This window comes from Spirillospora albida, from assembly GCF_000718255.1.
Lineage (GTDB): Bacteria > Actinomycetota > Actinomycetes > Streptosporangiales > Streptosporangiaceae > Spirillospora > Spirillospora albida.
This window is the reverse complement of record NZ_JOFJ01000001.1, coordinates 112,563-226,720: the sequence shown is the minus strand read 5'-3', so window position 1 is coordinate 226,720 and position 114,158 is coordinate 112,563. Positions and strand designations below refer to the sequence as shown.

Annotated in this window: 106 protein-coding genes and 1 tRNA gene (2 of these 107 cut by a window edge); 82 read left to right on the top strand and 25 right to left on the bottom strand. The window is 73.5% G+C overall.

Translation table 11 applies throughout. The annotated features are described in order from the left end of the window. The 6 genes from IE99_RS0101050 to aroQ all read left to right on the top strand — a co-directional run. On the top strand, window positions 1–300 hold the 3' portion of the coding sequence (locus IE99_RS0101050) for an SseB family protein (RefSeq protein ID WP_030144954.1). It extends 396 nt beyond the left edge of the window; only the last 300 of its 696 coding nucleotides appear in the window; the start codon falls outside the window, past its left edge; it ends in the stop codon at window positions 298–300. A 41-nt stretch (window positions 301–341) separates the two neighbouring features. Beyond that, window positions 342–1,091 (top strand): phytanoyl-CoA dioxygenase family protein, encoded by a 750-nt coding sequence (locus IE99_RS0101045; protein WP_030144953.1) that lies wholly within the window; start codon window positions 342–344, stop codon window positions 1,089–1,091. A gap of 61 nt (window positions 1,092–1,152) precedes the next feature. Then, complete coding sequence (gene aroC / locus IE99_RS0101040) at window positions 1,153–2,331, top strand: chorismate synthase (protein ID WP_030144952.1); 1,179 nt, start codon at window positions 1,153–1,155, stop codon at window positions 2,329–2,331. Between the two features lie 21 nt (window positions 2,332–2,352). After that, complete coding sequence (locus tag IE99_RS0101035; protein ID WP_030144951.1) at window positions 2,353–2,856, top strand: shikimate kinase; 504 nt, start codon at window positions 2,353–2,355, stop codon at window positions 2,854–2,856. Further along, on the top strand, window positions 2,853–3,929 hold the full coding sequence (aroB, locus tag IE99_RS0101030) for a 3-dehydroquinate synthase (protein ID WP_030144950.1): 1,077 nt from the start codon (window positions 2,853–2,855) through the stop codon (window positions 3,927–3,929). The genes IE99_RS0101035 and aroB overlap by 4 nt, the downstream gene beginning before the upstream one ends. Continuing rightward, window positions 3,926–4,375, top strand: coding sequence for a type II 3-dehydroquinate dehydratase (aroQ, locus tag IE99_RS0101025; RefSeq protein ID WP_030144949.1), 450 nt, complete (start codon window positions 3,926–3,928; stop codon window positions 4,373–4,375). The genes aroB and aroQ overlap by 4 nt, the downstream gene beginning before the upstream one ends. On the opposite strand, the gene IE99_RS0101020 is transcribed toward aroQ, so the two are convergent. After that, window positions 4,372–4,947 carry a TetR/AcrR family transcriptional regulator gene (locus IE99_RS0101020; protein WP_084219197.1) on the bottom strand — a complete coding sequence of 192 codons (576 nt, stop codon included), beginning with the start codon at window positions 4,945–4,947 and terminating at the stop codon, window positions 4,372–4,374. The genes aroQ and IE99_RS0101020 overlap by 4 nt on opposite strands. Before the next feature lie 100 nt (window positions 4,948–5,047). Between IE99_RS0101020 and IE99_RS0101015 the strand changes: the two genes are divergently transcribed. The 3 genes from IE99_RS0101015 to IE99_RS0101005 all read left to right on the top strand — a co-directional run bounded on the left by IE99_RS0101015 (window position 5,048) and on the right by IE99_RS0101005 (window position 7,331). Continuing rightward, window positions 5,048–5,503 (top strand): PaaI family thioesterase, encoded by a 456-nt coding sequence (locus IE99_RS0101015; RefSeq protein ID WP_030144947.1) that lies wholly within the window; start codon window positions 5,048–5,050, stop codon window positions 5,501–5,503. A 34-nt stretch (window positions 5,504–5,537) separates the two neighbouring features. Continuing rightward, complete coding sequence (locus IE99_RS0101010; RefSeq protein ID WP_030144946.1) at window positions 5,538–6,203, top strand: enoyl-CoA hydratase/isomerase family protein; 666 nt, start codon at window positions 5,538–5,540, stop codon at window positions 6,201–6,203. Window positions 6,204–6,284: 81 nt separating this feature from the next. Next, complete coding sequence (locus tag IE99_RS0101005) at window positions 6,285–7,331, top strand: LLM class F420-dependent oxidoreductase (protein ID WP_030144945.1); 1,047 nt, start codon at window positions 6,285–6,287, stop codon at window positions 7,329–7,331. Window positions 7,332–7,398: 67 nt separating this feature from the next. On the opposite strand, the gene IE99_RS0101000 is transcribed toward IE99_RS0101005, so the two are convergent. Next, on the bottom strand, window positions 7,399–8,931 hold the full coding sequence (locus IE99_RS0101000; protein WP_211258694.1) for a flavin monoamine oxidase family protein: 1,533 nt from the start codon (window positions 8,929–8,931) through the stop codon (window positions 7,399–7,401). A gap of 140 nt (window positions 8,932–9,071) precedes the next feature. Between IE99_RS0101000 and IE99_RS0100995 the strand changes: the two genes are divergently transcribed. From IE99_RS0100995 to IE99_RS0100970, 6 genes are all read left to right on the top strand, one after another. Continuing rightward, window positions 9,072–10,148: a M24 family metallopeptidase gene (locus IE99_RS0100995; RefSeq protein ID WP_030144943.1), complete on the top strand. Its 1,077-nt coding sequence runs from the start codon at window positions 9,072–9,074 to the stop codon at window positions 10,146–10,148. A 30-nt stretch (window positions 10,149–10,178) separates the two neighbouring features. Then, the gene (efp, locus tag IE99_RS0100990; protein ID WP_030144942.1) at window positions 10,179–10,736 is read left to right on the top strand and encodes an elongation factor P; all 558 of its coding nucleotides are present in this window, start codon (window positions 10,179–10,181) and stop codon (window positions 10,734–10,736) included. Further along, the gene (gene nusB / locus IE99_RS0100985) at window positions 10,736–11,152 is read left to right on the top strand and encodes a transcription antitermination factor NusB (RefSeq protein ID WP_030144941.1); all 417 of its coding nucleotides are present in this window, start codon (window positions 10,736–10,738) and stop codon (window positions 11,150–11,152) included. Before efp ends, nusB begins: the two co-directional genes overlap by 1 nt. 40 nt (window positions 11,153–11,192) lie before the next feature. After that, complete coding sequence (locus tag IE99_RS0100980) at window positions 11,193–11,978, top strand: methyltransferase domain-containing protein (RefSeq protein WP_084219195.1); 786 nt, start codon at window positions 11,193–11,195, stop codon at window positions 11,976–11,978. Window positions 11,979–11,988: 10 nt separating this feature from the next. Next, window positions 11,989–13,284: a DNA polymerase IV gene (locus IE99_RS0100975; protein ID WP_030144939.1), complete on the top strand. Its 1,296-nt coding sequence runs from the start codon at window positions 11,989–11,991 to the stop codon at window positions 13,282–13,284. A 147-nt stretch (window positions 13,285–13,431) separates the two neighbouring features. After that, entirely contained in the window at window positions 13,432–13,824 is a 393-nt protein-coding gene (locus IE99_RS0100970; protein ID WP_084219194.1) for a DUF3040 domain-containing protein, read from the top strand. A gap of 18 nt (window positions 13,825–13,842) precedes the next feature. Here IE99_RS0100970 and IE99_RS0100965 read toward each other — a convergent pair whose 3' ends face one another. Genes IE99_RS0100965 through IE99_RS0100955 form a run of 3 tightly spaced genes read right to left on the bottom strand, consistent with a single transcriptional unit; the run spans window position 13,843 to window position 18,663 of the window. Then, on the bottom strand, window positions 13,843–16,332 hold the full coding sequence (locus IE99_RS0100965) for a transglutaminase TgpA family protein (protein WP_037558429.1): 2,490 nt from the start codon (window positions 16,330–16,332) through the stop codon (window positions 13,843–13,845). Between the two features lie 8 nt (window positions 16,333–16,340). Further along, window positions 16,341–17,639, bottom strand: a complete 1,299-nt coding sequence (locus tag IE99_RS0100960) for a DUF58 domain-containing protein (protein WP_051711746.1) — start codon at window positions 17,637–17,639, stop codon at window positions 16,341–16,343. Between the two features lie 4 nt (window positions 17,640–17,643). Further along, on the bottom strand, window positions 17,644–18,663 hold the full coding sequence (locus IE99_RS0100955; RefSeq protein ID WP_084219225.1) for an AAA family ATPase: 1,020 nt from the start codon (window positions 18,661–18,663) through the stop codon (window positions 17,644–17,646). Between the two features lie 482 nt (window positions 18,664–19,145). Here IE99_RS0100955 and mraZ point away from each other — a divergent pair, with 482 nt between their 5' ends. From mraZ to IE99_RS28705, 20 genes are all read left to right on the top strand, one after another. Further along, the gene (gene mraZ / locus IE99_RS0100950) at window positions 19,146–19,577 is read left to right on the top strand and encodes a division/cell wall cluster transcriptional repressor MraZ (protein ID WP_030144934.1); all 432 of its coding nucleotides are present in this window, start codon (window positions 19,146–19,148) and stop codon (window positions 19,575–19,577) included. A gap of 247 nt (window positions 19,578–19,824) precedes the next feature. Continuing rightward, window positions 19,825–20,844: a 16S rRNA (cytosine(1402)-N(4))-methyltransferase RsmH gene (rsmH, locus tag IE99_RS0100945; RefSeq protein WP_030144933.1), complete on the top strand. Its 1,020-nt coding sequence runs from the start codon at window positions 19,825–19,827 to the stop codon at window positions 20,842–20,844. Next, window positions 20,841–21,611: a cell division protein FtsL gene (gene ftsL, locus IE99_RS32570; RefSeq protein WP_211258693.1), complete on the top strand. Its 771-nt coding sequence runs from the start codon at window positions 20,841–20,843 to the stop codon at window positions 21,609–21,611. Before rsmH ends, ftsL begins: the two co-directional genes overlap by 4 nt. 476 nt (window positions 21,612–22,087) lie before the next feature. Beyond that, a complete protein-coding gene (locus tag IE99_RS0100935; RefSeq protein WP_483852546.1) occupies window positions 22,088–23,806 on the top strand; it encodes a peptidoglycan D,D-transpeptidase FtsI family protein in 1,719 nt (572 codons plus the stop codon). 81 nt (window positions 23,807–23,887) lie between these two features. Beyond that, entirely contained in the window at window positions 23,888–25,414 is a 1,527-nt protein-coding gene (locus tag IE99_RS0100930; protein WP_030144930.1) for a UDP-N-acetylmuramoyl-L-alanyl-D-glutamate--2,6-diaminopimelate ligase, read from the top strand. Next, window positions 25,411–26,805: a UDP-N-acetylmuramoyl-tripeptide--D-alanyl-D-alanine ligase gene (locus IE99_RS0100925; RefSeq protein ID WP_030144929.1), complete on the top strand. Its 1,395-nt coding sequence runs from the start codon at window positions 25,411–25,413 to the stop codon at window positions 26,803–26,805. The genes IE99_RS0100930 and IE99_RS0100925 overlap by 4 nt, the downstream gene beginning before the upstream one ends. Next, window positions 26,802–27,863 (top strand): phospho-N-acetylmuramoyl-pentapeptide-transferase, encoded by a 1,062-nt coding sequence (gene mraY / locus IE99_RS0100920; RefSeq protein WP_030144928.1) that lies wholly within the window; start codon window positions 26,802–26,804, stop codon window positions 27,861–27,863. The genes IE99_RS0100925 and mraY overlap by 4 nt, the downstream gene beginning before the upstream one ends. After that, window positions 27,845–29,296, top strand: coding sequence for a UDP-N-acetylmuramoyl-L-alanine--D-glutamate ligase (gene murD / locus IE99_RS0100915; RefSeq protein WP_051711744.1), 1,452 nt, complete (start codon window positions 27,845–27,847; stop codon window positions 29,294–29,296). The genes mraY and murD overlap by 19 nt, the downstream gene beginning before the upstream one ends. A gap of 4 nt (window positions 29,297–29,300) precedes the next feature. Further along, the gene (gene ftsW, locus IE99_RS0100910; RefSeq protein ID WP_030144926.1) at window positions 29,301–30,557 is read left to right on the top strand and encodes a putative lipid II flippase FtsW; all 1,257 of its coding nucleotides are present in this window, start codon (window positions 29,301–29,303) and stop codon (window positions 30,555–30,557) included. A gap of 40 nt (window positions 30,558–30,597) precedes the next feature. Then, window positions 30,598–31,680: an undecaprenyldiphospho-muramoylpentapeptide beta-N-acetylglucosaminyltransferase gene (gene murG / locus IE99_RS0100905; protein WP_030144925.1), complete on the top strand. Its 1,083-nt coding sequence runs from the start codon at window positions 30,598–30,600 to the stop codon at window positions 31,678–31,680. After that, complete coding sequence (murC, locus tag IE99_RS0100900; RefSeq protein ID WP_030144924.1) at window positions 31,677–33,083, top strand: UDP-N-acetylmuramate--L-alanine ligase; 1,407 nt, start codon at window positions 31,677–31,679, stop codon at window positions 33,081–33,083. Before murG ends, murC begins: the two co-directional genes overlap by 4 nt. Beyond that, window positions 33,080–33,769: a cell division protein FtsQ/DivIB gene (locus tag IE99_RS0100895; RefSeq protein ID WP_037558427.1), complete on the top strand. Its 690-nt coding sequence runs from the start codon at window positions 33,080–33,082 to the stop codon at window positions 33,767–33,769. The genes murC and IE99_RS0100895 overlap by 4 nt, the downstream gene beginning before the upstream one ends. 386 nt (window positions 33,770–34,155) lie before the next feature. After that, complete coding sequence (gene ftsZ / locus IE99_RS0100890; protein ID WP_030144922.1) at window positions 34,156–35,592, top strand: cell division protein FtsZ; 1,437 nt, start codon at window positions 34,156–34,158, stop codon at window positions 35,590–35,592. Then, the gene (pgeF, locus tag IE99_RS0100885; RefSeq protein WP_051711743.1) at window positions 35,589–36,446 is read left to right on the top strand and encodes a peptidoglycan editing factor PgeF; all 858 of its coding nucleotides are present in this window, start codon (window positions 35,589–35,591) and stop codon (window positions 36,444–36,446) included. The genes ftsZ and pgeF overlap by 4 nt, the downstream gene beginning before the upstream one ends. Before the next feature lie 8 nt (window positions 36,447–36,454). Continuing rightward, complete coding sequence (locus IE99_RS0100880) at window positions 36,455–37,165, top strand: YggS family pyridoxal phosphate-dependent enzyme (RefSeq protein ID WP_030144920.1); 711 nt, start codon at window positions 36,455–36,457, stop codon at window positions 37,163–37,165. Between the two features lie 103 nt (window positions 37,166–37,268). Continuing rightward, the gene (locus IE99_RS0100875) at window positions 37,269–37,814 is read left to right on the top strand and encodes a cell division protein SepF (protein WP_030144919.1); all 546 of its coding nucleotides are present in this window, start codon (window positions 37,269–37,271) and stop codon (window positions 37,812–37,814) included. Window positions 37,815–37,835: 21 nt separating this feature from the next. Then, complete coding sequence (locus IE99_RS0100870) at window positions 37,836–38,120, top strand: YggT family protein (protein WP_030144918.1); 285 nt, start codon at window positions 37,836–37,838, stop codon at window positions 38,118–38,120. Window positions 38,121–38,169: 49 nt separating this feature from the next. After that, a complete protein-coding gene (locus IE99_RS0100865) occupies window positions 38,170–39,060 on the top strand; it encodes a DivIVA domain-containing protein (RefSeq protein WP_030144917.1) in 891 nt (296 codons plus the stop codon). Window positions 39,061–39,244: 184 nt separating this feature from the next. Then, complete coding sequence (locus tag IE99_RS29960) at window positions 39,245–40,441, top strand: hypothetical protein (protein WP_030144916.1); 1,197 nt, start codon at window positions 39,245–39,247, stop codon at window positions 40,439–40,441. 101 nt (window positions 40,442–40,542) lie between these two features. After that, window positions 40,543–41,298, top strand: coding sequence for a DUF1707 domain-containing protein (locus IE99_RS28705; RefSeq protein ID WP_084219193.1), 756 nt, complete (start codon window positions 40,543–40,545; stop codon window positions 41,296–41,298). A gap of 6 nt (window positions 41,299–41,304) precedes the next feature. On the opposite strand, the gene ileS is transcribed toward IE99_RS28705, so the two are convergent. Beyond that, window positions 41,305–44,448 (bottom strand): isoleucine--tRNA ligase, encoded by a 3,144-nt coding sequence (ileS, locus tag IE99_RS0100850; protein WP_425423785.1) that lies wholly within the window; start codon window positions 44,446–44,448, stop codon window positions 41,305–41,307. 527 nt (window positions 44,449–44,975) lie between these two features. Here ileS and IE99_RS0100845 point away from each other — a divergent pair. From IE99_RS0100845 to IE99_RS0100835, 3 genes are all read left to right on the top strand, one after another. After that, window positions 44,976–45,479, top strand: a complete 504-nt coding sequence (locus IE99_RS0100845) for a TraR/DksA family transcriptional regulator (RefSeq protein WP_084219192.1) — start codon at window positions 44,976–44,978, stop codon at window positions 45,477–45,479. 80 nt (window positions 45,480–45,559) lie between these two features. Beyond that, entirely contained in the window at window positions 45,560–46,108 is a 549-nt protein-coding gene (gene lspA / locus IE99_RS28700; protein WP_245623007.1) for a signal peptidase II, read from the top strand. Then, window positions 46,108–47,040, top strand: a complete 933-nt coding sequence (locus tag IE99_RS0100835) for an RluA family pseudouridine synthase (RefSeq protein WP_030144911.1) — start codon at window positions 46,108–46,110, stop codon at window positions 47,038–47,040. Before lspA ends, IE99_RS0100835 begins: the two co-directional genes overlap by 1 nt. A gap of 8 nt (window positions 47,041–47,048) precedes the next feature. Here IE99_RS0100835 and IE99_RS0100830 read toward each other — a convergent pair whose 3' ends face one another. From IE99_RS0100830 to IE99_RS0100820, 3 genes are read right to left on the bottom strand one after another with little or no spacing between them, the layout of a single operon-like run. Next, window positions 47,049–47,360: an AzlD domain-containing protein gene (locus IE99_RS0100830; RefSeq protein ID WP_030144910.1), complete on the bottom strand. Its 312-nt coding sequence runs from the start codon at window positions 47,358–47,360 to the stop codon at window positions 47,049–47,051. Further along, entirely contained in the window at window positions 47,357–48,058 is a 702-nt protein-coding gene (locus IE99_RS0100825) for an AzlC family ABC transporter permease (RefSeq protein WP_051711742.1), read from the bottom strand. Before IE99_RS0100825 ends, IE99_RS0100830 begins: the two co-directional genes overlap by 4 nt. Further along, the gene (locus IE99_RS0100820; protein WP_084219190.1) at window positions 48,055–48,402 is read right to left on the bottom strand and encodes a chorismate mutase; all 348 of its coding nucleotides are present in this window, start codon (window positions 48,400–48,402) and stop codon (window positions 48,055–48,057) included. The genes IE99_RS0100825 and IE99_RS0100820 overlap by 4 nt, the downstream gene beginning before the upstream one ends. Window positions 48,403–48,838: 436 nt before the next feature. Here IE99_RS0100820 and dnaE point away from each other — a divergent pair, with 436 nt between their 5' ends. Beyond that, the gene (gene dnaE / locus IE99_RS0100815) at window positions 48,839–52,369 is read left to right on the top strand and encodes a DNA polymerase III subunit alpha (RefSeq protein ID WP_030144907.1); all 3,531 of its coding nucleotides are present in this window, start codon (window positions 48,839–48,841) and stop codon (window positions 52,367–52,369) included. Between the two features lie 24 nt (window positions 52,370–52,393). Here dnaE and IE99_RS0100810 read toward each other — a convergent pair whose 3' ends face one another. After that, on the bottom strand, window positions 52,394–53,098 hold the full coding sequence (locus IE99_RS0100810; protein ID WP_037558426.1) for a DUF6882 domain-containing protein: 705 nt from the start codon (window positions 53,096–53,098) through the stop codon (window positions 52,394–52,396). A gap of 295 nt (window positions 53,099–53,393) precedes the next feature. Between IE99_RS0100810 and IE99_RS28695 the strand changes: the two genes are divergently transcribed. Beyond that, complete coding sequence (locus tag IE99_RS28695) at window positions 53,394–53,969, top strand: hypothetical protein (protein WP_245623006.1); 576 nt, start codon at window positions 53,394–53,396, stop codon at window positions 53,967–53,969. Here IE99_RS28695 and ybaK read toward each other — a convergent pair. Together ybaK and IE99_RS0100795 are read right to left on the bottom strand one after the other, a co-directional pair. Continuing rightward, complete coding sequence (gene ybaK, locus IE99_RS30885) at window positions 53,856–54,344, bottom strand: Cys-tRNA(Pro) deacylase (protein WP_030144904.1); 489 nt, start codon at window positions 54,342–54,344, stop codon at window positions 53,856–53,858. The two genes, IE99_RS28695 and ybaK, sit on opposite strands and share 114 nt — an antisense overlap. Window positions 54,345–54,367: 23 nt before the next feature. Continuing rightward, window positions 54,368–55,036 carry an LON peptidase substrate-binding domain-containing protein gene (locus IE99_RS0100795; RefSeq protein WP_030144903.1) on the bottom strand — a complete coding sequence of 223 codons (669 nt, stop codon included), beginning with the start codon at window positions 55,034–55,036 and terminating at the stop codon, window positions 54,368–54,370. 175 nt (window positions 55,037–55,211) lie between these two features. On the opposite strand from IE99_RS0100795, the gene IE99_RS0100790 reads away from it, so the two are divergent. The 8 genes from IE99_RS0100790 (at window position 55,212) to hisF (ending at window position 61,399) form a co-directional block, all read left to right on the top strand. Next, window positions 55,212–56,027, top strand: coding sequence for a PhzF family phenazine biosynthesis protein (locus tag IE99_RS0100790; protein ID WP_030144902.1), 816 nt, complete (start codon window positions 55,212–55,214; stop codon window positions 56,025–56,027). A 61-nt stretch (window positions 56,028–56,088) separates the two neighbouring features. Continuing rightward, window positions 56,089–57,396, top strand: a complete 1,308-nt coding sequence (gene hisD, locus IE99_RS0100785; RefSeq protein WP_030144901.1) for a histidinol dehydrogenase — start codon at window positions 56,089–56,091, stop codon at window positions 57,394–57,396. Further along, window positions 57,393–58,481, top strand: a complete 1,089-nt coding sequence (locus IE99_RS0100780) for a histidinol-phosphate transaminase (RefSeq protein ID WP_030144900.1) — start codon at window positions 57,393–57,395, stop codon at window positions 58,479–58,481. Before hisD ends, IE99_RS0100780 begins: the two co-directional genes overlap by 4 nt. Further along, window positions 58,478–59,071: an imidazoleglycerol-phosphate dehydratase HisB gene (gene hisB, locus IE99_RS0100775; protein WP_030144899.1), complete on the top strand. Its 594-nt coding sequence runs from the start codon at window positions 58,478–58,480 to the stop codon at window positions 59,069–59,071. Before IE99_RS0100780 ends, hisB begins: the two co-directional genes overlap by 4 nt. A 2-nt stretch (window positions 59,072–59,073) precedes the next feature. After that, window positions 59,074–59,244: a hypothetical protein gene (locus tag IE99_RS32305; protein WP_169744373.1), complete on the top strand. Its 171-nt coding sequence runs from the start codon at window positions 59,074–59,076 to the stop codon at window positions 59,242–59,244. After that, entirely contained in the window at window positions 59,241–59,885 is a 645-nt protein-coding gene (hisH, locus tag IE99_RS0100765; protein ID WP_030144898.1) for an imidazole glycerol phosphate synthase subunit HisH, read from the top strand. The genes IE99_RS32305 and hisH overlap by 4 nt, the downstream gene beginning before the upstream one ends. A 36-nt stretch (window positions 59,886–59,921) precedes the next feature. After that, window positions 59,922–60,641, top strand: coding sequence for a bifunctional 1-(5-phosphoribosyl)-5-((5-phosphoribosylamino)methylideneamino)imidazole-4-carboxamide isomerase/phosphoribosylanthranilate isomerase PriA (priA, locus tag IE99_RS0100760; RefSeq protein WP_030144897.1), 720 nt, complete (start codon window positions 59,922–59,924; stop codon window positions 60,639–60,641). Next, the gene (gene hisF, locus IE99_RS0100755; protein ID WP_030144896.1) at window positions 60,638–61,399 is read left to right on the top strand and encodes an imidazole glycerol phosphate synthase subunit HisF; all 762 of its coding nucleotides are present in this window, start codon (window positions 60,638–60,640) and stop codon (window positions 61,397–61,399) included. The genes priA and hisF overlap by 4 nt, the downstream gene beginning before the upstream one ends. On the opposite strand, the gene IE99_RS0100750 is transcribed toward hisF, so the two are convergent. Next, window positions 61,396–63,129 carry a CocE/NonD family hydrolase gene (locus tag IE99_RS0100750; protein WP_030144895.1) on the bottom strand — a complete coding sequence of 578 codons (1,734 nt, stop codon included), beginning with the start codon at window positions 63,127–63,129 and terminating at the stop codon, window positions 61,396–61,398. The genes hisF and IE99_RS0100750 overlap by 4 nt on opposite strands. Before the next feature lie 150 nt (window positions 63,130–63,279). On the opposite strand from IE99_RS0100750, the gene IE99_RS0100745 reads away from it, so the two are divergent. Beyond that, complete coding sequence (locus IE99_RS0100745; RefSeq protein WP_157609948.1) at window positions 63,280–63,870, top strand: hypothetical protein; 591 nt, start codon at window positions 63,280–63,282, stop codon at window positions 63,868–63,870. Between the two features lie 3 nt (window positions 63,871–63,873). On the opposite strand, the gene IE99_RS0100740 is transcribed toward IE99_RS0100745, so the two are convergent. From IE99_RS0100740 to IE99_RS0100715, 6 genes are all read right to left on the bottom strand, one after another. Further along, window positions 63,874–65,049 carry a winged helix DNA-binding domain-containing protein gene (locus IE99_RS0100740; protein WP_030144893.1) on the bottom strand — a complete coding sequence of 392 codons (1,176 nt, stop codon included), beginning with the start codon at window positions 65,047–65,049 and terminating at the stop codon, window positions 63,874–63,876. 30 nt (window positions 65,050–65,079) lie between these two features. Then, a complete protein-coding gene (locus IE99_RS0100735; protein ID WP_030144892.1) occupies window positions 65,080–65,415 on the bottom strand; it encodes a hypothetical protein in 336 nt (111 codons plus the stop codon). Between the two features lie 61 nt (window positions 65,416–65,476). Next, window positions 65,477–65,923: a hypothetical protein gene (locus IE99_RS0100730; RefSeq protein ID WP_157609946.1), complete on the bottom strand. Its 447-nt coding sequence runs from the start codon at window positions 65,921–65,923 to the stop codon at window positions 65,477–65,479. A 77-nt stretch (window positions 65,924–66,000) separates the two neighbouring features. Further along, window positions 66,001–67,296: a hypothetical protein gene (locus tag IE99_RS0100725; RefSeq protein ID WP_084219188.1), complete on the bottom strand. Its 1,296-nt coding sequence runs from the start codon at window positions 67,294–67,296 to the stop codon at window positions 66,001–66,003. Between the two features lie 72 nt (window positions 67,297–67,368). Next, window positions 67,369–69,150, bottom strand: coding sequence for an ABC transporter ATP-binding protein (locus tag IE99_RS0100720; RefSeq protein ID WP_030144889.1), 1,782 nt, complete (start codon window positions 69,148–69,150; stop codon window positions 67,369–67,371). Continuing rightward, a complete protein-coding gene (locus IE99_RS0100715) occupies window positions 69,147–71,009 on the bottom strand; it encodes an ABC transporter ATP-binding protein (RefSeq protein WP_030144888.1) in 1,863 nt (620 codons plus the stop codon). The genes IE99_RS0100720 and IE99_RS0100715 overlap by 4 nt, the downstream gene beginning before the upstream one ends. Window positions 71,010–71,169: 160 nt before the next feature. Between IE99_RS0100715 and IE99_RS0100710 the strand changes: the two genes are divergently transcribed. The 19 genes from IE99_RS0100710 to IE99_RS0100620 all read left to right on the top strand — a co-directional run bounded on the left by IE99_RS0100710 (window position 71,170) and on the right by IE99_RS0100620 (window position 91,344). Then, a complete protein-coding gene (locus IE99_RS0100710) occupies window positions 71,170–71,847 on the top strand; it encodes a TIGR03085 family metal-binding protein (RefSeq protein WP_030144887.1) in 678 nt (225 codons plus the stop codon). A 252-nt stretch (window positions 71,848–72,099) separates the two neighbouring features. Further along, a complete protein-coding gene (locus tag IE99_RS0100705) occupies window positions 72,100–72,306 on the top strand; it encodes a cold-shock protein (protein WP_030144886.1) in 207 nt (68 codons plus the stop codon). Between the two features lie 96 nt (window positions 72,307–72,402). Beyond that, window positions 72,403–72,780, top strand: a complete 378-nt coding sequence (gene hisI, locus IE99_RS0100700; RefSeq protein WP_030144885.1) for a phosphoribosyl-AMP cyclohydrolase — start codon at window positions 72,403–72,405, stop codon at window positions 72,778–72,780. Beyond that, window positions 72,777–73,406, top strand: coding sequence for a Trp biosynthesis-associated membrane protein (locus tag IE99_RS32565; protein ID WP_051711740.1), 630 nt, complete (start codon window positions 72,777–72,779; stop codon window positions 73,404–73,406). The genes hisI and IE99_RS32565 overlap by 4 nt, the downstream gene beginning before the upstream one ends. Then, window positions 73,403–74,065: a response regulator transcription factor gene (locus tag IE99_RS32560; RefSeq protein ID WP_030144883.1), complete on the top strand. Its 663-nt coding sequence runs from the start codon at window positions 73,403–73,405 to the stop codon at window positions 74,063–74,065. The genes IE99_RS32565 and IE99_RS32560 overlap by 4 nt, the downstream gene beginning before the upstream one ends. 67 nt (window positions 74,066–74,132) lie before the next feature. After that, window positions 74,133–74,552, top strand: coding sequence for a DUF2752 domain-containing protein (locus IE99_RS0100685; protein WP_037558424.1), 420 nt, complete (start codon window positions 74,133–74,135; stop codon window positions 74,550–74,552). 121 nt (window positions 74,553–74,673) lie between these two features. Then, window positions 74,674–75,480 carry an indole-3-glycerol phosphate synthase TrpC gene (trpC, locus tag IE99_RS0100680; protein WP_030144881.1) on the top strand — a complete coding sequence of 269 codons (807 nt, stop codon included), beginning with the start codon at window positions 74,674–74,676 and terminating at the stop codon, window positions 75,478–75,480. Window positions 75,481–75,607: 127 nt separating this feature from the next. Then, on the top strand, window positions 75,608–76,867 hold the full coding sequence (gene trpB, locus IE99_RS0100675) for a tryptophan synthase subunit beta (protein WP_030144880.1): 1,260 nt from the start codon (window positions 75,608–75,610) through the stop codon (window positions 76,865–76,867). Next, window positions 76,864–77,676, top strand: a complete 813-nt coding sequence (trpA, locus tag IE99_RS0100670; RefSeq protein WP_030144879.1) for a tryptophan synthase subunit alpha — start codon at window positions 76,864–76,866, stop codon at window positions 77,674–77,676. The genes trpB and trpA overlap by 4 nt, the downstream gene beginning before the upstream one ends. 154 nt (window positions 77,677–77,830) lie before the next feature. Continuing rightward, window positions 77,831–78,319, top strand: coding sequence for a vitamin K epoxide reductase family protein (locus IE99_RS0100665; protein WP_030144878.1), 489 nt, complete (start codon window positions 77,831–77,833; stop codon window positions 78,317–78,319). A 31-nt stretch (window positions 78,320–78,350) separates the two neighbouring features. Next, a complete protein-coding gene (locus IE99_RS0100660) occupies window positions 78,351–79,127 on the top strand; it encodes a DsbA family protein (protein WP_030144877.1) in 777 nt (258 codons plus the stop codon). A 342-nt stretch (window positions 79,128–79,469) separates the two neighbouring features. Then, window positions 79,470–80,720 carry a prolipoprotein diacylglyceryl transferase gene (lgt, locus tag IE99_RS0100655; RefSeq protein WP_084219187.1) on the top strand — a complete coding sequence of 417 codons (1,251 nt, stop codon included), beginning with the start codon at window positions 79,470–79,472 and terminating at the stop codon, window positions 80,718–80,720. A gap of 12 nt (window positions 80,721–80,732) precedes the next feature. Beyond that, window positions 80,733–81,455 (top strand): VIT1/CCC1 transporter family protein, encoded by a 723-nt coding sequence (locus tag IE99_RS0100650; RefSeq protein ID WP_030144875.1) that lies wholly within the window; start codon window positions 80,733–80,735, stop codon window positions 81,453–81,455. A 71-nt stretch (window positions 81,456–81,526) separates the two neighbouring features. Then, window positions 81,527–82,336 carry a hypothetical protein gene (locus tag IE99_RS33340; protein WP_030144874.1) on the top strand — a complete coding sequence of 270 codons (810 nt, stop codon included), beginning with the start codon at window positions 81,527–81,529 and terminating at the stop codon, window positions 82,334–82,336. Window positions 82,337–82,670: 334 nt separating this feature from the next. Next, entirely contained in the window at window positions 82,671–83,396 is a 726-nt protein-coding gene (locus IE99_RS0100640; protein WP_157609944.1) for a hypothetical protein, read from the top strand. 297 nt (window positions 83,397–83,693) lie between these two features. Beyond that, the gene (gene gltB, locus IE99_RS0100635; RefSeq protein ID WP_030144872.1) at window positions 83,694–88,244 is read left to right on the top strand and encodes a glutamate synthase large subunit; all 4,551 of its coding nucleotides are present in this window, start codon (window positions 83,694–83,696) and stop codon (window positions 88,242–88,244) included. 17 nt (window positions 88,245–88,261) lie between these two features. Continuing rightward, the gene (locus tag IE99_RS0100630; RefSeq protein WP_030144871.1) at window positions 88,262–89,725 is read left to right on the top strand and encodes a glutamate synthase subunit beta; all 1,464 of its coding nucleotides are present in this window, start codon (window positions 88,262–88,264) and stop codon (window positions 89,723–89,725) included. Window positions 89,726–89,826: 101 nt separating this feature from the next. Further along, a complete protein-coding gene (locus IE99_RS0100625) occupies window positions 89,827–90,402 on the top strand; it encodes a GNAT family N-acetyltransferase (protein WP_030144870.1) in 576 nt (191 codons plus the stop codon). 72 nt (window positions 90,403–90,474) lie between these two features. Continuing rightward, complete coding sequence (locus tag IE99_RS0100620) at window positions 90,475–91,344, top strand: prenyltransferase/squalene oxidase repeat-containing protein (RefSeq protein WP_030144869.1); 870 nt, start codon at window positions 90,475–90,477, stop codon at window positions 91,342–91,344. Window positions 91,345–91,350: 6 nt separating this feature from the next. Here the strand turns inward: IE99_RS0100620 and IE99_RS33335 are convergent, their stop codons facing one another. Beyond that, on the bottom strand, window positions 91,351–92,031 hold the full coding sequence (locus IE99_RS33335; protein WP_030144868.1) for a helix-turn-helix transcriptional regulator: 681 nt from the start codon (window positions 92,029–92,031) through the stop codon (window positions 91,351–91,353). A gap of 62 nt (window positions 92,032–92,093) precedes the next feature. Between IE99_RS33335 and IE99_RS0100610 the strand changes: the two genes are divergently transcribed. Together IE99_RS0100610 and pyk are read left to right on the top strand one after the other, a co-directional pair. Then, window positions 92,094–92,627, top strand: coding sequence for a type 1 glutamine amidotransferase domain-containing protein (locus IE99_RS0100610; RefSeq protein ID WP_030144867.1), 534 nt, complete (start codon window positions 92,094–92,096; stop codon window positions 92,625–92,627). 74 nt (window positions 92,628–92,701) lie between these two features. Further along, window positions 92,702–94,132: a pyruvate kinase gene (pyk, locus tag IE99_RS0100605; RefSeq protein WP_030144866.1), complete on the top strand. Its 1,431-nt coding sequence runs from the start codon at window positions 92,702–92,704 to the stop codon at window positions 94,130–94,132. A gap of 165 nt (window positions 94,133–94,297) precedes the next feature. Here pyk and IE99_RS33540 read toward each other — a convergent pair whose 3' ends face one another. Both IE99_RS33540 and IE99_RS0100595 read right to left on the bottom strand, forming a co-directional pair. Then, a complete protein-coding gene (locus tag IE99_RS33540) occupies window positions 94,298–94,690 on the bottom strand; it encodes a hypothetical protein (protein WP_342666174.1) in 393 nt (130 codons plus the stop codon). Window positions 94,691–95,110: 420 nt separating this feature from the next. Further along, window positions 95,111–95,194: transfer RNA gene (locus tag IE99_RS0100595), tRNA-Leu, on the bottom strand. A gap of 86 nt (window positions 95,195–95,280) precedes the next feature. On the opposite strand from IE99_RS0100595, the gene IE99_RS0100590 reads away from it, so the two are divergent. From IE99_RS0100590 to IE99_RS0100565, 6 genes are all read left to right on the top strand, one after another. After that, window positions 95,281–95,901, top strand: coding sequence for an ANTAR domain-containing response regulator (locus IE99_RS0100590; protein ID WP_030144865.1), 621 nt, complete (start codon window positions 95,281–95,283; stop codon window positions 95,899–95,901). Window positions 95,902–96,162: 261 nt separating this feature from the next. Continuing rightward, window positions 96,163–97,338 carry a branched-chain amino acid ABC transporter substrate-binding protein gene (locus tag IE99_RS0100585; protein ID WP_157609942.1) on the top strand — a complete coding sequence of 392 codons (1,176 nt, stop codon included), beginning with the start codon at window positions 96,163–96,165 and terminating at the stop codon, window positions 97,336–97,338. A 77-nt stretch (window positions 97,339–97,415) separates the two neighbouring features. Beyond that, a complete protein-coding gene (locus IE99_RS0100580; RefSeq protein WP_051711734.1) occupies window positions 97,416–98,399 on the top strand; it encodes a branched-chain amino acid ABC transporter permease in 984 nt (327 codons plus the stop codon). Then, the gene (locus IE99_RS0100575) at window positions 98,396–99,685 is read left to right on the top strand and encodes a branched-chain amino acid ABC transporter permease (protein WP_084219186.1); all 1,290 of its coding nucleotides are present in this window, start codon (window positions 98,396–98,398) and stop codon (window positions 99,683–99,685) included. The genes IE99_RS0100580 and IE99_RS0100575 overlap by 4 nt, the downstream gene beginning before the upstream one ends. Next, entirely contained in the window at window positions 99,682–100,485 is an 804-nt protein-coding gene (locus IE99_RS0100570) for an ABC transporter ATP-binding protein (RefSeq protein ID WP_030144861.1), read from the top strand. The genes IE99_RS0100575 and IE99_RS0100570 overlap by 4 nt, the downstream gene beginning before the upstream one ends. After that, window positions 100,475–101,248, top strand: a complete 774-nt coding sequence (locus IE99_RS0100565) for an ABC transporter ATP-binding protein (RefSeq protein ID WP_030144860.1) — start codon at window positions 100,475–100,477, stop codon at window positions 101,246–101,248. Before IE99_RS0100570 ends, IE99_RS0100565 begins: the two co-directional genes overlap by 11 nt. Window positions 101,249–101,322: 74 nt before the next feature. On the opposite strand, the gene IE99_RS0100560 is transcribed toward IE99_RS0100565, so the two are convergent. After that, window positions 101,323–101,865 (bottom strand): DUF4352 domain-containing protein, encoded by a 543-nt coding sequence (locus tag IE99_RS0100560; RefSeq protein ID WP_084219185.1) that lies wholly within the window; start codon window positions 101,863–101,865, stop codon window positions 101,323–101,325. A 219-nt stretch (window positions 101,866–102,084) separates the two neighbouring features. Beyond that, a complete protein-coding gene (locus IE99_RS0100555; RefSeq protein ID WP_030144858.1) occupies window positions 102,085–102,507 on the bottom strand; it encodes a PaaI family thioesterase in 423 nt (140 codons plus the stop codon). A gap of 45 nt (window positions 102,508–102,552) precedes the next feature. On the opposite strand from IE99_RS0100555, the gene polA reads away from it, so the two are divergent. From polA to coaE, 6 genes are all read left to right on the top strand, one after another. Continuing rightward, a complete protein-coding gene (polA, locus tag IE99_RS0100550) occupies window positions 102,553–105,243 on the top strand; it encodes a DNA polymerase I (protein ID WP_030144857.1) in 2,691 nt (896 codons plus the stop codon). 333 nt (window positions 105,244–105,576) lie between these two features. Further along, on the top strand, window positions 105,577–106,479 hold the full coding sequence (locus IE99_RS0100545) for a polysaccharide deacetylase family protein (protein ID WP_245623005.1): 903 nt from the start codon (window positions 105,577–105,579) through the stop codon (window positions 106,477–106,479). Window positions 106,480–106,714: 235 nt separating this feature from the next. Beyond that, a complete protein-coding gene (gene rpsA, locus IE99_RS0100540; RefSeq protein ID WP_030144855.1) occupies window positions 106,715–108,193 on the top strand; it encodes a 30S ribosomal protein S1 in 1,479 nt (492 codons plus the stop codon). A gap of 311 nt (window positions 108,194–108,504) precedes the next feature. Further along, window positions 108,505–110,460, top strand: a complete 1,956-nt coding sequence (locus IE99_RS0100535) for an endonuclease/exonuclease/phosphatase family protein (protein WP_051711730.1) — start codon at window positions 108,505–108,507, stop codon at window positions 110,458–110,460. Between the two features lie 40 nt (window positions 110,461–110,500). Next, complete coding sequence (locus tag IE99_RS0100530) at window positions 110,501–110,989, top strand: GNAT family N-acetyltransferase (RefSeq protein ID WP_030144853.1); 489 nt, start codon at window positions 110,501–110,503, stop codon at window positions 110,987–110,989. A gap of 43 nt (window positions 110,990–111,032) precedes the next feature. After that, complete coding sequence (coaE, locus tag IE99_RS0100525; RefSeq protein ID WP_030144852.1) at window positions 111,033–111,623, top strand: dephospho-CoA kinase; 591 nt, start codon at window positions 111,033–111,035, stop codon at window positions 111,621–111,623. Here coaE and IE99_RS0100520 read toward each other — a convergent pair. After that, on the bottom strand, window positions 111,620–114,158 hold the 3' portion of the coding sequence (locus tag IE99_RS0100520) for a WD40 domain-containing protein (RefSeq protein WP_030144851.1). 3,263 nt of this gene lie beyond the right edge of the window; the window shows 2,539 of its 5,802 coding nt (coding positions 3,264–5,802); its start codon lies off the right edge, out of view — the gene reads right to left on this strand; its stop codon occupies window positions 111,620–111,622. The genes coaE and IE99_RS0100520 overlap by 4 nt on opposite strands.

The window sequence follows — 114,158 nt, the reverse complement described above, 5'->3', positions numbered from 1 at the left end:
GGCCCGGTCTCGTTCGCCGTGGACGGGCCGCGCCTGGACCTGCTGGCCGAGGGCCGCCCGATCCCGGCGCCGCACGAGGACCCGGGCGTCCTCGCCGCCGTCGAGGCCGCGCTCGGCTCCGACCGGTCCGTCACCGGCGTCCGCGTCACGCAGGGCAGCGCCGCCGAACTCGCCGTCCGGTTCAGCGTCGCGCCGGGCCACGACGAGCGCGACACCGTCCAGCGGGTGTCCGGCCGCCTCGCCGAGGCGCTGCGCGGCCGTGTCGTCGGCGGCGTAGAGCTGAGCATCGTCCGCCGGTAAATTCGCTCGCGCCCGGCGGGGCCGCCCGCCATGCTGGCCGCATGCTCGATTCCGACGCTTTCATCCGTGACGGTTTCATCCGGCTGGAAGGGGCGTTCCCCCGCGATCTCGCCGCCGAGTGCCGGGCGATCCTGTGGCGCGACACCGGCTGCGACCCCGCGGATCCGGCGACGTGGACCAAGCCGGTGATCCGCCTCGCCCACTACGTCCAGGAGCCGTTCCAGGCCGCCGCGAACACGCCGGAGTTGCACGGTGCGTTCGACGAGCTCGTGGGCGAGGGCGCGTGGGCGCCGTGCCGGGCCATGGGGACGTTCCCGGTGCGGTTCCCGAGCGACGAGCCGCCCGGCGACGACGGATGGCACATCGATACGAGCTTCCCCGGCGACGACCCCGCCGACTTCATGACGTACCGGGCGAACCTGGCGTCGAAGGGCCGGGCGCTGCTGATGCTGTTCCTGTTCTCGGACGTCGGGGACGACGACGGGCCGACCCGCATCCGCGTCGGCTCGCACCTGGACGTCCCGCCGATCCTGGCACCGGCGGGTGAGGCCGGGCTCGCCTTCATGGAGCTGGCGGAGCGGGCCGTTCCGGCGACGGAGCACCGCCCGGTCGCGCACGCCACCGGCCGCGCCGGGGACGTGTACCTGTGCCACCCGTTCCTGGTGCACGCGGCGCAGGAGCACCACGGGACGGAGCCCCGGTTCCTGGCGCAGCCGCCCCTGATCCCGTCCGGCCCGCTGCCGGAGGCGTCCCCCGTCCGGGCCGCCATCGACCGGGGCCTGCGCGGCTGATCCGCTCTCAGATGGTGGACGGGTACCCGAGGACCCGCGCGGAGTCAATAGGATCGGGTGCATGCTGCGCTGGTTGACCGCGGGGGAGTCCCATGGCCCGGCCCTCACCGCGATCGTTGAGGGTGTTCCGGCCGGCGTGCGCGTGACCTCGGCCGACATCGCCGAGGAGCTGCGCCGCCGGCGGCTCGGGCATGGGCGGGGCGCCCGTATGAAGTTCGAGCTGGACGAGGTGACGATCCTCGGCGGGGTCCGGCACGGGCTGACGCTCGGCGGCCCCGTCGCGATCCAGGTCGGGAACACCGAGTGGCCCAAGTGGGAGACGGTCATGTCGGCCGACCCCGTGGACGCCGACGTCCTCGCCGCGCAGGCGCGGAACGCGCCGCTGTCGCAGCCGCGGCCGGGCCACGCCGACCTGGTCGGCATGCAGAAGTACGGGTTCGACGACGCCCGCCCGATCCTGGAGCGCGCCAGCGCGCGGGAGACCGCCGCGCGGGTCGCGCTCGGCACGGTCGCGAAGGCGTTCCTCAAGCAGGCCCTCGGTGTGGACGTGCTCAGCCACGTCATCGCGCTCGGCGAGGTGGACGCCCCCGAGGGTGTCCTGCCCGGCCCCGGCGATCTCGCGGCCGTCGACGAGAGCCCCGTGCGGTGCTTCGACGCCGCCGCGTCCGACGCGATGGTGAAGCACGTCGACGAGCTCAAGAAGGCGGGCGACACCATCGGCGGGGTCGTCGAGGTGGTCGCCTACGGCCTGCCGCCGGGCCTCGGCAGCCATGTCCACTGGGACCGGCGCCTCGACGCGCGGCTCGCGGGCATCCTCATGGGCATCCAGGCCATCAAGGGCGTCGAGGTCGGCGACGGGTTCACCACCGCGCGGCGCCCCGGGTCCCGCGCGCACGACGAGATCGACGGCACCCCCGAGGGCGTCCGCCGCCGGACGAACCGCGCCGGCGGCGTCGAGGGCGGCATGACCACCGGCGAGCCGCTGCGGGTGCGGGCGGCGATGAAACCGATCTCGACGGTCCCGCGGCGGCTCGACACCATCGACGTGCGGACGGGCGAGCCCGCCAAGGCCATCAACCAGCGCAGCGACGTCACCGCCGTGCCCGCCGCGGGCGTGGTCGCCGAGGCGATGGTCGCCCTCGTCCTCGCCGACGCGGCGGTGGAGAAGTTCGGCGGCGACTCCGTGGCGGAGACCGCCCGCAACGCGCGCGGCTACCTCGACGCCCTGACGATCAAGTGATCCCCTGAAACGAGCGGACCCATGACGCGACCGAAGGCAGTCCTCATCGGGGCGCCGGGCTCCGGCAAGACGACGATCGGCGCCGCGCTCGCGCGGCGGCTCGGGGTGGCGCTGCGCGACACCGACGCCGACATCGAGGCCGCGGCGGGCAAGCCGATCTCCGACATCTTCATCGACGACGGCGAGGAGCGCTTCCGCGAACTCGAACGCGAGGCCGTCGCGGCGGCCCTCGCCGGGCACGACGGCGTCCTCGCGCTCGGCGGCGGCGCCGTCCTCGCGCCCGCCACGCAGGACCTGCTCGCCGGGCACACGGTCGTCTACCTGAAGGTCGGGCTGTCCGAGGCGATCAAGCGGGTGGGGCTCGCGTCGGCGCGGCCGCTGCTCGTGCTGAACCCGCGCAGCCAGATGCGCCGGCTGCTGGAGGAGCGGCTGCCGATCTACGAGCGGGTCGGGACGCTGCACGTCGACACCGACGGCCGCGAGCCCGCCGAGATCGTCGACGAGATCGTCAAGGAGCTGCCGTGACCGAGTCGCGCGTTCGCGTCGGGGGCGCCGACCCCTACGACGTCGTCATCGGGACGGGGATCCTCGCGGATCTCCCGCCGCTGGTCGGCGACCGCGCCGGCACGGTCGCGGTCGTCCACGCCGAGGGCCTGCCCGAGATCGCCCGGCCGGTGTGCGGGGCGCTGGAGAAGGCCGGCCACCGGGTGCTGGCGCTGCCCGTCCCGGACGGGGAGGCCGCCAAGGAGGTGGGCGTCCTCGCCGGGCTGTGGTCGGCGTTCGCGCAGGCCGGCATGACGCGCTCGGACGTCGTCGTGGGCGTCGGCGGCGGCGCCACCACCGACCTCGCCGGGTTCGCGGCCGCGTCGTGGCTGCGGGGCGTGCGGTGCGTGCTCGTCCCGACGACGCTGCTCGGGATGGTGGACGCGGCGGTCGGCGGCAAGACCGGCATCAACGTCCCGGAGGGCAAGAACCTCGTCGGGGCGTTCCACCCGCCCGCCGGGGTGCTGTGCGACCTCGCGACGCTCGTCACGATGCCGCGCGAGGACTACGTCAGCGGCCTCGCCGAGATCATCAAGGCCGGGTTCATCGCCGACCCGGTGATCCTCGAGCTGGTGGAGGACGACCCGGAGGGCGCCGCGTCCCCGGCCGGCCCCCACACCAGGGAGCTCGTCGAGCGGGCGATCCGCGTCAAGGCGGGCGTGGTGACCGCCGACCTGAAGGAGAGCGGGCTCCGGGAGATCCTCAACTACGGCCACACGCTCGCGCACGCGATCGAGAAGGCCGAGGACTACCGGTTCCGGCACGGCCACGCCGTGGCGATCGGCATGGTGTACGCGGCGGAGCTGGCGCGGCTGGCCGGGCGGCTCGGCGCCGACGCGGTCGCCCGGCACCGCAAGATCCTCGCGTCCGTGGGGCTGCCGACCGGGTACCGGGCCGACGCCTGGCCCGAGCTGCGGGCCACGATGACGATCGACAAGAAGTCCCGCGGCGCCACGCTGCGCTTCGTCGTCCTGGACGGGCTGGCCGCGCCCGGCCGCCTCGAGGGGCCGGACGAGGAACTGCTGGCCGCCGCCTACCGGGAGGTGGGCCGGTGAGCTCGCGCGTCCTCGTCCTGAACGGCCCGAACCTGCGCCGGCTCGGCACGCGCGAGCCCGACGTGTACGGGTCCGCCACCTTCGACGACCTCGCGGCGCTGTGCCGGGACGCCGGGCGCCGCCTCGACCTGCACGTCGAGGTCCGGCAGACCGACGACGAGGCCGAGATGATCCGCTGGGTGCACGAGGCGGCCGACGCGCGGCTGCCGATCGTGCTGAACCCGGCGGCGTTCACGCACTACTCGTACGCGCTGCGGGACGCCCTCGCGCAGCGCACCGCGCCGCTGGTCGAGGTGCACATCTCGAACCCGGCGGCGCGGGAGGAGTTCCGGCACACGTCCGTGGTCGCGGGCGTCGCCACCGGCACGATCGCCGGGTTCGGCGTGATGTCGTACGTCCTGGCCCTGCAGGCGGTCGCCGAACTCCTCGCGGAGGAGCGGGTCTAACCGTCGGTCACGGCGGCGCGGGCGAGGTCCTTCAGCTCGGCGACGACGTCGTCGAGCGGGGCGACGTCGCGGTGCGCGCGGCACAGCACGGTCGCGCCCTCGACGGCCGCGACGATGAGCCGCGCCAGGCGGGACGCCCGGCCGGCCGGGACGCCCGCGTTCTCCAGCCCGGTCGCGAGGGTGTCCTGCCAGCGGCCGAACGCGGCGGCGGCGGCCGCGGCGAGCTGCGGCGCGTCGTCGTTGGCCTCGATGGTGACGGCGACGACCGGGCAGCCCGCCCGGAACCCGCTCTTGATCAGGACGGTGCGCCACCAGCCGACGAACGCGTCCACGGCGGACGCCGCGTCGCCGCTCTCGGTGGCGGCGAGGATCCCGGCGTTGAGGAACTCGCCCGCGTACCGGACGGCCTCCTCGGCGAGCTGGGTCTTGCCCTCGGGGAAGTGGTGGTAGATCGATCCGCGCGGGGCGCCGCTGTGCGCGATGACGTCCCGGAAGGCCGTGCCGCTGTACCCGCGTTCGCGGAACAGGTAGGCGGCGCTGCGCACCATGCGTTCGCGGCTGTCGGTCCCCATGCCCCGATTATGACATTCATCATAAGCATCGCGCCTTGACCATGACGGATGTCATAGCCGAACGTGGTTATGACGGACGTCATACATGGGAGGGCGGGGCATGGGCGAGGGCGCGACGACCGCCGGGCTCGAGCAGCTCAAGCAGCTGATCAACCTGGGCGTGGAGAAGGGCATCGGAGTCGGCGGGCTCCTCGGCATGACCGCCGAGGTGCTGGAGCCCGGCCGCGTGGTGTTCGGGCTGGTCCCGCGCGCGGACTTCAGCAACCCGCTCGGGACGGTGCACGGCGGCATCCTGTCCACGCTGCTCGACTCGTCGATGGGCTGCGCGGTGCACACCTCGCTCCCCGAGGGAGCGGCGTACACGACGCTGGAGCTCAAGGTGAACTTCGTGCGCGGCGTCCCGCTCGACGGGGGCCGGCTGCTGTGCGAGGGGACGATCGTCCACCTCGGGCGCAGGGTCGCGACGGCGGAGGGCCGCATCACGAACGAGGACGGCAGGCTCGTCGCGCACGGCACGACGACGTGTCTCGTGCTGCCCGCCCCTACCGGCGAGTAAGGTCGCCCGCAGGCACCGCACGAAGGAGACCCTTGTGATCGACCTCCAGCGCGACGGAGACGTGTTCGTCCTCCGCTTCGACCACGGAGAGAACCGTTTCGGCCCCGACTTCCTCGACGCGCTCGACGGCGCACTGGACGAGGTGGAGAAGAACGAGGGCCCCGGCGCCCTGGTGACCACCGGCACCGGCAAGTTCTACTCCAACGGCCTCGACCTCGACTGGCTGTCGGCGAACTCCGACAGGTTCGAGGAGTACCTGGCCCGGGTGAACGGGACGTTCGCGCGGTTCCTGGAGCTGCCGGTCCCGACGGTCGCGGCGCTCAACGGGCACGCGTTCGCGGGCGGCGGGATGCTCGCGCTCGCGCACGACTTCGCCGTCATGCGCACCGACCGGGGCTACTTCTGCCTCCCCGAGGTCGACCTCGGGATGCGCTTCACCCCCGGGATGACCGCCCTGATCACGGGCAGGCTCACCAAGCCGGTGGCGCACGAGGCCATGATCACCGGACGCCGGTACACCGCCGAGGAGGCGAAGGCGGCCGGGATCGTCCAGCACACGGCGGCCGAGGCGGACGTGCTGCCGCGGGCCGTCGAGCTGGCCGCCGGGATGGCCCCCAAGAACGGCCGCGCGCTCGGCGTGATCCGTTCCGACATGTACAGGCACGTGCTGGCTGCGCTTCGCGGCCCCGCGCTGCCCTGACGCTGGGCGGCGGCGGAGCCGTCCGCTAGGTTGGCGTCGCAGCGCGAATCAGAATCCGATTCGGTCTTAGAAAGGATGCCGATGCGCATCGGGATGGCTCTCAGCTACTCGGGCGGTTTCAAGGAGACCGTCGCCGAGCTGGCCGACTACGAGAAGGCCGGCCTCGACATCGTCTACGTCGCCGAGGCATACAGCTTCGACGGGGTGAGCCAGATGGGCTACATCGCCGCGAAGACGGAGCGCCTGGAGATCGCCTCCGGCATCCTCAACATCTACTCCCGGACGCCCGCCGCGCTCGCGCAGACCGCCGCCGGGCTCGACTACGTCTCCGACGGCCGGTTCACCCTCGGCATCGGGGCGTCCGGCCCGCAGGTCATCGAGGGCTTCCACGGGGTGCCCTACAGCGCGCCGCTCGGCCGCACCCGCGAGGTCATCGAGATCTGCCGCCAGGTGTGGCGCCGCGAGAAGCTCCAGTACGACGGCAAGTACTACAAGGTGCCGCTGCCCGAGGGGCAGGGCACCGGCCTCGGCAAGGCCCTGAAGATCATCAACCACCCGGTGCGCGCCGACATCCCGATCCTGGTCGCCGCGATCGGCCCGAAGAACGTCGAGCTCACCGCCGAGCTCGCCAACGGCTGGGAGCCGATCTTCTACATGCCGGAGAAGGCCGCCGACGTGTGGGGCCCGTCCCTCGCGGCCGGCAAGGCCAAGCGCGACCCGGGCCTCGGCGAGCTGGACGTGGTCGGCCAGGCGCCGCTCGCGATCGGCGACGACGTCCAGGGCTTCCTGGAGTTCGGCCGCCCGATGGCCGCGCTCTACATCGGCGGCATGGGCGCCAAGGGCAAGAACTTCTACAACGACCTGGCCCGCCGCTACGGTTTCGAGCGGGAGGCCGAGGAGATCCAGGACCTCTACCTCGACGGCAAGAAGGACGAGGCCGCGGCGAAGGTCCCGCAGGAGCTCCTGGAGAAGATGTCGCTCATCGGCTCCGAGGGCCACGTCCGCGAGCGCCTGGCCGCGATGAAGGAGTCCGGCGTCACGACCCTCAACGTCGCCCCGATCGCCGGCGACCACAAGGGCCGCCTCGCCCTGATCGAGAAGGTCAAGCAGATGGCCGCCGACCTCTGACCCGTCGACCCGCCGCGTGTGGCGCCCCGGGCGGCGCCGATGGGCGCCACACGCCGCGAGCCGATGGTCACAGGGCCGCGTGGACCTCCCTGGCGACGCGTTCGCCGGAGCGCACGGCGCCGTCCATGTAGCCCGTCCAGTAGTCGGACGTCTCGGTGCCCGCCCAGTGGATCGGCCCGCACGGCTGCCGCAGCGCGGAGCCGTAGTCGAGCAGGACGCCCGGGGGAGCGATGCCCACCGGGCCGCCGCCGCTCCACGTCTCGTTGTCCCAGCGCATCATCGCGGTCCGGACGGGGTTCGCCGCCTTCGCGCCGAACAGCTTCACGAACGAGTCGAGGCCGGCGGCGCGGACCTGGTCCTCCGGCGCCCCGTCCAGCCGCCGGATGTTGGTCTGGTTGATGAAGCCCATCAGGATGCCGCGCGACCCGTCCGAGGGACTGTTGTCGAACGTCGCGTCGATCGCGCCGCTGTCGGCGACGGACTGGCCGGTGAGGCCGTCGGCCCGCCAGAACGGCGTGTCGTAGACGGCGACGAACTTGGCGATCGACCCCATCGGGTAGCGCTGCATCAGCTGCGCGCGGCCCGCCGGCAGGCCCTGCGCGTAGTCGATCCTCCCGGCGATCGCGGGGGACATCGCGACCACCGCCCGCCTGGCCGTCACCGTGATCCCGTCGGCCGTGACCGTGACCCCGGACCCGGACGCGTCGATCGCCCGGACGGGCGCGTTGTAGCGGATGCGGTCGCCGAGGCGCTGCGCGAGCCGGATCGGCACCTGCTCGGACCCGCCCTCGAACCGGGTCTCCTGCGCGCCGTTCCTGGTGTTGATGAGCCGGTCGACGTTGCCGGGGCTGGACGCGTTGCCCGCCGCGGCGATGTAGTGCAGGACGTACAGCAGCGAGATGTCGCGCGACCGCACCGACAGCGTCGAGCTGATGAAGGCGTCCATCAGGAAGCGCGCGCCGGAGCTCAGGGAGTTGGACCGCGACCAGGTGTGGAACGTCTGGCTGTCCCACTCCTCGGCCTTCGCGGCCTTCCACGGCTCGCCTACGGGCACCTGCCCGGCCATGGTGCCCAGCGAGGTCAGCGCGAGCTGGAGGTCGATGACGCCCCAGTCCGGCGGGACGGAACCGAGCAGCCCGTCCGTGGCGTACAGGGAGCGCTTGCCGTTGCGGTAGTAGACGTTCTTGCCCGTGTTGTAGGTCGGGAAGGTCTGCACGCCCATCTCGGCGGTGAGGGCGGCGATGCGGTCCTGGGTCGGGCCGATGAACTCGGCGCCGCCCTCGCTGGTGGTCCCGTCGCCGAGCGGCAGGCCGTGGACGCGGCCGCCGGGGCGCTCCCGCGCCTCCAGGACGATCACGGAGCGGCCGGCCGCGACCAGGTCGCGGGCGGCGGTCAGCCCGGACAGCCCGGCGCCCACGATGACGACGTCGGCGGAGGCGGTCGCGGCGGCGGGCGCGGACGGGGCGGCGGGCGCCGCGGCGGGGGTCGTGCGGGCGGACGCGGCGGAGGCGGGGACGGCGGACGCAGCGGCGCCCGCGGCGCCCGCGGCGGCGGCGATGGCGCCTTTACCGAGCAGTCTGCGGCGGGTGACTCCGGTCAAGGGGAATCCCTCCAGGGCGCGGGATGAATGATCATTCGCGCTGCACGGTAGGCCGTACCCCGGGGTAAGTCGAGAGTTCCTCATGTTCTGAGACCGCTCCGAGACGAGGCCCGCCCGGCCCGTGGCCTAGAGTCCGTTTCATGGGGGAGACGCACATCGCGCGGCGCCGCAGGCTCGCCGCGGACCTTGCCGCCCGGGACATCGCCGCACTGCTCGTCACGCGGCTGGTGAACGTCCGGTACCTGACCGGCCTCGACAGCTCGCGGGCGGCACTGCTCGTCCCGGCCGACGGGCCCGCCGTCCTCGCCACCGACGGCCGCTACGCGGGCATGGCCGCGGCGGTCTGCCCGGAACTGCCCGTCCTCGTGGACCGGCGCCACCTGAAGGCCCTGGGAGAGCACGCCGCCGGGCAGGGCCTCGGCCGGCTCGGCTTCGAGCCGCACGGCCTCACCGTCGAGGAGCACGCCGCCCTCGCCGAGCACGTGAGCGGCGAGCTCGTCCCGGCCGGGCACCCCGTCGAGGAGCTGCGCCGGACCAAGGACGAGGACGAGATCGCCCTGCTCCGCGAGGCGTGCGCGATCACCGACCGCGCGTTCGACGCCGTCCTGCCCACCCTGCGCCCCGGTCTCACCGAGCGGGCCGTCGCGATCGCGCTGGAGCGGGCCATGGTCGACCTCGGCGCCGAGGCGCCCGCGTTCGACTCGATCGTCGCGTCCGGCCCGAACGGCGCCGTCCCGCACCACCACCCGGGCGACCGGGAGATCCGGACCGGCGACCTCGTCACCATGGACTTCGGCGCCCGGTACGGCGGCTACCACGCCGACATGACCCGCACCGTGGCGATCGGCGCGCCCTCCGGCTGGCAGCGGGACGTGTACGAGCTGGTCAGGGCGGCCCAGCAGGCCGCGATCGACGCCGCCGTCCCGGGCGCGGGGACCGGGTCCGTCGACGCCGCCGCCCGGGACCTCATCGCGGCGGCGGGGTACGGCGACGCGTTCACCCACGGACTCGGGCACGGCGTGGGCCTGGAGATCCACGAGGCACCGCTCATGGGGTACGAGGAGACCGGTAAGCTGATGGATCGGGTTCCGATCACCGCGGAGCCGGGGGTCTACCTCACGGGCCGCGGCGGGGTGCGCATCGAGGACACGCTCGTCGTCCGCGCGGACGGCCCGGAGCTCCTCACCATGACGACCAAGGACCTGCTCGCCCTCTGAGCGCTGGTCCGCGACCGGGAGAACATCGCTGTGGCGACGACGAACGACCTGAAGAACGGCATGACGCTGAACATCGACGGCCAGCTGTGGACCGTCCAGGAGTTCCAGCACGTCAAGCCCGGCAAGGGCGGCGCGTTCGTCCGCACCAAGCTCAAGAACGTCATGTCCGGCAAGGTGGTCGACAAGACCTTCAACGCCGGCACCAAGGTCGACGTGGCCAGCGTGGACAAGCGCGAGATGCAGTATCTCTACCGCGAGGGCGAGGACTTCGTCTTCATGGACACCGAGACCTACGACCAGCCGCACATCCCGGCGGCCGTCGTCGGCGACGCCGCGAACTACCTGCTCCCCGAGCAGAACGCCGTGATCGCGTTCAACGACGACAACCCGCTGTACGTCGAGCTGCCCGCCGCGGTCGTGCTGGAGATCACCGAGACCGAGCCGGGCCTCCAGGGCGACCGCTCCACCGGCGGCAGCAAGCCCGCCACGCTCGAGACCGGCGCGCAGATCCAGGTGCCGCTGTTCATCACCACGGGCGAGAAGGTCAAGGTCGACACCCGCTCCGGCGAGTACCTCGGCCGCGGCTGATGTCCGCTCGCACCAAGGCCCGCAAGCTCGCGCTCGACATCCTCTTCGCGGCCGAGCTGCGCGAGGAGCTCCCCACCGCGGTCCTCGCCGCGCGGGGCCGCCCGAACCAGGGCGAGCTCGCGGAGTACCCGCACGCGGTGCGGCTGATCGAGGGCGTCCAGGAGCACCGGGAGCGGATCGACGAGCTGATCGCGACCTACGCGACAGGGTGGACGCTGGAGCGGATGCCGGTCGTCGACCGCAACATCCTGCGGATGGGCGCCTACGAGCTGCTGTGGGTCGACGACGTCCCCGACGGCGTCGCGGTCAGCGAGGCGGTCGGGCTCGCCACCGAGCTGTCGACGGACGAGTCCCCGCGGTTCGTCAACGGGCTGCTCTCCCGCCTGCAGCAGCTGAAGCCCTCCCTGTCGTTGTAGTGGCCCGTTCCGCCGCGGCGCCCGGCTAGTGTGGGGAGCGATGAGCGAGGTCGAAGGAGTGGCGGTGGAAGGCCGGCAGCTTAAGCGGGTGCGCGGAAGCACCCGGGTGCGCAGCGCGGTCCTGTGGGAGGTGCTGCGCGGCGTCCTCGTCCGCATCGCGCCCGGCGGCGGCCCGTCCGCCGTCGTGGACGTGGGCGGCGGCACCGGCGGGTTCGCGGTGCCGCTCGCGGAGCTCGGCCACCGGGTCACCGTGGTGGACGCGAGCCCCGACGCGCTGGCCGCGCTGGAGCGCCGCGCCGCCGAGGCCGGGGTGCGGGTGCGGGCCGTCCAGGGCGACGCCGCCGACCTGCCCGACCTGCTCGGGCCCGGCGCCGCCGACCTCGTGCTGTGCCACAGCGTCCTGGAGTACGTGGACGATCCGGCCGCGGCGATGGCCGCGCTCGCCCAGGCCGTCCGGCCCGGCGGGGCGGTCAGCCTGCTCACCTCGGGGAAGATCGCGGCGGTGCTGCACCGCGCGATCGCCGGGCACTTCGACGACGCGGCCCGGCTGCTCGCCGACCCGGCCGGACGGTGGGGCGAGGGCGACCGGATGCCCCGCCGGTTCACCCGCGAGAGCCTGTCGGAGCTGGCCGCGGGGGCCGGCCTGCGGGTCGCCGAGCTGCACGGGGTCCGGATCTTCGCTGATCTGGTCCCGGGCGGGACGCTCGACGCGGACGCCGCCTCCGCGGACGCGCTGATCGCGCTGGAGTCCGCCGCGGCGGGCCATCCCGTCCTGCGCGACCTCGCGACCCAGCTCCACCTGGTGGCCGACAAGCCGGGCCCCTGAGCCGGCGACGATGAGCCGCAAGCAGCAGCTGCACCGGCCGGGCCCGCAGCCCGGCCCGCCCGCCGATGACACCGGCTGCCCCATCCTGCACGTCGACATGGACGCCTTCTTCGTCAGCGTCGAGCTGCTCGACCGCCCGGAGCTGCGCGGGCGGCCCGTGATCGTCGGCCATGACGGGCCCCGGGGCGTGGTGTCGGCGGCGTCCTACGAGGCGCGGACGTTCGGGGTGCACTCGGCGATGCCGATCACCCGCGCCCGGCGGCTCTGCCCGCAGGCGGTGATCCTGCCGGTGCGCGGGGAGCGGTACGCGCGGGTGTCCGCGGGCGTGTTCGCGATCTTCCGCTCGATCACCCCGCTGGTCGAGGGCCTGTCCCTGGACGAGGCGTTCCTGGACGTGGCGGGCGCCGGGCGGCGGCTCGGCCGGCCCGCCGAGATCGCCGCGCTGATCCGGGAGCAGGTCCGGGCCCAGCAGGGCATCACCTGCTCGGTCGGCGTCGCGAACACCAAGTTCATCGCGAAGATGGCCTCGACCCGCTGCAAGCCCGACGGGCTCCTCGTCGTCCCGCCGGACGGCGTCGCCGGGTTCCTGCACCCGCTGCCCGTCGCGTCCCTGTGGGGCGTGGGGGAGCGGACGGAGGAGGCGCTGGCGCGGCTGGGCCTCCGGACGGTCGGGCAGCTCGCCCAGGTGCCGCTGAGCACGCTCCAGCGGGAGCTGGGCGGCGCCCTCGGGGCGCATCTGCACGCGCTGGCGCACGGCCGGGACCCGCGCGAGGTCGTCCCGCACACGCCCGACAAGAGCATCGGCGCCGAGGAGACCTTCGGCACCGACGTCGACGACCCGGAGGTCATCCGCCGGGAGCTGCTGCGGCTGGCGGAGAAGGTCGGCGCGCGGCTGCGGGCGGCCGGGCACGAGGGCCGCACGGTCAGCGTGAAGCTGCGGATGGCGAGCTTCAAGACGATCACCCGGTCCCGGACGCTCCGGGAGCCGACCGATCTCGCCCGTGTGATCTATGTCACAGCGTGCGAGCTGTACGAGGGGGCGGGCCTCGAACGGGTACGACTCCGGCTGGTCGGAGTCCGGGTGGAGAATCTGGTCCCGGCCGGCGAGGCGCCCCGGCAGCTCGCCTTCGACGAGCCGGAGACCGGCTGGCGCGAGGCGGAGCGGGCGATCGACCGGGTCACGCACCGGTTCGGGCGCGGCGCCGTGCGGCCCGCGGCGCTGGTGCGGCGCCCGGACGAGGGGACGCCCGGCGGGCCCGCCGGGCGCGGCGGTGAGGGTAGTGATGGGGAGGACGGGAGACGATGAGAGGGGCAGGTGTGACAACCGGCATGCGAGCCGCGGTCGGCCGTTCGCTTTCGTACGCTTGTCAGGGCTCGTATTCTGGGCATATCACCGTTGAGGTTCCCGTCCTGCACCGGATACCCCGTCGCGGGGCTGTCGTTGGGAGGCGCCGTGCCGCTCTCTGAGCACGAGCAGCGCATGCTCGAGCAGATCGAGCAGGCGTTGTACGCCGAAGATCCGAAGTTCGCGCACGCGGTCCGCTCGACCAACCCCCAGATCCATTACAAGCGCCGGGTCGTCAAGGCCGCCTTCGGATTCGTGCTGGGCGTCGGGGTGCTGATGACCGGCCTCGTGCTGAACGCCGGCACCGTCACGATCGCGGTCAGCGTGACCGGGTTCCTGCTGATGGTCGCGTCGTGCGTCTGGGCGCTCACGAGCTGGAAGCGCATGGCCGGCATCGGGAACGAGCCCGCCGCGCCGCGCGCCGGCCGCCCGCCCCGCCAGAAGGCGGGGTTCATGGAGCGCATGGAAGAGCGCTGGCGCCGCCGCAGCGAAGAGGGCTGACCCCCCGGTCGGACCACGTCAGGGACGGCGGCGCAGGCGGCCCGGCAGCGCGTTCACGCGGTCGGCGAGGCCGCCGAGCCGCCGTGCCGCGGCCCCGGCCCGCTCGCCGATCCGCGCCGCCCGGTCGGCGGCGCCGCGCGCCGACTCCCGAGTCTGCGCGACCGTCGAGGGCGGCAGCAGCCGCGCCCGCCACCGCGTCCGGCGGCCCACGGACGCCGCGAACGCCTCCCGCACCGTCCGGACGTCCGTCCTGAGCCGCTCGGCGGGCTCGGCCGGGCGCGTCCGGGAGTAGCGGGCCAGCTCCTCCGCACGGGCGATCCGGCCGAGCGCCCGCGTCCCCTCCTCGTCCAGCTCCAGCAGCTCGCCGAGCCGGCGGGCCGCCGCCCTGGGCGAGTCGCTCGCCCGCCATTCGAAGCCGTGGTCGAGGGCGTCGGCGCGCATCTCCCGCCAGGCCGCGTGCGCCGCGACCGCCGGGGCCGGAGAGACCGCGCCGGGCGTCCCGCCCGTCCCGGACGGGGCGAGCACGGCCCAGCGGCGCCGCCGGGTCAGCGCCCGCACCACCATGGGCGCGGCGGCCAGCAGCGCGAGCAGCACCCCGGCCGCGAGCCACGGCACCATCGCGAACCCGTCGTCGCCCTCATCCCGCACGCCCGCCGGGCCGGTGTCGCCGCCGCCGTCGCGGCGCGGATCTGCGGACGCGCCCGGCGCCGCCGTCGGCTCGTCCTCGGGACCGGGCGCGCCGGGCTCGATGGAGCCCGCGTCGGGCTGCTGCGCGCCCGACCCGGTGGCGGGGCGGCTGTAGGGCGGCGCGACGGCGGTGCCCTGCCCGGCCGTGCCGGCGGGCGTCGGCTCGAACCGCACCCAGCCGGACCCCTCGAAGTACAGCTCCGGCCACGCGTGCGCGTCCCGCGACCGGACCACCCACTCGCCGGGCCGGACCTGCGTCCCCGGCGTGTAGCCCATCGCCACCCGTGACGGGATGCCGAGGAGCCGCGCCATCAGCGCGAACGACGCGGCGAACTGCTCGCAGTAGCCGCGCCTGCCGCGCAGCAGGAAGTCGGCCAGGTCGCTGCCGTGCTGCGGGGCGGGCGCCGACAGGTCGTAGAGGAAGCCGCCGGTCTCGGTGAACCAGCGCTGCAGCGCGACGGCCTGGCCGTGCGCGGTCGCGGCGTCCGCCGTGATGTCGCCCGCCAGGGCGCGGATCTCCGGCGGGACGTTCCGCGGCACCGCAGTGTACAGCGACACGATCTCCGCCGGGTAGTTCCCGGCGGTGGCGAGGTCGCCCGCCGTCGGCCGCGCCCGGACGCTGCGCACCGTGTAGGAGCGGCCGCCCGCCGAGTCGCGCAGCGAGTACACCATCCTGGACGGGGCGTGCACGCGCCAGTCGCCCTCGACCGAGACCCGCTCGGGCGCGTACGGCAGCGGCAGGAACGTCATGTTCCGCACCTCCGGCCGCACCCGCACCCGCGTCGTCACCTGCCGGGTCCGCACCAGCCCCAGCCCCGGCGGGCGCGGCAGCGCCCGGCCGCGAAGGCGGTCCTTGCCGCTGCTCTTCAGGGCGCTGTAGGTCCAGCGGTCGCCGTCGAACCGGTCCAGGGCGTACAGCCGCAGGTAGTCGGGACCGTCGGGGTCGTCACTGCGGTAGGTGAGGACGATGGAGTCGTCCAGCCGGGTCAGCTCCCGCTTCAGGCTGACGAGCGGATCGGGGGTCGTCACGGTCTGCGCGCCGCCGCCTCCCTCGCCGTCGCCGCCCAGCCCGAACATCCCGCGCGGCTGGAGCCCGGGGACCAGGGCGGGCACCAGGACCGCGACGGCGACGGCGGCGCACGCGATCCGCCACCCGCGCGCGGCGAGCCCGCCTCCCCGCGGCCCGGCGGCGGGCGGCTCTTCCGGCTCCGTGCCCGCCATCGGGACGTCGCCGGACCAGGGGGCGGACCCGACGAGCCTGCCCCAGCCGCCGACCTGCTCGCGCGCGTCCGCCATCAGCAGCGCGAGGAAGCCGAGCGCGCCGAGGCCGAACGCGGCCCAGCCGGCGCCGTCCTCGCGGACCGCGGCGGGCACGCTGTACATGGCGAGCAGCGGCAGCCCGGCGGGCGCGGCGCGCCGCAGCCGGACGGCGAGGAGGTCGACCAGGACGGCGACCAGGCCGACCCCGCCGGCGGCGAGCAGCGCGATCCCGGGGACCAGCGGCACCGGGGCCGCGTACCGGTTCGCGGCGTGCCAGCCGTCCGCCGCGACCTCGCCGAGGTACCGCAGCGACGCGGGCGAGGGGATGATCCCGAGCCAGGACTGGGCTCCCGCGTGCACGGCGTTCAGGTAGAGGAGCAGGGCGGCGAGCCCCAGCAGCGGGTTCAGGACGGCCGGCAGCCGCAGCCGCCGCGCGAGCATCCCGCCGCCCCCCACGGCGATCACGGAGCCGAGCGCCCCCCAGAGCCAGCCGCCTTCCGCGAACAGGGGGTAGAGGCCGACCGCGCCGGTGAACGTCGCGACCCCGGCCATGACCGTCATCCGCGTCCTCATACGGCGCCCCCGGTTCCCGGCCCGACCCCCGACCCGTCCCGGACCGGGGCGTGGCCGCCCGGAGCCGCGGTGTCCGCGGGGCGGCCCGTGCCGGCCCAGGCGGCGGCGAGTTCCGCCGCCGACCGGACGGTCACGACACGCCAGCCGCCCGCGCGCAGCAGGCCCGCCGCCTCCTCGTCCGCGGCCGGGCCGACCAGTACCGCGATGCAGGCGGCGCCGCCGCGCCGGGCGGACGCCACCGTGCGCGCCTCGTCCGCCGTCAGCGTGCCGAAGACCGCGACGACCAGCCCGGCCGCGGCCTGCCCCGGGCCGAGGGGGCCGCGCAGCGCGCCCAGCCCGCGGGCCAGCGTCCGCTCCCCGGAGCGGCGGACGACGGCGAGAGCGTCCAGCAGCAGTCCTTCGAACGCGCCGTCCAGCGAGGCGGCGGGGGAGAGGATCTCGCCCTTGTCGGTGACGTACCGCAGGTTCATGCCCGTCCGGACGAGGTGGCTCCCCACGGACGCGGCGGCCGACACCGCCTGCTCGAACGAGCCCGAGGGCCCGTCGCCCCAGTGCGCGGAGCGCCGCGTGTCGAGGAACAGCGTCCCGCTGCTCTGCCGGTGCTGCTCCTCGCGCCGCACCATCAGCTCGCCGCGCCTGGCGGTCGACCGCCAGTGGACGCGCCGCAGGTCGTCGCCGTGCCGGTACTCGCGGGGCGCGACGTCGTCCTCCCCGGCGGCCGACACGGCGTGCGCGAGGCTGTCGCCGCCGCCGGTCCAGGCGCCGGCGAGCCGCCCGGCGGGCAGCGGCACGATCTCGGGCGTGACGGTGAGCGTGTCGGACAGGCTGAACGAGCGGACCAGCTCCACCATCCCGAACGGGTCGGTCAGCCGGACGACGAGCGGCCCCACCCGGAACCGGCCCCGCACGTCGGAGCGGATCCGGTAGCCGATCTCCCGGTGCGCGCGCGGATGGATGCGCTCCAGGACGAACCGGGCCCGGCCGCCGAGCGCGTACGGCACCCGGTCCTCCACCATCAACAGCCCGCTCGGCAGCAGCGACACGTTCTCCAGCCGCAGGTCGACGCGGGCCTCGTGGCCGACCGGCAGCCGCGCCGGGTCGAGCCGGCGCGCGCACGCCAGCCGGTACCGGGTCCGCGACACGGCGAGGGTGCACAGCAGCGGCAGCACGAGGACGAGCACGCCGGCGCGCAGCAGGTCGCGCTCGCCGAGCACGAACGCGCAGACGATCGCGGTCGCCCCGGCGGCGACGAAGGACCGTCCGCGGGTGGTCAGCCCGGCCAGCGCGCGCCTCAACCGGTCACTTCCCGGGGCCGGGGACCGGCAGCCGCCGCACGAGGTCGGCGACGACGTGCTCGGGGTGGCGCCGCTCCACCTGCGCCTCCGCCGTCGGGAGGAGGCGGTGGGCGAGGACCGGGACGGCGAGGTCCTGGACGTCGTCGGGCACGACGTAGTCGCGGTCGTCGAGCGCCGCGTACGCGCGGGCCGCCCGCACCAGGTGCAGGGTGGCCCGGGGGGAGGCGCCGAGCCGCAGGTCGGGATGGGTTCGGGTGGCGGCGACGAGGTCCACCGCGTACTGCTTGACGGGCGCGGCGACGTGCTGGCGCCGCACCACGTCGATGAGCTCGCGGACGTCCTCGGCGTGCGCGACGGGGGCGAGCCGGTCGAGGGGGGACGCCTGCCCGTGGGTCTCCAGCATCTCCAGCTCGGCGGACGCGTCGGGGTAGCCCATGGAGATGCGGGCGGTGAACCGGTCGCGCTGCGCCTCCGGCAGCGGGTAGGTGCCCTCCATCTCGATGGGGTTCTGCGTGGCGATCACCATGAACGGGCGCTCCAGCCCGTAGGTGACGCCGTCCACCGTGACCTGGCGCTCCTCCATGCACTCCAGCAGCGCCGACTGCGTCTTCGGGGACGCCCGGTTGATCTCGTCGCCGACGACGATGTTCGCGAACACCGGGCCCGGCTTGAACTCGAACTCGCGCAGTTCCTGGTTGTAGGCGCTGACCCCGGTGATGTCGCTCGGCAGGAGGTCCGGGGTGAACTGGACGCGCCGCACCGAGCAGTCGACCGAACGGGCGAGGGCCTTGGCGAGCATCGTCTTGCCGACGCCCGGGACGTCCTCGATGAGGACGTGCCCCTCGGCGAGCAGGACGGTCAGCGCGAGCCGCACCACCTTCGGCTTGCCCTCGATCACGGACTCGACGGCGTCCCTGATCTTGTTGGCGACCTGGGCGAGCCCGTCGAGATCGCGGCCTCCGCCCCGCCCGCCCTGGTCGCGCCGGGCGGCGGGGCCCCGGTGCGGCGGGGGGTCGGTCTCCATGAAGGAATCGCCGTGCGTGCCTACTGCCACCAAACCCTCCTCAGCCGTCCGGCGGCGCGGTGTGTCGTCGGCCCGTACCGGGCCCGTCGCCTGCCCCGAGGACGCCTCCGCGAGCCGGTTCGGCGATCGAATCGCCCGCCTGAACGACAGTACGTCGTCAGGAAGCCGTCTGCGATGTTCCCGGGGAACGGGTGCCCATTGTGCTCCACCGGGACGCCGTGCACATACCGGCCGGGACACCACTTCCCCCCACCGCCCGCCCCGGATCCGTCGTCCGGCGCGTTCCGGGGCGTCCGGGGGCCGCCGGGCGGGGCGCGGGGGGCGTCCGCCGCCCCACTCCGCACCACCCCGTCTGACCTGCGTCTTTTCTGTCGATCTTGTCGTGCGGAACGTGTTTTCCTTGTTGACGGTGGGGAAGAGTGGAGTAGAGTGGGGCGCCGTGGGGAGCGGTAGCGCCCCATGCGGCGCGGGAGGTGGGGCCGGTGTTCCTCGGCACCCATTCACCGCGCCTCGACGACAAGGGACGGCTGTTCCTGCCGGCGAAGTACCGCGAGGAGCTGTCGGGGGGATTGGTGATCACGAAGGGCCAGGAGCGCTGCCTGTACGTCTTCCCCATGGCGGAGTTCCAGCGGATCACCGAGGCTCTGCGTGCCGCGCCGGTCACCGAGAAGGCGGTCCGCGCCTACAGCCGCGTGTTCTTCGCGAGCGCGTCGGACGAGGCCCCCGACAAACAGGGCCGCATCACGATCCCGCCGCCGCTGCGCGCCTACGCGGGCCTGACCCGCGAGTGCGCCGTGATCGGCGCCAACACGCGCCTGGAGATCTGGGACGCGAAGGCCTGGGAGTCCTACCTCGAGCAGGAGGAGCAGGCGTTCGCCGAGGTCTCGGAGGAGGTGTTGCCAGGGATCCTCTGAACTGACGACTCGTCGGTCCGACGACCGGCCTACGGCCCACGTTCGGCCAGGTCTCCAGCCGCTCTCCAGCCAGCTGGCGCAGCTTCCCCGGTGCCAGACGGCGACTTCCGCGGACAACGCGGTGCACTTCCTCCAGGGCAGCGGATGGGGACCTGGCCGGGCGAGGCCGCCGCCGGGGGCGCGGGGCGGTCCGGACGCGACGATGCCACACAGTCCGCGAGCGAGGTGGCACACCAGGGGGTGGACCATGAACGTGGGAGACCACGCTGCCGAGGCCGGTCACGTACCGGTCATGCTCGGTCGCGTCCTGGAGCTTCTGGCGCCCGCCGTGCGGGTCACCGGCCGCGCGCCGGTCTATCTCGACGCCACGCTCGGCATGGGCGGCCACGCGGAGGCGATGCTGGCCGCGCATCCGGGGCTGCGCCTCCTGGGCCTCGACCGCGACACCGTGGCGCTGGAGCGCTCCGCCGGGCGGCTCGCCCCGTTCGGCGACCGGGTCACGCTGGTGCACGCCGTCTACGACGAGCTCCCCGACGTCCTCGCCCGCACGGGCATCGACCGCGTCGACGCCGCCCTTTTCGACCTCGGCGTCTCCTCCCCGCAGCTCGACGAGGCCGACCGCGGGTTCGCCTACTCCTACGACGCGCCCCTCGACATGCGGATGGACCGCACCCAGAGCCTCACCGCGGCGGAGGTCGTGAACGGCTACCCGCCGGCGGAGCTCGCCCGGATCCTGCGCGAGTACGGCGAGGAGCGGTTCGCCCAGCGGATCGCCGCGGCGATCGTCCGGGAGCGCGAGCGCGCCCCGCTCGACTCGACCCGCCGGCTCGCCGACCTCGTGCGCACCTCCATCCCGGCCGCGACGCGGCGCACCGGCGGGAACCCGGCTAAACGGACCTTCCAGGCGCTGCGCATCGAGGTGAACGGGGAACTCGACACCTGGCGGCGGGCGCTGCCCGCCGCGCTCGACGCGCTGCCGGTCGGCGGCCGCGTCGTCGTCCTCAGCTACCACTCGCTCGAGGACCGCATCACCAAGCAGGTCCTCACCGCGCAGACCGCCGACACGACGCCGCCGGAGCTGCCCATCCCGCTTCCCGACCACGCGCCGCGGTTCCGGCTGCTGACGCGCGGGGCGGAGCTGCCGTCCGGCGACGAGACCACGACCAACCCACGGGCCGCGTCGGTGCGGATGCGCGCCGCCGAGCGGATCCGTGCGGCTCATCCCGGGGGCTGTGGGGGCTCGACCTCCCACAAGGAGATCTCATGACCACGACGACCAGACGGCCGCCGCCGGCGGCGCGCCCGAAGAAGCGCCGGGCCCCGGCGCCCGAGCCGGCCCGGGGGACGGCCGATCCGGCGCCCGCGGCGGAGCCGGACGAACGCGGGCGCAGGGCGCCCCGCAAGACCCGCGCCCCGAAGACCATCGCGCCCGCGTCCGAGACCGGCGCGCCGAAGGGCGCCGCCTCCAAGGGCGCCGCGACCAAGAGCGCGGCGTCGAAGGGCACCGCGACGAAGGACACCGGGTCCCAGGGCGCCGCGTCGCGGAAGGCCGCCTCCAAGGGCACCGCCGCGACCAGTGCCGCGACCAGGAGCGCCACATCCAAGGGCGTCGCGCGGGCGGGGCAGCAGGCGCCGCCGCGGACGCCGTTCGTGCTGCTCATCGTGGCGCTGCTCGGCGGGGCGCTGGTGAGCCTGCTGCTGCTCAACACCGTTCTGGCCGAGGACGCGTTCACTCTGACCCGGCTGCAGGAGAGCAACAAGCGCCTGGAGCAGCAGCGCCAGGCGTACCAGGAGGAGATCGCCCGCGAGGAGTCCCCGGCGCAGCTGGCGGCGAAGGCGCGGGCCCTCGGCATGCGCGAGGCGGAGCGCCCGGCGTTCATCGACGGCACCACCGGCCGGACCACCGGCGGCGACCTGCGGCCGGTGCCGGCTCCCGCCGCCGCGGCGGCGGGGGCCGCTGCGGTCGTGGGCGTCCCCGGCACCGTGGTGCCCGGTGACGGCGTGCCGCCCGCCGGCACCGGGCGGGCGCGGTGACGAAGGGCCCGGGACGCGGGTCCAACGGCCCTCCGCCCGGCCGCCGCCGCGGATCGCCGGGACGGGGCTCGCGGGGCGCGGGCGGCCGGGACGACAAGAACGGCCCGGGCGCGGCGCGCGCGTCCGGGCGCACTACCGGGAACCCCCCGCGCCCGGCGGGGGGACGTCCCGACGGCACCGGGCGCGGCGCCCCCCGCGGCGGCCCCGCCCGGCGGCCGTCCCGGACGGGGTCGCCCGCCCCGCGCAAGAGCGGGGCGGGCGCCGGCCAGGCGGCCAAGAAGACCGCCGACACCAAGCCGGAGAAGCGGCCCGAGCGCAAGACGGAGCGCAAGCCCGCGCGCAGGACCGCGAAGAAGGCGGTCAAGGGCGCCGGGAGCGGCCGCCCGCCGGGCGGGCGGCCGCCCCGGAGACCCGGGCCGCGCCGCGACCGGGCGCGCAGCAGGCGCCCGCGCGTCCCGTTCCACCGCCGCGACCCCCTGAAGCGGCTCAACATCGGGCTGCTGGCGATCGCGTTCGTGCTGTCGCTGTTCGCCGGACGGCTCGTCCAGCTGCAGACCATCGAGTCGGACAGCTATGCCGCGCAGGCGATGCGGCAGCGGCTGCACAAGATCGAGCTGCCCGCCGGCCGCGGTGAGATCACCGACGCGCAGGGGCATCCGCTGGCGATCACGGTGGAGGCCCGGGGGATCTTCGCCGACCCGTACGTGATCAAGCCGGAGAAGCGGCAGGCGATCGTGAACGCGCTGGCGCCGACGCTGGGCCTCGACCCGGCCCAGCTGATGAAGCTGATCAGCACCCCGAAGAGCCGGTTCGTGATGCTGGCGCACGGGATCCCGCCCGCGCAGGCGCGGCTCATCCTGTCCTGGAAGTTCCTCGGTATCGGGACGGTTCCGGAATACCGCCGCGAATACCCCAACGATTCGCTGGGCGCGAGCGTCATAGGTTTCGTGAACGGAGCGGGAGAGGGCGCCGCCGGGCTCGAGCACACGATGAACGGAGTGCTCGCCGGCCGGGACGGCTGGCAGCGGGTGGAGATCAGCCCCGAGGGCCAGCACATCCCCATGGGCGAGGACCAGAAGCGCCCGGCCGTGCCGGGCCGCGGCGTCCGGCTCACCCTCATGCGCGACCTCCAGTTCAAGGCGCAGGAGGCCATCGAGAAGCAGGTGAAGGCGTCGGGCGCCCGCAGCGGCACCGTCATCGTGGTGGACCCGCGCACCGGCAAGCTCCTCGCGATGGCGTCCGCCCCCGGCTTCGACCCGAACCGCTACGGCGAGTCGAGGCCGGGCCTGTGGGGCAGCCCGCTCGTCCAGGACGCCTACGAGCCCGGCAGCACCGGCAAGGTCGTCACCGCCGCCGCCGTCATGGAGCACGGCGGCGTCACGCCCGCGACCGAGTACGTCGTGCCGGACGAGGTCGCCAAGTACAACCTCGTCTTCCACGACTCCCACAAGCATCCGCCGGAGCGGCTGACGTTCGCCGGGGTCCTGGCGACGTCCAGCAACGTCGGCACCATCATGGCGAGCGAGAGCATCTCGTCCCAGCGGCTCTACCAGACCCTCCGCGAGTTCGGGTTCGGCGAGAAGACCGGCCTGCCGCTGCCCGGCGAGACGGCGGGGCAGCTCAAGCCGCCGCAGCAGTGGTCCGGCACCGACCGGTACCCGATCGCGTTCGGGCAGACGGTGTCGGTGAACGCCGTGCAGATGGCGAGCGTCTACGCGACGATCGCCAACGACGGCGTGCGGGTCCGGCCGACGCTCGTCGAGGGCACCGTCGGCGAGAACCAGAAGTTCACCCCGGCCGCCCCTCCCGAGCGGCGGCAGGTCATCAGCGCCGGCACCGCACGGCAGATCCGGGACATGCTCGAAGGCGTCACCACCAAGGAGGGCACCGCCCCGCTCGCGCAGATCCCGAACTACCGCGTCGCGGGCAAGACCGGCACCGCCGAGAACGTCAACCCGCGCACCGGCCGCTACCAGGGCGGCGGCTTCACCGCCTCGTTCGCCGGGTTCGCCCCGGCCGACGACCCGCAGCTCGTCGTGCAGGTCGTGCTGCAGAACCCGACCCGCGGCAGCCACTATGGTGGCGACGTCGCCGCACCCGTCTTCCGGGACGTGATGAGCTTCGCGCTGCAGACCCGGAAGATCCCGCCGACGGGGAGCGAACCGCCGATCGTCAAGATCTACGCCGGAGGCTGACTCCAGCGAGTACCCTCACTCGCCGTGAGTCCACCACCCGCGTCCCGCCCGTCCCTTTCCGCCCGCACCGAAAGAAACGCCATGCGCCCCACCACGAACCCGGCCCGTCCGCTGAGCGGGCTCGCGGCGGTCCTCGGCCTCGGATGGGACGAGCGGGACACCACGGCGGTCACCGGCATCACCCACGACTCCCGCGCGGTCCGCCCCGGCGACCTGTACGCGGCGCTGCCCGGCAGCAACGCGCACGGGGCGCGGTTCGCGGCCAAGGCCGCGGCGGCGGGCGCGGCGGCGATCCTCACCGACCCGGAGGGGTACGAGGAGGCCGCGGCGACCGGGCTGCCCGTCCTCGCCGTGGCGCGGGTCCGCGACCGCCTCGGCGCGGCGGCGTCCTGGGTGTACGGCGACCCGGTCGGCGACGTCATGGTCATCGGCGTCACCGGGACGAGCGGCAAGACCACCACCGTGTTCCTCATCGAGTCGGGGCTGCGCGCCGCCGGGCTCGCGACCGGCCTCGTGGGCGGCGTCGAGATCCGGGTCGGCGGCGACCGCGTGCCGAGCGCGCTGACCACCCCGGAGGCCACCGACCTGCACGCGCTGTTCGCGATGATGCGCGAGCGCGGCGTCGGCGCGGCCGCGATGGAGGTGTCGAGCCACGCGCTGGAGCAGGGACGCGTCGGCGGCGCCCGCTACGAGGTCGCGGTGTTCACGAACCTGTCGCAGGACCACCTCGACTACCACCCCACCATGCAGGACTACTTCGCCGCGAAGGCCCGGCTGTTCACGCCGGAGTACGCCCGGATCGGCGTGGTCAACCTCGACGACCACTACGGCCGCGAGCTGCTCGCGATCGCGACGATCCCCACCACGACGTTCTCGGCGACGGGCGACCCGGCCGCCGACTGGCGCGCCGACGACGTCCGGATCGGCACCGGCGGCAGCGCGTTCCGCGTCGTCGGCCCCGGCGGCGTCGAGGCGGACGCGCGGGTCGGCCTGCCCGGACCGTTCAACGTGGCGAACGCGCTCGCCGCGATCGTCGCGCTGGTCGAGGCCGGGATCACGCTGCAGGCGGCGGTGCGGGGCGTCGCGGAGCTGCCCGGCGTCCCCGGCCGGCTGGAGCGCGTCGACGAGGGCCAGGACTTCACCGCGCTCGTCGACTACTCGCACAAGCCCGGCGCGGTCGAGGCCGTGCTGACGGCGCTGCGCCGCGTCACCACCGGATCGCTGGCGATCGTGCTCGGCTGCGGCGGCGACCGCGACCGCGGCAAGCGGCCGCTGATGGGCGAGGCCGCGGTCCGGCTCGCCGACATGGTGTACTTCACCGACGACAACCCGAGGTCGGAGGATCCGCTCGCGATCCTCGCCGCTATGGTCGAGGGCGGGCTGAAGGTGCCGCAGCCGGAGCGCGCGCACATCGTCGTGGAACCCGACCGCGCCGCCGCGATCGACCTGGCCGTCGGCCGGGCCCGTCCGGGCGACGTCGTGGTGGTCGCCGGGAAGGGCCACGAGCAGGGCCAGTACGCCGCCGGAGAGGTGCACCCGTTCGACGACCGCAAGGTCGTCCGCGCGGCGCTGCGCCGACGTAGGAGAGGGGACGGGACGCAGGCGTGATCCCACTTGCGCTGTCGACGATCGCGGAGCTCACCGGGGGAGCGGCGCACGGCGCCGGCCCCGCGCTCGAGGTGAGCGGCCCCGTGGTGGTCGACTCCCGCGCCGTCGCGCCCGGCGCGCTGTTCGCGGCGCTGCGCGGCGAGCGCGCCGACGGGCACGACTTCGCCGCGGCCGCGCTGGCGGCGGGCGCCGCGGCGGTGCTCGCCGACCGCCCCGTCGACGGCCCGCACGTCCTGGTCGGCGACGTGCAGAAGGCGCTCGGCGACCTCGCGCGCGGCGTCCTCGCCCGGCTGCCGGACGTGACCGTCATCGCCGTCACCGGTTCGGCGGGCAAGACCTCCACCAAGGACCTCATCGCGCAGCTCGCCGAGCGCGCCGGCCCCACCGTGTGGCCGCCGGGCTCGTTCAACAACGAGATCGGCCTGCCGCTCACCGTGCTGCGCGCCGACGAGACGACCCGCCACCTCGTCCTGGAGATGGGCGCGCGGGGGATCGGCCACATCGCCTACCTGGCCGGCATCGCGCGGCCGGACATCGGCGTCGTGCTGAACGTCGGCACCGCCCATGTCGGAGAGTTCGGCTCCCGCGAGGCGATCGCGCGGGCGAAGGGCGAGCTGGCGGAGGCGGTGCCGCCCGGCGGGACCGCCGTGCTGAACGCCGACGACCCCCTCGTCGCCGCGATGGCGTCCCGGACGTCCGGCACGGTCGTGACGTTCGGCCGCGCGCCCGGCGCCACGGTCCGCGCCGCCGACGAGACACTCGACGAGCGGGGCCGGGCGAGGTTCACCCTGGTCACCCCGGAGGGGTCGGCGCCGGTGGCGCTGCGGCTGCACGGCGCGCACGCGGTCGCGAACGCGCTCGCGGCCGCCGCGGCGGCGCGCGCGGCGGGCCTGCGCACCGACGGGATCGCGGCGGGGCTGTCGGCGGCGGAGCCGGTCAGCCGGTGGCGGATGGAGGTCACCGAGCGGACCGACGGCGTGACCGTCGTCAACGACGCCTACAACGCCAACCCCGACTCGACGCGCGCCGCGCTCGACGCCGCCCTGCACATGGCCCGCGGCCGCCGCGCGTACGCGGTCCTGGGCGAGATGGCCGAACTCGGTGCCGCCGCTGTGGCGGAACATGCCAAGATCGGGCAGCATGTCGCGCGCAGCGGATTCGCCGGGCTCGTGGTGGTCGGGGCGAACGCGGCGCCCATGGCGGACGGGGCCCGGCAGGTGGCCTCATGGACGGGAGAGTGCGTACAGGTGGATGACGTCGGCGCGGCCGTGACCGCGCTCAGCGAGCGGCTCGCGCCGCGAGACGTCGTACTGGTGAAGGGCAGCCGGGTGGCGGGCCTCGAGCGGGTGGCGGAGCGGCTGCTCGCCGGCGAGGCGGAGGCCGGCCGATGACCAACATCATCCTGGCCGCCGGGGTGGCCCTGATCTTCGTGATGGTCGGCACCCCGGTGTGGATCCGGATCGTCAACCGGCTCGGCTACGGGCAGATGATCCGCGACGAGGGGCCGGAGGCCCACCTCACCAAGCGGGGCACCCCCACGATGGGCGGCACCGTCTTCATCGTCGGGTCGCTCGTCGGCTACGCGGTGGCGCACCTCGTCACCGGCACCCCCCCGACGGTGTCCGGCCTGCTCGTGCTGTTCCTCATGACGGGCCTCGGGTTCGTCGGGTTCGTGGACGACTACATCAAGGTGTTCAAGCAGCGCAGCCTCGGCCTGCGCAGCGGCGCCAAGATGATCGGGATCGTCCTGGTCGGCGTGGTCTTCGCGGTCGCGTCGCTGAACTTCCCCAACGGCTACGACATCACCCCCGCCTCCCCGCACCTGTCGTTCCTGCGCGACTTCGGCCCCTCGATCGGCCCGTACCTGTTCGTGGTGTGGGCGCTGCTGCTCATCGCGGCCATGTCGAACGGCGTCAACCTCACCGACGGGCTGGACGGCCTCGCCGCCGGCCCGGCCGGCATGGTGCTCGCCGCGTACGTGATCATCGGCAACTGGCAGCTGCGCAACAGCTGCTACGACTTCGCGCTCGCCCCCGGCTGCTACAGCGTCCGCGACCCGCTCGACCTCGCCGTGGTCGCCGCGGCCGTGCTCGGCGGCGTGTTCGGCTTCCTGTGGTGGAACGCCCCGCCCGCGAAGATCTTCATGGGCGACACCGGCTCGCTCGCGCTCGGCGGCGTCCTGGTCGGGCTCGCGATCCTCACCCGCACCCAGTTCCTGCTCGCGATCCTGTGCGGCCTCATCGTGATGATCACCCTCTCGGTGATCATCCAGGTCGGCGGGTTCAAGATGACGCGCAAGCGGGTGTTCAAGATGGCGCCGCTGCAGCACCACTTCGAGCTGTCGGGCTGGGCCGAGACGACGATCGTCGTGCGGTTCTGGCTGATGTCGGCGACGTTCACCGCGACCGGCCTCGGCCTGTTCTACCTGGAATGGATGCCGAAGCAGTGACCACCTGGGACGGGCTGCGCGTCTGCGTGGCCGGGCTCGGCGTGTCCGGCGTGCCCGCCGCCCGCGTCCTCGCCGCGCGCGGCGCCCGCGTCACCGCCGTCGACGCCCGCGACGACGAGGAGCGCCGGGAGGTCGCCGCCGAACTGGAGGAACTCGGCGTCACCGTCCGGCTCGGCGACGGGGAGACCCTGCCGGAGGGCGTCGACCTGGTCGTGACGTCGCCGGGCTGGCGTCCGGACGTCCCGCTGCTCGCCGCGGCGGCCGCCGCCGGCATCGAGATCATCGGCGAGGTCGAGCTGGCCTGGCGGCTGCGTCCCGCGGACGCCGCGCCGTGGCTCTGCGTCACGGGCACGGACGGGAAGACCACCGTCGTGCGGATGCTGACGTCCATGCTGACCGCCGCCGGCCACAGGGCCCTCGCCGTCGGCAACGTCGGCACGCCCATCGTCGAGGCGGTCCGCGAGGGGTACGACGTGCTCGCCGTGGAGCTGTCCAGCTACCAGCTGCACTGGTCGAGCTCGCTGCGGCCCTTCGCCGCGACCGTCCTGAACGTCGCGCCCGACCACCTCGACTGGCACGGGACCATGGACGCCTACGTCGGCGCCAAGGCGAAGATCTTCGCGCCCGGCACCATCGCGGTCTGCAACGCCGAGGACGCCACGTCCACCGCGCTCGCCGAGCGGGCCGAGGGCGCCGCGGGCCGCGCCGGCTTCACGCTCCGGGTGCCGCGCCCCGGCGAGCTCGGCGTCGTCGAGGACGTCCTCGTCGACCGAGCGTTCACCGCCGACCCCACCCGGGAGGCGTGCGAGCTCGCCGGGCTCGCCGACGTGCGGCCGTTCGCGCCGCACAACGTCGCCAACGCCCTCGCCGCGGCCGCCCTCGCCCGCGCCTTCGGGGTGCCGGCGGAGGCCGTCCGGGAGGGGCTGCGCGCGTTCGTGCCCGACCCGCACCGCATCCAGCACGTCGCGGAGATCGGCGGCGTCACCTACGTCAACGACTCCAAGGCGACCCAGCCGCACGCGGCCGCCGCGTCGCTGTCGGCGTTCGAGCCCGTCGTGTGGATCGCGGGCGGGCTGCTGAAGGGCCTCGACGTCGACGACCTCGTCCGCACCGCCGCCCCCCGGCTGCGCGGCGCGGTGCTGCTCGGCCGCGACCGGCACCGGATCGCCGAGGCACTCGCGCGACACGCCCCGGATGTCCCCGTCGTGGACGTCCCCGACACCGACACTGGGGCCATGGACCGCGTCGTCACCGAGGCCGCCCGGCTCGCCCGTCCGGGCGACACCGTGCTGCTCGCCCCCGTCGGGGCGTCCTTCGACATGTTCGCGAACTACCCCGCCCGCGGCGAGGCGTTCATGGCCGCCGTACGGCGGCTGGAGGCCGCCGCCGGGCGGCCGGAGGGCGGCGGGGCGCCCGGCCGGGACGCGGGGTAGCCCGGTGGCCGCCGTGTCCGTGGAGAAGGAGGACGGCGGTCGGGCCGGACCGCGCGAGCAGGTGGCCGCCGCGGTCGGGCTGCTCGACCGCCCCCTCACCTCGTACTACCTGGTGCTGGGCTGCTCCATCATGCTGCTCGCGCTCGGCCTGACGATGGTGCTGTCGGCGTCCAGCGTGCAGCAGCTCCAGGCGACCGGCTCGGCGTACACGCTGTTCCAGAAGCAGGCGATGTGGATGGCGATCGGGCTGCCCGGCATGTGGCTCGCGTCCCGGCTCCCGGTCCGGACGTTCCGCGCGCTCGCCTACCCGCTGCTTCTGCTGTCGGTCGTCGCGCTCGTCCTCGTCCTCGTCCCCGGCCTCGGGCGCAGCGCGGGCGGCGCGACCCGATGGATCGACGTCGGGCCGCTGCAGATCCAGCCGTCCGAACCCGCCAAGCTCGGCCTCGTGCTGTGGGGCGCCGACCTGCTCGCCCGCAAGGAGCGGCTCGGGCAGCTCACCGAATGGCGGCCGCTGCTGGTACCGCTGCTCCCGGGCGCCGGGCTGCTCGTCCTGCTGGTGATGCTCGGCAGCGACCTCGGTACGACGCTCGTCCTGCTGACCATCTTCCTGGCGCTGCTGTGGGTGGTCGGCGCGCCCGGACGGCTGTTCATCGGCATCGCCGGGCTCGTCTGCCTGCTCGTCGCGATCCTCATCGTCGTCGAGCCGTACCGGATGGCGCGGGTCACCGGCTTCCTCGACCCGTCCGGGAACCGGCTCACCACCAACTACCAGGGCATCCAGGGGCTGTTCGCGATCGCGTCCGGCGGCCTGTTCGGCACCGGCCTCGGCGAGGGCCGCGCCAAATGGGACTTCCTCCCGCACGCCGAGACCGACTTCATCTTCGCGATCGTGGGGGAGGAGTTCGGCCTCGTCGGGACGCTCGTCGTGCTGAGCCTGTTCGGCCTGTTCACCTACGCGGGGCTGCGCATCGCGCGGCGCGTCAAGGACCCCTTCACCCGGCTCGCCGCCGCCGGCACCACCGCCTGGATCGTCGTCCAGGCCATCGTGAACATCGGCGCCGTCATCGGCGTCCTACCCATCACCGGAATCCCGCTGCCGCTCGTCTCCTACGGCGGGTCGGCGCTGATCCCGACGCTCATCGCGCTCGGGATGCTGCTCGCGTTCGCCAAACGCGAGCCCGGCGCGCGGCAGGCTCTGTCCGCGCGCGGCCCCGGACCGGTCGCGCGGGCTCTAAGCTGGCTGGGCCTGGCCCGGCGGTGAATCCCCCCGAGTCGAACACGCTGAGGAGTTGTCAACGAGCATGAGGGTTGTCCTGGCCGGCGGCGGCACCGCCGGACACATCGAGCCCGCCCTGGCCCTCGCCGACGCGCTGCGCCGCAACGATCCGAGCGTCGGCATCACCTGCCTCGGCACCGAGCGGGGCCTGGAGACCCGGCTCGTCCCGCAGCGCGGCTACGAGCTCGCGCTGATCCCCCCGGTCCCGCTGCCCCGCACGCTGACCCCGCAGCTGCTGTCGGTCCCCGGCCGGCTGCGCGGCGCGATCAACGCGGCGGCGAACGTCCTCGACCAGGCGCAGGCCGACATCCTGGTCGGTTTCGGCGGGTACGTCGCGACGCCCGGCTACCTCGCCGCCCGCAAGCGCAAGGTGCCGATCATCGTGCACGAGGCCAACCCGAAGCCGGGCCTGGCCAACAAGCTCGGCGCCCGGTTCACCGAGCACGTCGCGGTGTCGCACGCCGACTCCCCGCTGCCGAACGCGACGTTCGTCGGGATCCCGCTGCGCCGCGAGATCGCCACGCTGGACCGGCTCGCGATGGGCGACAAGGCGCGCTCCTACTTCGGCCTCCTGCCCGACCTGCCCACCCTGCTGATCTTCGGCGGGTCGCAGGGCGCCCGGTCGCTGAACCAGGCCGCGGTCTCCGCCGCGCCGTACTTCCGGCAGGCGGGCGTCCAGGTCCTGCACATCGTGGGGCCGAAGAACACCGAGGAGCCCGAGCCGGCGCCGCCGGGCGGCCCGCAGTACGTCACGATCCCGTACTGCGACCGGATGGACCTCGCGTACGCGGCCGCCGACATGGCGATGTGCCGCGCGGGCGCGATGACCTGCGCGGAGCTGACCGCCGTCGCGCTGCCCGCGGTGTACGTGCCGCTGCCGATCGGCAACGGCGAGCAGCGGCTGAACGCCGAGCCGATCGTCGCGGCGGGCGGCGGCATGCTCGTCGACAACGCCGAGATGTCGCCCGACTGGATCGCCCGGAACCTGCTGCCGATCCTCGGCGACCCCGCGCGGGTCGCCCAGATGTCGGAGGCCGCGGGGCGGATGGGGCGGCGGGACGCCGACGTGGCCCTCGCCCGGATGGTGTACGACGTGGTCCGCGGATGAGCCTGATCAGTCCCGGGGAGGTCGTCCCGGCCGAGGAGCTCGGCCGGGTCCACTTCATCGCGATCGGCGGCGCCGGCATGTCGGGCATCGCCCGGATCATGCTGCGCCGCGGCATCGCCGTGTCCGGCAGCGACGCCCGCGACTCCGAGCTGCTCGGCACCCTCGCCGCGCTCGGCGCGAAGGTCGACGTCGGGCACGACGCCGCGCACCTCGGCGAGGCCGACACGGTCGTGGTGTCCACCGCGATCCGCGACACCAACCCCGAGCTCGTCGCGGCGCGCGAGCGGGGGCTGCGCGTCCTGCACCGGTCGGCGGCGCTCGCGTCGCTGATGGCCGGGCGCCGGGCCGTCGCGGTCGCCGGGACGCACGGCAAGACGACCACGACGTCGATGCTGACGGTCGCCCTCCAGCACGCGGGCGTGGACCCGTCCTACTGCATCGGCGGCCGGCTCGTCACGACCGGGCTCGGCGCCGACGAGGGGACCGGCGACGTGTTCGTCGCCGAGGCCGACGAGAGCGACGGCTCGTTCCTGATGTACACGCCGAGCGTCGCGGTCGTGACGAACGTCGAGGCGGACCACCTCGACAACTACGGCGGGTTCGAGCGGGTCAAGGAGAACTTCGCGCTGTTCGTCGACCGGATCGAGCCCGGCGGCACCCTCGTCGTCGGCGCCGACGACCCGGTCGCGATGGAACTCGCCGGACGCGCCCGCGCCCGCGGCCTGGCCGTCCTGACGTACGGCGAGGCCGAGGGCGCCGACCTGCGCGTCACCGGCTACACCCCGCGCGGCCTCGGCTCCCGCTTCACCGTCGAGGGGTCGGGCGGCGTGGCGCTCGGTGTCCCCGGCCGGCACAACGCCCTCAACGCGGCCGCCGTCGTCGCCGTCGCCCGCGCCCTCGGCGTGGACGAGGCGCGCGTCCGGGAGGGCCTCGCCGGGTTCGGCGGGGCCATGCGGCGGCTGGAGGCCAAGGGCGCGGCGGGCGGCGTCGAGGTGTTCGACAGCTACGCGCACCACCCGACCGAGGTCACCGCCGACCTGGAGGCCCTGCGCGGCTACCTGGACGAACAGGGCGGGGGCGGGCGGATCGTCGCGGTGTTCCAGCCGCACCTCTACAGCCGCACCCGGTTCTTCGCCGCCGAGTTCGGCGCGGCCCTCGGGCTCGCCGAGATCGCGGTCGTCCTCGACGTGTACGGCGCCCGCGAGGACCCGGAGCCCGGCGTGACCGGCGCCCTCATCGCGGACGCGGTCCCCGCCGCGACCCTGACGCGCTATGTGCCCGTCCGGGACGAGGTTCCCGGTGCGGTCGCGGACGTGGCCCGTCCCGGCGACATCGTCGTCACGCTCGGCGCGGGGGACGTGACGCGGCTCGGGCCGCGGATCCTGGAGCGGCTGGACGGATGAGCGCGGGGGCCGGCCGGTGGAAGGTGGCGTTCGTCACCCTCCTGGTGCTCGGCGTCCTCGGCGCCGTGACCTGGGTGTTGCTCGGGTCGCGGCTGCTCGTCGTCCGGACCGTCGAGGTGGCGGGGACGGAACTGGCGTCACGGGACCGGGTCCTGGCCGCCGCCGGGGTCCGGCTCGGGCGGCCGATGGCCAGGCTCGGGACCGGCGGCGTCGAGGCCCGGGTCGAGCGCCTGCGGGAGGTCGAGTCGGCGGCGGTGGAGCGGCGGTGGCCGACCACCGTCCGGATCACGGTGCGCGAGCGCGTTCCGGTGGCGGTGTTCCTGCGCGCCGGCCGGTACCACCGGATCGACCGGCACGGGGTCACGGTGGCGGACGGCACGGCCCGCTCGCCGGGGCTGCCGACGCTCACCGTCGCCGCGCCCGGCCCGTCCGATCCGGCGACGCTGTCGGCGCTGCGGGTGCTGACGGACCTGCCCGGACCGCTGCGCGGCCAGGTCGCCGCGGTGGAGGCGACCGACCGCGCGGACGTGACCCTGCACCTCGCCGGCGGGCCGACGGTGCGGTGGGGGCCGCCGGAGCGCGCGGCCGAGAAGATCCGTCTGCTGGACGCGCTGCGGCGCACGGCGGCGGGCCGCGCGCTGCGCACCGTGGACGTGTCCGCGCCCGAGGTCGTCAAGACCCAGTGAGGGTCCCGTGCGTGTGTCGCGGCGCTTCCCGTCGCCCGATGGGGCACGCTGGAGGAAGGTCGGACGGATGGACAGCCGCCGGGGGCTTCGCCCGCGGCGGGTCGTCCTTCGCCAACCAGGGCAACTCGTCCCCAGTGCGACACGCCGGTGGAGTTCGGGGGAGGTTAGTTGACCCTGGCGGTAAGGCCGCCCTACTGTCCGTATCAGTCCTCAGGTTGACATAACTGTAAGCCTCAAGTTGAGGGTGAGGGTTGGGATGGGCCGGGTCGGTTGACCGGGACCGCCCCGGCTCGCACACATGCACACAGGTCGGGAAACACCGCGGCGGCACGGTCGGCAGACCGGACCGGCCGGGTCGGATAGAGCGAGCGGAAAGGCCCCTCGTCGTGGCAGCACCGCAGAACTACCTCGCGGTCATCAAGGTCGTCGGCATCGGCGGCGGCGGCGTCAACGCCGTCAACCGGATGATCGAGGAGGGACTCAAGGGCGTCGAGTTCATCGCGATCAACACGGACGCCCAGGCGCTGCTGATGAGTGACGCCGATGTGAAGCTCGACGTGGGCCGGGAGCTCACGCGCGGGCTCGGCGCCGGCGCGAACCCCGATGTCGGCCGCAAGGCCGCCGAGGACCACCGGGAGGAGATCGAGGAGGTCCTCAAGGGGGCCGACATGGTCTTCGTCACCGCCGGTGAGGGCGGCGGCACCGGCACCGGCGGCGCCCCCGTCGTCGCGAACATCGCTCGCTCCCTCGGCGCCCTCACGATCGGCGTGGTCACGCGTCCGTTCAGCTTCGAGGGCAAGCGCCGCGCGATGCAGGCCGAGGCCGGCATCGAGACGCTGCGCGACGAGGTCGACACCCTCATCGTGATCCCCAACGACCGGCTGCTGTCGATCTCCGACCGTCAGGTCAGCGTCCTGGACGCCTTCAAGGCCGCCGACCAGGTGCTCCTGTCCGGTGTCCAGGGCATCACCGACCTGATCACAACGCCGGGGCTGATCAACCTCGACTTCGCCGACGTGAAGTCCGTCATGTCCGGCGCCGGGTCCGCCCTCATGGGCATCGGCTCCGCGCGCGGCGACGACCGCAGCGTCGCCGCCGCCGAGATGGCGATCTCCAGCCCCCTGCTGGAGGCCAGCATCGACGGCGCCCACGGTGTCCTGCTGTCCATCTCCGGCGGCTCCGACCTCGGCCTGTTCGAGATCAACGAGGCGGCGCAGCTGGTGTCCAACGCCGCCGCGTCCGACGCCAACATCATCTTCGGCGCGGTCATCGACGACGCGCTCGGCGACGAGGTCCGCGTCACGGTGATCGCCGCCGGATTCGACGAGGGCGGCCCCAGCAAGCCCGCGCCCGAACCCGAGGTCAAGCGGGTGCCCCCGCCGCCCCGCCCGGTCCCGCCGCCCGCCGCGCCCGCCAACCCCATCCCGAGCCGGGTCCGAAGCTCCGACCAGGCCGCCCCGCAGCAGCCGGTGCCGCAGCAGTCGGTGGCGCAGGCCGCCGCCGCGCAGCCGCAGGCCCCGGCCCCGCCGCAGCAGCGGTCCGAGCCGGAGCGCCCGCCGGCGCCCTCGCAGGACCAGGCACCGCCCGCCCGGAACGACCCCCCCGGACGCGACGAGAGCGCCCGCGAGGAGTCCCGGCCCGCCCCCTCCGGCGAGCAGGGCTCCGGCGGCGGCCGGGCGCCCGCGCCGCGGCCGTCCGCCGAGTCGCCCCCGTCCCGGGTCCACGCCGGCGAGAGCGACGGCGGCCCCGCCACCGGCGAGCGCCGCCGTCCCGTGGTGTTCGAGGACCCCGACGACCTCGACGTCCCCGACTTCCTGAAGTGATCACCACCGTCGCCCTGGGCGACGGCGTCGGCGCCGCCTTCACCGGCCGCGCCGGCGGCGTGAGCACGGCCCCCTACGACTCCCTCAACCTCGGCGGCGCGGTCGGTGACGACCCGGCCGCCGTCCGCGCCAACCGCCACCGCGCCGCCGCCGCCCTCGGCGTGGACCCGGCCCGCACGGTCTGGATGCACCAGATCCACGGCGCGAACGTAGCCTTCGTCACCACCCCCACGCCCCCGAACGAAACAGACCGCCCCCCCGCCCCCGACGGCGGCACGGCCGCCGGTCCCACCGCGCCCCCCGTCTCCGGTGCGACCGACGGGTTCGGGGGCGCTTCCGACGCTCGGGTGGTTCCCGGTGCGGGGGTGGCCGAGACCGATGCGGTGGTCACCACTGTGCCGGGGCTGGTGCTGGCCGTGCTCGTCGCGGACTGCGCGCCCGTGCTCCTCGCCGACCCCGTCGCCGGGGTGGTGGGGGCCGCGCATTCCGGGCGGCCGGGAACCGCGGCCGGAGTCGTGCCCGCGCTGGTCAAGGCCATGGCGGAGCGGGGAGCCCGCCCCGAGCGGATGACGGCCGCGATCGGGCCCGCCGCCTGCGGCCGATGCTATGAGGTGCCCGCCGCCATGCGGGACGAGGTCGCCGCAGTCGTGCCCGCCGCGTACGCGACCACGGCGCGGGGGACGCCGGGGCTCGACATCCGGGCCGGGATCGTCCGGCAGCTCGCCGCGGCGGGCGTGACCGGTGTGCGCGTCGACCCGCGCTGCACCATCGAGACGCCCGGCCTCTTCTCCTACCGCCGCGACGGCCGCACCGGCCGCTTCGCCGGCTACATCTGGCTCGAGGAAGACGCGTGACCGCACCCCTGACTCCCGACGAGCGCCGCGTGGAACTCGCCGGGAACCTCGCCGACCTCCGCGCGCGGATCGCGGCGGCCTGCGCCGTCGCGGGCCGGGACGAGCGAGAGGTCACCCTGATCGCGGTGACGAAGACGTTCCCCGCGTCCGATGTGCGGCTGCTGGCCGAACTCGGCCTCACCGAGGTCGGCGAGAACCGCGACCAGGAGGCCGGGCCGAAGGCCGCCGAGTGCGCCGACCTGCCGCTCACGTGGCACTTCGTCGGGAGCCTGCAGACGAACAAGGCGCGCTCGGTCGCGGCCTACGCGGACGTCGTGCATTCGGTCGACCGGGCCCGGCTGGTGACGGCCCTTTCGGGCGCGGCGGTGCGCGCCGGGCGGACGCTGCGCTGTCTCGTCCAGGTGTCGCTCGATCCGGAGGAGGCCGCGGGCCGGGGCGGGGCCGCGCCCGGGGACGTGCCCGCCCTCGCCGACGCGATCGCCGAGGCGGACGCCCTGGAGCTGGGCGGTGTGATGGCCGTCGCGCCGCTCGGAGCCGATCCCGCGCCCGCGTTCGCGCGGCTCGCCGGGATCGCAAATGAGGTGCGCGGGACGCACCCGTCCGCGACCATGGTGTCGGCGGGGATGAGCGGCGATCTGGAGCAGGCGATCGCGTGTGGCGCGACACACCTGCGGATCGGTACGGCGTTGCTCGGGGGCAGGCGGTCAATCGTCAGGTAATGTCCCCCCAGTGGTACCTGCCGGAACGCGGGCCCACGCAGAGGGACCAGTCCAGCGGCGCAGGGCGCGCCGGGTGCCGCGGCCACGGGACACGGAGGGGCGTATGGCCAGCGCGATGCGCAAGATGGCGGTCTACCTCGGCCTTGTGGAGGACGACCGCTACGACGACAAGTACGGCAGGTACGACGAAGAGGACGAGTACGAGCTGTACGACGAGGAGCCCGACACCGCTCCGGGGCGCCGCCGTGAGGACGAATCCGGCGGCCAGCTTACCCGAGCGGAGGACGCCGCGGACCGCGATCGCGATCATCACGGCGCGTCCGCGCAGGAGCGGCGTTCCGTGGCACTCTACGAGTCCGGTACCACCGACCTTGCGCGCATCACTACGCTGCATCCCAGGACCTACAACGAGGCGAGGACCATCGGGGAGCACTTCCGGGAGGGCACACCGGTGATCATGAACCTGACCGAGATGGTCGACAGCGACGCCAAGCGTCTCGTCGACTTCGCGGCGGGTCTCGTGTTCGGCCTGCACGGGAGCATCGAGCGTGTTACGAACAAGGTGTTCCTCCTGTCGCCCGCCAACGTGGAGGTGACGGCGGAGGACAAGGCCCGGATGGCAGAACGAGGCTTCTTCAACCAGAGCTGACAGCAACATGCGAGAGTGTCCGTGAACATCGTTGGTGAGATACTGCAGATCGTCCTGTATCTGTTCCTCCTCTTCCTGATCGGGAGGCTGATCCTCGAGATCCTGCAGTCCTTCGCCCGGCAGTGGAAGCCGACCGGGGTGGTGCTCGTGATCGCCGAGGCGATCTACACGGTCACCGATCCGCCACTGAAACTGCTCAGGCGTTTCATCCCGCCCGTGCGGCTGGGTAACGTGTCGCTGGACCTCAGCTTCACCGTCCTCTTCCTCGTGGTCTGGGTCATGATCATCTTCGTACGGGAGCTCTGATCGGATACCGTCCTTTGGGACAGACTCCAAGCGCGCCAAGGAGACGAACATGCCGCTGACACCCGCAGACGTGCGGAACAAGCAGTTCAGTACCACCAGGCTGAGGCCGGGGTACGACGAGGAGGAGGTGGACGCCTTCCTCGACGAGGTCGAGTCGGAGCTCGACCGCCTCATCCAGGAGAACGAGGAGCTGCGGGCCAAGCTGGCGGAATGCCTGCGCGGCAAGGTCCCCGCCATGGCGGCGCCCATCGTGGAGCCGAAGCCGGACATCCAGAAGATGCCCGAGCCGCCGCGGCCCGAGCCCCAGCCGCAGCCCGAGCCCGAGCCGATCCTCGGCGGCCTCGGCATGGGCTCCGCCCCCTCGGGCGAGGACAACATGGACACCGCCGCCCGCGTCCTCGCGCTCGCGCAGCAGACCGCCGACCAGGCGATCGCGGACGCGCGCCGCGAGGCCGACGAGACGCTGGGCCGCGCCCGCCGCGAGGCCGAGGAGATCCTCGGCAAGGCCCGCCGGCAGGCCGACCAGATCGTCAGCGAGGCCCGGTCCCGCGCCGAGGCCCTCGACCGCGACGCCCAGGAGCGGCACCGCCAGGTCATGGGCTCGCTCGTGCAGCAGCGCGAGGAACTGGAGCGCGAGGTCGACCACCTGCGCGCGTTCGAGCGCGAGTACCGCAGCCGGCTGAAGCTCTATCTGGAGGGCCAGCTGCGCGACCTCGAGGCGGGCAGCAACGAGACCGGCGCGTTCGCCGCCGTCCCGGCCGGCCCGCAGGGCGCTCCCCAGGCGGGTCCGCAGAACGCGCTGCCGCACGCGGAGAACCGCAACGGCACCGCCGGCCCGTCCCCGTTCCCGTCACCCGCCGAGCACACCCAGCAGGTGCAGCACTCGGCGACCGGTGCGTTCCACTCCGGCGGGGACAATCCGCCGCACGACCGGCGCTGAGCGGGGCACCGCAGGCGATAGTGTCTTCCCGTTCGCCGCGCCGGGGATGGCATCGCCGCCATCCCGGCGGCGGGCCGGTGGCCGCCCGCGCCGCGGGCCGGCCGGGGAGTACTGTGGCGTCGCCCACCGGGCCGGTACGACGGCCCGGGGCCGAGCGGTGTGTTGAACGAGGGAGAGAGACCCTGTGATCATCCTGAGTGGCGTGCTCGTGGTGGTGGCGATCGCCCTGCTGGTCGCCGGCATCGTCGCCGGTAACGGGGACAGCGCCGCGATCTTCGGGCTGGACGCCCTGACCGTGATCTACATATCGATCGCCGTCAGCATCGTGTCCGCGCTGTGCCTGGCCATCGGGGTGTTCCTGCGCCGCAAGGAGCTGTTCGGGTCGGGTGCCTCTCCGGCCCCGGCCAGGGCCAGGAAGCGGAAGAAGTCCGCGAAGGCGGTGCTGCCGCCGCCCGCGAAGGCGTCCCGGCCGGCGCCCGGCAAGTCCGCCGGGCCGAAGCCCGCCGAAGGCGCGGAGAAGCCCGCGGTCCCGGCCGACGACGCGGTGGAGATCCCCGCGCTGCCCGCCGACGTCCCCGACGACGCGCTGGTGTTCGTCGTCCGCGGCCGCAAGCGGTACCACCTCGACACGTGCCGGCAGCTCGCCGGCCGCGACACCGAGGAGCTGACGTACGCGGAGGCCAAGGAGGAGGGGTTCAGCCCCTGCACCGCCTGCATGCCCGACACCGCCCTGGCGGCGCGCGCCGCGGTGTCGGTCCCGGCGGCCCGCGAGCAGGCGTCCGAGAAGGTGTCCGGAAAGCCGTCCGAGGTGACCCGGGTCGACCTGGAGGCGGGCGCGGAGGGCCCCGGCGGCCTGGCGGGCCTGGCGAAGCCGTCCCCGGCCCCGTCCGGAGCGCCCGAGGACGCCCGTCCCACGGAGATCTTCCGCAAGTCGGCCGAGCCGGACCGCGAGGACACCCCCGAGCCCCTCTGGGCGTCCTCCGAGACGGTGGCGGAGTCTCCCTGGAAGAGCTCCACGGCCACGGACGGGCCGCGGAGCACCGCGCCGGACTCCGATGTCGCGGCCGCGGACGAGAAGCCCGCTGACGCCGACTACGCGCCGGCCACGGGCGAGCCGGACGAGAACGAACAGGACGCCGCCTCCGAACCCGTGCAGCCCACGCCCGGCGGGGACGCGCCCGACGAGGCCGCCGACGACGGCGCCGGGGGCGCCGAAGACCCCCAGGTCCGGATCCTGAGCGGCACGAAGCGCTACCACCGCACCGACTGCGCCCTCATCGAGGACATCGGTGACGAGGCGGACGACTTGGAGGCCCTGTCCCGCGCCGAGGCGAAGGCCCGCGGCTGCACCCCCTGCCTGGTCTGCCGGCCCGACGCCTGACGGCCGCCGGCCGGCACTCGAAACCCCCGTCCGGAAAACGGACGGGGGTTCTTCGTCTCTGGGCCTTTTTCGAGACCTATCGCGTTTGCGATGATGGGCGGGTGAACCTACCCGAACCATCCTCCGCCACCGAGCCCCCGGCGCTGCGCGCATCGGACGCCGACCGTGACCGGGTCGCCGACCGGCTGCGCGAGGCGCTCGCGGAGGGGCGCATCACGCCGGAGGAGCATGCCGAGCGCATCGACGTCGTCTATCGCGCCAAGACCTACGCCGACCTGGAGCCGGTCCTCGGCGACCTGCCCGCCGACGAGGCGCCCCAGGTGAACCTCCGCAAGGAGGAGGCGCGGCTTCCGCCGCCCGCGCAGCCGTCCGCCCTCGTCGCGGTCTTCTCCGGGGTGCAGCGGAAGGGGCGGTGGCTGGTCGAGCCAGCCATGTCCGTCACCTGCGTGTTCGGCGGGGCGGAGCTCGACTTCCGGCAGGCGGTGCTGAGCCGGCGCGAGGTCACGGTGAACGTCACGTGCCTGTTCGGCGGTGTCGATATCACCGTTCCGCCGGGGGTGCGGGTGATCTGCTCGCCCACCGCCGTCTTCGGCGGTGCCGACCTGCCGGACGACGACGTCATCGACCCTGACGCCCCCGTCATCCGGATCACCGGCCTGGTGATCTTCGGCGGGGTATCGGTGAAGCGCCGCGGGCCGGGCGAGGACCGCCTCAAGGACCGGATCCGGGAGCGGCACCGCGAGATGCGGCGCAGGCACCGCGAGGAGACCCTCGAACGCCACGAGGAGATCCTCGAGCGCCACGTGGAGCACCGGCGCCGACGCGCGGAACCGCGCGCCGGACGCCGGCGGGAGTGACCCCTCTCAGCTCTTCCTGATCCAGTAGGCGAAGCCGAGTTCGTCGTCGCGGCCGCCCTGGACGCCCGCCGGACGGCCCTCGGCGACGCTGTCGGCGAGGACCTCGGCGGCGACCTCGGCGCCGTGCGCGCGCAGCGCCTCGGCGAGGTCGTCCCCGGCGGCCTCCCAGTTCAGCTCGATCCGGTCCGTGACGTCCAGGCCGAGGTCCTTGCGGGCCTCCTGGACGAGCCGGACCACCTCGCGGACGAGTCCGGCCCGGCGCAGCTCCGCGGTGATGGTGAGGTCGAGGGCGACGGTCTCGCCCGCGGCGCTCTCCACCGCCCAGCCGCTGCGCGGCCGCTCGGTGACGATCACGTCGTCGGGGGAGAGGGCCACCGCGCCGAGCCCGTCCACGTCGACGCTCGTGGTGCCCGCGTCGCGCAGGGCGTGCACGAGGGCCGCGGGGTCGGCGGCGGTGACGGCCTTCGCGACCTTCGGGGTGTCCTTGGCGTACCGCTTGCCGAGTTCCCGGAAGTTCGGCTTGACCTCGTACTCGACCAGGTCGCCGCCGATGGAGGAGAGCTCCTCGAAGGCGAGGACGTTCAGCTCCTCGGAGATCTGGGCGCGCAGCTGCGGGGGCAGCGCCGCCCAGCCGGGCGCGCCGACGAGGGCGCGGCCGAGCGGCTGGCGGGTGCGGACGCCGCTGGCGGCGCGCGCGGAGCGGCCGAGTTCGACGAGCCGCCGGACGAGCGCCATCTGCGCGCTGAGGTCCTCGTCGACGAGGTCCGCGCGGGCGGCGGGCCACTCGGCGAGGTGGACCGAGTCGGGTCCGGCCTCGGGGCGGATGACGTCCCAGACGTGGTCGGTGACGAACGGCACCATCGGCGCCATGAGCCGGGTGAGGGTCTCCAGGCATTCGTAGAGGGTCGCGAACGCAGAGGCGCCCTCGGGCGTCTCCGGGCCCTCCCAGAAGCGGCGCCGGGACCGGCGCACGTACCAGTTGGACAGGTCGTCGACGAACTCGGCGAGGCGGCGCCCGGCGCGGGCGGTGTCGAACCCCTCGAGCGCGGTGTCGACCTCCCGGATCGTCCGGTGGAGCTCGGCGAGCGCCCACCGGTCCAGCAGCGGCCGGTCCGCGGGCGCGGGGGCCTCGCCGAGCCGGTCCGGCGTCCAGGCGCGGCCCTGGGAGGCGGCGGCGTTGGAGTACAGGACGAAGAACGACGCCGTGTTCCAGTAGGTCAGGAGGACCTTCCGGACGATCTCCTCCAGCGCGCCGTGCCCGACCCGGCGCGACGCCCACGGCAGCCCGGACGCCAGCATGTACCAGCGGAGCGCGTCGGCGCCGTGCCGGTCCATCAGCGGGATGGGCCGCAGGACGTTGCCGAGGTGCTTGCTCATCTTGCGGCCGTCCTCGGCGAGGATGAGCCCGAGGCAGAGGACGTTCTCGTAGGACGACCTGTCGAACACGAGCGTCCCGACGGCCATGAGGGAGTAGAACCAGCCGCGGGTCTGGTCCTGCGCCTCGCAGATGTACTGGGCCGGGTAGGCGGCCTCGAACACGTCCTTGTCGCGGTGGGGCGCCCCCCACTGCGCGAACGGCATCGAGCCGGAGTCGTACCAGGCGTCGATGACGTCGGGGACGCGCCGCGCCTGCGCCCCGCACCTGTCCGATTCGGCGTCCCCGACACGGGCGGGGCAGGGGAACGTCACGTCGTCGACGTACGGGCGGTGCGGGTCGAGCGACGACATGTCGGAGCCGGCGAGTTCGCCCAGCTCCGCGAGGGACCCGACGCAGGTGACGTGGTCCTCGTCGGCGGTGCAGACCCACAAGGGCAGGGGCGTGCCCCAGTAGCGGCTGCGGGACAGCGACCAGTCGACGTTGTTGCGGAGCCACTCCCCGTACCGGCCGGTCTTGACGGTCTCGGGGAACCAGTTGGTCTTCTCGTTCTCCTCCAGGAGCCGCTGCTTGATCTGCGTGGTGCGGATGTACCAGGCGGGCAGCGCGTAGTAGAGGAGCGCGGTGTGGCAGCGCCAGCAGTGCGGGTAGCTGTGCTCGAAGTGCCCGCCGCGGAACAGCAGCCCGCGGGCCCGCAGGTCGTCGGTGAGGGCCTCGTCGGCGTCCTTGAAGAACCTCCCGCCCACCAGGGGGACGTCGCCGAGGAACCGGCCGTCCGGCCCGACGGGGTTCACGACCGGCATGCCGTAGTTCTTGCAGACGGTCATGTCGTCGGCGCCGAACGCGGGCGCCTGGTGGACGAGCCCGGTGCCGTCCTCGACGGTGACGTAGTCGCCCAGGACGACGTAGTGCGCGTCCGGGATCTCGACCAGCTCGAAGGGGCGCCGGTAGGGGGTGCGCTCCAGCTCGGTGCCCCGGAAGACGGCGAGGCGCTCGGCGTCCTCGCCGAGGACCTGTGCGAGCAGCGGCTCCGCCACCACGAGGACCTCGTCGGACCCGGCGGGGCGGGCGGCGACGTAGGTGACGTCGGGGTGGACGGCCACGGCGGTGTTGGACACGAGCGTCCACGGCGTCGTGGTCCAGATGAGGAGGGCGGCGCCGAGGTCGGCGAGCGGCCCGGACGCGACCGGCATCCGCACGTACACCGACGGGCTCGTCACCGTCTCGTACCCGCCCGGCTGGCCCAGTTCGTGGTCGGACAGGCCCGTCCCGCAGCGGGGGCAGTACGGGGTGATGCGGAAGTCGCGGAACAGCAGGCCCTTGTCGAAGACCTGCTTGAGGGACCACCACACGGCCTCGACGTACTCGGGGTCCATCGTGCGGTAGGCCTGGGCCGTGTCGACCCAGTAGCCCATCCGCTCGGTCATCTCCTCGAACGCGTCCACGTGGCGGAGGACGGACTCGCGGCAGCGGTCGTTGAACTCCGCGACGCCGTACTCCTCGATGTCCTTCTTGCCGGTGAGCCCGAGTTCCTTCTCGACGGCGACCTCGACGGGGAGGCCGTGGCAGTCCCAGCCGGCCTTGCGCGGGACGTGGTGCCCCTTCATCGTCTTGAAGCGGGGGAAGACGTCCTTGAAGACGCGGGCCTCGACGTGGTGCACGCCGGGCATCCCGTTCGCGGTCGGCGGCCCCTCGTAGAACACCCAGGGCGTCCCGGACGCGGTGCGCTCCAGGGACCGTTCGAAGACCTTGCCGGCCTGCCAGCGGCGCAGCATGTCCCGCTCCAGGGCGGGCAGATCGACCTGCGCGGGCAGTGGCCTGAACTGACGGGTCACTTGGGCGGACCTCCGGATCGCGGGCTGCACGTGTCCGGAGGGACGAGACGCGTCCCCGGATCGGCCGGGTCGGGTCCCGCGGTACCACCCTCCTTGGCCCCGCCCGCACGGCGCGGCCCGCTTCGTTCGCGTGTCGGCGGCCGGGTCTACTGCGCCCGGGACGCGGGCGGTTCTTCCAGCGGCTCGGGGGTGATCAGGCCGCCGGGCTCGCCCCCGGGCTCGCACCGTCCCCGGGTCGCTCATGGCTGCGTGCGGCGGCAGGTGTCCCCTTCATCGCCTGCCGATACGCATCCGACTGTAACGCACCGCGGGCCGATTCGGCTCCCGGGTTTCCGCCCTTGCCCGGGGGCGGGCCGCCCGTGGCCGAGAATCTGCACTTCCGGGGGTTTCCGGACACTCGGTCATGGGGCATAAGCGGTCGGTAACGGACCAGGGGGGCGTGCACCCTCGCCGACGAAAGGGGACTCATGCTGCCCGCACTGCCTGTGGAGACGATCGGCGCGCGGAAGGCCGGGACGGCCGTAGCAGGGAAGGCCGGGCCGGGAGGCGCGCGGGGCCGGGGCCGGACGGCCGCCGCCCGCGCCGCCGAACTGCCCGTCCGGGAAGGCGAGGGCCACTGGACCGCCGCGGAGCTCGCCGAGGTGCGGTCGGTGCTCGTGGAGCACAGCGCGGCGCTGCGGGCCGAGATCGCGGCGACCGCGAGCCACATCGCCGAGGGCGACATGAGCGAGGGGGCGGGTGACGACCAGGCGGACGCGGGCGCCAAGACCTACGAGCGCGAGCACGAGCTCGCGCTGTCCTACAATTCCCAGGACCTGCTCAACCAGATCGAGCGGGCCGTCCAGCGGATGGACGCCGGCACGTACGGGATCTGCGAGTCCTGCGGGGAGCCGATCGGCAAGGCGCGCCTGCAGGTCTTCCCGCGTGCGACCCTGTGTGTGTCATGCAAACAACGCGAGGAACGTCGCTGAGCGACTCAACGAACCCAGAGGGCGGGGCCGGGGAATCCACGGGATCTCCTCGGCCGCGCCGTGTCGGCACGCTGGCCGCCGTGGCGGTGGCCGCGCTCGCCGCCGATGTCCTGACCAAGCTGATCGTGGTGGCGACGCTGCAGGACCGGGAGCCGATCCGGCTGCTCGGCGGGCTGCTGACGCTGCGCGAGACCCGCAACAGCGGCGCCGCGTTCTCGATCGGCACCGGCTACACGGTCGTGTTCACGCTGATCGCGTGCGCGGTCGTGGTGGCGATCGTCCGGTTCGCGCGCAACCTTCGCAGCCTGCCCTGGGCGATCGCGCTCGGGCTGCTGCTCGGCGGCGCCTGCGGCAACCTCGCCGACCGGCTGCTGCGGTCGCCGGCGCCGTTGAAGGGCCACGTCGTCGACTGGATCGAGCTGCCGCACTACCCCGTCTTCAACCTGGCCGACTCGGCGATCGTGTGCGGCGGGATCCTCGCCGTCGTGCTCGCCGCGCGGGGCCTCCAGCTGGACGGCACGCGCGTCGCCGACGACGGCGGCGCGGACGGGGACGGCGAGCCCGGCGGCGGGGACGAGCGGCCGCCGGCCCGGGAATCCGGCGAGGGAACGCCGGAGGAGAAGGGCTGATGGGCGAGATGCGGAGCCTCCACGTCCCGGACGGGCTGGAGGGCGAGCGGGTCGACGCCGCCCTCGCCCGGCTGTTCGGGCTGTCGCGCGGCAGCGCCGCCGACATCATCGCCGCCGGGGACGTCCTGCTCGACGGGCAGCCGGTCGCCACGAAGTCGGAACGGCTGCAGGCCGGGGCCTGGCTGGAGGTCGCGATCCCGCCGCCCCCCTCGGCGCCCGCGCCGGTCGCCGAACCCGTGCCCGGCATGGGGATCCTGTACGAGGACGACGACATCGTCGTGGTGAACAAGCCGATCGGCGTCGCCGCCCATCCCACCACCGGCTGGACGGGACCGACCGTCCTCGGCGGGCTGCTGGGGGCGGGGCACACGATCGCGACGAGCGGTGCGTCCGAGCGGCAGGGCATCGTGCACCGGCTGGACGCCAACACCACGGGCGCGATGGTCGTCGCCAAGAGCGAGGTCGCGTACTCGCGGCTGAAGCGGGCGTTCAAGGAGCGCCGCATCGACAAGCGCTACCAGGCACTCGTCCAGGGCCATCCCGACCCGTTCCGGGGCACGATCGACGCGCCGATCGACCGGCATCCGTCGGGCGACGGCCGGTGGGCGGTCGTCGCCGGGGGCCGGCCGTCCGTGACGCACTACGACACCGTCGAGGCGTTCCGGGCCGCGACGCTGCTGGACATCGACCTGGAGACGGGCCGGACGCACCAGATCCGCGTCCACATGTCCGCGATCCGGCATCCGTGCGCCGGTGACATGCTGTACGGCGCCGACCCGACGCTCGCGGAGCGCCTCGGCCTGCGCCGGCAGTGGCTGCACGCCGTCCGGCTGGGGTTCGAGCACCCGGGGACCGGTGAGCGGGTCGAGTTCGAAAGCCCGTACCCGGACGACCTGGCCCGCGCCCTCGACATCGTCGCGTCGGAGTCCTGACGCGGGGTCTAGACCCCGAGGAGCCGGAGACCCGCCGCGACCCCGGCGGCGACGGCGAGGACGGCCAGGAACGGCGCCCGCAGCAGCAGCGCCGCGACGGCCGCGCCGAGCCCCGCCAGCCGGGCCGGGTCGGCCTCCAGGGTCCGCCCGTCGGCGAACGCCTGCACGGCGATCAGTGCGGTCAGCAGCGCGACCGGGACGAGTTCGGCGAACCGCCGCGTCCGGGGGTCGTCCAGGACGCGCTGCGGCGCGATGAGCCCGCCGAGCTTCAGCAGGTAGCAGCCGATCCCGGTGGCGGCGACCGCGATCCAGAGCGTCATGGGGCCGGCCTCCTCAGCAGCGCGGGGACCGCCGCGACGGCGGCGAGCATGACGGGCACGCCGGGCGGCAGCAGCGGCGTGGCGGCGAGCGCGAGCACGGCGGCGGCCAGCGCGACCCGCACCTCCGTCCACCCGGCCGTGAGGCGCGGCCACAGCAGCGCGAGGAACGCGGCGGGGCCGAGCACGTCCAGCCCGATCGCCTCCGGATCGCCGAGGCGCGCGGCGCCGAGCGCGCCGAGCAGCGTGGTGAGGTTCCACGCCAGGTACAGGCTGATCGCGGTGGTGTAGAACCCGGCCCGAGCGGCGTCCCGGCCGTCCTGCGCGGTGGCGACGGCGGTGGTCTCGTCGATGACGACGTGCGCGGTGAGGAGCCGCCGCCAGCCCCGGACGTCCAGCGTCCGGGCGAGCCGCAGCCCGTAGAGGGCGTTGCGGCCGCCGAGCAGCACGGCGCCGAGCGACCCGGCCACCAGCCCGCCGCCCCCGGCGATCACCCCGGCCAGCGCGAACTGCGACGCCCCCGTGAACGCGACCAGGCTCAGCACGCACGCCTGCGGCACCGACAGGCCCGCGGTGACGCCCGCCGCGCCGAACGCCAGCCCGGACACCCCGACGGCGATCCCGACCCCGAGCCCGTCCCGCACCGCCGCCCGGACGTCCCCGGGCGGCGCCTCGGCGCCCTCCTCGTTCCGCACGCTCATGGTTGAAATCTATGCGTTTCGGCGGCGATCTCCAGTCCGTTCTCGATCACCGCGGCCATGATCCGGGCGAGCCGGTCGGGCCCGAGCCGCGGCGCCCGCTCCGCCATCGCCGCGACGATCCGCCGCTCGCGCTCGGGATCGCGCCCGGCGAACCCGCCCACGGGCTTGAGCGCCTGGATGCGCCCCGCCAGCTCGATCCGGTGTTCCAGCAGCGTCGCGAGGGCGGCGTCGATGGCGTCGATCGCCTCCCGCGCGTCTCCGACGGTCTCGAGCAGGGACGGATCCGGAAGCGTGACGCGCAGCTCACCGGCCGCCCGGACGTGCTTCTCGGCGTCTGCGTGCATGGGGCCCTCCCTGGTGTCGGGCGGCCGCACGCGCGCGAGATGGTGTGCCCGGGGCCGCTGCTCATGAAGAAAGGCAGGCCCATTCGGGGCTCTGCCTCGGTGCCGGCTCCGGGTCGTCGCTCAGGTCGGGGCGCCGACCGGCTCACCCGGAGCCGGCCGCGTAAACCCGTAGCAGCGACGCGCCATGCGCCCGAGCGTAGTTCCCGGCGCCCGCCCGGGCCAACCCCCGGACGGGTCGTCCCGTTCTCCGAGACGCATGCCGGGGGTGAACCGCGCGCCGCTGACCGTCCCGCCCGCGCGGAGGGTTTAGGCTTTCGGGACCGCGTCATCCCGGCGTACCGCCGGGGCGGCGATCTTCCCCCGGAACCGATATCGCGAGCACACGCGCGACCCGCGTGTGGGCGGTCGCATGCGACGAGCTGGAGGCGCAGCAGGCATGTCCGACTCTTTCGTCCACCTGCACGTGCACACCGAGTACTCCATGCTGGACGGAGCCGCCCGGTTGAAGCAGATGTTCGAGGAGGTCGGGCGGCAGAAGATGCCGGCGATCGCGATGACCGACCACGGCAACATGCACGGCGCCTACGACTTCCACAAGCAGGCGACGGCCGCGGGCATCACGCCCGTCATCGGCATCGAGAGCTACATGGCGCCGGAGTCGCGATACCACAAGAAGAAGGTCCAGTGGGGCGAGCCGAGCCAGAAGCGCGATGACGTCTCCGGCGGCGGCCTCATCAACCACAAGACGCTGTGGGCCCGGAACAAGGAGGGCCTGCACAACCTGTTCAAGCTGTCCAGCCGCGCGTACACCGAGGGGTTCGTGTTCAAGTACGCGCGCATGGACGAGGAGCTCCTGGCCGAGCACTCCGCGGGCGTCATGGCCACGACGGGCTGCCCGTCCGGGAAGGTCCAGACACGGCTGCGGCTGGGGCAGTTCGACGAGGCGCTGAAGGCGGCCGCCACGTTCCAGGACATCTTCGGCAAGGAGAACTACTTCCTGGAGCTGATGGACCACGGCCTGGAGATCGAGCGCCGCGTCCGGCAGGGCCTCATCGACATCGGCAGGAAGCTGGGCATCCCGCCGGTCGTGACGAACGACTCGCACTACACGCACGAGTCGGAGGCGACGGCCCACGACGCGCTGCTGTGCGTCCAGGTCGGCAAGCAGCTCGCCGACCCCGACCGGTTCCGGTTCGACGGGTCCGGCTACTACCTCAAGACGGCGGACGAGATGCGCGGCATCGACTCGTCCGACATCTGGCTGGAGGGCTGCCGCAACACCCTGCTGATCGCGGAGAAGGTCGATCCGGCCGGGATGTTCGAGTACCGCGACCTCAGCCCCCGCTTCCCCGTCCCGGAGGGCGAGACGGAGGAGAGCTGGTTCCGCAAGGAGGTCTGGAAGGGCCTGGAGCGGCGCTTCCCCGACGGCCTCCCGGACGGCTACAAGGAGCAGGCCGAGTACGAGATGGGCGTCATCCTCGGCAAGGGGTACCCGTCGTACTTCCTCGTCGTCGCCGACTTCATCATGTGGGCGAAGGAGAACGGCATCCTCGTCGGCCCCGGCCGCGGGTCCGCGGCGGGCTCGCTGATCGCGTACGCGATGGGCATCACCGACCTCGACCCGATCCCGCACGGGCTGATCTTCGAGCGGTTCCTGAACCCCGAGCGCGCGTCGATGCCCGACATCGACATCGACTTCCCTGAAGACCGGCGGGCCGAGGTCATCCGGTACACGACGGACAAGTGGGGCGCCGACAAGGTCTCGTTCATCGCCACGTTCGGCACGATCAAGGCGAAGGCCGCCGTGAAGGACGCCGGCCGCGTCCTCGGCTTCCCGTACGCGCTCGGCGACCGGATCTCCAAGGCGTTCCCGCCGGCCGTCATGGGCAAGGACATCCCGCTGTCGGGCATCTTCGACGACAAGCACCCCCGGCACGGCGAGGCGGGCGAGCTCCGCAGGCTGTACGAGGAGGAGCCCGACGTCAAGCAGGTCATCGACCTGGCGCAGGGCCTGGAGGGGCTGATCCGGCAGACCGGCGTGCACGCCGCCGGCGTGATCATGTCCGGTGAGACGATCACCGACCACATCCCGATCATGCGCCGGGACGCGGACGGCGCGATCATCACGCAGTTCGACTACCCGACCTGCGAGTCGCTCGGCCTGCTGAAGATGGACTTCCTCGGCCTGCGCAACCTGACGATCATCGACGACGCGCTCAAGGGCATCAAGAAGAACCGGGGCGTCGACGTCGACCTGCTGGCGCTGCCGCTGACCGACCCGAAGACCTACGAGCTGCTGTCGCGCGGCGACACCCTCGGCGTGTTCCAGTTCGACGGCGGCCCGATGCGGTCGCTGCTCCGGCTGATGAAGCCGGACAACTTCGAGGACATCTCCGCCGTCGGCGCCCTGTACCGGCCCGGCCCGATGGGCGCGAACTCGCACACCAACTACGCGCTCCGCAAGAACGGGCTGCAGGAGATCACCCCGATCCACCCGGAGCTGGAGGAGCCCCTCAAGGAGATCCTCGGCACGACCCATGGCCTGATCGTCTATCAGGAGCAGGTCATGGCGATCGCGCAGAAGGTGGCGGGTTACACGCTCGGCAAGGCGGACCTGCTCCGCCGCGTCATGGGCAAGAAGAAGAAGTCGGAGCTGGACGCCCAGTTCGAGGGCTTCGAGGCGGGCATGGTGGAGCGCGGCTTCTCCAAGGAGGCCGTGAAGACCCTGTGGGAGATCCTGGTCCCGTTCTCCGACTACGCCTTCAACAAGGCGCACTCCGCCGCGTACGGGCTCGTGTCGTACTGGACGGCGTACCTCAAGGCGAACTACCCGGCCGAGTACATGGCGGGGCTGCTGACGTCCGTCGGCGACGACAAGGACAAGAGCGCCCTGTACCTGTCGGAGTGCCGCCGCATGGGCCTGAAGGTCCTGCCGCCGGACGTCAACACGTCCGAGGCCGACTTCACCCCGCTCGGCGACACCGAGATTCGGTTCGGGCTGTCGGCGGTCCGCAACGTGGGCCACAACGTGGTGGACGGCATCGTCGCGGCCCGCCAGGAGAAGGGCGCCTACACCGACTTCAACGACTTCCTGAGCAAGGTCCCGCCGATCGTGTGCAACAAGCGGGTCGTGGAGTCGCTGATCAAGGCGGGCGCGTTCGACGAGCTCGGGCACGAGCGCAAGGCGCTGCTGATGGTCCACGAGCAGGCGATCGACTCCGTCATCGACATCAAGCGCAAGGAGGCCGTCGGGCAGGACTCGCTGTTCGGCGCGCTGGAGGAGGACGGCGGCGACGACGCGTTCGCGGTCGTGATCCCGCAGGGCGAGGAGTGGGACAAGACGACGCTGCTGGCGTTCGAGCGGGAGATGCTCGGCCTGTACGTGTCGGACCATCCCCTGCTCGGCGTCGAGCACATCCTGGAGCGCGAGGCCGACTGCGCGATCGCGTCCCTGAACGAGGGGGAGCGGCCGGACGGGCAGGTCGTCGTCGTGGCCGGGCTGCTGTCGGGCCTGCAGCGCAAGATCACCAAGCAGGGCAACTCGTGGGCGATGTTCCAGCTGGAGGACCTCGCCGGCTCGATCGAGGTGATGTGCTTCCCGTCGTCCTACCAGCTGTGCTCGACGCTGCTGGCGGAGGACGCGATCCTCGTCGTCAAGGGCCGCCTCGACCGCCGCGAGGACGTCGCGAAGATCATCGCGATGGAGGTCACCCAGCCGGACCTGACGATCACCGACGCGACCGGCCCGCTGAACGTGACGCTCCCGCTCGGCCGCTGCACCCCGCCGACGGTGTCGCGGCTCAAGGAGGTGCTGATCACCCACCCGGGCACGGCCGAGGTGCACCTGCACCTCCAGAACGGGCCGCGCACCACGGTCGTGCGGCTGGACGACAAGCTCCGCGTCGCCCCGTCCCCGGCGCTCATGGGCGACCTGAAGCAGCTCCTCGGCCCGTCCTGCCTGGGCTGACCGTCCGGGCGCCGGGGCCGCGGCTCAGGACGTGAGCGTGGCGGGGGTCAGCTCGGCGCCCCAGTCGACGAACCGGCCGAGCCCGTCGAACCGGGCGCGGGCGCGGCCTCCGCCGGGGAGCCGCGCCTCGGTCAGCACGTCGCTCTGCCGGTAGGGGACGCGGTGGTGCGCGAGCAGCCCGGCGAGCGTCAGCCGCGGCTCCTGCGGGAACAGCCCGGCCGCGCTCGCCAGCAGCCGCGGCACCGGGATCGGGTCCCAGCCCGCGAGCGGCACCTGAGGGTCGTCGACGTGCAGGTAGGCGGAGCCGCCGTCGTAGCCGGCGCCGATGTAGCCGGCCCCGCCGAGGACGCCGCCCGCCGCCATCGCGACGAGCTCGCCGCCGTGCCCCGCCGGCCCCTCGTACCACGACAGGTCGATCTCCGCGGTGGTGAACTCCGGGATGCCGAGCCGCTCGCCGGCGGCGCGGATCGCGAGCGTGGGAACGACGGCGGGGTGCGCCTCCCCGAACTGCGGGTTCGCCCAGCCCCACAGCCAGGTGCGCTCGCGCGCCGCGTAGCTGCCGAGAAGCGAGACGCGCACGGTCACGCCGCCGCTGGTGTAGGCGCGCGCCGTCAGATCGGCGCTCCAGTCCTCCCTCGGGAGGTACTCCGCGAGCGTCTCCTGCTGCTGCAGGACGACCGCCGCCCGTGCGGCGCCGAGACGTTCGAACGCGGGGCTGAATCCGGACATGTCGCGCACATTATCCTGTGTAGATGGCAGTCCCGGCCCCCTGCGCCCGCCCGCCGGCCCGCTCCGTGACCGTTCCCGGGCGAACGCGGCATCGCCTCGCGGTCCGCTCGGCGCGGCTCGCCTCCGGCTTCGCCGCACCGACCGGGTATCGCGCTCGCGTGGGTGCTGGGGTCATGGTGATCAGGCCTTAGGCTTGCATCGTTCGAAGTCGGACCTTCGGACACGGTTTCCATGAGGAGCGTACGAGGTGCGGGGACGGGCGGGGAAGGTTTTGACCCTGTTTCTCCGTCGTGACTTGGCGACCGGCGCGGTGACCGCCCTCATCGTGGCCGTTCTCGGGCCGCTCGCCGGACTGCTCTGGGCGAGGACCGCCCCGGCGGTGACCTACGTGATCATCCGTGGGCAGGCGCTGCCGGCCGATCCGGAGGGGCAGGGGCCGATCACGATCGACGCCCGGTTCGGGCTGATCTGCTCCGCCGCCGGGCTGGTGTGCGGGGGGCTGGCGTACCTGGCGGGGCGGCGTTTCGACGACGTGGCGCTGATGGTGGGGCTCGCCCTGGGCGGCACCGCCGCCGCCGTCCTCGCCTGGCGGACGGGCCACAACGTCGGGCTGGACGCGTTCGAGGCCGCCGCCCGCACCGCCCGCGACGGCGCGACGGTCACCGGGATCGCGGACGTGCGGGCCAAGGGCCTGCTCATGGCCTGGCCGCTGTTCGGCGTCGCCGCCTACGGCGTGCTCGAACTGGTCGTCCGGCGGCTACCGGGCGATCGGGGCGACGCGGGCGCCGGTGAGCCGGACGAGGTCGCCGGGGGCGAGCTCGATCTGAAGGCCGCGCCGTCCGGCGGAGACGTAGACGGTCCGGAGCGCTGACACCGACGCGTCGATCACGGCGGGCAGCCGGCGGCGCTGGCCGAGCGGGCTGATCCCGCCGACGACGTAGCCGGTGGCGCGCTCGGCGTCGGCCGGGTCCGCCATCGCGGCGCGCTTGCCGCCCGCCGCGGCGGCGAGCGCCTTCAGATCCAGGCCGGCGGAGACCGGGACGATCCCGACGGTGAGGGCCCCGTCGACGGCCGCGACGAGGGTCTTGAAGATCTGCTCGCCGGTGATGCCGAGCGCGGCGGCCGCGGCCTCGCCGTAGGACGCGATCTCCGGGTCGGGCTCGTACGGGTGGAGGGTGAACTCGATCTTCGCCTTGGTGGCGGCGACGGTCGCCGGGGTCCCGCCGCCGCCCTTCGTCTTGGACATGCGCCCAGTCTGCCGTGTGCCGGTCAGTTCGGGTTGAACGAGCCGTCCAGGAACTGCCCGGCCGGGACCATCGGCAGGACGTCCAGGAGGCGGTTCTCCCGGGCGAGCAGGTGCGCCTCGGCGCGCAGCCGGAGCGCGGCGTCCTCGCACTCCAGCAGCCGCTGCTTGTCGTGGCCGTCCAGTACGGCCGCCGCCGCGATCGCGTACGAGAGCCCGACCGGATCGTCCGGCGGCTCCAGCGACTCCGCGATCCCGCCCGGCCCCGCCGCGGCCGCCAGCCGCCGCCGGTACAGGGCGAACAGCAGCCGGACGCGCCGCGCGACCGCCTCGGCGTCCGCGCCGGGCTCCTCCGGCAGCAGGTCCACCTCGCCCTGCAGGTAGGGGCGCGACCGGTCGAGGCCCTTCAGCCGGAACCGGCGGGTGCCGACGGTGACGACGTCGTAGCGGCCGTCGGGGTGCGGGGTCACCTCGCGCAGCTCGGCGAGGCAGCCGACCTCGGCGAGGCGGTGCGCGGCCTCGGCGCCGACCTCGTGCCCGAGCTCGATGCCGATCACGCCGAACGCCCGCGGCTCGGGCCGGTCGAGCAGGTCGCCGACCAGCAGCCGGTAGCGCTCCTCGAACAGGTGCAGCGGCAGCACCAGCCCGGGGAACAGGACGGTGCCCAGGGGGAAGAGCGGCACCCTCTCGATCACCGGTCCTCCCCGCCCGCGTCCGGCGCCGTGCGGCGCCACCGTCCGCCCCAGGGTACGTCGGGAGCGATGATCTTGGTAAGGGGTCATTTTTCACAGTGTGAAGTGACAGGTACGGCCTTCATCCCCTGGATCGCGCCGGGGTGGAGGTTCCGAAAAAGCCGATACGGTCGCGTCCATGAGGATGCTCGTGGTGGACGCCTTCGCCTCCCGCCCGTTCACGGGCAACCCCGCGGGCGTGTGCCTGCTCGACGGCCCCGCGGACCCCGGCTGGATGCAGCGGGTCGCGGCCGAGATGCGGCACTCGGAGACGGCCTTCGTCCGCCCCCTGGAGGGCGATCCCGAGGCCGGCCACGAGCTGCGGTGGTTCACCCCGTTCATCGAGGTGGCGCTGTGCGGGCACGCCACCCTCGCGAGCGCCCACGCCCTCTACGCCACCGGCGCCGTCGCGCCCGGCGAGCCGATCCGGTTCCGGACGCTTCGCAGCGGCGTCCTGACGGTCACCGGCGCCGGCGGGGAGCTGTCCATGGACTTCCCCGCCCAGCCCGCGGCGCCCGCCGAGGTGCCGGACGGGCTGGCAGAAGCCCTCGGGCTCGACGTCCTGGGCGCCGGCCGCAACGCCCAGGACGACCTGCTCGTCGAGGTCGCCGACGAGGCCGCCGTCCGCGGCGCCGCTCCCGACACCGCCGCCGTCGCCCGGATCGACGCCCGCGGAGTGATCGTCACCGCGGCGGCCGATCCGGGCGCCGGCCACGACTTCGTCTCCCGGTTCTTCGGCGCGAAGGCCCTCGGCGGCGAGGAGGACCCGGTGACCGGGTCCGCGCACTGCGCCCTCGCGCCCTTCTGGGCGGCCCGCCTGGGCCGCGACTCGCTGGTGGGCTACCAGGCGTCCGAACGCGGCGGGCACATCCGCGCGACCCTGCGCGGCGACCGCGTGATCCTGTCCGGGACGGCCGTGACCGTCCTCGACGGGACCCTCACCGCGGGGCCGTGACGTGCGTCTCGGCACCTGAGACGAGGCGCGAGGGGGCGGCAGCACTCCGTAGACTGGGCGGGTGATTTCCCGTATCGACCTGCGCGGCTCGCTTCCCGGCGACCTGCGCTCCGTGCTGCCCCGCGCCGAGCTCGACGTCGAGGCCGCCCTGGACAAGGTGCGGCCCATCTGCGAGGACGTGCGCCATCGCGGCTCGGCGGCGGTGCGGGAGTACACGAGGGCGTTCGACGGGGTAGAGCTGGAGAGCACCCGCGTCCCGGTCGCCGAGATCGGGAAGGCCCTCGCCGAGCTCGACCCGGCCGTCCGCGACGCGCTCGAGGAGAGCATCCGCCGCGCCCGCGCCGTGCACCGCGCGCAGCGCCGCACCGACGTCACCACGCGGGTCGTGCCGGGCGGCACGGTCACCGAGCGGTGGATCCCGGTCGGCCGCGTCGGCCTGTACGTGCCGGGCGGCCGTGCCGTGTACCCCTCCAGCGTCGTGATGAACGTCGTTCCGGCGCAGGAGGCGGGGGTCGCCTCGCTCGCGGTCACCTCGCCCGCCCAGCGGGACTCCGGCGGCCTGCCGCACCCGACGATCCTCGCCGCGTGCGCCCTCCTCGGGGTCGACGAGGTGTACGCCGCCGGCGGCGCGCAGGCGATCGCGATGTTCGCCTACGGCACCGACGAGTGCCCGCGCGCCGATCTGGTCACCGGGCCCGGGAACGTGTACGTCGCCGCCGCCAAACGGCTGCTCAAGGGCGTGATCGGCATCGACGCCGAGGCCGGCCCGACCGAGATCGCGATCCTCGCCGACGCGACCGCCGACGCGGCGGAGGTCGCCGCCGACCTGATCAGCCAGGCCGAGCACGACGTGCTCGCCGCCGCCGTCCTCGTCACCGACTCCGTCCCGCTCGCCGACGCGGTCGAGGCCGAGCTGGCCGCCCAGGCCGGCCGCACCAAGCACACCGAGCGGATCACCGAGGCGCTCGCCGGGCGGCAGTCCGGCATCGTCCTCGTGGACGGCGTCGAGGAGGGCCTGAAGGTCGTCGACGCCTACGCCGCCGAGCACCTGGAGATCCACACCGCGGACGCCGCGGCCGTCGCGGCCCGGGTGCGCAACGCCGGGGCGGTCTTCGTCGGCCGGTGGGCGCCGGTGTCGCTCGGCGACTATCTCGCCGGGTCCAACCACGTCCTGCCGACCGGCGGGTGCGCGTGCCACTCGTCCGGGCTGTCGGTGCAGTCGTTCCTGCGCGGCGTCCACGTCGTCGAGTACGACCGCGACGCCCTCGCCGAGGCCACCGGACGCGTCGTCGCGCTCGCCGAGGCCGAGGACCTGCCCGCGCACGGCGCCGCCCTCAAGGCCCGGTTCGGCTGGGAGATCCCGTCGTGACGTCGCTGGACGATCTCCCGATCAGGGACGACCTGCGCGGCAAGGAGCCCTACGGGGCGCCGCAGCTCGACGTCCCGTACGCGCTGAACACCAACGAGAACCCGTACCCGCCGTCCGAGCGCCTGGTGAAGGCCCTCGGCGACGCGGTCGCGGACGTCGCCGGGACCCTGAACCGCTACCCCGACCGGGACGCGGTCGCGCTCCGCGCCGACCTCGCCGCGTTCCTCGACACCGACACGCCGGGCGCGGGCCTGACGGTCGACCGGGTGTGGGCCGCGAACGGGTCCAACGAGATCCTGCTGCAGATCCTGCAGGCGTTCGGCGGGCCGGGCCGCACCGCGCTCGGGTTCGAGCCCTCCTACTCCATGCACCCGGTCATCACGGAGGTGTCCGGCACCCGCTGGGTGAACGCGTTCCGCGACGAGGACTTCGGGCTTGAGGCCGCACGCGCCGTCGCGGCCGTCGAGGAGCACCGGCCCGACGTCGTGTTCCTCACCTCGCCGAACAACCCGACGGGCACCGCCCTCACCCTCGACGCGATCAAGGCCGTCCTGGAGGTCGCGCCCGGCATGGTCGTCGTGGACGAGGCGTACGCCGAGTTCCGCCGGTCGGGCACCCCGTCCGCGCTGACCCTGCTGGACGGGCACCCCCGCCTCATCGTCACCCGGACCATGTCGAAGGCGTTCGCGATGGCCGGGGCCCGGCTCGGGTACCTCGCCGCCGATCCGGCCGTCGTCGAGGCGCTGCTGCTCGTCCGGCTGCCCTACCACCTGTCGGCCGTGACGCAGGCCGTCGCCCGCACCGCCCTCGCCCACGGCGAGGAGCTGCTCGGCGGCGTCGAGGCGCTGCGCCGCGAGCGCGACGACCTCGTCGGATGGCTGCGCGCCGAGGGGCTCACGGTCGCCGACTCCGATGCCAACTTCGTCCTGTTCGGGACGTTCCCCGACCGCCGCGCGGTGTGGGAGGGCCTCCTCGAACGGGGCGTCCTGATCCGCGAGGTCGGCCCGCCCGAGTGGCTGCGGGTGAGCGTCGGCACCCCGGCGGAGATGGCCGCCTTCCGCACCGCACTTAAGGAGAGCCTGTGACGCGCAAGGGCAGAGTCGAGCGCGGGACCAAGGAGACCACGGTCCTCGTCGAGATCGACCTCGACGGGACCGGCCTGGTCGACGTGGCGACCGGCGTGGGGTTCTTCGACCACATGCTCGCCCAGCTCGGCAAGCACGGCTCCTTCGACCTGACCGTCAAGACCACCGGCGACCTGCACATCGACAGCCACCACACGATCGAGGACACCGCGATCGCGCTCGGCCAGGCGTTCCGCGAGGCGCTCGGCGACAAGGCGGGCATCCGCCGGTTCGCCGACGCGTCGATCCCGCTGGACGAGTCGCTCGCCCAGGTCACCGTGGACGTGTCCGGCCGCCCCTACCTCGTGCACAGCGAGCCGGACGGCATGGCCCCGATGATCGGCCCCGAGTACGACACCACCATGACCCGGCACATCCTGGAGTCGTTCGTGTCGCACGCGCGGGTCGCGCTGCACGTCCACGTCCCGTACGGGCGCAACGCCCACCACATCGTCGAGGCCCAGTTCAAGGCCCTCGCGCGGGCGCTGCGCGACGCCGTCGCGTTCGACCCGAAGGTGCACGGCGTCCCGTCGACCAAGGGGGCGCTGTAACCGTGGAGATCGGCGGAGCCGAGTTCACCTACGCGAACGTCGCGCTGTTCGCGGTCGCCGTGTTCCTGCTGGCGGGCGTCTACAGCTTCATCAAGCAGGGCCTGAAGATCGCCGCGCTGATCGTGCTGGTGCTGGCGGGGCTCGCGATCACCGGGGGAGTGATGTGGCTGTGAGCCCCCCCGAGGTGGTCGTCCTCGACTACGGGTCGGGGAACCTGCGGTCCGCCGAGCGGGCCCTCGCCCGCGCGGGCGCGTCCGTGACCGTCACCGCCGACCGGGACGCGGCGCTCGCCGCCGACGGCCTCGTCGTGCCCGGCGTCGGCGCGTTCGCCGCCTGCATGGCCGGCCTGCGGGAGGTGCGGGGCGACCAGATCATCGGCCGGCGGCTGTCCGGCGGACGGCCCGTCCTCGGAATCTGCGTCGGGATGCAGATCCTCTTCGCCAAGGGGATCGAGCACGGCGTCACCACCGAGGGCTGCGCCGAATGGCCGGGCACGGTCGAGCACCTCGAGGCGCCCGTCGTCCCGCACATGGGCTGGAACACCGTGGACGCCCCCGAGGGGTCCGTCCTGTTCCGCGGCATGGACGCGGCCACCCGGTTCTACTTCGTCCACTCCTACGGGGTCCGCCGCTGGGAGCTGGAGCCCGACCCGGCCGGGAACCTGGCGCCGCCGCTCGTGACGTGGGCCGAGCACGGCGACCGGTTCGTCGCCGCCGTGGAGAACGGCCCGCTGTGCGCCACGCAGTTCCACCCGGAGAAGTCCGGCGAGGCGGGCGCGCTGCTCCTGCGCAACTGGCTCTCCACCCTTACCTGACCGCTCTTTCCGACCGCCTTCCTCAGGGATGTCCGCATGACTCTGACGCTCCTTCCCGCCGTCGACGTCGCCGACGGCCGGGCCGTCCGCCTGGTCCAGGGCGAGGCCGGCACCGAGACCTCCTACGGCGCGCCGCTCGACGCCGCCCTGGCCTGGCAGGAGGCGGGAGCGGAGTGGATCCATCTGGTCGACCTGGACGCGGCGTTCGGCCGCGGCTCCAACCGGGAGCTGCTGGCCGAGGTGACCGGGCGCCTCGACGTGAAGGTGGAGCTGTCCGGCGGCATCCGGGACGACGCGTCCCTGGAGGCCGCCCTCGCGACCGGCTGCGCCCGCGTCAACATCGGCACGGCCGCGCTGGAGGACCCCGACTGGTGCCGCAAGATCATCGCTTCGCACGGCGAGCAGATCGCCGTCGGCCTGGACGTGCGCGGCACGACGCTCGCCGCCCGCGGCTGGACCCGCGACGGCGGCGACCTGTGGGACGTCCTCGCCCGTCTCGAGGACGACGGCTGCCCGCGCTACGTCGTCACCGACGTCACCAAGGACGGCACTCTGCGCGGCCCGAACACCGAGCTGCTCCGCGAGGTGTGCGCGCGCACCGACAAGCCGGTCGTCGCGTCCGGCGGCGTCTCGTCGCTGGACGACCTGCGCGAGCTCGCCAAGCTGGTCGGCGCCGGAGTCGAGGGCGCGATCGTCGGGAAGGCGCTGTACGCGCAGGCGTTCACGCTCGAAGAGGCCCTGGAGGCCGTGAAGTGACCGTCGCCGTACGGGTCATCCCGTGCCTGGACGTCGACGCCGGGCGCGTGGTGAAGGGCGTCAACTTCCAGAACCTGCGCGACGCCGGCGACCCCGTCGAGCTGGCCCGCCGCTACGACGCGGAGGGCGCCGACGAGCTGACGTTCCTCGACATCACCGCGTCCAGCGGCGACCGCGAGACCACCTACGACGTCGTCCGCCGGACCGCCGAGCAGGTGTTCATCCCGCTCACGGTCGGCGGCGGCGTCCGCGCCGTCGAGGACGTCGACCGGCTGCTGCGCGCGGGCGCCGACAAGGTCTCGGTGAACACGGCCGCGATCGCCCGCCCGGAGTTCCTCCGCGAGGCGGCGCACCGGTTCGGGTCGCAGTGCATCGTCCTTTCCGTGGACGCCCGCCGGGCCGAGGGGACGGAGTCCGGGTTCGAGGTCACGACGCACGGCGGCCGCAAGGGCACCGGGATCGACGCGATCGAGTGGGCCCGGCGCGGCCAGGACCTCGGCGTGGGGGAGATCCTCCTCAACTCGATGGACGCCGACGGCACGAAGAACGGCTTCGACCTGGAGATGCTCGCTCGCGTCCGGGAGGCCGTCACCGTGCCGGTCATCGCGTCCGGCGGCGCCGGGGCGCTGGAGCACTTCGCGCCGGCCGTCGCGGCGGGCGCCGACGCCGTCCTCGCCGCGAGCGTCTTCCACTTCGGCGACCTCAAGATCTCCGACGTGAAGGGCGCGCTCGCGGACGCCGGCCACCCGGTCCGCTAGCCGCCCGGGTCCTCGGCGGGGTCGGGGACGACCGTCTCGGCCGGGCCGTCGACGATCGGCAGGATGATCGCGGACGGCCGGTCGGGGTCGTGGAACACCTCCTGGCGGGCGTCCACCATCGTGCGGGCCGTGATGAGCGGCTCGCCGGTGCCGGGGTTCGGGGCGACCTTCGGGTGCGCGCCGCTCGCCACGTGGACGCGGACGCGGTGGCCGGGCTGGAACCGGTGCCCGGTCGGCCACATGTCGATCGCGACGCGGCGCGTCCCGTCCGTCCCGATCGGCTTCTCCTCGAACGCGGGGAGCCGCAGGCCGCCCTCGCACACGTTGCGGGACGTGCCGTCCGGTGCGACGTCGCAGAGCCGGACGATGAAGTCGGTGTGCTCCCGGTCGGAGCGGACGAACAGGTCGGCGCCGACCGGTCCGATGACGTCCAGCGCCTCGGTGAGCTCGGGCGAGGTGAACACGAGCACGTCGGCGCGGCGTTCCAGCGGACGGTTGTCGACCGGTTTGGAGCTGCCGAGGAGCGTCGGCCCGCCGAGCGCGGGCGTGGGCCGCGCGGGGTCGAAGCGGTACCGGGACGGCTCGGCGCGCTGCGGGCCGTCCGGTCCCAGCCCGCCGCCCGCGTGCAGGTGCCAGCGCTCCTGCCGCATCGCGGGCGGCGGCCAGTCCCGGTAGTGCCGCCACTCGCGCGCCCCCGTCACGTACAGCCGGACGGGGTCGGCGCGCAGCCCGGACGGGTCGCCGCGCAGGTGCGCCCGGAACCAGGCGAGCGACTCGCGGATCGCCACGAGGCCGTGCCGGGCGTCGGCGTGCCACCACGGCCCGATCGTGAGGTACGGACGGTGCCCCGCGGCCCGCAGCGCCAGGTAGTCGCGCAGCTCCCACGGCAGGAACACGTCATACCAGCCGCCGAGGAGGGTGACGGGCGCCTCGACCGCACCGACCCGTCCGCTGAAGTCGCGCTTGTCCCAGTACGGCGAGTCGGGAGAGCCGTGGTGGGTGAGGAGGTCCTGGTAGAACCGCATGGGCGCGCCGCCGGTCAGCACGTCCAGGTCGGCGAGCGGGCGGCCGGTCCCGGCCGCGCGGACCGCGCGGCGCCGCGACAGCAGCGGCGCGGTAAGCATGCCGAACGGCCGCTGCTGCCGGTGCGTGAGGTCCGTCCAGGTCAGCGTGGACTCCAGGGCGAACGACCCGCCGACGTACGCGGCGTCCTGGAACGACGACGCCGTGATCTGTAGCGCCATGGCCTTCAGCTCCGGTCCGGCGTCGACCGCGAGCGCCCATGCCGTGTAGCCGAGGTAGCTGGGGCCGTACACCCCGAACGTGCCGCCGAACCACGGCTGCTCCTTCAGCCACGCGACGGTCGCGACGCCGTCGTCGTGCTCGGCGCCGAGCGGGTCGAACTCGCCGCCGGACCCGAACGTCCCGCGCGCGCTCTGCACGACCAGCTGGAACCCGAACGGCACGAACGGCAGCCCGTTGATCACGGCGGCCGGGCCGCGCCGCCCGTACGGCGTCCGCACCAGGATGGTCGGCGGCGCCTCCCCGCCGGGGCGCCGCGGCCCGGCGGGGGTGTACCGGTCGGCGAGCAGGGTCACGCCGTCCGGCATCGGGACGGGGATGTCGCGCTCGACGGTGATGCGGGGGAGCCCCGGCCGGCGGAGCCGGTCGAGGGGGCCGGGCCGGCGGAGCCGGTCGAGGGGGGCGGGCATGCGGTCCCTGGGGGCCATGCTGTCTCCCGATCGGGGGGCTACTCCTTGGTAACCGTATCCGCTCAGTCCACATCCGGAACCTTCCGGCGTGAGCGTTATGGCGGGCGCGGCGGGCGTCTGGGATCGTGGACGCACGCCTCCTGGAAGACGTGACGCGGGGAGACCGAGATGTGGCCTGGAGCGAACGTGGGACCGCCGCCGCCGATGGGCGCGCCCCGGCCCGCCCCGGCGAGGATCAGGCCCAGGGCGGGCTGGTACGCCCTCCCGATCGGCCTGGTCGCCGCGGCGCTCATCGGGTTCCTCGTCGTGCTCCTCCTCGTCGCCGACGAGATGGACACCGCCGACGGCGAGCCGGTGACCGGCGACCCGCGCACCGGCGTCACCGTGCAGCTCACCGAAGGCGCCGGCTACTTCGTCTACGTCCGGGAGAACGGCACGGACCCCCTGTCGTGCACGGTCACCGTGGGGGAGACGTCCGGGGCGGTCGAGCTGACGCGCAAGAACGCGTGGAGCGCATCCGCGCGCGACTCCTACCGGTACTCCGCGTCGTTCACCGCGCCCGTCACGGGTGAGGCGAAGCTGGCCTGCCGCGGCGCGGACGGCACCGTCATGGTCACCCCGGACGACACCGCCTTCGGCTACCTCGGCATCGCGATGCTCGCCGGCATCGGCGTCTCGATCCTCGCCGTCATCGCCTTCATCGTCATCATGGTCCGGCGGGGCTCGGCCAAGCGCCGCGCCGCCGTCTTCGGGTACTGACCGTCAGGCGGTGAGCTCGCGCTGCAGGGGGGTGCGGAACCGGGGGACCGCGCGGACGTCGCCGTACCAGGCGGCCATGCGGGCGGCCTCCCGCTCGACGGCGGCCGCGGCCTCGGCGCCCGCGTCCTCCAGGAGCCGGAACGCGATCTCGCCGTCCGCGCGCTGAGCCCACCCGCCCACGATCCGGCCGTCCCACCAGACCGTGGGGCCGATGTTGCCGCTGCGGTCGAACAGGGCGGCGCGGTGGTCGCCGAGGAACCAGTCGCGGTTCTGCCAGCCCATCGGCGTCGGGTCGAGCGCGGGCAGCAGCGCCGCCCACGGCTCGGGGGCGGCGACGGGCTCCAGGTCGTCGGCCAGGACGATCCCCGCCGCGCCGTCGAGATCGACGTCCGCGACGTCCAGCGGGGCGAGGGCCTTGGCGACGTCGCCTGCGGTCCAGCCCGTCCACCACTTGAGGTCGGAGACCGGGGCCGGGCCGAACGCGCGCAGCCACCGCCGGACGAGCTCGGTGCGGGCCTGCGCGGGCGGAACGTCGGGGACGCCGCCGGGCAGCCACGCCTCGACCGGCGCCCACCGGTAGCGGCTGCTCGCCCATGACCCGTCCGGCCGCCCCCGGACGATGCGCCCCGCGCAGCCGAGCGTCACCAGCACCCACGTGGTGATGTTCATGGGCTTGGAGTAGGACTTGCCGGGCGCCGGGTTCACCCGCGTCCGCAGCACGGGCACGTCGGCGCCCAGCTGCGCGCCGGTGGCCTCGCCGCGCGCCAGCAGCGCGTCGTGCGCCGCCTCCTCCGCCGCCGCCCACCAGGCCGCGACGTCGTCGGTGATCCCCGCCTGCTCGATGAACCGGCCGTAGGTGCGGCGCTGCTTGGCGGCGAGCGCCGTGGCCGTGGACGCCTGCAGCACCGGGACGAGCTCGGTCGGCGCGACGAACATCGTCCGGCGCATCGCGAGCATCCGCAGCAGCGTCCGGTCGTCGTACAGCGCCCGCTCGACGTCGGCCGGGCCGGCGGTGCGGGTGCGGGCCGCCACCGACAGGAACACCGTCGCCGGGTCGGTGGCGTGCAGCACCACCAGCGACCGGACCACGTCCAGGACGTCGTCGGTGCGGTCGCCGGCCGCGAGCCGGTGCCGCACGCCGAGCCGGGCCCGCCGTTCCGCCACGCTGATCGAACGCATGAGCGAATCCTAGCGGTCCCCGCGCCCGGATCAGCCCGGATTGTTGGAGATCTTCACGACGACCTGGTCCTTCGTGACGGACTGGACCGAGATGTCCATCCCCTCGGCCTGCTCGCCCTGCCCGACGGGCACCGTCACGGTCTGACCGCCGATCTTCATCGTGACGTTCTGCCCCTGCACGTCGACCAGCTCGGCCTTGACGCCGAGGATCGTCGCGCTCGCGTTGACGCCCCGCTCGAACGTCACGGTGCAGGCGTTCACGCTGCACTCCGTGGTGGCGTTCTCGCTGCTGCACGCGGTCAGGCCGGCGAGCGGGAGGAGGGCGAGGGGGAGGACCGTCAGCTTGCGGCGCAGGGAGAGGCTCATGCGGCCGAGTCTAGGGCGTCGCCCACCGCTCCGCCCTGCCCGTCCGGGGGACGACGCCGCCTCAGGAGCGCGACGGCGCGCCGTGCCCGGTGTGGGAGCCGCCGTGCTGGTCGCCCGCCACGATGCTGCCGCCGAGGTCCGTGCGGAGCGACTCCAGCGTCCGATGCGTCCCGACCGCGATCCAGCGCGGCCCGACGAGGTACTGCCCGCCCCACGGCTTCGCCTCCGTCAGCCACGCGTCGCGGCCCTGGTCGGTGGTGAAGCTCACCAGGACGTAGCGGCCCCGGGAGTTCGTGCAGTTGCCCTGCTGCAGCTCCGCCGCCTTCCGCTTGCCGGCGAGGTCGCACCCCGTCCGCGCGGCGAGCTCGTCGAGGGTCGCGGGGGTGCCCGCGCGGTCGCCCGCACCGGTCGCGGTCTTCGCGCCCGCCGAGCAGCCGGCCGTCAGCGCCAGCGCGGCGGCGCCCAGCAATGCGCAGGCCAGCGCCCTTGGACGGTGCGTGGAGCCCATGGTCTCGTCCTCCCGGGGTGAGGTACTCGATTCGACGGGGAGATACGCGCCCCGCCCCGGAAAGGTTCAGCCCGCGCCTACAGGAGGCGTGCGGCGGCGATGGCGCGGACGGCGGGGTCCTCGGCGGCGTCGAGCTCGAGGCGGCGCAGCCGCGTGCGGGTGTCGCGGGTGAGGGGGGCGAGGCGGGCGGCCTCCTGCCGCGCCTTCTCCTCGCAGTCCCAGAGGGCCTCGACCGTATGGGCCTCGGCGGTGTGGGGGGCGGTCCGGGCCAGCGCGGTGAGCACACGCGGCCGCAGGAACGCGTAGGTGGTCTCGGTCCAGGCCGTCTTGAGCAGGTCCACGGCCTCGCCGGCGCGGAGCCGCCCGAGCCCCTCGACGGGACTCGCGGCGCCCGTCCAGTCGCGCCGCTCGACGGCGCCGCGCAACTCGTCCATGAGCAGCGGGATGTCCTGGCGGGTGCCGTGCCGGGCGACGATCCGCAGGCCGAGGCCGGCGCAGCCGCCGCCTTCGGCCGCCCAGGCGCGCGCCCGCGGCAGGCTTTCGGGCCCGTAGTCGCCGAGGGCCCGGCACACGGCGCCGCCGGCGCGGCTGGGCCGCTGCCGCAGCAGCTCCTCGGCGAGGTCGAGCAGTGCGGGCGCGCGCCGGCGGCCCAGCTCGAAGATGGCGGCGACCGCGCCGGCGTCCCGCCCCCGCGCCAGGTCGAGCAGCTCGTCGTCGGTGCGCTCGGGGCGCCGGACGGAGGCGGGCACCGGCCGGCGGGTCCGCTCCGGGTCGAGCCGCCGCGCCAGCGCCGCCGCGATCCGCGGCCGGGACGCCGCCCACGCCTCGATCACCGGGCCGGGCGGCCCGGTCAGCAGCATGTCCAGTTCCGCCTCGTCGCAGCGGTCCGCCACGACGGCGTCCAGCCCCGCCGCCAGGCCCGGGTCGCCGAGGGCCACCAGCGTCTCCACGGCGGCGAACCAGTGCTCGCCGTCCTCGGCGTACCGGCGCAGCGGGACGGCCGCCTCCCGTCTGCTCAGCCGCACCAGATCGGCCAGGACGTCCAGCGCCAGCCGCACCCGCCCTTCATCGGCGCCGGCGTCGCGGGCGTCGTCGCGGGGAGTCGCGCCGGAGGGGAGGCCGGGTTCGCCGGCCGGGTCGAACAGGTGCTCCGCGACCGGGCCGGTCGGCAACTCGAGATCGACCATGAGCCGGGCGTAGTACAGGCTGCGCGCCTCGCAGCGCGGATCCCGCCGTGGATCGCTGCGCACGCAGTCGTACACGTACTCGCCCGCGCCGGGCGTGTCCGCGGCGCGCCGCGCCGCCCTGCCGAGCCCCCGCTGCAGCTGACCGCGCAGCGTGCCCGCCGATTCCCACTCGACCTCGTTGTTCACCAGGCCAGAATGCGCACCCGATGCGATATCGGGCAAGTTCTTTACCCGGTGCGGTGCCGTCCCCGCCCAAGGTCAGAAGGTCCGCTGGGCCGCCCAGGAGGCGTGCAGGTCCGCGTAGACCCCGGGCACGGCGACCAGTTCGGCGTGCGGGCCGCGCTGCACGATCCGCCCCGCGTCGAAGACGATGACCTCGTCGGCCGACTCAGCGGTCGACAGCCGGTGCGCGATCGCGACCGCCGTACGGCCCCGCGTCGCGCCCTCCAGCGCCCGCTGGATGCGGACCTCCGTCGCCGGGTCGACGGCCGAGGTCGCCTCGTCCAGGACGAGCAGGTCGGGGTCGGCGACGTAGGCGCGGGCCAGCGCGACGAGCTGCCGCTCGCCCGCCGACAGCGACTCGCCGCGCTGCCCGACGGGCGTCGCCAGGCCCAGCGGCAGGCCGTCCAGCCAGTCGGCGAGACCCAGCTCGGTCAGCGCGAGGAGCAGCTCGGCGTCGGACGCCTCCGGCCGCCCGTACCGGATGTTGTCGGCGAGGGAAGCGTCGAACAGGAACCCGTCCTGCGGCACCATCACCACGCGCTCGCGCAGCGACGAGAACCGCACCCGGTCGAGCCTCACCCCGTCGACCAGCACCCGCCCGGACGAGGGGTCCATGAGCCGGGTGAGGAGCTTCGCGAACGTCGTCTTGCCGGACCCGGTCTGGCCGACGATCGCGACGCGGCTGCGCGGCGCGATGTCCACGGTCACGCCGTGCAGGACGGGCGGGCCGCCGGGGTACCCGAACCCGACGTCCTCGAACCGGACCTCGATCGGGCCGCGCGGCAGGACCTCCCCGTCCTCGCCCGGGTCGGCGACGTCCGGGACGGTGTCGAGGACGCCGAGGACCCGCCGCCAGCCCGCGATCGCGTTCTGCGCCTCGTTCAGGACCTCCGTCGCCGTCTGCATGGGGCTGACGAACAGCGTCACCAGGAACAGGAACGCGACGAGCTCCCCGGCGGTCAGCTCCCCGCCGATGCCGAGCAGCACGCCCGCGACCACCACCGCGGCCGTGGCGACCGCCGCGACCAGTTCCCCGACGGGGAACGTCAGCGCGACCATCGCCTGGGCGCGGGCCTGCGCGTCCCGGTGCGCCTCGACGGTCGCGTCGACGCGCCGGCCGGTCCGCTCCTCCGCCGCGTGCGCCCGGATGACCGACGCGCCCACGACCGACTCGCTGACGGCGGCGAGCAGGTCGCCCATCCGCTCCCGCACCCGCGTGTACCGGGCCGACACGATCCGCTGGAAGCGCCGCAGCACGAACGCGAGCGGCAGGAACGCCGCCCACACCAGCAGCGCGAGCTGCCAGGAGTACACCAGCATCAGCACGCTCGCGACGGCGAGCTGCCCCATCGACACGATGAACATCAGCCCGCCGGACTGCATGAACGTGCTGATCTGGTCGACGTCGCCCGTCACCCGCGACACCAGGGCGCCGCGCCGCTCGGTGCTCTGGGTCAGCATCGACAGGTCGTGGACGTGCCGGAACGCCCGCACCCGCAGCGCCGACAGGCCCGCCTCCGAGGTCCGGTACAGCCGGACGTTCATCGCGTACGCGCACACGGCCGTCAGCACCACCGCGACCGCGCACAGCAGCACAGCCGTCCGGACGAACCCGATGTCGGGCCCGCCGGGGCCGCCGAGGCCCCGGTCGATCGTCTGCTGCACGGCGATGGGCACGACGACCCGTCCCGCCGTGGAGAGCAGCGCCAGCGCGATCGTCCCCGGCAGCCCGGCGGCGAACTCCGGGCTGAGCCGCAGCCCCCGCCGCAGGGTGCTCAGCGCCCCCACCGTGGTGGACGTCTGGTCGATCGCCGTCATGTGAGGGCCTCCTCGCCGCCCTGGACCGCGCCCGGATCGGCGTCGCGCTCCGCGTCCCGTTCGACCGCCTCGTGCTCCGCCTCGGCCCGCTCGTACGCGGTGACGAGGTTCCGGTAGCCCTCGGAGCGTTCCAGCAGGTCGGCGTGGGCACCGCGCGCGGTGACGCGGCCGTGCTCCAGGTAGACGACCTCGTCCGCGAGCGCGATCGTGGCCTTCCGGTAGGCGACGACCACGACGGTCGTGCCCGTCCCGGACTCCCGCAGGCCCGCCAGGATCCGCGCCTCCACCTGCGGGTCGACGCTGGACGTCGCGTCGTCCATGACGAGCAGCCGCGGGCGGCGCACCAGCGCGCGGGCCAGGGCGAGGCGCTGCCGCTGCCCGCCCGACAGCGTCGTGCCGCGCTCCCCGACCGGGGTGTCGAGCCCGTCGGCGAGGGCCGCGACGAACCCGTCGGCCTGGGCGAGGCGCAGCGCCTCCCAGATCCGCTCGTCCGACACGTCCAGGCCGAGCGTCACGTTCCCGCGCACCGTGTCGTCGAACAGGAACGTCTGCTGCGGGACGAGCGCCGCCGCCGCGGCCACCCCGCCGCGCCGGACGTCGCGCAGGTCGACGCCGTCCAGCAGGACCGAGCCGTCGGCGGGGTCGACCAGCCGCACCAGCAGCGACGTCAGCGTCGACTTGCCCGACCCGGTCGGGCCCACGACGGCGACCGTCCGGCCGGGCGACGCGCCGAACGACACGTCCCGCAGGACGGCCCGGCCCTCCTCCGTGTCCTCGTAGGAGAACCGGACGTCCCGGACCTCCAGCTCCGCGGCGGCGGCCCCGTCCAGGGCCCCGTCCCCGAACGGCAGGGAGCCGCGGGCGTCCAGGACGCTCCGGACCCGCTCCCAGCCGACGACGCTGCGCGGGACCTCCGCCAGCACCCAGCCGAGCGCCCGGACCGGCCACGCCAGCAGCGTGAACAGGTACGCGACCTGCACCAGGTCGCCGGCCGACATCGCGCCCGCGTCCAGCCGCACCGACCCGATCAGCAGGACGGCCAGGACACCGAGGTTCGGCAGCGCCTCCAGTACCGGGTCGAACAGCCCGCGGATGCGGCCGACCGCCACGTTCGCGTCCCGCAGCGCCTCCGCCCTGTCCAGGAACCGCGCGGTCTCGGCGCGCTCGCGGCCCAGGGTCTTGACGACCAGGCCGCCCTCGAAGCTCTCGTGCGCGACCTCGCTGACCTCCGCGCGCAGCCGCTGGGCGCGGGTCGCGACGGGCGCGAGCCGCCGCTGGTACACCACGTTGATCAGCGCGATGGCGGGGAAGATCAGGAACCCGACCGCCGCCACCGCGACATCGGTCACCAGGATCGACACGGCCGCGATCATCAGCATGAACACCACGCCGACCGCCATCGGCAGCGGCGCGAGCGGCGCCCACGTCGCCTCCACGTCGGCGTTGGCGTTCGACAGCAGCTGCCCGGTCGGGTGCCGGTGGTGCCACGCCAGCGGCAGCCGCAGGTACCGCCGCGTCACAGCGCGCCGGTAGCGGGCCTGCATCCGGTACTGCATGAGGCCGGCGTAGAACCGGCGCCCGGCGACGCCGAGGGCCTTCAGCAGCGCCACTCCCATGATCGCGGCGGCCGCGGCGGCGAGCGCCCCCGCCGTCGTGTGCCCGGACCGGAACGCCGGCAGCACCACCCGCTCGGTCACCTCGCCGAGCACCCGCGCCATCGCGACGGTCGTCACCGCGTACAGCGCGCTCGCGCCGACCGACACCGCGAACACCCGCGGCTCGGCCCGCACCGCCACCCACAGGACCCGCAGCCCCTCCCGCAGGACCTGCGGGTCGACGCGTTTCGTCGGTGGTGGCACGGCGGCTCCTCGGGGTGGCGGCGGCGCCCGGACGCCCCGCGCACCGGCCGGCGGGGGAGCGCGGGCTCGGATATGCCTACCATCCGGCGATGACTCTTATTCCCGGCCGCACGGATGTCCCGTATTCCCGGCACGGACGGGGGCGTCCTACGATCGGGCGATGAGCACAGACTCCGCGCCGTCCCCCGCCGGCCCCGTCCGGCTCGAGCGCCGCGCGCTCGCCGACGCCCTCGCCGCGGCGGGTCCGGACGCCCCCACGAAATGCGGCGGCTGGACCGCCCGCGACCTCGCCGCCCATCTCGTCACCCGCGAAGGGCGGCCGGACGCCGCCCCGGGAATACTGCTGTCCCCGCTCGCCTTCTACACCGAGCGGGTCCGCCGCCGCACCGCGGCCGCCGTTCCCTTCGATGAACTGGTGAAACGCTTTCGCGAGGGGCCGCCGAAGTTCTCCCCGCACGCCCTTCCGGGCGTGGACAAAATCGCGAACGCGGCGGAGTTCTTTGTTCACCATGAGGACATCCGCCGCGCACGCCCCGGCTGGGAGGCCAGGGAGATCCCGGCCGATCTCGCGGAGCTTCTTTGGACGAGGATTAAAATTGCCCGCTTTGTCCTAAGAAAGGTCCAGGTCGAGGTCACGCTCGTGCAACCCGACGGCCGCAGCGTCCGCGTCTCCGGCGGCAAGGGATCCGGATCCGGGTCCGGCGGCGGGGTCCGAGTGCACGGCGCGGTCGGCGAACTCGTGCTGTGGGCCCTCGGGCGCACCGACGTCGCGGATGTCCGCCTCACGGGCGACACGGACTCTGTCAAGACCCTGACCGAGACCGGTTGGGGTCTTTAACGGCCAGGTAACGGCAGGGGTTCGCCGAGGGAAGAATCGGGAGCCTTGCGGCGCCTCCGTTTTACGCGGATCCGGTGATACGGTGGGGCTGTCGGTTGCAGTCGTGGTTCTCGATCGTTTGGACGGACGCCCGCGGACTGATGGCAGCGGGCGTTTTGGCTTTTCGGGACCGTACCGGGGGCGAGAGCGTTCCGCAGTGACCGCGCCGGGCCCGCGAGGTGTGGGCTCATGTTTTGCCGCAAGGAGAAAGACATGCCCCAGCAGGGCACCGTGAAGTGGTTCAACGCCGAGAAGGGCTTCGGTTTCATCGCCGTGGACGGCGGCGGACCGGACGTCTTCGTGCACTACTCGGCGATCCAGAGCTCCGGCTACCGCTCGCTGGACGAGAACCAGCGCGTCCAGTTCGAGGTGACGCAGGGTAACCGGGGTCCGCAGGCCGACCAGGTCGTCCCCCTGTAAGACCCATAGTCCTACAGCGAAGCCCGCCTCCTCCCCAGGGAGGCGGGCTCTTGCTTATCTCCCGGGCCCCGCCGCCGGGGCCAGTAGGATTCCCGCATGCCCACTGCACCTTCCAATCTCGACCCGAAGATCGCCGACCGGCTGAAGCGCGACCCCAACGGGCTCGTGGCGGCCATCGCCCAGCAGCACGACACCGGCGAGGTGCTCATGCTCGGCTGGATGGACGACGAGGCCCTGCACCGCACGCTCACCACCGGACGCTGCACCTTCTGGTCGCGCAGCCGCCGGGAGTACTGGGTCAAGGGCGAGACGTCCGGGCACCAGCAGTGGGTGAAGTCGGTCGCGCTCGACTGCGACGGTGACGCCGTCCTCGTGAAGGTCGACCAGGTCGGGGGCGCCTGCCACACCGGCGACCGCACCTGCTGGGACGCCGACGTCCTCGACGCGGTCGTCGGGGAACGCCCCGGGGCATGACCCCCGGGCGTGAACGCGGCCTGACCGCGCTCCTGTGCGCCGCCGGCGCCGGGCTGGCCCTCCTCGCCGCCGGGCGGGAATGGGCGCGGGTCCAGGCGAGCGGCGCGATCACCCCGTACGCGGAACGGCTCACCGGGCACGACCTCGGCGGCGCGGGCGCCGCGCTCGGCTGGGCGGGCCTCGCCGGGCTCGCCGCCCTGTTCGCCACCCGCGGCCGGGTCCGCGCGGCCGTCGGGGCGCTGCTGGCCGTGTTCGGCGCCGGCATCGTCTACGCGTCCGCCACCTCGGTGCAGCGTGCGCACGTGCTGGCGGCGGCGGAGGAGAAGAGCTCCCTGCTGAAGTTCGGCGCGCAGCCCGTCCTGTCCGTGAACCTGTGGTGGATGGCCTCGGTCACCGGCGGCGTCCTCCTCGTCGTCGCGGGCCTGGTCACGCTCGTGCGCGGCACCCGCTGGCCCGGCATGTCGTCCCGGTACGAACGCGACGCGTCCCGCTCCGGCACCGCCGCGCCGCCCGCGCCCGACGACCCGGCCGCCCTGTGGAAGTCCCTCGACCGAGGCGAGGACCCCACCGCGTCCGGCGTGCCCGATCCGAGTGCGCCGCCCTCGGGTGCGCGGGACGGGGCGTGACTCCCGGCGGCGACCTGGTGCTCGTCGCCGAGCACGACCCCGCCGTCGCGGAGCTGCAGCGCCGCTACCTGGCCCGCGCGGGACTCGCGGTCGCGGTCGAGGACGACCCCGCGCGGGCGGCGGCGGCCGTGCGGCGGGTCCGGCCCGACGCCGTCGTCCTCGACGTGTCCGCCGCGCCGCTGCCCGCCGACCTGTACCGGCGGGTCGCGGCGGCCGCCGCGGGCGCCCCGGTGATCGTGCTGACCGGCCCGGTCGATCCGGCCGCCGCCCGTGCGCTCGGCCCGCACCGGGTGCGGCGTCCGTTCGGCCCGCGCGTCCTCGTCGCCGCCGTCGAGGAGGCGCTGCGCGGCGAGCGGCCGCAGCGCGCCCGGCGTCCGCTGCGGGCGGGCCCGGTCGCCTTCGACCCGCGCGGGCGCACCGCCACCGTCGGCGACCGGCGGGTCGCCCTCACCGGCACCGAGTCCGACCTGCTGGAGTTCCTCATGGGGAACCCGGGCCGGGTCTTCACGCGCGAGCAGCTCCTCGACGCCGCCTGGGGGCCCGCGGCGGGCGCCGGCAGCCGCACCGTGGACGTGCACGTCGCGCAGTTGCGGGCCAAGCTCGGCGCGGGCAGTCCCATCCGCACCGTCCGCGGCGTCGGATACGTCCTCGACGCGTGACCGGCGCGGGCCGGGCGCCGTGACCGAGCGAGTGCCTCAACGGGCCGCCGCCCTTACGCTGGACGGCGTGACCATCGTGCAGCAGCAGCAGCGGCGGCGCGCCCTCCTTCCGCACGCGGCCGTCCTCGCGGCGGTCGGGGCGGGCACGGCCGTCGTGGCCGGCGTCGACCCGAACGAGCCCGGCCACTACCCGGCGTGCCCGTTCCTGTTCCTGACCGGGTGGTACTGCCCAGGCTGCGGAGCGACCCGGCTCGTCCACGCCCTCGCCCACGGCCGCGTGGAGACCGCGTTCGGGCTCAACCCGCTGCTGTTCCTGCTGCTCCCGGTGTTCGGCTACCTGTTCGTCCGCTGGACGGCGCTGACCGCGCGGGGGCGGCCGATGCGGTCCCGGCTGTTCGCGCGCCCGGTGGTCTTCGGCTTCATCGGCCTGCTGATCGTCTACTGGATCGTCCGCAACCTTCCGTTCGCTCAGCCCCTGGCGCCCTGACGCGCGGGAACGTCGCGGGGCCGTCCTGCGCGGCGGGCGCCGACCCCTCCCCGGCGCGAGGCGCGTCCGGCGCGACGGCTACGATCGGTGCACGGATCGACCAGAAATAGGGGGCCTGCACGTGAGCGTTCTGGACGAGATCATCGAAGGCGTCCGGGCCGATCTCGCCGAGAGGCAACGGGAGGTCCCGCTCGACGCCCTCAAGGAGAAGGCGGCGGCCGCGCCCCCGTCCCGCGACGCGCTCGCCGCGCTGCGCGGCCAGGGCGTCTCGGTCATCGCCGAGGTGAAGCGGAGCAGCCCGTCCAAGGGCGCGCTCGCCGCGATCGCCGACCCGGCCGCGCTCGCCCGCGACTACGAGGCGGGCGGCGCCAAGGTGATCAGCGTGCTGACCGAGCGCCGCAGGTTCGGCGGCAGCCTGCAGGACCTGGCGGACGTCCGCGCCGACGTCGACGTCTGCGTCCTGCGCAAGGACTTCATCGTCACCTCCTACCAGTTGTGGGAGGCGCGCGCGTACGGCGCCGACATGGCGCTGCTGATCGTCGCGGCGCTCGACCAGGACGCCCTGGTCTCGCTCGTCGAGCGGGCCGGGTCGATCGGGCTGGTCCCACTCGTCGAGGTCCACACCGAGGAGGAGGCCGAGCGCGCGGTCGCCGCAGGCGCGAAGGTCATCGGGGTGAACGCCCGCGATCTGAAGACCCTCCAGGTCGACCGGAGCGTGTTCTCCCGGATCGCGCCGCTGCTGCCGAAGGACGCGATCAAGATCGCCGAGTCGGGCGTCCGCGGCCCGCACGACCTGCTCGCCTACGCGGCGCACGGCGCCGACGCCGTCCTGGTGGGGGAGAGCCTGGTGATCGGCAAGGACCCGCGGGCCGCGGTCGCCGACCTCGTCGCGGCCGGCGCGCACCCCGCGCTGCGCCAGAGCGGCTGACCGGCCCGGTGACGGACGGGAACGGATAGGGTACGGCCATGCTGGAGCCGCTGCGCGAACGATGGCGGGCTTGACCGACGTCTCCGACCGGTAAGCCCATTTCTCGCATGACAGGACGAGTTCTCTGATGACCATCGATGCCGCCGCGCGCGGCGATCAGGCCGTGCCCGGCCCCGTGCCCGACGCCACGGGCCATTTCGGGAGGTTCGGCGGGCGGTTCGCGCCCGAGGCGCTCATGGCGGCGCTGGACGAGCTGACCCGCGAGTTCGAGGCCGCGAAGAACGATCCCGCGTTCGTCGCGGAGCTGGACGACCTCCTCGTGAACTACGCGGGCCGCCCGAGCCTGCTGACGGAGGCCAAGCGGTTCTCCGAGCACGCCGGGGGCGCCCGGGTGCTGCTGAAGCGCGAGGACCTCAACCACACCGGCTCCCACAAGATCAACAACGTGCTGGGGCAGGCGCTGCTGACCCGGCGCATGGGCAAGACCCGCGTGATCGCCGAGACCGGCGCCGGCCAGCACGGCGTCGCGACCGCGACCGCCGCCGCGCTCCTCGGCCTGGAGTGCACCGTCTACATGGGCGAGGTCGACACCGAGCGCCAGGCGCTCAACGTCGCCCGGATGCGGATGCTCGGCGCCGAGGTGATCCCGGTCCGGACCGGCAGCCGCACCCTCAAGGACGCCTGCAACGAGGCGTTCCGCGACTGGGTCGCGTCCGTCGAGAACACCCACTACTGCATCGGGTCCGTCATGGGCCCGCACCCGTTCCCGATGATGGTCCGCGACTTCCAGCGGATCATCGGGGTGGAGGCGCGGCAGCAGTGCCTCGACCTGACCGGGGCGCTGCCCGGCGCCGTCGTCGCGTGCGTGGGCGGCGGCTCCAACGCGATCGGGATCTTCCACGCGTTCGTCCCGGACGAGTCCGTCCGGCTGTTCGGGTTCGAGGCGGGCGGCGACGGCGTCGCGTCCGGCCGGCACGCCGCGACGCTCGTCGGCGGGTCCCTCGGCGTCATCCACGGCATGCGCACCTACCTCCTCCAGGACGAGGACGGCCAGACCCAGGAGACCCACTCCATCTCGGCCGGCCTCGACTATCCCGGCGTCGGCCCCGAGCACTCCTGGCTGCACGACCTCGGACGCGCCGAGTACCGGGAGATCACCGACGCGGAGGCCATGGACGCGTTCGCGCTGCTGTGCCGCACCGAGGGGATCATCCCGGCGATCGAGTCGGCGCACGCGCTCGCCGGCGTGCTGAAGATCGGCCCGGAACTGGTCGCGGAGATCGGCCCGGGAGCAACCGTCGTCGTGTGCCTGTCCGGGCGGGGCGACAAGGACATGCACACGGCCGCCTCCTTCTTCGGCCTGATGCCGGAAGGGGACGCCCGGTGACCGTCAAGACCGCTTACGACAAGGCCAGGGCGGAGAACCGAGCCGCCCTCGTCGGGTACCTGCCCGCCGGGTTTCCCACCTTCGACGGCGCGGTCGAGGCCGCGAAGGCGATGGTGGACGCGGGCTGCGACGTCATCGAGATCGGCCTGCCCTACACCGACCCGATGATGGACGGCCCCACCATCCAGGACGCCGTCCACCGGGCGCTCGTCGGCGGGGTCCGCGTCGCCGACGTGTTCCGGACGGTCGAGGCGGTCGCCGCGACCGGCGTCCCCACCCTGGTCATGACGTACTGGAACCCCGTCGACCACTACGGCGTCGAGCGGTTCGCCCGCGACCTCGCGGCGGCGGGCGGCAGCGGGCTGATCACCCCGGACCTCACCCCCGAGGAGGGCGGCGACTGGCTCGCCGCCGCCGACGCCCACGACCTCGACAAGGTCTTCCTCGTCGCGCTGAGCTCCACCGACGAGCGCATCGAGGCGATCACCAGGGCGTCCCGCGGGTTCGTCTACGCGGCGTCGCTGATGGGCGTCACCGGCGCCCGCACCGCCATCGACACCGGCGCGCCCCGGCTGGTCGAGCGCACCCGGGAGATCATCGGGCGGGACGGCCGGGACCTTCCGGTCGGCCTCGGCCTCGGCGTCGGCAACGGTGCCCAGGCCGCGGAGGTCGCCGGCTTCGCCGACGGCGTGATCGTCGGGTCGGCGTTCATCCGCCGGCTGCTGGACGCGCTCGACCTCGCGGCCGGCGTCGCGGGCGTCCGGGCGCTGGCCGCCGAACTCGCCGAAGGCGTCCGCAAGGGCCGCTGACCTGCGGCGCCACGGAATCACGGCGGGTGCGCGGGCGTTCCCGGTATGGGGAACCCGGCACCCGCCGGTCTCGTTGGAACCGAAGACGCGCGCCCTCCCGTTAGGGTGAGTTCCCGCCGGCGGTGATGTCCCGGCGGTCCCGGAAGGATCCTCGATGACGCGAGAGACGACGGTGGACGAGCGGACGCCCGTGGCGGCGCCGTCCCGCCCGCGCTGGTGGCAGGCCACGGCCTGGGTGCTGACCCTCACCGGCCTCGGCATCTCGGTCTACCTGACCGTCACCCATTACGAGGAGAGCGCGCTGCTGTGCTCCGCGTCCTCCAGCGTCGACTGCCGCGCGGTCACGACCAGCGAGTACGCCGAGCTGCTCGGCATCCCGATGCCGCTGCTCGGCCTCGCGTTCTTCATCGGCATGGCCGTCCTGATCACCCCATGGGCGCTCCGGTCGACATGGCCGCCGCTGCGGTGGGGACGGCTCGCCGCCACGGCGGTCGGCGTGCTGATGGTGGTGTACCTCGTCGCCGTGGAAGTGGCGATCCTGCACAAGATCTGCCTGTGGTGCACCGGTGTGCACGTCGTCACTATCCTGCTGTTCATCCTCGTTCTGTTCGACGACATCCGGCGCATCGGTCTGGACGACTAGCGACGCCGGCCCGCATCCCTAGGAGAGACCAATGAGCAAGGCGGCACGCGAGCGTTCCGCGCGGGAACGCCTCGCCGGCGAGCGCAAGCGGCAGGCGGCGCGGCAGAGACAGCGCCGGCTGCTCGCCATCGTCATCGGCTCGGTGGTCCTGGTCGCGGCAGTGGTGGTGGGCGCCGTCCTCATCATCGACCACAGGAACAAGAGCGGCCGCGCGGTCGCGCACAAGGGCGCGGTCGCGCCCCTGACCCGCCAGGCGGACGGGTCGATGGTCATGGCGAAGGCGGGCGTGACCAAGCCGGTCATCGAGGTCTTCGAGGACTTCCAGTGCCCGGTCTGCAAGTCGTTCGAGGAGGCGTCGGGCTCCACGATCGAGCAGCTCGCCGCCGAGGGCAAGGTCAAGGTCGTCTACCGGCCGTTCCACCTGTTCGGCGGGCAGAAGGACCCGATCCGCATCAACTCGCTGCGGTCGGCGAACGCGGCGCTGTGCGTCCCCACCGACAAGTGGGTCTCCTACCACGACACCCTCTTCCGCTTCCAGCCCGCCGAGGGCTCCAAGGGCTTCTCGCCCGACGACCTGGTGAAGTGGGGCAAGGACCTCGGGGTCACCGACGCGAACTTCGAAAAGTGCGTCCGGGACCTGCAGAAGGAGTCCAAGGTCCAGGAGATGACCAAGTACGCGCTGGAGACCCGCCGCGTCGAGGGCACCCCGACCGTCTTCCTGGACGGCAGGCAGCTCGACATCCAGACCCAGCTGATGAACCCGGACGCGATGAAGGCCGCGATCCTCGCCGCCGGCGGAGCCGGCTGATCGGTAGAGGCGGCGGAGCCGGCTGATCGGTAGAGGCGGCGGCCGGCTGATCGGTAGAGCCGGCGGAGTCGGCTGATCGATGGGTTCGGCGGCGCCGGCCGGTCGGCTGGGCCGGTGGAGCCGGTTCGATCGGAAGATCGGGCGGTCGGCCGATGCCGAGGGCGGTGTCGCCGGGCAGGCCCGGACGCGTCCGAGCGAACGCCGTGCCGTTCCGTTTGTCCGGAACGGCACGGCGTTCGCGTGCGCGGACGGCGTCCGGCGGGTATCCGGTGGGTTGCGATCTCTCGTCGGCGCCCCGGGACGTGCGGCCGGTGGGCCGCCGAGGCGGTAACGTCAACGCCCATGCAGTCGCTCGCCTTCATCCCGAGTCCCTCCCAGGGCGTCTGGCACCTCGGGCCGATCCCGATCCGCGCCTACGCCATCATGATCATCTTGGGCATCGTCGCCGCGGTCTGGCTCGGCGAGCGGCGCTGGGCCGCCAAGGGCGGCAGCCCCGGTGTGATCATCGACGTGGCGGTGTGGGCCGTCCCGTTCGGCCTCGTCGGCGGCCGCCTCTACCACGTGATCACCGACGCGCAGCGGTACTTCGGCGCGGACGGCGATCCGGTCCGGGCGCTGATGATATGGGAGGGCGGCCTCGGCATCTGGGGCGCCGTCGCGCTCGGCGCGGTCGGCGCGCTGATCGGCTGCCGCCGCCGCGGCATCTCGGTGCTGGCGCTCGGCGACGCCGTCGCGCCCGGCATCGCGCTGGCGCAGGCCATCGGCCGCTGGGGCAACTACTGGAACCAGGAGCTGTACGGCCGCCCGCTCGACGCCTTCTGGGCCCTGAAGATCGACTACGCGCACCGGCCGACGAACCCGGACGGGACGAAGGTCGAGAAGTACGCCGACATCGCCACCTACCACCCGACGTTCCTGTACGAGTCGCTGTGGTGCGTCGGCGTCGCCGTCCTCGTCCTGTGGGCCGACCGGCGCTGGAAGCTCACCCATGGCCGCGCGTTCGCGCTGTACGTGGCCGCCTACACCGTCGGCCGGTTCTGGATCGAGTGGCTCCGCATCGACGACGCCCACCACTTCCTGGGCCTGCGCCTGAACGACTGGACGTCCATCGCCGTCTTCCTCGGCGCCGCCGCCTTCCTGTACATGGCCCGGGGCAGGACGGGCCCGGAGAACGTCGGTGCCCCCGTCGAGGCGGCCGAGGGCGGGAAGGCCGTCCCGGCCGCGACCGTCCAGGACGAGAAGTCCGAGCCGGAGCACGCCGATGAGCCGGTGGGCGCCTCGGAACCGGAGGCGGAGCGGGAGGAGCCCGGGGCGGCCGGAGAGGCGGAGACGGCGGAGGACCCCGAGCCCGAGGTCGGCCCTGAGGCCGAGACCGAGCCCGAGGTCGAGACCAAGCCTGAGGTCGAGACCAAGCCTGAAGCCGAGCCCGAGCCCGAGCCCGACCAGGAGACCGAGGCCGTGGCGGAGCAGGACGAGCCCGGCGAGCCCGTAGAGGTCGTGGAGGCCGAGGGGGGACCCGCCGAGGAGGAGACCGACGACGGTGGGCCGAAGGTCGCCCAGGGCGAACCTGAGCCCGTCCGGGACGGTAAGTAGGGGCGCGTCCGGATGTCGAGTGACGGCGGCGCGCACGACGGGACGGAGCGGCATCACCAGCACCGGGACGTCACCGGTGGGTGGCTGCGGCCGGCCGTGTTCGGCGCGATGGACGGCCTGGTGTCGAACTTCGCGCTGATCGCCGGTGTCGCGGGGGGCCAGGCCGACCCGGACGTGGTGCTGCTCGCGGGTCTCGCCGGGCTGGCGTCGGGCGCGTTCTCGATGGCGGCGGGGGAGTACGTCTCCGTCGCGTCCCAGTCGGAGCTGGCCGAGGCCGAGATCGAGGTGGAACGCGTCGAGCTGGCGCGGCACCCGGACGCGGAGCGGCGGGAGCTGGCGCAGGCGTTCGAGGCGCGCGGCGTCGATCCGGACACGGCCGCGGAGGTGGCGCGGCAGCTGCACCGCGACCCGGCCGAGGCGCTGGAGGTGCACGCGCTGGCGGAGCTCGGGGTGACGCCGGGGGACCTGCCCTCGCCGGTGCTGGCGGCCCTGTCGTCGTTCCTGTCGTTCGCGGTGGGGGCGCTGCTGCCCGTGCTGCCCTATCTGGCCGGCGCGTCCACCCTGTGGCCGGCCGCGGTCCTCGCCGCCCTCGGCCTGTTCGGCGCGGGGGCGCTGGTGGCGCGGATCACGGCGCGGTCCTGGTGGTCCGGTGGGACGCGGCAGCTGCTGCTCGGCGGAGCCGCCGCCGCGATCACCTACGGGGTCGGCGCGCTGATCGGCACGACCGCCCTCTGACCGTACGGTCAATCCGGATGAATCGCCCTTTTGGGCGCGGGGAGGGGGCCGGTCCCGCTAAGCTCCGGGGCGTGATCGAGGCTCGTGACACAGGTTCCCCCCGGCCGGACGCAGGCGGGGCCGCGGGCGGGGACTTCTGGCCGGCGGAGTCGCCCGGCCGCAAGAAGCCCGCTCCCCGGCTCCTCATCGGCGGCGCGGTCGCCCTGGTGCTGGTGGTGGCCGCGGTCGTGGCGGCGCTGACGCTGACCGGCGGCGAGGACGAGGGCCCGGACGGCCCGGCCCGCCCGGTGCCCACCGCCTACACGCCCGACTTCGACGGCGAGGGTTTCCGCGCGATCGCGTCCCGGGACGTCGACAAGCGGCCGGTCGCGCCGGGGGAGGTGTTCCCGGCCGGGGTGAAGACGGTCAGATCCGGCGCGTTCACGTTCACCCTGGCGGGATCGGAGATCGCGACCGACTGCAAGGCCGCCACCTGGGGCGCGCGCCTCCAGGCGGACCTCGCGAAGTTCGGCTGCACGCAGGTCATGCGCGCCGCGTACGTGAGCCCCGACCGCAAGTACACCGGCCAGTTCATCGCGATCAACCTGGCGTCCGAGGAGGGTGTCGAGCAGGTCCTGCGCGACCTCGACCCCGCCACCGGCGCCGGCTGGGTGCTGCCGTTCAACCCGAAGGGCGCTCCCGCGTTCGGCGCCGGGTTCAGCGCCGCCTATGCCAAGACCTACGGCCACTACGCCGTGATCACGACCGTGCAGCGCACCGGCGGGGCGCAGCCCGGCTCGCTCAACGAGATGATCGAGGCGAGCCTGGCGATCGAGAATCCCGCCGACTTCGTGTGGGGTCGCCTGGATCTGGTCGCCCCAGGTCAGGGGCGCCGCCCGTGACCCGCGCGGGAACCCGCCGGTACACGGCTCCGGCCCAGTAGTCTGCGCCGTAGTGGACCACGAGGAGCGCGGCCGCCCGGGCGGCCCCAGGCCGAGTCCGCCCGCCCGCAGGGCGCGGCGGCAGCCTCCGGCGCGCCGCCCGTCCGGTCGTGTGGCCCCCTCCGCCCGTCCCCGGACCCCCGCCCGGCCACCGGCCGCCGGGGTCCCCGGGTACCCGGGCGCGCAGGACGACGGCGCCCCGCTCGGCGCGGAGCCGCCCCGGCGGCCGGGCCCGCGCACGGGCCGTCCGGAACGGTCCGGCAGAGCGAAACGCCCGTCCGGCGCGAGCAGGCCGGTGCGGATGTACCTCGGCGCGGCCGCGGTCCTCGCCGTCGTCGCGGTGCTGATCCTCGCCGCGGTGACCCTCCTGGGCGGCCGGGACGGCGCGTCGGGCGGCGCGGACGCCGGCACCGGCGCGGCGGGCGTCCCGGCCGAAACCGGCCCCTCACCGGCGTCCTACTCCAGCTCGGCCTCGTCGGAGGCGTACCGGGGCCTCGCGCGGCGCCGGGACGACCCGGCCCCCCTCACCGCCGGGGAGGTGTTCCCCGAGTCGGTGTCGGAACTGCGGGCCGAGAAGGCGCGCCCCACCCTGCGCGGCAAGCGGCTGGACGCCGACTGCACCGCCGCCGCCTGGGGCGGGACCGTGGCCGCCGACCTGCGGCGCGGCCGCTGCACCCAGGCCGCCCGGATGATCTACGCCGACACCCGGTCCGGGCACGCCCTGGCCGTGGCGGTGTTCAACCTGGCGTCCGCCGACGACGCCGGCCGGTTCGTCGCGATGCTCGACAAGGCGCGCGGCGGCGGGTTCGTCCGGCCGCTGCCGGTGCCGCGCTCGCGGCACGTGTTCGGGCAGGGCTACGGCATGGCGCGGGGCCTCGCGATGGGGCACTTCGCCGTCGTCACGTGGGCGGAGCGCCTGGACGGCGAGGGCGACGCCCGGGACGAGACGCTGCTGTCGCTGCTGATCGAGGGCGGGAAGGTCCCGGCGGTCCTCGGCCGTGCCGCCCGCACCACGCAATGACCATGAACCGGTCATAGCGGGCCGCTCTTCCTCGAAACCTGGGCTCCCAGGGGTAAACAGTGCGTCCCGGTGATGATCCTCACCGGGACGCGGGAGGGGATCCGGGGCGGCGAGCGTTATCCTGGTCTAAACCACTCAGAGATGGCAGGCAACGGCCGGTGCGGAGCAAGTTTCGCTATCCCGGTCAGTCGGGCATGATCCCGGCAGTGATGTAATGTCATCTCACCGCAGCAGGGCCAACGTCGTCCCAGGACTGCACTGACATCTAGCAGTGACACGACGACGACGGGAGGGTTGATGGCTGCTGCTGCCCTCACGCCGGGCCGCCCCCACCACCAGGGGCTGTACGACCCGGCCAACGAACACGACGCCTGCGGCGTCGGCATGGTCGCCGACCTGCACGGACGCAAGAGCCACGACATCGTCCAGAACGCCCTGACCGTCCTGCGGAACCTGGACCACCGCGGGGCCGTGGGCGCGGAGCCGGACGACGGTGACGGCGTCGGCATCCTCGTCCAGATCCCGGACGCGTTCTTCCGCGAGGTCGCGGGTTTCGCGCTGCCCGAGGCCGGCGCCTACGCCGCCGGGCTCGCGTTCCTGCCCGCGGACGGCGCCGACCGCGCCGCCGCGGTCGCCCACATCGAGACGCTGTGCGTCGAGGAGGGCCTCACCGTCCTCGGCTGGCGGGAGCTCCCGCACGACCCGCGGTTCGCCGGCCCCGCCGCGCGCCGCGTCATGCCGCACTTCGCCCAGCTGTTCATCACGGCCGCCGAGGGCGGCCCGCACGCCGGGAAGACCGGCCTGGAGCTCGACCGCGCCGTGTTCTGCATGCGCGAGCGCGCCGAGCAGGACGTCGCGGTCTACTTCCCGAGCCTGTCCAGCCGGACGATCGTCTACAAGGGGATGCTCACCACCCCGCAGCTGGAGCCGTTCTTCCCCGACCTGTCGGACCGCCGCTTCACCAGCGCGATCGCGCTCGTCCACTCGCGGTTCTCCACCAACACGTTCCCCGCGTGGGAGCTCGCCCACCCGTACCGGTTCGTCGCGCACAACGGCGAGATCAACACGGTGAAGGGCAACCGGAACTGGATGCGCGCCCGCGAGGCGCTGCTGAAGTCCGACCTGCTCCCCGGCGACCTGTCCCGGATCTACCCGGTCATCGACATCGAGGCCAGCGACACGGCGTCGTTCGACGAGTGCCTGGAGCTGCTGCACCTCGGCGGCCGGTCGCTGCCGCACGCCGTCCTGATGATGATCCCGGAGGCGTGGGAGAACCACACCGAGATGGACCCGGCCCGCCGGGCCTTCTACGAGTTCCACTCGACGCTCATGGAGGCCTGGGACGGCCCCGCCAGCGTCAGCTTCACCGACGGCACCGTCGTCGGCGCCGTCCTGGACCGCAACGGCCTGCGCCCCGGCCGCTACTGGGTGACCGACGAGGGCCTCGTCGTGCTGTCCAGCGAGGCCGGCGTGCTCGACATCCCGGCCGCGAGCGTCGTCCGCAAGGGCCGTCTCCAGCCCGGCAAGATCTTCCTGGTCGACACCGAGGCCGGCCGGATCGTCGAGGACGACGAGGTCAAGGCGCAGCTCGCCGCCGAGCACCCGTACGGGGAGTGGCTGCACGAGGGCCTCGTCCGGTTCGAGGAGCTGCCGCAGCGCGAGCGCGAGATCCCGACGCACGAGACGCTCGTCAAGCGCCAGCAGACCTTCGGGTACACCCTCGAAGAGCAGCGGATCATCCTCACCCCGATGGCGAAGACCGGCGCCGAGCCGATCGGCTCGATGGGCACCGACACGCCCATCGCGGTCCTGTCGGAGCGGCCGCGGCTGCTGTTCGACTACTTCAAGCAGCTGTTCGCGCAGGTCACGAACCCGCCGCTGGACGCGATCCGCGAGGAGCTCGTCACCTCGCTGCAGTCCACCCTCGGCCCGGAGGGCAACCTCCTGGAGCCCGGCCCGGACTCGTGCCGCCGGCTCGTCCTGCCGACCCCGATCCTGGACAACGACGAACTGTCCAAGATCATCCACATCAACGACGAGGGGTCCCTGCCGCACCTGCAGGCCCACGTCGTCCACGGCCTCTACGACGTCGCCGGCGGGGGAGAGGCCCTGGAGGCCCGCCTCGAGGAGATCTGCTCCGAGGTGTCCCGCGCCATCGAGGCCGGCGCCCGCGTCATCGTCCTGTCGGACCGCGGCGCCGACTCGGCCCGCGCGGCCGTCCCCGCGCTGCTCCTCACCGGCGCCGTCCACCACCACCTGATCCGGGAGAAGTCCCGGACGAAGGTCGGCCTGGTCGTCGAGACCGGCGAGGCCCGCGAGTGCCACCACATGGCGCTGCTCATCGGGTACGGCGCGTCCGCGATCAACCCCTACCTCGCCATCGAGACCGTCGAGGACCTCGTCCGCGGCGGCGTCATCCGCGACGTCGACCCCGGCAAGGCCGTCCGCAACCTCGTGAAGGCGTACGGCAAGGGCGTCCTGAAGGTCATGTCGAAGATCGGCGTGTCCACGGTCGCGTCCTACACCGGCGCGCAGATCTTCGAGGCCATCGGCCTCGGCCAGGACGTCGTGGCCCGCGCCTTCACCGGCACCACCTCCCGGCTCGGCGGCGTCGGCTTCGACGTCCTCGCCCGCGAGGTCGCCGAGCGGCACCGCCGCGCCTACCCGGCCGGCGGCAACGAGCTCGCGCACCGCACCCTCGAGGTCGGCGGCGAGTACCAGTGGCGCCGCGAGGGCGAGCCGCACCTGTTCAACCCGGACACGGTGTTCAAGCTCCAGCACGCCACCCGCACCCGCCGCTACGAGATCTTCAAGGAGTACACCGCCAAGGTGGACTCCCAGGCGGAGCGGCTCATGACCCTCCGCGGGCTGTTCAAGCTCAAGGAGGGCGCCCGGCCGCCGGTCCCGATCGACGAGGTCGAGCCCGTATCGGAGATCGTCAAGCGGTTCTCCACCGGCGCCATGTCGTACGGCTCCATCTCCGCCGAGGCGCACGAGACCCTCGCCATCGCGATGAACCGCCTCGGAGGCAAGTCCAACACCGGCGAGGGCGGCGAGGACCCGCGGCGCTTCACCCCGGACGAGAACGGCGACCTGCGCCGCAGCGCGATCAAGCAGGTCGCGTCCGGACGGTTCGGCGTCACCTCCGAGTACCTCACCAACGCCGACGACATCCAGATCAAGATGGCGCAGGGCGCCAAGCCCGGCGAGGGCGGGCAGCTGCCCGGCCACAAGGTCTACCCCTGGGTCGCCAAGACCCGGCATTCCACCCCGGGCGTGGGCCTGATCTCGCCGCCGCCGCACCACGACATCTACTCGATCGAGGACCTCGCCCAGCTCATCCACGACCTGAAGAACGCCAACCCGGCGGCGCGGGTCCACGTGAAGCTGGTCGCCGAGGTCGGCGTCGGGACCGTCGCGGCCGGCGTGTCCAAGGCGCACGCCGACGTCGTGCTGATCTCCGGCCACGACGGCGGCACCGGCGCGTCCCCGCTGACGTCCCTCAAGCACGCCGGCGCGCCCTGGGAGCTCGGCCTCGCCGAGACCCAGCAGACGCTGCTGCTCAACGGCCTGCGCGACCGCATCGTCGTGCAGACCGACGGGCAGATGAAGACCGGCCGGGACGTCGTCGTCGCCGCCCTCCTCGGCGCCGAGGAGTACGGCTTCGCGACCGCGCCGCTCGTCGTGTCGGGCTGCATCATGATGCGGGTCTGCCACCTCGACACCTGCCCGGTCGGCGTCGCCACCCAGAACCCCGTCCTGCGGGAGCGGTTCTCCGGCAAGCCCGAGTTCGTCGTCAACTTCTTCGAGTTCATCGCCGAGGAGGTCCGCGAGTACCTCGCGGCCCTCGGCTTCCGCACCCTGGACGAGGCGATCGGGCGCGTCGAGATGATCGACGCCCACGAGGCCGTCGACCACTGGAAGGCGTCCGGGCTCGACCTCACCCCGATCCTGCACGTCCCGGAGACCGCCGGCGAGCTGCGGTGCGTCACCGTCCAGGACCACGGGCTGGAGAAGGCCCTCGACAACACCCTCATCCAGCTCGCCGAGGGCGCCCTCGCCTACGGCGACAAGGTGACCCTCGACCTGCCGATCCGCAACGTCAACCGCACCGTGGGGACGATGCTCGGCCACGAGCTCACCAAGAGGTGGGGCGGCGAGGGACTCCCCGACGACACCATCGACATCACCTTCACCGGGTCGGCGGGCAACTCCTTCGGCGCGTTCATGCCCCGCGGGATCACCCTCCGCCTCACCGGCGACGCCAACGACTACGTCGGCAAGGGCCTGTCCGGCGGGCGCATCACCCTGCGCCCGCCCGCCGACGCGGTCTTCAAGGCCGAAGAGCAGATCATCGGCGGCAACGTCATCCTGTACGGCGCCACCTCCGGCGAGCTGTTCGCCCGCGGCGTCGTCGGGGAGCGGTTCTGCGTCCGCAACTCCGGTGCCACCGCCGTCGTCGAGGGCGCCGGCGACCACGCCTGCGAGTACATGACCGGCGGCCGCGCCCTCATCCTCGGACCCACCGGGCGCAACATCGCGGCCGGCATGTCCGGCGGCGTCGCCTACGTCCTCGACCTCGTACCCGAGCGGGTCAACGGCGAGATGGTCGACCTGGAGGCGCTCACCGACGAGGACCTGGCGTTCGTCCGCACCCTGGTGGAACGCCACCGCGCCGAGACCGGCTCGGAGGTCGCCGCCCGGCTCCTCGCCGACTGGGACACCGCCGCCGCCCGCTTCACCAAGATCATGCCGCGCGACTACCGCCGCGTCCTGGAGGCCATGGCCCAGGCCGAGGCCGAGGGACGCGACGTCGACGAGGCCGTCATGGCCGCGGCGCAGAGCTGAAAGGGGGAACCTGCACAATGGCCGACCCGAAGGGTTTCCTGACCGTCCAGCGGGAGCTCCCGAAGCGCCGCCCGGTCGACGTCCGCATCAAGAGCTGGTCCGAGGTCTACGAGACGTTCGGCAACGAGAGGCTCGAGAAGCAGGCGAGCCGCTGCATGGACTGCGGCATCCCGTTCTGCCACCAGGGCTGCCCCCTCGGCAACCTCATCCCCGAGTGGAACGACCTCGTCTACCGCAAGGACTGGCACGAGGCCATCGAACGGCTCCACGCCACCAACAACTTCCCGGAGTTCACCGGGAGGCTGTGCCCCGCCCCGTGCGAGGCGGCCTGCGTCCTCGGCATCAACCAGGACCCGGTCACCATCAAGCGGGTCGAGGTCGAGATCATCGACCGGGCGTTCGCCGAGGGCTGGGTCCGTCCCCAGCCGCCCGCCGTGAAGACGGGCAAGAAGGTCGCCGTGATCGGCTCCGGGCCCGCCGGCCTCGCCGCCGCGCAGCAGCTCACCCGCGCCGGCCACGACGTCAAGGTGTACGAGCGCGCCGACCGCGTCGGCGGGCTCCTGCGCTACGGCATCCCCGAGTTCAAGATGGAGAAGCGGCACCTCGACCGCCGCATCGCCCAGATGCGCGCCGAGGGCACCGACTTCAAGACCTCGGTGAACGTCGGCGTCGACATCACCGCCGACGAGCTCCGCGCCTCCTACGACGCGGTGGTCCTCGCCGGCGGCGCCACCGCCTGGCGCGACCTCCCCGTCCCCGGACGCGAGCTCAAGGGCGTCCATCAGGCCATGGAGTACCTGCCCCTCGCCAACAAGGTGCAGGAGGGCGACTACGACGAGCCCGCCATCACCGCGGAGGGCAAGCACGTCGTCGTCATCGGCGGCGGCGACACCGGCGCCGACTGCATCGGCACCGCGATCCGGCAGGGCGCCGCGTCGGTCACCCAGCTCGAGATCATGCCGCAGCCCCCGGCGACCCGGCCCGGCAGCCAGCCCTGGCCGACGTTCCCCATCCTGTTCAAGGTGGAGAGCGCCCACGAGGAACTCGCCGACATGGGCGGCGACCGCGTCTACGCGGTCTCCACCACCGCGTTCCTCGGCGACGAGGACGGCGCCGTCCGCGCCCTCCGGGTCGTCGAGGTCGGCGGTCCCGAGACCGGCTTCGCGCCGATCGAGGGCACCGAGCGGGAGATCCCCGCCCAGCTCGTCACCCTCGCCATGGGCTTCCTCGGCCCGCAGCGCGAAGGACTCCTCGAGCAGCTCGGCGTGGACCTCGACCAGCGCGGCAACGTCGTCCGCGACGCGTCCTACAAGACGTCCGTGGACGGCGTCTACGCCGCAGGTGACATGGGCCGCGGCCAGTCGCTCATCGTCTGGGCGATCGCCGAGGGCCGCGCCGCCGCGCACGGCGTCGACGAGCACCTCACCGGACGCACCGCCCTGCCCTACCCCATCCCGCCCACGGCCCGCCCCATGGCCTGACGGGCAGCCCCGGGAGCGATCCCGGAACCGAAGAACCGACCGTCCGCCGTGCCTCCCGCCCGGGAGGCACGGCGGGCTTCGTCCCGGCCAGAAAAGGACCCATGCCGATCCGGCGGACCGACGTCACCACCTGGTACCTCGAGCAGCTCGACCCGTCCGACCTGCGGCCCGCCCGCGCCCCCGGCACCCCGGCCGCGATCGTCCGCGCCGAGATCCCCAGCCCCGAGTTCGGCCGCTACCTCTACACCGCCGTCGGCGGCGACTGGTACTGGACGGACCGCCTCGCCTGGACCCGCGACCAATGGGCCGGCTGGCTGTCGCGGCCCGGCGTCGAGACCTGGGTCGCGCACGTCCGCGGCACCCCCGCCGGGTACGCCGAACTCGACCCGCGCCCCGGCGGCCTCGTCGAGATCACCTGCTTCGGGCTCCTGCCCGCCTTCACCGGCCAGGGCCTCGGCGGCCACCTCCTCACCGTCGCCACCGCCCGCGCCTGGGACCTCGCGACCCGCTGGGACGACCGCAAGCCCACCGCGCGCGTCGGCGTCTCCACCCGCTCCACCGACGGCCCCGCCGCACTCGCCAACTACCAGGCGCGCGGCTTCCGCGTCCATGACGTCACCACCACCACCGCCGCCCTCCCGCACCGCCCACCCGGCCCCTGGCCCGGCGCCCGCTGACCACCCGCGCGAACACCCTGTGACGTCCGATTCCTGCAAGCCCGCGCCACGGCGGCGCCCTAGCGTGGACCCATGCGCATACTCGACGCCACCGACCTGGACCTGGCCCGGGACTTCCTTCGCAGCAACGGCCGCCTCATCGACCGGCACCGCTTCGCCCTCCACTTCCTCGGCGCGCCGCCCGGCCCCCTCCTCGCCGCCCTCCGCGCCTACGAGAACCCCGACGGCGGATACGGCCACGCCCTCGAACCCGACCTGCGGGGTGAGGACAGCCAGCCCGTCCCCGCTCAGCACGCCCTCCAGTTCCTCCACGAGGCGGGTGCGGACGACGACCCCGCCGTCAGCCGCGTCGCCGACTGGCTGGCGTCCGTCACCGCACCGGACGGCGGCGTTCCGTTCGTCCTGCCTACCGTCCGGCACGCCCCGCACGCACCCTGGTGGCAGACGCCCGACGACCCTCCCGGCGCCATCAACCCCACCGGCACCCTCGCCGGGATGCTCCACCGCGCCGGATCCCGCCACCCCTGGCTCGCCACCGCCACGGACTTCTGCTGGCGGCACCTCGAACGCGGCGACCTCGATCTCGGTCCCTACGACGCGCTGTCCGTGCTGACGTTCCTCGACCACGTCCCCGACCGGGACCGCGCGGAAGCCGCCTTCAGCCGCGTCCGGGACGCCCTGGCCCGCGCAGCCGCCGAGGGAACCGCCGACCACCACACACCCCTCGACTACGCTCCCGCACCCGGCGGCTTCGGCGGACGCCTCCTCGCTCCCGACGCCGTCGACACCGCCCTCGACGCCCTCATCGCCGCCCGCCACGACGACGGCGGATGGGACGTCGCCTTCCCCATCTGGACGCCCATCACCCGCCCCGAATGGCGCGGCTTCACCACCGTCGAGCAACTCAGGACCCTGCGCGCGTACGGGCGCCTCAAGACCTGAGGGTCCTCACAGCAACGCGCGGATCGGCGCGCCGCCCAGCGCGCGCACCTCGTTCGCCAGGTGCGCCTGGTCGGCATAGCCCGCCCGGTACGCCACGTCCGCCAGCGGAACCCCCGCACGCGCCAGCCCCAGCGCCCGCTGGAAGCGCAGCACCCGCTGCAGCGTCTTCGGCCCGTAACCGAACGCCGCGAGGGACCGCCGCCGCAGCTGCCGCTCACTCAGCCCCACCTCGTCCGCCACCTGCCGGACCGTGCCCCGGGCCAGCCCCGCCACCACCGCCGCGTCCAGCGGGTCCACCGGCCGCACCCGCGCCGCGACCGCCGTGACCAGCGCGATCCGGCGGTCCGCCGCGCCCGCCACCCGCTCCGCCAGCCGGTCCGCCTCCGCACCCCACAGCTCCCGCAACGGCACGCGCGCGTCCCGCAGCGCGTCCGCGGGCACACCCAGCACCGCGGACGCCGCCCCGGGCCCGAACCGCACGCCCCCCACCCGCGCACCCGGGCGCATCAGCGAGGGCATCGGCCCCGTGTCCGGCCCGGCGACGACCAGCCCGCCGTCGAGCCACATCAGATCGGCGCACCCGTCCGGCACCACACGCTGGACGAACGGCGCCGCGCCCGCCGGGAGCGCCGCCTCCCACGAGCGCACCGGCCCCGCCTCCGGCCACTCCCGATAGGTCCGATCCACCTCACCTGCATACCATCCGCCCGCGCGGGCAGGGGAGGACGACGACCGAGAGAGAGGAAGCCATGGCCACGATCGCGTTCCTCTGCGCCCCCGAAGGAACCGAGCAGATCGAGCTCACCGAACCGTGGAAGGCCGTCGAGCAGGCCGGCGGCACCCCCCGTCTCATCTCCACCGAATCCGGGGAGATCCAGGCGTTCAACCACCTCGACAAGGGCGACACCTTCGAGGTCCACGCCACCGCGGCCGACGCGTCGCCCGCGGACTACGACGGGCTCGTCCTCCCAGGCGGCGTCGCCAACCCCGACCTCCTGCGCACCGAGCCCGCCGCCGTCGCCTTCGTCAAGGCGTTCTTCGACGCCGGCAAGCCCGTCGCCGCCATCTGCCACGCTCCCTGGACGCTCATCGAGGCCGACGTGGTCCGCGACCGCACCGTGACCTCCTGGCCCAGCCTGCGGACGGACCTGCGCAACGCCGGCGCGACATGGGTGGACGAGGAGGTCAAGATCTGCGAGGGCGGCCCCAACGTCCTCGTCACCAGCCGGAAGCCGGACGACCTCGAGTCCTTCTGCCAGGCGGTCCAGAAGACGATGGTCTAGACCAACGGTGAACGCGCGGCGACCGTCACCTGCACGAATCTCCGTACGCACCGGTAACTAAGTACGGTTGTGTCGTGACCCGTCGAGCGAAGATCGTCAGTACCATCGGCCCGGCCTGCTCCAGCCCGGACCAGATCAAAGCCCTCATCGACGCGGGCGTCGACGTCGCCCGGCTCAACATGAGCCACGGCGAGCACGCCGCCCACGAAGAGGTCTACCACCGCATCCGAGCCGCCGCCGACGCCGCCGGCCGCGGCGTCGGCATCCTGGCCGACCTGCAAGGCCCCAAGATCCGCATCGGGCGCTTCCCCGACGGCCCCGTCCGCCTCACCCTCGGCGACGACTTCACCATCACCACCGACGACGTCCCCGGAACCCGCCGCGAGGTCTCCACCACCTACCAGGGCCTTCCCGGCGACGTCGGCCCCGGCGACTCCGTCCTCATCGACGACGGCCGCGTCGCCCTCCAGGTCACCGAGGTCGACGGCCCCCGCGTCCACACCACGGTCACCGTCGGCGGAATGGTCTCCGACAACAAGGGCCTCAACCTCCCCGGCGTCCCCGTCTCCGTCCCCGCCCTCACCGAGAAGGACGAGACCGACCTCCGCTGGGCCCTGCGCCTCGGCGTCGACATGGTCGCCCTCTCCTTCGTCCGCACCCCGGCCGACGCCGACATCTGCTACCAGATCATGGAGGAGGAGGGCGTCCGCGTCCCCCTCATCGGCAAGATCGAGAAACCGCAGGCCGTCGACGAGCTCCCCGAGATCGTCGCCGCCTTCGACGGGATCATGGTCGCCCGCGGCGACCTCGGCGTCGAGCTGCCCCTCGAACAGGTCCCCATCGTCCAGAAGCGCGCCATCGAGCTCTGCCGCGAGAAGGCCCGCCCGGTCATCGTCGCGACGCAGATGCTCGAATCCATGATCTCCGCGCCCCGCCCCACCCGCGCCGAGACCTCCGACGTCGCCAACGCCGTGTTCGAGGGCGCCGACGCCGTCATGCTCTCCGGCGAGACCAGCGTCGGCCAGTACCCCATCGAGTCCGTCCGGACGATGAGCCGCATCGTCGAGACCGCCGAGCAGGCCGCCCTGGAGGCGACCCACACCCTCGAGCGCGTCCCCGAGACCGTCGGCGGCGCCATCGCGCGCGCCGCCGCCGAGGTGGGCGCCATCGTCGGGGCCGAGGCCCTCGTCGCGTTCACGATGTCCGGCGAGACGGCCCGCCGCCTCTCCCGCTACCGGTCGCCGATCCCGCTGCTGGCGTTCACGTCCGTCCCGGCGATCCGCGGCCGGCTGGCGCACGTCTGGGGCGTCGAGACGTTCATCGTCCCGCACGTGGACCACACCGACGACATGGTCCGCCAGGTCGAGCAGGCCATGCTGGAGATCGGACGCTGCCAGAAGGGCGACCGCGTCGTGATCGTCGCCGGCTCGCCCCCCGGCACCGCGGGCTCCACGAACGCCCTGCGCGTCCACTCGATCGGCGACACGATCTCCAGCCCGCACTGACCGCCGCACCACCCGACCGGGCACGGACATCTCACGTTCCGTGCCCGGCCATCCGCATGCCGCCCCCGCGTCACCGTGCGATCTCATTTGGAACTCGCTCCGGCCACCCGGTAAACCGGCACGACGGCCGGACGGCCCTCCCGTCAGTACTTCGGCCCCACGAACTCATCCAGCCGCGCCACGGCATCCCGCCGCGCGACAGAGATGCATCTGTTTCCAGGGGATGCCGAGCCGGTCGAGCGCATCCGTGAAGATCCGCTGAATGTCGAGCGACACGTTCGTGAAGAGGTACCGGGGATACTCGTACCAGTGATCGCCGTTCTTGAGGGGCCGCCGCACCCGGTTCATGCCGCGGCAACCGTCCGAGTGGACGAGCCCGCGGACGAAGTCCTCGGTGAACTCGTCGACGATCTCCTGCTGCCAGGGTGCGAGCTCGATCTTTCGTGTGTGCTTCATGCCCGGTCCGTGCTGCGGGAACAGGCATGGCCAGTGCTTGGAGTACGCCCCGACATTGGTGCAGCCGGGACTTGCGCGGCGCCCCACCTTGAGTTCCGGCATCACTTCGGCGATGGTCTCGGCTGCACGTTCGATCAGGCCGGGCTGGGCGTTGTTGCAGGCGATCTCGAATCGGTAGACCCCTTCTCGATGTGTGCGCGCGATGTGGCCGTCACCGAGATAGAGCCCGAGAAGATAGGCGTAGGGCTGGCGGGCGAGTTCCCGGCCGTCGCACCGCGGGCAGCGCTTTCTCGGTTCGGGCGTCCCTGCCGAGAGAGCGGCCTTCCAGTTTCCGACCGTTGATGGCGGTATGCCGGTCTGCCGGCATACCTCATGAATCGTGAGGCCCTGCTTCAGCAGGTTCAGGGCGACTTGACGCTTTGTGAAGTCATGCAGGCTGACAGGGTCGTCGTTGCCTGTGACATTTCTGAGCCGCGCATGAAAAACCCGCCACTCAGGTGCTCTGAGTGGCGGTTCTCAATGTGCCGGGAGCGGGATTCGAACCCGCACGCCCTTTCGGACAGACCCTTTTGAGAGGTCAACGTCTGCCAATTCCGTCATCCCGGCATTATCGGGACATGTCCATTCTTGTCCCATTCGTCACCCTTGGGTGAGGGGTGACTGAGACCAGGGTAGCGGGTCCCGGTAGTCTCGTGCTCGTGACGGAGAGCGCTCGGCGAGTTGTGATCGCGGAAGATGAGGCCCTGATCCGGCTGGATCTCAAGGAGATGCTGCAGGAGGACGGGTACGAGGTCGTCGGTGAGGCCGGGGACGGCGAGACCGCCGTCCGGCTGGCCGCCGAGCTGCGCCCCGATCTCGTGATCCTCGACGTCAAGATGCCCGTCCTGGACGGCATCTCGGCGGCGGAGCGGATCTCGGCCGAGCGCATCGCGCCCGTCGTGATCCTCACCGCGTTCTCGCAGCGGGAGCTGGTGCAGCGCGCCACCGAGGCGGGCGCGATGGGATACCTCGTCAAGCCGTTCTCCAAGACCGACCTGGCGCCGGCGATCGAGGTCGCCGTCAGCCGGTACACGGAGCTGCGGGCGCTGGAGGCCGAGGTCGCGGGGCTGTCGGACCGGCTCGAGACGCGCAAGGTCGTGGACCGGGCCAAGGGGCTGCTTCAGCAGGCGAACGGCTGGACGGAGCCGGAGGCGTTCCGGTGGATCCAGAAGACCTCCATGGACCGCCGGCTGACGATGCGGGCCGTCGCGGAGGCCGTCGTGGCGGGCGCGACCGGCGAGGGCAAGGGGCAGAGCGAGCCCGCCGCGGGCTGAGCCCGTACCGGCGGATCCGCGGTGATCCGGCCACCCGGATGGTTACTCTTGGTGATCGGCCCAGGGCAATGCGGCTGAACGCATATGGGCACAGGGGAGTAACGAACAAGTAACCCTTCACTCGGGGGGTGCTGATCTGGGGAGGGTCGGCGGTGTACGACATACCTGGTCCCCGCTTGACCCAACCATCCGGAGCAGGTCGGCGGGGCCTTGACTCGTTCCCCGATCCCGTACCGGATCCGGATGGAAAGGTTGGGCACCTTGCGGCGCAACAAGATGAGGGTCACCGGCGCGGTGGCGGTGAGCGCGGTGCTCGCGCTGAGCGCGGTCGGCTGCGGCGGCGGCGACGACGATAAAGGCTCCGGCGGCGACGGGGTCACGATCGGGTTCCTGGGCGACCTGACCGGTGAGAACTCCGGCATCGTGATTCCGCCGAAGCAGGGCGCGCAGCTGGCGATCGACGCCTACAACGCGACCAACCCGAAGGTGAAGATCACCCTCAAGACCTACGACAGCCAGGGCAAGGGCGAGCAGGCCGTCCCGCTGGCCAAGCAGGCGATCACCAAGGACAAGGTGGTCGGGATGATCGGCCCGGCGTTCTCCGGCGAGTCGGCGCAGGCCGACCCGGTGCTGGAGGAGGGCAAGATCCCGAACATCTCGGCGTCGGCCACGAACGCGGCACTGAGCTCCAACGGGTGGAAGTTCTTCCACCGGATGGTCGCGAACGACAACGTGCAGGGCGCGGGCGTCGGCACGTTCATCGCGACGACCCTGAAGGCCAAGAACGTCTTCATCATCAACGACCAGTCGGAGTACGGGAAGCCGCTGTCGCAGACCGTGAAGGCGGCCGCCGAGAAGGGCGGCGCCAAGGTCACCGAGGACGCCATCGACCCGACCGCGTCGGACTACTCCGCGGCCGTGAACAAGGCCAAGGCGGCGAAGCCGGACGCGATCTTCTTCGCCGGGTACTACGCGGCGGGCGGCAAGCTGATCAAGCAGCTGCGCGAGGCGGGCGTGAAGGGGCGTTTCCTGTCGGGTGACGGTTCGCTCGACAAGGGCCTGTCGGCGGGCGCCGGCGGCACCAACGCCGACGGTTCGCTGATCGCGTGCCCGTGCCTGATCGACCCGACGGGCAAGGCCGGCGAGGCGAGCAAGAAGTTCGCCGAGCAGTACAAGGCGAAGTTCAACGCGGAGCCCGCGATCTACTCGGCCGAGGGCTACGACGCGGCGACCGCGTTCATCGAGGCGATCAAGGCGGGGAACACCACCGCGGAGAAGATCAACGAGTACCTGAAGACGATCGACGTCGCGGGTGTCTCCAAGCAGATCAAGTTCGGCGCGAACGGTGACCCGGCCGCCGAGGACGTCTACATCTACGAGGTGAAGGGCGGCACGCTGCCGCTGCTCGGCAAGGCCAGCGAGGCGAAGGTCAGCTAGTTCGCCCCGTCCGTCGGCCGACGGACCGTTCACGTAGGCGCAGGGGCGGGAGCGCTACGAGCGCTCCCGCCCCTTCGATGAAGGCGACCCACAACGTGCACAACTTCCTCGAACAATTCTGGCCGTCGACGGTCGACGGTCTCGCGCTGGGCTCCATCTACGCGCTGATCGCGCTGGGCTACACGATGGTGTACGGCGTGCTGCGGCTCATCAACTTCGCGCACTCCGAGATCTTCATGATCGGGACGATGGCGGTCATCGGGGCGCTGCACGCGCTCGGTGTGTCGTCGCTGTACGGCGGGCTCGGGCTCGTCGGGTTCGTGATCGTGCTGGCGTTCCTCGCGGGGCTGGCCTCGGGTGCGAGCGCGGTGGTGCTGGAACTGGTGGCCTACCGGCCGCTCCGCAAGAAAGGGGCGTCGCGTCTGGCGGCGCTGATCTCGGCGATCGGCGCGTCGCTGTTCCTGCAGCAGCTGTTCGCGCGGATCGTGATCCCCGAGGCGTTCGACCTGCCGAAGGAGAAGGGCGCGCTGCCCGTCCAGGGGCATTTCGTCGAGCGGGACAATGTGATCGAGATCGGCGATCTGGTGATCAGCAACGACAAGCTGATCATTTTCGTCGGCGCGATCCTGATGATGGTGGCGCTCGACCAGTTCGTGAACCGGACGCGCCTCGGCCGCGGCATCCGCGCGACGGCCCAGGACCCCGAGACGGCCGTCCTGATGGGCGTCAACATCGACCGGATCGTGACGGCGACGTTCGCGATCGGCGGTGCGATGGCCGGCGTGGCGGCCGCGCTGTTCATGCTGCGGTTCGAGGAGGCCAAGTTCGATGTCGGGTTCCTGCTCGGGATCAAGGCGTTCACGGCGGCGGTCCTCGGCGGCATCGGCAACCTGCGCGGCGCGCTGGCCGGCGGGCTCGTCCTCGGCCTCGTCGAGATGTACGGCGCGGCGCTCTTCGGGACGCAGTGGCAGCACGTGATCGCGTTCTCCGTCCTGGTCCTGGTCCTGATGTTCCGTCCCACCGGCATCCTCGGTGAATCTCTTCAGCAGGCGCGCGCATGAGCAATTCGACTGGTGTTTCGGCGCGCGGCAAGGGCCGCGCGGGATTCGGTTCGGCGTTCCCGGTCGCGTACGAGCGGGCGCGGCGGCGGGCGGGGGCGCGTCGGGCGCCGCTGAACCTGCTGCTCCTGCCGCTGCTGTACGTGACGGAGACGTTCGGGGCGATCAATGAGACGTTCCACGAGTGGTGGATCCGGCAGCCGGGGTGGTCCCGGTGGACGGTCTACATCCTGCTGATCGTCGGCGGCGTGCTGCTGCCGTCGGAGCAGGTGGCGAGCTTCATGTCGCCGGAGACCGACTGGGCGACGCTGCTGTTCTTCCCGATCGGCGGGTACGTCCTGCTGGCGATCGGGCTGAACGTGGTGGTGGGCCAGGCCGGCCTGCTCGACCTCGGGTACGTCGCGTTCTTCGCCATCGGCGGGTACACGATGGCGGTGTTCGGCACGAAGTACGGGTGGAGCTTCTGGGAGATCCTGCTCGTCGGCCTCGTGCTGTCGGCGCTGTCGGGGGTCGTGCTGGGGGCGCCGACGCTGCGGCTCCGGGGCGACTACCTGGCGATCGTGACGCTGGGGTTCGGAGAGATCGTCCGGATCACGGCGAACAACACCGAGTACATCGGCGGCCCGAACGGCATCGGGGGCATCCCGCATCCGCCGTCGCTGTCGGAGTGGGCGTTCCCGGACGCGTTCCCGTTCAACCTGGTGGGGCTGGAGGGCGTGCAGCCCCTGTCGTACGGGACGCTGTCGGCGCACTCGTACTACTACCTGATGCTCGCGACGATCGTCGCGGTGATCATCTTCGCGAAGCGGCTGGAGCGCAGCCGGGTCGGCCGGGCATGGGCGGCGGTCCGCGAGGACGAGGACGCGGCGGAGCTCATGGGCGTGCCGACGTTCAAGTTCAAGCTGGCGGCGTTCGCGATCGGCGCGGCGATCGGCGGCGCGGTCGGCGTGGTGTACGCGTCGCAGGCGATCTCGATCATCCCGAACAACTTCCCGTTCATCCTGTCGGCGACGATCCTCGCGGCGGTCGTGATGGGCGGTTCTGGGAACATTCCCGGCGTGATGGTCGGCGCGTTCCTGGTGGCGTGGATCCCGGAGCGGATCCGGTTCTTCGGCGAGTACCGCGTGCTGATCTTCGGCGCGGTGCTGGTGGCCCTGATGGTGTTCCGTCCGGAGGGGATCCTGCCGTCGCGGCAGCGCAAGGCCGAGCTTGAGGAGGGCACCGGCGGCATGGGCAGCATGGGCGCCGAGGTCGCGGGACCGACGGCCGATGCGGAGGCGGGTCGATGAGCGAGCAGAAGGCGCCGGACGGGGCCGTGCAGGATCTGCTGGAGCTGCGCGGCGTGACGATGCGCTTCGGCGGCGTCGTCGCGGTCAACAACCTGGAGCTGACCGTCCGCAAGGGCGAGATCTTCGCGCTGATCGGGCCGAACGGCGCCGGGAAGACGACCGTGTTCAACGTCGTGACGGGTGTCTACCGTCCGACGGAGGGCGGGGTGTTCTTCGACGGCGCGCGGCTGGACGGCACCAAGCGGTTCAAGGTCACGAAGCTGGGCGTGGCGCGCACGTTCCAGAACATCCGGCTGTTCCACAACATGTCGGCCCTGGAGAACGTCCTCGTGGGCACCGACGCCCATCACCGGACGGGTCTGGCGGGCGCCGCGCTCGGGCTGCCCTGGCACCGGCGCGAGGAGCGCGAGGGCCGGGCGAAGGCGCGGGAGCTGCTGGAGTTCGTCGGCATCGCCCACCGGGCGGAGGAGTCGGCGAAGAACCTGCCGTACGGCGACCAGCGGCGGCTGGAGATCGCGCGGGCGCTGGCGACGGATCCGAAGCTGCTGCTGCTGGACGAGCCGGCGGCCGGGATGAACCCGGTGGAGAAGGAGGCCCTGCAGGGGCTGATCAGGAAGATCCGTGATTCGGGCCGGACGGTGCTGCTCATCGAGCACGACATGAGCCTGATCATGGGGATCAGTGACCGGATCGCCGTGCTGGACTTCGGGCAGAAGATCGCCGAGGGGCTGCCGGCCGAGATCAGGGACGACCCGCGGGTCATCGAGGCGTATCTGGGGGCTCCGGCCGATGCTTCTTGAGGTCAAGGACATCCACGTCCACTACGGAAAGATCGCGGCGCTGCACGGCGTCTCGCTGGAGGTCGACGAGGGCGAGATCGTCACGCTGATCGGCGCGAACGGCGCCGGCAAGACGACGACGCTGAAGACGATCTCGGGGCTGCGGCCCCTGTCGCGCGGCAAGATCATGTTCGACGGCGCGGACATCAGCCGCGTCGCCGGGCACAAGCGGGTGCTGAGCGGCATCGGGCAGGCGCCGGAGGGCCGGGGGATCTTCCCCGGCATGACGGTGACGGAGAACCTCATGATGGGCTGCTACGCCCGCAAGGGGGACGTCTCCAGGGACCTCGCCCAGGTGTTCGAGCTGTTCCCGCGGCTGGCCGAGCGCAAGGACCAGGCGGGCGGCACGATGTCCGGCGGCGAGCAGCAGATGCTCGCGATCGGGCGGGCGCTGATGACGAACCCGCGGGTGCTGCTGCTGGACGAGCCGTCCATGGGCCTGGCGCCGAAGCTGATCCAGCAGATCTTCTCGATCATCCAGGAGATCAACCGGCGCGGCACGACGGTCCTGCTCGTGGAGCAGAACGCGCAGCAGGCGCTGCAGGTCGCGCACCGCGCGTACGTGATCGAGACGGGCGAGATCGTGAAGTCCGCGGAGGCGAGCGCGCTGCTGGACGACCCGGAGGTGCGCGCGGCGTACCTGGGCGGCGGCGCGGACCGTCCGGTGGGCGGCTCGGAGCCCGAGCAGGCCGCCGGCGCCCCCGAGGAGCCGAGGGACGGCTGACCCGTTCGGCGGGCGGTCGTTCGGAGGGCCCCGTGGGATTCGTCTCCCACGGGGCCCTCTGCCGTCCCGCGGGGTCAGTTCAGGGGAAGGTCGGCGGTGGGGTCGTCGGTCGCGGGCGCGCCCTTGAGCTGGTCGGACAGCCGGGACGACGTGGGGTCGCCGGTGATCCGCAGCAGGCGGGGCTTCTCGGCGGCGGGGACGTCGAACCACAGGTCGAACGCGCGCGACTCGTCCCGCGCGAGGGTGAGGGGGGTGGCGACGCCGCGGGAGACCTGGAGGGCGTCGAAGCTGGGCTTGTGGGCGGTGCCGCGGTCGGTGACGAGCCGCTGGGCGTAGACGTCGAGCTCGTGGCGCTCACGGCCGCGGTTGGTGACGAGGATCCGGACCCGGATGTAGCGACCCTTGGCGAGGACGTCGGCGTGGGAACCGGTGACGGAGAACATGCCGGTGCGGAGCCCGATCGCGGCGTACTCGACCTCCCCGACGCGGACGCTGTTGCCGGGAAGGGCCTTCTCGAGATCCCGGACGGTCTGGTGCGGATGGGGAAGCGCGTCCGCCCCGCCGCCCCCGCCGCAGCCCGTGAGCACCAGACAGCTGACAACGATGATCCTTCGCATAGGCCCGACGCTAACCCGAGACGTCCCGAACCGTCGCGATCGCCCGCGAAACGAACACGCCCGGGATCACCTTTGGGGCCGCACGGCCTCGCGGCGCGTGCGTTGTCTACTCGGTGATCCCGGGCCGCTCCGATCCACGCTACCGACCCGGGGCGGTCCGTCGCAAAGGAAGACGTGATCCCCTTTGTCCGGCGCGCCCCGTCCGGCGGCCCCGTCCGCTCAGTTCGCGGGGGCGTCGCGGAGCATGCAGGTGAGGCGGGCGGTGCAGACCCGGCGGCCCCGGTCGTCGGTGATGACGATGTCGTAGGTCGCGAGCGTGCGGCCGCCGTGGACACGGGTCGCGACACCGGTCACGTGCCCCTCGGTGGCGGATCGGTGGTGGGTGGCGTTGATCTCGACGCCGACGGCGATGCGTCCCTCGCCGGCGTGGAGGGCGGCGCCCGTGGATCCGAGGGACTCGGCCAGGACGCAGGACGCGCCGCCGTGCAGGAGTCCGTACGGCTGGGTGTTGCCCTTGACGGGCATGCGGCCGACCACGCGCTCGGGCGTGGCCTCCACGAGCTCGATGCCCATGGCCCTGCCCAGGTCGCCGTAGATGTCGAACCCGGCGTCGTCCGGCTCCGCCCCGGGGGTGTCAGTCACTTACGCCTCCACAAAACTGTCGTGGTCGCAGACTAGAGTCCTGGTGTGGCGACGACAGCAGCGACCCCTCGCGAGCGTGACCGGCTCCTCCTGCTTGACGGGCATTCCCTGGCGTACCGCGCGTTCTTCGCGCTGCCCGTGGAGAACTTCTCCACGACGGACGGGCAGCCGACCAACGCGGTCTACGGGTTCACGTCGATGCTCATCAACGTCATGCGCGACGAGCAGCCCACGCACATCGCGGTGGCGTTCGACCGGTCGGAGCCGACGTTCCGGCACGAGCAGTACGTCGAGTACAAGGCGGGCCGGCAGAAGACCCCCGACGAGTTCCGCAGCCAGGTCAGCCTGATCTTCGAGGTGCTGGACGCGCTGCGGATCCCGCGGATGTCGGTGGCGGGGTTCGAGGCCGACGACATCATCGCGACGCTGTCGGTCCAGGCGACCGAGGCCGGCCTGGACACCCTGATCGTGACGGGCGACCGGGACGCGTTCCAGCTCGTCGACGAGCACGTCACGATCCTGTACCCGGTGAAGGGCGTCTCGGAGCTGGCCCGGATGGACCCGGCGGCCGTCGAGGCCAAGTACGGCGTCCCGCCGGAGCGGTACCGGGAGCTCGCGGCGCTGGTGGGGGAGAGCAGCGACAACCTCCCCGGCGTGCCCGGGGTGGGCCCGAAGACGGCCGCGAAGTGGCTCACCAAGTACGGCGACCTCGACACGCTCGTCGCCCGCGTCGATGAGATCAAGGGGAAGGCCGGCGACAACCTCCGCGAGCACCTCGCGGGCGTCCTGCGCAACCAGCAGATCAACAAGCTGGACACCTCGGTGGGGCTGGAGCTGACGCCGCCGCAGCTGACGATGGGGCAGTGGGACCGCGAGGAGATCCACACCCTGTTCGACTCGCTGCAGTTCCGCGTCCTGCGGGAGCGCCTGTACGCGTCGCTGTCCGCCGCCGAGCCCGAGGCCGACGAGGGCTTCGACATCGACCTGGAGAGGCTGGAGCCGGGCGCGCTCGCGTCCTGGCTCGACGCCAACGGCGGCGACCGGCTCGGCATCGCCGTCACCGGCACGTGGGGCCGCGGCACCGGTGAGATCACGGCGGTGGCGCTCGCCTCCCGCAAGGGCCCGGCCGTCCACATCGACCCGGTCGAGCTGATCGAGGACGACGAGCGCGCCCTCGCCGCCTACCTCGCCGACCCGTCCCGCCCGAAGGCGGTGCACGAGGCGAAGGGCCCGATGCTCGCGTTCGCCGCGCGCGGCATGGCCCTGCACGGCGTCACCAGCGACACCGCCCTCGCCGCGTACCTCGCCCTGCCGGGCCAGCGGACGTTCGACCTGGCCGATCTCGTCCTGCGCTACCTGCAGCGCGAGCTCCGCAACGAGACCGAGGACTCCGGCCAGCTCACCCTGGACGGCTCCGGCGAGGAGGAGGCGGCGGAGAACCTCGCCGTCCGGGCCCGCGCCGTCACCGAGCTCGCCGACGTCCTGGACGCCGACCTGGAGAAGCGCGGCGCCACCCGGCTGCTCCACGAGGTGGAGCTGCCGCTCGTGCGGGTCCTGGCCGAGATGGAGCGCGCGGGCATCGCCGTGGACGCCGACCATCTCGCGAACCTGTCCGCGTCCCTCGGCGGCCAGGTCAAGGAGCAGGAGCGGCAGGCCCACGCGGCCGTCGGCCGCGAGTTCAACCTCGGCTCCCCCAAGCAGGTGCAGCAGGTCCTGTTCGACGAGCTGAACCTCCCCAAGACCAAGCGGACGAAGACGGGGTACACCACCGACTCCGAGGCGCTCACCAACCTCCTGGAGAAGGACGGGCATCCCGTCCTGATGCACATCCTGCGGTGGCGCGAGGTCGCGAAGCTGAAGAGCATCGTCGACTCCCTCATCCCGATGGCCGACGACGCGGGCCGCATCCACACGACCTTCAACCAGATGGTCGCGGCGACGGGGCGGCTGTCGTCCACCGACCCGAACCTGCAGAACATCCCGACCCGCACGGCCGAGGGCCGCCAGATCCGCGAGGCGTTCGTCGTCGGCCCCGGCTACGAGTCGCTCCTCACCGCCGACTACTCCCAGATCGAGCTGCGGATCATGGCGCACCTCTCCGAGGACGAGGCGCTCCTGGAGGCCTTCGGGTCCGGTGCCGACTTCCACACCATCACCGCGTCCCGCGTGTTCGCGCTGCCCCCCGAGCAGATCGACTCGGAGCTGCGCGCCCGCATCAAGGCGATGAACTACGGCCTGGCGTACGGCCTGTCCGCCTACGGCCTCTCGCAGCAGCTCCGCATCTCCCCGGACGAGGCCCGCGGCCTCATGGAGGAGTACTTCGAGCAGTTCGGCGGCGTCCGCGACTACCTCCGCGACATCGTCGCCAAGGCCCGGCAGGACGGCTACACCGAGACGATCCTCGGCCGCCGCCGCTACCTGCCCGACCTCAACTCCGACAACCGGCAGCGCCGCGAGATGGCCGAGCGCATGGCCCTCAACGCGCCCATCCAGGGCTCCGCCGCCGACATCATCAAGGTCGCGAGCCTGAACGTCGACCGCGCCCTCCGCGACGCCGGCCTCCGCTCGCGCATGCTCCTCCAGGTCCACGACGAACTCGTCTTCGAAGTGGCCGAGGGCGAGCTCGACTCCCTGCGCGCCCTCGTCCAGCGGGAGATGGCCGCCGCCTACGACCTGCGCGCCCCCCTCAGCGTCTCCATGGGAACGGGAAAGAACTGGCACGAAGCCGGTCATTGAGGCTGATGGCCGGGGTGCTGGCCGAGGCACGTGGGTCCGGGGCTCAGCTGGGTAGGCGCAGAGGGTGTCCGTGGGGGCTCGGGGGCTCTACGCTTTGACCCGGCTCTTCGGGCTGGTCCTGTTCGCGCTACGGCGGGAGCGTTCGTGCCTCTGGTTCACAAGATCGCCGGGGTCGTCATCGTCTGTGCGGTCGTGCTCGGATTGGTGTTGCCCCGGGAGGATCGCGACGAGTCCGAGCGGGCCGTCACGGCCCGGCAGGCGGGAGCCGCGTCCACGGCGTCGGCGCGGCCGGCGGCCAAGGCGCCGGCATCGGCCGCGAGGAGGCCGGCGCCCATGCCGACCGCGGCCCTGCCCGCGTCGGCGCAGGCCGCGGCGGTCAAGGCCAATGAGATGGGGCAGGTGCCGGTGATCATGTACCACCGGATCCTGGACAGGCCCGAGCTGCCGCTCGACCGGTCCGGCGCGGAACTCTACGCGGAGCTGACCCGGCTGGCGAAGAGCGGGTACGTGCCGATCACGGCGGCGCAGCTGGCCGCGGGCTGGGTGGACGTGCCGGCGGGAAGGCACCCGGTCGTGCTGACGTTCGACGACAGCACCCCCGGGCATTTCGGGCTGGACGCGCAGGGCGCCCCGAAGCCGGAGACGGCCGTCGGCATCATCCACCGGGTCGCGCGGGAGAACCCCGGCTTCCGGCCGGTCGCGACGTTCTACCTGAACGAGGACGTGTTCGGGCTGGACGGGGCGCAGGCCGCGGCGGGGCTGAAATGGCTCGTCCAGAACGGGTTCGAGCTCGGGAACCACACGGTGAACCACCCCGACCTGTCCGGCCTCTCGGCGAAGGAGGTCGCCCGGGAGATCGGCGGGATGGAGGATCGGATCCGGGCCCTGACCGGGCTGCGGTCCACGACCCTGGCGTATCCGTTCGGGGCGGTGCCGCGCGACAAGGGGTGGCGGGAGCGGTACCCGTTCAAGGGGGTCTTCCTGGCGGGCTGGCGGCCGTCGGACTCGCCGTTCGCCGACGAGTTCGACCGCTGGGCGATCCACCGGGTGCGGTCCGAGGGCAAGATCAAGGAGAACGACTGCACGAAGTTCTGCTCCACGGCGTGGCTCGACCACCTGGACGAGCACCCGGACGAGCGGTACACCTCCGACGGGGACCCGCGGACGGTGGTGTTCCCGAAGATGCTGGAAGACCGCCTGGCCAAGGGCTATCTGCCCTGGGCGAGGGTGTACTGACGGGCGCGGCCGGCGCCCGGATTGACCCGGGGAGATCGATCCCATATCCTGATCGCTGCGCTGTGGGCCTGCGCGCGCTTCGGACGGAGCAGGCTCGCGCTCGGTCAGGTCGGCGACATCGGTTCGGTTTCCCGGCGCGGTTCGTCCGCGCCCCCTTCCGGTCCTCGGCAGGGCGGATAACGGCCCTCCGCGCGAACCATACGACTTCCATGTCCGTACCGGAGCCAGCCGACACATGACGAGCAGCACCGACGCCACCTCGACCACCCCGCAGGTAGCGGTCAACGACATCGGGTCCGAGGAAGCATTCCTCGCCGCGATCGACGAGACCATCAAGTACTTCAACGACGGCGACATTGTCGAGGGCACTGTCGTCAAGGTCGATCGTGACGAGGTCCTCCTCGACATCGGCTACAAGACCGAGGGCGTCATTCCCTCGCGCGAGCTGTCCATCAAGCACGACGTCGATCCGAACGACGTCGTCGCCGTCGGCGACCACGTCGAGGCCCTCGTCCTCCAGAAGGAGGACAAGGAGGGGCGGCTGATCCTGTCCAAGAAGCGCGCCCAGTACGAGCGCGCCTGGGGCACGATCGAGAAGATCAAGGACGAGGACGGCATCGTCACCGGCACGGTCATCGAGGTCGTCAAGGGCGGTCTCATCCTCGACATCGGCCTGCGCGGCTTCCTGCCCGCCTCGCTGGTCGAGATGCGCCGCGTCCGCGACCTGCAGCCGTACGTCGGCCGCGAGCTCGAGGCCAAGATCATCGAGCTGGACAAGAACCGCAACAACGTGGTCCTGTCCCGCCGCGCCTGGCTGGAGCAGACGCAGAGCGAGGTCCGCCAGACCTTCCTCAACACGCTGCAGAAGGGCCAGGTCCGCAAGGGCGTCGTGTCCTCGATCGTCAACTTCGGCGCGTTCGTGGACCTCGGCGGCGTGGACGGCCTGGTGCACGTGTCCGAGCTGTCCTGGAAGCACATCGACCACCCGTCCGAGGTCGTCGAGGTCGGCCAGGAGGTCACGGTCGAGGTCCTGGACGTCGACATGGAGCGCGAGCGCGTCTCCCTGTCGCTCAAGGCCACGCAGGAAGACCCCTGGCAGCAGTTCGCCCGCACCCACCAGATCGGGCAGGTCGTGCCGGGACGCGTCACCAAGCTGGTGCCGTTCGGCGCGTTCGTCCGCGTCGAGGAGGGCATCGAGGGCCTGGTGCACATCTCCGAGCTGGCCGAGCGCCACGTGGAGATCCCCGAGCAGGTCGTCCAGGTCGGCGACGAGATCTTCGTGAAGATCATCGACATCGACCTCGACCGGCGCCGGATCAGCCTGTCGCTCAAGCAGGCGAACGAGAGCGCCGCCGGGATCGAGGAAGAGGACTTCGACCCGACCCTGTACGGCATGCCGGCCGAGTACGACGAGCAGGGCAACTACAAGTACCCCGAGGGCTTCGACGCCGACACCGGCGAGTGGCTGGAGGGCTTCGACGAGCAGCGCGAGACCTGGGAGCGGCAGTACGCCGAGGCCCGCACGCGCTTCGACGCCCACCGCAAGCAGATCGAGGAGGCCCGCAAGGCCGAGGCGGAGGCCGAGACCGGCGCCCCCGAGGGCGGCGCGGAGACCTCGTACTCCGGCGGCGGCGACACCGAGCCGACCGGTGGCGCCCTCGCCACCGACGAGGCCCTCGCCGCGCTGCGGGAGAAGCTCTCCGGCGGTCAGTGACACGCCCTGAGCACGGCGGGCGCATGCCGCCCGCGCGGGCCCGGCGGGGATACCCTCGCCGCGGTCCCGTCCGGCGGCGGGTGACGATATGATCACGGCCGGGGAAGCGGTCCTTCGGGACCGGTTCCCCGGCCGTGACCCGTTCCGGTCCCGCCCGTCGCCGCCGGTCAGACGACCGGGCACGCGCCCCGCGGTCCGGCGGCGCGGCTCGTCGACGCGCGCGCCCGTCCGTGAAAGCCTCGTGGACGTTCCACCGCCCGCGCGGACGCCCCGTCCGAAGGCCCGCTCGTCCCCCGGGAGCACTCGTTCAATTGGCCAGCACAGACGCCACCACAGCCGGCACGCACACCGGCGGACCGGCCCCGGCCGGCCCCTCGATCGTCCCGCAGGGGCCCGCCCGGCTCGCGCTGATCGCCGTCACGGTCGCGGTGCTGGCGCAGACCCTGCGGTTCGCGCTGCCCCAATTCGACCATTTCGCCGATGAGACGTCCCTCGGCGCCGCCGCGGCCGCGGTGCTCGCCATCTTCCTCGCGGGGTTCGCGGCGCCGCTGGTGCGGCGCGCCGCGGGGCCCCGCGGCCTGCTGGTCGCCGGGGTCGGCGGGCTGCTGCTCGTCCGGCTCGTCGCGCAGGCGCTCGGCGCGCCGACCTGGCTGGCCCTGGCCGGCACCGCCGTGGGGCTGCTCGCGGTCGCGGCGCTGTACGAGGGGGCCCGCGGCCTGTCCGGTGTGGGGTTCGCGACCGCCGCGGTGGCGGGCCTCGCCGCCGACACGGCGGTCCGGATGAGCTTCGCCACCTGGGACCCGGTGTGGCGGGACGGCGCCGGCCCGTGGGCGGCGTGCCTGGCGTTCGTCGGGCTCGGCGGTGTCGCGCTGTGGCGGGAGCTCGCGTCCGGCCCGGTGGAGGCGCCCGGCCTGACATGGCGGGACGCGCTGGGCGCCGCCGCGTTCGGGCCGTTCCTCGCGTTGCAGGTGCTGGTGCTGTCCAGCCCCGCGTTCGTCGCGTCGGCGGGATGGCTGTCGCTGACGGCCGCGCACGTCACGATCGTCGCCGGGCAGGGCATCGCGCTCGCGTTCCTGGCGTCCGGGCTGGCCGTGCGGGCCGTCCCGGGCGGAGTGTGCGTCCTCGGCGGCACCCTCCTCGGGGTCGGCGCGGGCACCGTCGCGGGGACGTACGCGCTGTCCGGCGTGGAGGTCGTGCCCGTCATGATCGGCGGGCAGCTGCTGGCGGCGTGGCTGCTGGCGGTGGCGTGCCGCGCGCCGCTGCGCCGCGCCGGGACGGGCGGTCCGGCCTGGAGGGTGGACGCCGGGGCCGCGCTCGGCGGCCTGCTGATCGCGGTGATCCTCGTCCCGTACCAGGTCAGCGCGGTGTCACCACTGCCGATCCCGAACAACGTGCTGCCCGGCCTGGCCGGGCTCCTGCTCGGCGGGCTCGCCGCGATCGCCGCCGCGCGCGGCGGGCCGCTGCCCGCGCGGGCGCCGCTGCGGGCGCTGACGGCCGGAGCGGCGGCGCTGCTGCCGCTCGCCGGCACCGCGGTGTTCACGGTCGCCGCCCCGGACGGGACGGCGCAGGCGGCCCCCGCCGCCGGGCAGGTGCGGCTGCTGAGCTACAACATCCACGACGCCGTCAACCAGGACGGCCGGCTCGACCCCGAGGGCATCGCCCGCACCATCGAGGCGCAGCGGCCGCAGGTGGTGCTGCTGCAGGAGGCGAGCCGCGGGTCGCTGCTGTCGGGGACGGCGGACGTCGGGGTGTGGCTGTCGCGCCGCCTCGGGATGAAGCTGATCTGGGGCCCGGCCGCAGACGGCCAGTTCGGCAACGCGATCCTGACGTCGCTGCCGGTCCGCTCGTCGGGCACGGGCCGGATGGCGCGCGGCGACTGGTCGCAGATCCGCGGGTACGTGTGGGCGCGGCTCGCCGTCGGGAAGACGACGATGGACGTGTGGTCGACGCACCTGGAGGGCGGCGACGCCGGCGGCGAGCGCGTCCGGGAGGTCGCGGCGCTGCTGCGGGCGTGGGGCGGCGCACCCCGGACGATCATCGGCGGGGACTTCAACGCCGGGCCCGGCAGCCGGGAGATCGACGACATGACGGGCACCGACCTGCGCAGCGCCGTGCTGGGCGGCGACCAGTCCCCGACGACGGCGGACGGCCGGCGCGTCGACTGGGTGTTCGGCTCCGAGGGGATCCTGTTCACCGACTACCAGGTGCCGCGCTCCGACGCGTCCGATCACTATCCGGTCGCGGTCACCGTCCGGATCGGCCGCTGAGCGGACCCGGCGGCGGCCCGGCGGGGCTAGTGTCGTCGCCATGAGCGAACCGGCCGTGATCGAGACGGCTCACCCCGAGGACGCGGGGGCGATCCTCACCGTCCAGCGGGCCGCGTACGTGACGGAGGCGCAGCTGTACGGCGATCCGTTCATCCCGCCGCTGGTCGAGTCGCTGGAGGGCCTGCGAAAGGTCCTGGCGGGCGACGCGGTGGTGCTGAAGGCGGTGCTGGACGGCCGGATCGTCGGTGCGGTCCGCGCCCGGTTCAGCGATCACACGTGCCTGGTGGGGCGGCTGGTCGTCGCCCCCGACCTGCAGGGGCGGGGCGTGGGGGTGCGGCTGATGCGGGCGCTGGAGGAGCGGGTGCGGGGCCGCGCGGACGCGTGCGTCCTGTTCACCGGCCACCTCAGCGACGCGAACCTGCGGCTGTACCGGCGGCTCGGGTACAGCGAGACGCATCGGGAGAGGGTCGCGGCGCACCTGACGCACGTCCACATGCGCAAGCCCTTGGCGCCGGACGCGGCGCCGTAGGCCGCCTGGCATCGCCCCGCGCGGCCTGGCTAGGGTGGGCCGCGTGCTGAAAGTGGGACTCACCGGCGGTATCGGGTCGGGCAAGAGCGAGGTGTCGGCGCGGCTCGCCGAGCGGGGCGCGGTGGTCATCGACGCGGACCGGATCGCGCGGGAGGTGGTGGAGCCGGGCACGCCGGGCCTCGCCGCCGTCGTGGCGGAGTTCGGGGAGGACGTCCTGCTGCCGTCCGGGGGCCTCGACCGGGAGAAGGTCGGGTCGATCGTCTTCGCCGACAAGGACCGCCTGGCCGCGCTGAACGCGATCGTCCACCCGCTGGTGGGGGAGCGGATGCAGGCGCTGATGGACGCGGCGCCCGCCGACGCGGTCGTCGTCTACGACGTGCCGCTGCTGGTGGAGAACGGCCTCGCGGGCATGTACGACGCGGTCGTGGTGGTGGACGCGCCGGAGGAGACGCAGATCGCGCGCCTGACGTCCCGGCGCGGCATGGCGGAGGCGGACGCGCGCTCCCGGATGGCGCACCAGGCGACCCGCGACCAGCGCCGCGCGGCGGCGACCCACGTGATCGACAACTCGGGCACCTTGGACGACCTGAGGGCGCAGGTCGACGCCCTCTGGGAGAAGCTCACCGCCGCCTAGAACGGCTCGTCGAGGGGCATGCGGGTCACCTCCGGGAGGTAGGGGTCCAGTTCGCCGGGCTCGAACCGGCACATGCCGACGGCGTACCAGAACTCGGCGGTGGCGTTGCCCTCCCACTTGTAGCGGCCGTCGGGGGCGAGCGCCGCCCAGCCCTCGGCGAGGCCGAGGAGGGTGATGCGGCGGGCCGGGGCGGCCGGGTCGGTGACGTCCCAGAGGATGACGGCGCCGTCGTCGCCCGCGGTGGCGAGGGTCGTGCCGTCGGGGCTGAACTCGGTCGACCATACGCGGCGGGTGTGGCCGGGCAGGGTGTGCAGCAGGCGGCCGGTGGCCGGATCCCAGAGACGGATGGCGAGGTCGTCGCCCGCGCTGGCCAGGACGGTCCCGGACGGGTGGAACGCGGTCGTCCAGAGCCGTCCGGTGTGCCCGGTGAGGGTGTGCAGGGGGCGGCCGGTGTCAGGGTCCCAGAGCCGGACGGTCCCGTCGTTGCTCGCGCTGGCCAGCATCGTCCCGGACGGGTCGAACACCACGCGGTAGACGCGGTCGGTGTGGCCGGACAATGTGGCCTGGAGCTCCTCGGTGGCGGGGTCCCAGAGCCGGACGAGGCCGTCGTCGCAGCCGGTCGCGACGCTGCGGCCGGCGGGGTGGAAGTCGATCGAGCGGACACGGCCGCGGTGGTCGGCGAGGTTGCCGACCTGCCGTCCGGTCGTCCAGTACCAGAGGCGGACGGTGTCGTCGTCGTTGGCCGTGGCGATGATGTCGCCGTCCGGCGCGAACGCCTGCGCCCACACGTGGTCGGTCTCGACGTTCATCTCGCGTTCGAACGCGCCCGTCCCGGCCTGCCAGAGGTGGACGCCGCCGTCGTTGGTGGCGGTGGCGAGCTGCACGCCGCGGGTGTTGAACGCGGCGGAGGTGAGGTTGTCGGCGACGCCGCGCAGCTCCCGCAGCATCCGGCCGGTGCGGGGGTCCCAGAGGCGCACGAGGCCGTCGTTCCCGCTGGACGCGAGCAGCCCGCCGTCGGGGCTGAACGCGACGCCGGTGACGCGGCGGCCGTGGCCGCGCAGCACGACGCGGCACTGGCCGCTCTCGGCGTCCCAGAGGCGGGCGGTGCCGTCGTTGCTGGTGGTGGCGAGCTGCGCGCCGTCGGGGCGGAACGCGAACGGCCAGACGGCGCCGCGGTGCCCGGCGAGCTCGAGCCGCTGCCGGCCGGTGCGGGGGTCCCAAAGCCGGACGGATCCGGCGCTGTCGGCGGTGGCGAGGGTGCCGCCGTCGGGGCTGAACGTCGCCTGGTAGAGGCGGCCGCCGTGGCCGGACAGGGTGGCGCGGTGCCGCCCGTCCTCCCACAGGCGGACGGAGTGCTCGGTGTCGCCGGTGACGAGGAGGCGGCCCTCGGGGTGGTAGGCGATGGCGAACACGCTGCCGGTGTGGCCGAGGAGCTCCTGCCGGATCTCACCGGTCCGGATGTCCCAGATGCGGACGACGCCCGCCTCGTCCCCGGCGGCGAGGAGGTGCCCGCCGGGGTGGAACACGGCGCGGAACACGGCGCCGCGGTGGCCGGTGAGCTCGCGGTGCAGCGCGCCGGTCGCGAGGTCCCAGACGCGGAGGGTTCCGCTGACGTCGCCGGTCACCATGAGGGATCCGGCGGGGTCGAACGCGGCGGTGTAGACGGGCGAGGTGTGCCCGGGGAGCTCGTGCAGGAGGCCGCCGGTCGCGGCGTCCCAGACCCGGATGGTCCCGTCCGCGGCGCCCGCGGCGACCAGGCCCGCACCGCCCGTGACGAGCGGCCACACCCCCTCGGGGTGGACGTCGAGGGTGCGGGTGCAGCCGCCGGTGGCGAGGTCCCAGATCCGGACGGTGCCGTCCGCGGACGCCGTCACGAGCAGCTCGCCGCCCGCGTCGAACACGACGGCGTACGTCCGGTCGGTGTGGCCCTGGAGGGTGCGCAGCGGCGTGCCGGTGACGGCGTCGCAGATCAGGACGCCGCCGTCGTCGCCGCCGATCGCGAGGACGGACCCGCCGGGGCTGTAGGCGAGCGGCTGCGGGAGCCGGCTCGTCTGGAAGTGGAACCCGTACGGGACGCCGACGGAGGCGGGCGCGACCTGGATGTCGATGGGGCGGCCCGGTGCGATCGCCGCCTCCCGCAGCTCCGGCGCCGCCGCGATCCTGGCGGGGAGGTCGGCGTCGACGAGCGCGGCGCGGGTCCAGCGGCTGCCGTCGACGGTGGCGTCCCGCAGGTCGGCGCGGGCGAGCCGGGCCCGGGACAGGTCGGCGCCGCGCAGGTCGGCGCCGGTGAGGCGCGCCTCGTCCAGCCGCGCCCCCGCGAGGGACGCGTCGCGCAGGACGGCCCGGGACAGGTTCGCCCCGACGAGCTGCGCGTCGGTGAGGTCGGCGCCGGTGAGGTCGACCTCCTGGAGGTCGCGGTAGGAGAGGTCCTCGCCCTGGAGGCGGGCACCGCGCAGGTCGGTGCGGGCGGGCGTGCGGAGCCGGGTCGTGACGCGGATGGCGTTGGCGCGGGCGGTGTCGTCGGCGCCGGGCCCG

Excerpts from the sequence above, each read along its gene's own strand:
- IE99_RS0100965 (WP_037558429.1), bottom strand. The coding sequence starts at position 16,332 with ATGACGGTCATGGCCGGGGTCGCGACGTTCACCGGCGCGGTCGGCCTC.
- nusB (WP_030144941.1), top strand. The coding sequence starts at position 10,736 with ATGTCCGCTCGCACCAAGGCCCGCAAGCTCGCGCTCGACATCCTCTTC.
- IE99_RS0100530 (WP_030144853.1), top strand. The coding sequence starts at position 110,501 with ATGAGCGAACCGGCCGTGATCGAGACGGCTCACCCCGAGGACGCGGGG.
- IE99_RS0100845 (WP_084219192.1), top strand. The coding sequence starts at position 44,976 with ATGCTGCCCGCACTGCCTGTGGAGACGATCGGCGCGCGGAAGGCCGGG.
- IE99_RS0100735 (WP_030144892.1), bottom strand. The coding sequence starts at position 65,415 with ATGAGCCTCTCCCTGCGCCGCAAGCTGACGGTCCTCCCCCTCGCCCTC.
- IE99_RS0100895 (WP_037558427.1), top strand. The coding sequence starts at position 33,080 with ATGAGCGCGGGGGCCGGCCGGTGGAAGGTGGCGTTCGTCACCCTCCTG.
- rsmH (WP_030144933.1), top strand. The coding sequence starts at position 19,825 with ATGAACGTGGGAGACCACGCTGCCGAGGCCGGTCACGTACCGGTCATG.
- IE99_RS0100710 (WP_030144887.1), top strand. The coding sequence starts at position 71,170 with ATGAGCACAGACTCCGCGCCGTCCCCCGCCGGCCCCGTCCGGCTCGAG.
- murG (WP_030144925.1), top strand. The coding sequence starts at position 30,598 with ATGAGGGTTGTCCTGGCCGGCGGCGGCACCGCCGGACACATCGAGCCC.
- IE99_RS0100665 (WP_030144878.1), top strand. The coding sequence starts at position 77,831 with ATGACGCGAGAGACGACGGTGGACGAGCGGACGCCCGTGGCGGCGCCG.
- IE99_RS0101020 (WP_084219197.1), bottom strand. The coding sequence starts at position 4,947 with ATGGGGACCGACAGCCGCGAACGCATGGTGCGCAGCGCCGCCTACCTG.
- IE99_RS0100705 (WP_030144886.1), top strand. The coding sequence starts at position 72,100 with ATGCCCCAGCAGGGCACCGTGAAGTGGTTCAACGCCGAGAAGGGCTTC.
- IE99_RS0100740 (WP_030144893.1), bottom strand. The coding sequence starts at position 65,049 with ATGCGTTCGATCAGCGTGGCGGAACGGCGGGCCCGGCTCGGCGTGCGG.
- IE99_RS0101045 (WP_030144953.1), top strand. The coding sequence starts at position 342 with ATGCTCGATTCCGACGCTTTCATCCGTGACGGTTTCATCCGGCTGGAA.
- ileS (WP_425423785.1), bottom strand. The coding sequence starts at position 44,448 with ATGCTGCGCCGCTGGCAGGCCGGCAAGGTCTTCGAACGGTCCCTGGAG.
- IE99_RS0100610 (WP_030144867.1), top strand. The coding sequence starts at position 92,094 with ATGGCCACGATCGCGTTCCTCTGCGCCCCCGAAGGAACCGAGCAGATC.
- priA (WP_030144897.1), top strand. The coding sequence starts at position 59,922 with ATGACTCTGACGCTCCTTCCCGCCGTCGACGTCGCCGACGGCCGGGCC.
- IE99_RS0100575 (WP_084219186.1), top strand. The coding sequence starts at position 98,396 with ATGAGCAATTCGACTGGTGTTTCGGCGCGCGGCAAGGGCCGCGCGGGA.
- IE99_RS0100750 (WP_030144895.1), bottom strand. The coding sequence starts at position 63,129 with ATGGCCCCCAGGGACCGCATGCCCGCCCCCCTCGACCGGCTCCGCCGG.
- hisI (WP_030144885.1), top strand. The coding sequence starts at position 72,403 with ATGCCCACTGCACCTTCCAATCTCGACCCGAAGATCGCCGACCGGCTG.
- IE99_RS0100790 (WP_030144902.1), top strand. The coding sequence starts at position 55,212 with ATGAGGATGCTCGTGGTGGACGCCTTCGCCTCCCGCCCGTTCACGGGC.
- aroC (WP_030144952.1), top strand. The coding sequence starts at position 1,153 with ATGCTGCGCTGGTTGACCGCGGGGGAGTCCCATGGCCCGGCCCTCACC.
- IE99_RS0100650 (WP_030144875.1), top strand. The coding sequence starts at position 80,733 with ATGTCGAGTGACGGCGGCGCGCACGACGGGACGGAGCGGCATCACCAG.
- IE99_RS33540 (WP_342666174.1), bottom strand. The coding sequence starts at position 94,690 with ATGCCGGAACTCAAGGTGGGGCGCCGCGCAAGTCCCGGCTGCACCAAT.
- trpB (WP_030144880.1), top strand. The coding sequence starts at position 75,608 with ATGACCATCGATGCCGCCGCGCGCGGCGATCAGGCCGTGCCCGGCCCC.
- lgt (WP_084219187.1), top strand. The coding sequence starts at position 79,470 with ATGCAGTCGCTCGCCTTCATCCCGAGTCCCTCCCAGGGCGTCTGGCAC.
- IE99_RS32565 (WP_051711740.1), top strand. The coding sequence starts at position 72,777 with ATGACCCCCGGGCGTGAACGCGGCCTGACCGCGCTCCTGTGCGCCGCC.
- IE99_RS0100570 (WP_030144861.1), top strand. The coding sequence starts at position 99,682 with ATGAGCGAGCAGAAGGCGCCGGACGGGGCCGTGCAGGATCTGCTGGAG.
- rpsA (WP_030144855.1), top strand. The coding sequence starts at position 106,715 with ATGACGAGCAGCACCGACGCCACCTCGACCACCCCGCAGGTAGCGGTC.
- IE99_RS0100975 (WP_030144939.1), top strand. The coding sequence starts at position 11,989 with ATGAGCCGCAAGCAGCAGCTGCACCGGCCGGGCCCGCAGCCCGGCCCG.
- IE99_RS0100620 (WP_030144869.1), top strand. The coding sequence starts at position 90,475 with ATGCGCATACTCGACGCCACCGACCTGGACCTGGCCCGGGACTTCCTT.
- IE99_RS0100730 (WP_157609946.1), bottom strand. The coding sequence starts at position 65,923 with ATGGGCTCCACGCACCGTCCAAGGGCGCTGGCCTGCGCATTGCTGGGC.
- gltB (WP_030144872.1), top strand. The coding sequence starts at position 83,694 with ATGGCTGCTGCTGCCCTCACGCCGGGCCGCCCCCACCACCAGGGGCTG.
- IE99_RS0100955 (WP_084219225.1), bottom strand. The coding sequence starts at position 18,663 with ATGGAGACCGACCCCCCGCCGCACCGGGGCCCCGCCGCCCGGCGCGAC.
- murC (WP_030144924.1), top strand. The coding sequence starts at position 31,677 with ATGAGCCTGATCAGTCCCGGGGAGGTCGTCCCGGCCGAGGAGCTCGGC.
- murD (WP_051711744.1), top strand. The coding sequence starts at position 27,845 with ATGGATGCCGAAGCAGTGACCACCTGGGACGGGCTGCGCGTCTGCGTG.
- IE99_RS0100980 (WP_084219195.1), top strand. The coding sequence starts at position 11,193 with ATGAGCGAGGTCGAAGGAGTGGCGGTGGAAGGCCGGCAGCTTAAGCGG.
- IE99_RS0100810 (WP_037558426.1), bottom strand. The coding sequence starts at position 53,098 with ATGTCCGGATTCAGCCCCGCGTTCGAACGTCTCGGCGCCGCACGGGCG.
- IE99_RS0100630 (WP_030144871.1), top strand. The coding sequence starts at position 88,262 with ATGGCCGACCCGAAGGGTTTCCTGACCGTCCAGCGGGAGCTCCCGAAG.
- IE99_RS0100745 (WP_157609948.1), top strand. The coding sequence starts at position 63,280 with ATGTGGCCTGGAGCGAACGTGGGACCGCCGCCGCCGATGGGCGCGCCC.
- IE99_RS0101005 (WP_030144945.1), top strand. The coding sequence starts at position 6,285 with ATGCGCATCGGGATGGCTCTCAGCTACTCGGGCGGTTTCAAGGAGACC.
- IE99_RS0100995 (WP_030144943.1), top strand. The coding sequence starts at position 9,072 with ATGGGGGAGACGCACATCGCGCGGCGCCGCAGGCTCGCCGCGGACCTT.
- IE99_RS0101035 (WP_030144951.1), top strand. The coding sequence starts at position 2,353 with ATGACGCGACCGAAGGCAGTCCTCATCGGGGCGCCGGGCTCCGGCAAG.
- IE99_RS0100720 (WP_030144889.1), bottom strand. The coding sequence starts at position 69,150 with ATGACGGCGATCGACCAGACGTCCACCACGGTGGGGGCGCTGAGCACC.
- IE99_RS0100580 (WP_051711734.1), top strand. The coding sequence starts at position 97,416 with ATGAAGGCGACCCACAACGTGCACAACTTCCTCGAACAATTCTGGCCG.
- IE99_RS0100865 (WP_030144917.1), top strand. The coding sequence starts at position 38,170 with ATGCCGCTGACACCCGCAGACGTGCGGAACAAGCAGTTCAGTACCACC.
- IE99_RS0100660 (WP_030144877.1), top strand. The coding sequence starts at position 78,351 with ATGAGCAAGGCGGCACGCGAGCGTTCCGCGCGGGAACGCCTCGCCGGC.
- ftsL (WP_211258693.1), top strand. The coding sequence starts at position 20,841 with ATGACCACGACGACCAGACGGCCGCCGCCGGCGGCGCGCCCGAAGAAG.
- IE99_RS0100875 (WP_030144919.1), top strand. The coding sequence starts at position 37,269 with ATGGCCAGCGCGATGCGCAAGATGGCGGTCTACCTCGGCCTTGTGGAG.
- IE99_RS0100560 (WP_084219185.1), bottom strand. The coding sequence starts at position 101,865 with ATGCGAAGGATCATCGTTGTCAGCTGTCTGGTGCTCACGGGCTGCGGC.
- IE99_RS0100565 (WP_030144860.1), top strand. The coding sequence starts at position 100,475 with ATGCTTCTTGAGGTCAAGGACATCCACGTCCACTACGGAAAGATCGCG.
- IE99_RS0100820 (WP_084219190.1), bottom strand. The coding sequence starts at position 48,402 with ATGCACGCAGACGCCGAGAAGCACGTCCGGGCGGCCGGTGAGCTGCGC.
- dnaE (WP_030144907.1), top strand. The coding sequence starts at position 48,839 with ATGTCCGACTCTTTCGTCCACCTGCACGTGCACACCGAGTACTCCATG.
- IE99_RS0100830 (WP_030144910.1), bottom strand. The coding sequence starts at position 47,360 with ATGACGCTCTGGATCGCGGTCGCCGCCACCGGGATCGGCTGCTACCTG.
- IE99_RS0100835 (WP_030144911.1), top strand. The coding sequence starts at position 46,108 with ATGGGCGAGATGCGGAGCCTCCACGTCCCGGACGGGCTGGAGGGCGAG.
- IE99_RS0100825 (WP_051711742.1), bottom strand. The coding sequence starts at position 48,058 with ATGAGCGTGCGGAACGAGGAGGGCGCCGAGGCGCCGCCCGGGGACGTC.
- IE99_RS0100625 (WP_030144870.1), top strand. The coding sequence starts at position 89,827 with ATGCCGATCCGGCGGACCGACGTCACCACCTGGTACCTCGAGCAGCTC.
- IE99_RS0100545 (WP_245623005.1), top strand. The coding sequence starts at position 105,577 with ATGCCGACCGCGGCCCTGCCCGCGTCGGCGCAGGCCGCGGCGGTCAAG.
- IE99_RS0101015 (WP_030144947.1), top strand. The coding sequence starts at position 5,048 with ATGGGCGAGGGCGCGACGACCGCCGGGCTCGAGCAGCTCAAGCAGCTG.
- mraY (WP_030144928.1), top strand. The coding sequence starts at position 26,802 with ATGACCAACATCATCCTGGCCGCCGGGGTGGCCCTGATCTTCGTGATG.
- IE99_RS0100930 (WP_030144930.1), top strand. The coding sequence starts at position 23,888 with ATGCGCCCCACCACGAACCCGGCCCGTCCGCTGAGCGGGCTCGCGGCG.
- ybaK (WP_030144904.1), bottom strand. The coding sequence starts at position 54,344 with ATGTCCAAGACGAAGGGCGGCGGCGGGACCCCGGCGACCGTCGCCGCC.